This is a genomic window from Streptomyces sp. NPDC001513 (genome assembly GCF_042894695.1).
GTDB lineage: Bacteria > Actinomycetota > Actinomycetes > Streptomycetales > Streptomycetaceae > Streptomyces.
Genome location: NZ_JBIAVU010000007.1, coordinates 1 through 115,343 on the forward strand (window position 1 = coordinate 1; position 115,343 = coordinate 115,343).

Annotated in this window: 91 protein-coding genes, 1 tRNA gene and 1 rRNA gene (1 of these 93 running past the window's edge); 61 read left to right on the forward strand and 32 right to left on the reverse strand. The window is 72.5% G+C overall.

Translation table 11 applies throughout. From position 1 onward, the window contains the following. The 3 genes from rrf to ACFYZ4_RS16915 form a co-directional block, all read left to right on the forward strand. A 5S ribosomal RNA gene (gene rrf / locus ACFYZ4_RS16905) occupies positions 1-93 on the forward strand; the annotation flags it as partial. A gap of 5 nt (positions 94-98) precedes the next feature. Further along, a tRNA-Thr gene (locus tag ACFYZ4_RS16910) sits at positions 99-174 on the forward strand. 148 nt (positions 175-322) lie between these two features. Then, positions 323-703 (forward strand): hypothetical protein, encoded by a 381-nt coding sequence (locus ACFYZ4_RS16915; RefSeq protein ID WP_351293763.1) that lies wholly within the window; start codon positions 323-325, stop codon positions 701-703. Positions 704-707: 4 nt separating this feature from the next. Here ACFYZ4_RS16915 and ACFYZ4_RS16920 read toward each other — a convergent pair whose 3' ends face one another. Then, positions 708-3,293, reverse strand: a complete 2,586-nt coding sequence (locus ACFYZ4_RS16920) for a SpoIIE family protein phosphatase (RefSeq protein ID WP_384340643.1) — start codon at positions 3,291-3,293, stop codon at positions 708-710. A gap of 166 nt (positions 3,294-3,459) precedes the next feature. Between ACFYZ4_RS16920 and ACFYZ4_RS16925 the strand changes: the two genes are divergently transcribed. From ACFYZ4_RS16925 to ACFYZ4_RS16960, 8 genes are all read left to right on the forward strand, one after another. After that, positions 3,460-8,994: a HAMP domain-containing protein gene (locus tag ACFYZ4_RS16925; RefSeq protein WP_351293757.1), complete on the forward strand. Its 5,535-nt coding sequence runs from the start codon at positions 3,460-3,462 to the stop codon at positions 8,992-8,994. A gap of 273 nt (positions 8,995-9,267) precedes the next feature. Continuing rightward, positions 9,268-9,951 (forward strand): response regulator, encoded by a 684-nt coding sequence (locus ACFYZ4_RS16930; RefSeq protein ID WP_319729795.1) that lies wholly within the window; start codon positions 9,268-9,270, stop codon positions 9,949-9,951. 115 nt (positions 9,952-10,066) lie between these two features. Beyond that, the gene (locus ACFYZ4_RS16935; RefSeq protein ID WP_351293754.1) at positions 10,067-12,871 is read left to right on the forward strand and encodes a DNA translocase FtsK; all 2,805 of its coding nucleotides are present in this window, start codon (positions 10,067-10,069) and stop codon (positions 12,869-12,871) included. A 221-nt stretch (positions 12,872-13,092) separates the two neighbouring features. Beyond that, on the forward strand, positions 13,093-13,992 hold the full coding sequence (locus ACFYZ4_RS16940; RefSeq protein ID WP_351293751.1) for a RodZ domain-containing protein: 900 nt from the start codon (positions 13,093-13,095) through the stop codon (positions 13,990-13,992). Between the two features lie 126 nt (positions 13,993-14,118). Further along, positions 14,119-15,606, forward strand: coding sequence for a 30S ribosomal protein S12 methylthiotransferase RimO (rimO, locus tag ACFYZ4_RS16945; RefSeq protein WP_351293748.1), 1,488 nt, complete (start codon positions 14,119-14,121; stop codon positions 15,604-15,606). Then, complete coding sequence (gene pgsA / locus ACFYZ4_RS16950; protein WP_351293746.1) at positions 15,603-16,259, forward strand: CDP-diacylglycerol--glycerol-3-phosphate 3-phosphatidyltransferase; 657 nt, start codon at positions 15,603-15,605, stop codon at positions 16,257-16,259. Before rimO ends, pgsA begins: the two co-directional genes overlap by 4 nt. 85 nt (positions 16,260-16,344) lie before the next feature. Then, positions 16,345-16,854 (forward strand): CinA family protein, encoded by a 510-nt coding sequence (locus ACFYZ4_RS16955; RefSeq protein WP_351293772.1) that lies wholly within the window; start codon positions 16,345-16,347, stop codon positions 16,852-16,854. 109 nt (positions 16,855-16,963) lie between these two features. Continuing rightward, entirely contained in the window at positions 16,964-17,344 is a 381-nt protein-coding gene (locus ACFYZ4_RS16960; RefSeq protein ID WP_030012484.1) for a helix-turn-helix domain-containing protein, read from the forward strand. A gap of 439 nt (positions 17,345-17,783) precedes the next feature. Here ACFYZ4_RS16960 and ACFYZ4_RS16965 read toward each other — a convergent pair whose 3' ends face one another. The 4 genes from ACFYZ4_RS16965 to ACFYZ4_RS16980 form a co-directional block, all read right to left on the reverse strand. Further along, entirely contained in the window at positions 17,784-18,554 is a 771-nt protein-coding gene (locus ACFYZ4_RS16965; protein ID WP_351293743.1) for an SDR family NAD(P)-dependent oxidoreductase, read from the reverse strand. A gap of 64 nt (positions 18,555-18,618) precedes the next feature. Then, positions 18,619-19,413 carry a DNA-formamidopyrimidine glycosylase family protein gene (locus ACFYZ4_RS16970; RefSeq protein ID WP_351293740.1) on the reverse strand — a complete coding sequence of 265 codons (795 nt, stop codon included), beginning with the start codon at positions 19,411-19,413 and terminating at the stop codon, positions 18,619-18,621. A 133-nt stretch (positions 19,414-19,546) separates the two neighbouring features. Then, on the reverse strand, positions 19,547-20,242 hold the full coding sequence (locus tag ACFYZ4_RS16975; RefSeq protein ID WP_351293737.1) for a hypothetical protein: 696 nt from the start codon (positions 20,240-20,242) through the stop codon (positions 19,547-19,549). Positions 20,243-20,399: 157 nt separating this feature from the next. Then, on the reverse strand, positions 20,400-24,989 hold the full coding sequence (locus ACFYZ4_RS16980) for an ATP-dependent helicase (RefSeq protein ID WP_351293734.1): 4,590 nt from the start codon (positions 24,987-24,989) through the stop codon (positions 20,400-20,402). Positions 24,990-25,069: 80 nt separating this feature from the next. Between ACFYZ4_RS16980 and ACFYZ4_RS16985 the strand changes: the two genes are divergently transcribed. From ACFYZ4_RS16985 to ACFYZ4_RS16995, 3 genes are all read left to right on the forward strand, one after another. Then, on the forward strand, positions 25,070-25,903 hold the full coding sequence (locus ACFYZ4_RS16985) for an AraC family transcriptional regulator (RefSeq protein ID WP_351293732.1): 834 nt from the start codon (positions 25,070-25,072) through the stop codon (positions 25,901-25,903). Between the two features lie 89 nt (positions 25,904-25,992). After that, the gene (locus ACFYZ4_RS16990; protein WP_351587327.1) at positions 25,993-26,700 is read left to right on the forward strand and encodes an AzlC family ABC transporter permease; all 708 of its coding nucleotides are present in this window, start codon (positions 25,993-25,995) and stop codon (positions 26,698-26,700) included. Further along, complete coding sequence (locus ACFYZ4_RS16995) at positions 26,697-27,005, forward strand: AzlD domain-containing protein (RefSeq protein WP_351293726.1); 309 nt, start codon at positions 26,697-26,699, stop codon at positions 27,003-27,005. The genes ACFYZ4_RS16990 and ACFYZ4_RS16995 overlap by 4 nt, the downstream gene beginning before the upstream one ends. Here the strand turns inward: ACFYZ4_RS16995 and ACFYZ4_RS17000 are convergent. Further along, positions 26,974-28,029: a hypothetical protein gene (locus tag ACFYZ4_RS17000; protein WP_390784230.1), complete on the reverse strand. Its 1,056-nt coding sequence runs from the start codon at positions 28,027-28,029 to the stop codon at positions 26,974-26,976. The genes ACFYZ4_RS16995 and ACFYZ4_RS17000 overlap by 32 nt on opposite strands. An 81-nt stretch (positions 28,030-28,110) precedes the next feature. On the opposite strand from ACFYZ4_RS17000, the gene ACFYZ4_RS17005 reads away from it, so the two are divergent. Continuing rightward, complete coding sequence (locus ACFYZ4_RS17005) at positions 28,111-28,305, forward strand: DUF3046 domain-containing protein (protein ID WP_390784231.1); 195 nt, start codon at positions 28,111-28,113, stop codon at positions 28,303-28,305. Positions 28,306-28,359: 54 nt separating this feature from the next. Then, complete coding sequence (locus ACFYZ4_RS17010; RefSeq protein ID WP_351293717.1) at positions 28,360-29,652, forward strand: AI-2E family transporter; 1,293 nt, start codon at positions 28,360-28,362, stop codon at positions 29,650-29,652. Here the strand turns inward: ACFYZ4_RS17010 and ACFYZ4_RS17015 are convergent. Both ACFYZ4_RS17015 and ACFYZ4_RS17020 read right to left on the reverse strand, forming a co-directional pair. Then, complete coding sequence (locus ACFYZ4_RS17015; RefSeq protein WP_351293714.1) at positions 29,603-30,361, reverse strand: Clp protease N-terminal domain-containing protein; 759 nt, start codon at positions 30,359-30,361, stop codon at positions 29,603-29,605. The two genes, ACFYZ4_RS17010 and ACFYZ4_RS17015, sit on opposite strands and share 50 nt — an antisense overlap. A 128-nt stretch (positions 30,362-30,489) precedes the next feature. Then, positions 30,490-30,942 carry a MarR family winged helix-turn-helix transcriptional regulator gene (locus ACFYZ4_RS17020; protein WP_390784376.1) on the reverse strand — a complete coding sequence of 151 codons (453 nt, stop codon included), beginning with the start codon at positions 30,940-30,942 and terminating at the stop codon, positions 30,490-30,492. A 152-nt stretch (positions 30,943-31,094) separates the two neighbouring features. On the opposite strand from ACFYZ4_RS17020, the gene ACFYZ4_RS17025 reads away from it, so the two are divergent. From ACFYZ4_RS17025 to ACFYZ4_RS17040, 4 genes are all read left to right on the forward strand, one after another. Next, on the forward strand, positions 31,095-32,225 hold the full coding sequence (locus ACFYZ4_RS17025; RefSeq protein WP_351293711.1) for an NADH:flavin oxidoreductase: 1,131 nt from the start codon (positions 31,095-31,097) through the stop codon (positions 32,223-32,225). Between the two features lie 213 nt (positions 32,226-32,438). Continuing rightward, positions 32,439-33,557, forward strand: coding sequence for a recombinase RecA (gene recA / locus ACFYZ4_RS17030; protein ID WP_351293708.1), 1,119 nt, complete (start codon positions 32,439-32,441; stop codon positions 33,555-33,557). 3 nt (positions 33,558-33,560) lie between these two features. Next, positions 33,561-34,127, forward strand: a complete 567-nt coding sequence (gene recX, locus ACFYZ4_RS17035; RefSeq protein WP_351293705.1) for a recombination regulator RecX — start codon at positions 33,561-33,563, stop codon at positions 34,125-34,127. Between the two features lie 301 nt (positions 34,128-34,428). Then, positions 34,429-34,590 carry a hypothetical protein gene (locus tag ACFYZ4_RS17040; protein ID WP_390784232.1) on the forward strand — a complete coding sequence of 54 codons (162 nt, stop codon included), beginning with the start codon at positions 34,429-34,431 and terminating at the stop codon, positions 34,588-34,590. An 84-nt stretch (positions 34,591-34,674) separates the two neighbouring features. On the opposite strand, the gene ACFYZ4_RS17045 is transcribed toward ACFYZ4_RS17040, so the two are convergent. The 8 genes from ACFYZ4_RS17045 to ACFYZ4_RS17080 all read right to left on the reverse strand — a co-directional run bounded on the left by ACFYZ4_RS17045 (position 34,675) and on the right by ACFYZ4_RS17080 (position 40,976). Then, positions 34,675-35,070: a rhodanese-like domain-containing protein gene (locus tag ACFYZ4_RS17045; RefSeq protein WP_390784377.1), complete on the reverse strand. Its 396-nt coding sequence runs from the start codon at positions 35,068-35,070 to the stop codon at positions 34,675-34,677. Then, a complete protein-coding gene (locus tag ACFYZ4_RS17050) occupies positions 35,061-35,609 on the reverse strand; it encodes a cysteine dioxygenase (RefSeq protein WP_390784233.1) in 549 nt (182 codons plus the stop codon). Before ACFYZ4_RS17050 ends, ACFYZ4_RS17045 begins: the two co-directional genes overlap by 10 nt. 78 nt (positions 35,610-35,687) lie before the next feature. After that, positions 35,688-35,774, reverse strand: coding sequence for a putative leader peptide (locus ACFYZ4_RS17055; RefSeq protein ID WP_311318651.1), 87 nt, complete (start codon positions 35,772-35,774; stop codon positions 35,688-35,690). A 32-nt stretch (positions 35,775-35,806) separates the two neighbouring features. Beyond that, a complete protein-coding gene (locus ACFYZ4_RS17060) occupies positions 35,807-37,381 on the reverse strand; it encodes an FAD-dependent monooxygenase (RefSeq protein ID WP_351587275.1) in 1,575 nt (524 codons plus the stop codon). A gap of 188 nt (positions 37,382-37,569) precedes the next feature. After that, complete coding sequence (locus ACFYZ4_RS17065) at positions 37,570-38,463, reverse strand: amino acid ABC transporter permease (protein ID WP_351293690.1); 894 nt, start codon at positions 38,461-38,463, stop codon at positions 37,570-37,572. Then, the gene (locus tag ACFYZ4_RS17070; RefSeq protein ID WP_351293687.1) at positions 38,460-39,134 is read right to left on the reverse strand and encodes an amino acid ABC transporter permease; all 675 of its coding nucleotides are present in this window, start codon (positions 39,132-39,134) and stop codon (positions 38,460-38,462) included. The genes ACFYZ4_RS17065 and ACFYZ4_RS17070 overlap by 4 nt, the downstream gene beginning before the upstream one ends. A gap of 83 nt (positions 39,135-39,217) precedes the next feature. Then, entirely contained in the window at positions 39,218-40,072 is an 855-nt protein-coding gene (locus ACFYZ4_RS17075; RefSeq protein WP_351293684.1) for a glutamate ABC transporter substrate-binding protein, read from the reverse strand. 118 nt (positions 40,073-40,190) lie between these two features. Continuing rightward, on the reverse strand, positions 40,191-40,976 hold the full coding sequence (locus ACFYZ4_RS17080; RefSeq protein ID WP_351293681.1) for an amino acid ABC transporter ATP-binding protein: 786 nt from the start codon (positions 40,974-40,976) through the stop codon (positions 40,191-40,193). Positions 40,977-41,274: 298 nt separating this feature from the next. Here ACFYZ4_RS17080 and ACFYZ4_RS17085 point away from each other — a divergent pair, with 298 nt between their 5' ends. Further along, positions 41,275-42,009, forward strand: coding sequence for a response regulator transcription factor (locus tag ACFYZ4_RS17085; RefSeq protein WP_384340671.1), 735 nt, complete (start codon positions 41,275-41,277; stop codon positions 42,007-42,009). Positions 42,010-42,021: 12 nt separating this feature from the next. Next, positions 42,022-43,434, forward strand: a complete 1,413-nt coding sequence (locus ACFYZ4_RS17090; RefSeq protein WP_390784234.1) for an ATP-binding protein — start codon at positions 42,022-42,024, stop codon at positions 43,432-43,434. Between the two features lie 4 nt (positions 43,435-43,438). Here ACFYZ4_RS17090 and ACFYZ4_RS17095 read toward each other — a convergent pair whose 3' ends face one another. Continuing rightward, positions 43,439-45,556, reverse strand: coding sequence for an endo-beta-N-acetylglucosaminidase (locus tag ACFYZ4_RS17095; RefSeq protein WP_390784378.1), 2,118 nt, complete (start codon positions 45,554-45,556; stop codon positions 43,439-43,441). A 116-nt stretch (positions 45,557-45,672) separates the two neighbouring features. Then, positions 45,673-46,926 carry a glycosyl hydrolase gene (locus ACFYZ4_RS17100; protein ID WP_390784235.1) on the reverse strand — a complete coding sequence of 418 codons (1,254 nt, stop codon included), beginning with the start codon at positions 46,924-46,926 and terminating at the stop codon, positions 45,673-45,675. A 523-nt stretch (positions 46,927-47,449) separates the two neighbouring features. On the opposite strand from ACFYZ4_RS17100, the gene ACFYZ4_RS17105 reads away from it, so the two are divergent. Then, positions 47,450-48,532, forward strand: coding sequence for a LacI family DNA-binding transcriptional regulator (locus ACFYZ4_RS17105; protein WP_390784236.1), 1,083 nt, complete (start codon positions 47,450-47,452; stop codon positions 48,530-48,532). 21 nt (positions 48,533-48,553) lie between these two features. Next, a complete protein-coding gene (locus ACFYZ4_RS17110; RefSeq protein WP_390784237.1) occupies positions 48,554-49,591 on the forward strand; it encodes an ROK family protein in 1,038 nt (345 codons plus the stop codon). A gap of 28 nt (positions 49,592-49,619) precedes the next feature. Here the strand turns inward: ACFYZ4_RS17110 and ACFYZ4_RS17115 are convergent, their stop codons facing one another. Both ACFYZ4_RS17115 and ACFYZ4_RS17120 read right to left on the reverse strand, forming a co-directional pair. Further along, on the reverse strand, positions 49,620-50,615 hold the full coding sequence (locus ACFYZ4_RS17115; RefSeq protein WP_384340679.1) for a TAXI family TRAP transporter solute-binding subunit: 996 nt from the start codon (positions 50,613-50,615) through the stop codon (positions 49,620-49,622). Between the two features lie 31 nt (positions 50,616-50,646). Beyond that, entirely contained in the window at positions 50,647-51,579 is a 933-nt protein-coding gene (locus ACFYZ4_RS17120; RefSeq protein ID WP_390784238.1) for a LysR family transcriptional regulator, read from the reverse strand. Positions 51,580-51,725: 146 nt separating this feature from the next. On the opposite strand from ACFYZ4_RS17120, the gene ACFYZ4_RS17125 reads away from it, so the two are divergent. The 3 genes from ACFYZ4_RS17125 (at position 51,726) to ACFYZ4_RS17135 (ending at position 54,727) form a co-directional block, all read left to right on the forward strand. After that, entirely contained in the window at positions 51,726-52,376 is a 651-nt protein-coding gene (locus tag ACFYZ4_RS17125) for a maleylpyruvate isomerase family mycothiol-dependent enzyme (RefSeq protein ID WP_390784239.1), read from the forward strand. Continuing rightward, entirely contained in the window at positions 52,373-53,893 is a 1,521-nt protein-coding gene (miaB, locus tag ACFYZ4_RS17130; protein ID WP_351291479.1) for a tRNA (N6-isopentenyl adenosine(37)-C2)-methylthiotransferase MiaB, read from the forward strand. The genes ACFYZ4_RS17125 and miaB overlap by 4 nt, the downstream gene beginning before the upstream one ends. A 111-nt stretch (positions 53,894-54,004) precedes the next feature. Further along, positions 54,005-54,727: a hypothetical protein gene (locus ACFYZ4_RS17135; protein ID WP_390784240.1), complete on the forward strand. Its 723-nt coding sequence runs from the start codon at positions 54,005-54,007 to the stop codon at positions 54,725-54,727. Between the two features lie 142 nt (positions 54,728-54,869). Here the strand turns inward: ACFYZ4_RS17135 and ACFYZ4_RS17140 are convergent, their stop codons facing one another. Further along, positions 54,870-55,115, reverse strand: coding sequence for an antitoxin (locus ACFYZ4_RS17140; protein ID WP_351291475.1), 246 nt, complete (start codon positions 55,113-55,115; stop codon positions 54,870-54,872). A gap of 23 nt (positions 55,116-55,138) precedes the next feature. Next, entirely contained in the window at positions 55,139-55,354 is a 216-nt protein-coding gene (locus tag ACFYZ4_RS17145; RefSeq protein ID WP_351291473.1) for a gliding motility protein, read from the reverse strand. Positions 55,355-55,561: 207 nt separating this feature from the next. Here ACFYZ4_RS17145 and miaA point away from each other — a divergent pair, with 207 nt between their 5' ends. The 6 genes from miaA to hflX all read left to right on the forward strand — a co-directional run bounded on the left by miaA (position 55,562) and on the right by hflX (position 63,565). Further along, entirely contained in the window at positions 55,562-56,500 is a 939-nt protein-coding gene (gene miaA / locus ACFYZ4_RS17150) for a tRNA (adenosine(37)-N6)-dimethylallyltransferase MiaA (protein WP_351291471.1), read from the forward strand. Positions 56,501-56,632: 132 nt separating this feature from the next. After that, on the forward strand, positions 56,633-57,145 hold the full coding sequence (locus ACFYZ4_RS17155; RefSeq protein ID WP_351291493.1) for a hypothetical protein: 513 nt from the start codon (positions 56,633-56,635) through the stop codon (positions 57,143-57,145). Between the two features lie 96 nt (positions 57,146-57,241). Further along, positions 57,242-58,117, forward strand: coding sequence for a diaminopimelate epimerase (gene dapF, locus ACFYZ4_RS17160; protein ID WP_390784241.1), 876 nt, complete (start codon positions 57,242-57,244; stop codon positions 58,115-58,117). Positions 58,118-58,257: 140 nt separating this feature from the next. Further along, positions 58,258-60,339 carry an HD domain-containing protein gene (locus ACFYZ4_RS17165; RefSeq protein ID WP_351291467.1) on the forward strand — a complete coding sequence of 694 codons (2,082 nt, stop codon included), beginning with the start codon at positions 58,258-58,260 and terminating at the stop codon, positions 60,337-60,339. A gap of 87 nt (positions 60,340-60,426) precedes the next feature. After that, entirely contained in the window at positions 60,427-61,920 is a 1,494-nt protein-coding gene (locus ACFYZ4_RS17170; RefSeq protein ID WP_390784242.1) for a M1 family metallopeptidase, read from the forward strand. Between the two features lie 139 nt (positions 61,921-62,059). Next, entirely contained in the window at positions 62,060-63,565 is a 1,506-nt protein-coding gene (hflX, locus tag ACFYZ4_RS17175; protein WP_390784243.1) for a GTPase HflX, read from the forward strand. Between the two features lie 93 nt (positions 63,566-63,658). Here hflX and ACFYZ4_RS17180 read toward each other — a convergent pair whose 3' ends face one another. After that, positions 63,659-64,828 carry a trypsin-like serine peptidase gene (locus ACFYZ4_RS17180; RefSeq protein WP_384340690.1) on the reverse strand — a complete coding sequence of 390 codons (1,170 nt, stop codon included), beginning with the start codon at positions 64,826-64,828 and terminating at the stop codon, positions 63,659-63,661. Between the two features lie 241 nt (positions 64,829-65,069). Here ACFYZ4_RS17180 and ACFYZ4_RS17185 point away from each other — a divergent pair, with 241 nt between their 5' ends. The 5 genes from ACFYZ4_RS17185 (at position 65,070) to ACFYZ4_RS17205 (ending at position 74,209) form a co-directional block, all read left to right on the forward strand. Further along, positions 65,070-66,476, forward strand: coding sequence for a diaminobutyrate--2-oxoglutarate transaminase family protein (locus tag ACFYZ4_RS17185; protein ID WP_390784244.1), 1,407 nt, complete (start codon positions 65,070-65,072; stop codon positions 66,474-66,476). Between the two features lie 1,014 nt (positions 66,477-67,490). After that, positions 67,491-69,464 carry an IucA/IucC family protein gene (locus ACFYZ4_RS17190; protein ID WP_390784379.1) on the forward strand — a complete coding sequence of 658 codons (1,974 nt, stop codon included), beginning with the start codon at positions 67,491-67,493 and terminating at the stop codon, positions 69,462-69,464. Between the two features lie 32 nt (positions 69,465-69,496). Beyond that, complete coding sequence (locus ACFYZ4_RS17195; RefSeq protein ID WP_390784245.1) at positions 69,497-70,195, forward strand: GNAT family N-acetyltransferase; 699 nt, start codon at positions 69,497-69,499, stop codon at positions 70,193-70,195. A 98-nt stretch (positions 70,196-70,293) separates the two neighbouring features. Further along, the gene (locus ACFYZ4_RS17200; RefSeq protein WP_390784246.1) at positions 70,294-72,186 is read left to right on the forward strand and encodes an IucA/IucC family protein; all 1,893 of its coding nucleotides are present in this window, start codon (positions 70,294-70,296) and stop codon (positions 72,184-72,186) included. Positions 72,187-72,238: 52 nt separating this feature from the next. After that, positions 72,239-74,209 (forward strand): ATP-dependent DNA helicase, encoded by a 1,971-nt coding sequence (locus tag ACFYZ4_RS17205; RefSeq protein WP_390784247.1) that lies wholly within the window; start codon positions 72,239-72,241, stop codon positions 74,207-74,209. Between the two features lie 61 nt (positions 74,210-74,270). Here the strand turns inward: ACFYZ4_RS17205 and lexA are convergent, their stop codons facing one another. Beyond that, positions 74,271-75,065, reverse strand: a complete 795-nt coding sequence (gene lexA / locus ACFYZ4_RS17210) for a transcriptional repressor LexA (protein WP_030709636.1) — start codon at positions 75,063-75,065, stop codon at positions 74,271-74,273. A 468-nt stretch (positions 75,066-75,533) separates the two neighbouring features. Between lexA and nrdR the strand changes: the two genes are divergently transcribed. The 3 genes from nrdR to ACFYZ4_RS17225 all read left to right on the forward strand — a co-directional run bounded on the left by nrdR (position 75,534) and on the right by ACFYZ4_RS17225 (position 80,117). Further along, positions 75,534-76,046 carry a transcriptional regulator NrdR gene (nrdR, locus tag ACFYZ4_RS17215; protein ID WP_390784248.1) on the forward strand — a complete coding sequence of 171 codons (513 nt, stop codon included), beginning with the start codon at positions 75,534-75,536 and terminating at the stop codon, positions 76,044-76,046. Between the two features lie 172 nt (positions 76,047-76,218). Further along, the gene (locus tag ACFYZ4_RS17220; protein ID WP_384340698.1) at positions 76,219-79,107 is read left to right on the forward strand and encodes a vitamin B12-dependent ribonucleotide reductase; all 2,889 of its coding nucleotides are present in this window, start codon (positions 76,219-76,221) and stop codon (positions 79,105-79,107) included. Positions 79,108-79,376: 269 nt separating this feature from the next. Then, complete coding sequence (locus ACFYZ4_RS17225) at positions 79,377-80,117, forward strand: class I SAM-dependent methyltransferase (RefSeq protein ID WP_390784249.1); 741 nt, start codon at positions 79,377-79,379, stop codon at positions 80,115-80,117. Between the two features lie 82 nt (positions 80,118-80,199). Here ACFYZ4_RS17225 and ACFYZ4_RS17230 read toward each other — a convergent pair whose 3' ends face one another. Continuing rightward, complete coding sequence (locus ACFYZ4_RS17230) at positions 80,200-81,159, reverse strand: DUF1152 domain-containing protein (RefSeq protein ID WP_351291445.1); 960 nt, start codon at positions 81,157-81,159, stop codon at positions 80,200-80,202. A gap of 96 nt (positions 81,160-81,255) precedes the next feature. Between ACFYZ4_RS17230 and ACFYZ4_RS17235 the strand changes: the two genes are divergently transcribed. The 5 genes from ACFYZ4_RS17235 (at position 81,256) to ACFYZ4_RS17255 (ending at position 86,412) form a co-directional block, all read left to right on the forward strand. Continuing rightward, a complete protein-coding gene (locus ACFYZ4_RS17235) occupies positions 81,256-82,095 on the forward strand; it encodes an arylamine N-acetyltransferase (protein ID WP_390784250.1) in 840 nt (279 codons plus the stop codon). A gap of 32 nt (positions 82,096-82,127) precedes the next feature. Further along, on the forward strand, positions 82,128-82,733 hold the full coding sequence (locus ACFYZ4_RS17240) for a YdbC family protein (protein WP_319728923.1): 606 nt from the start codon (positions 82,128-82,130) through the stop codon (positions 82,731-82,733). Positions 82,734-82,806: 73 nt separating this feature from the next. After that, positions 82,807-83,466, forward strand: coding sequence for a histidine phosphatase family protein (locus ACFYZ4_RS17245; RefSeq protein ID WP_351291441.1), 660 nt, complete (start codon positions 82,807-82,809; stop codon positions 83,464-83,466). 11 nt (positions 83,467-83,477) lie between these two features. After that, the gene (locus ACFYZ4_RS17250; RefSeq protein ID WP_351291439.1) at positions 83,478-84,395 is read left to right on the forward strand and encodes an ADP-ribosylglycohydrolase family protein; all 918 of its coding nucleotides are present in this window, start codon (positions 83,478-83,480) and stop codon (positions 84,393-84,395) included. 166 nt (positions 84,396-84,561) lie between these two features. Then, the gene (locus ACFYZ4_RS17255; protein ID WP_390784251.1) at positions 84,562-86,412 is read left to right on the forward strand and encodes a DUF4153 domain-containing protein; all 1,851 of its coding nucleotides are present in this window, start codon (positions 84,562-84,564) and stop codon (positions 86,410-86,412) included. Between the two features lie 80 nt (positions 86,413-86,492). Here the strand turns inward: ACFYZ4_RS17255 and ACFYZ4_RS17260 are convergent, their stop codons facing one another. After that, entirely contained in the window at positions 86,493-88,046 is a 1,554-nt protein-coding gene (locus ACFYZ4_RS17260) for an MFS transporter (protein WP_384340706.1), read from the reverse strand. 140 nt (positions 88,047-88,186) lie between these two features. Here ACFYZ4_RS17260 and ACFYZ4_RS17265 point away from each other — a divergent pair, with 140 nt between their 5' ends. The 3 genes from ACFYZ4_RS17265 (at position 88,187) to ACFYZ4_RS17275 (ending at position 90,319) form a co-directional block, all read left to right on the forward strand. After that, a complete protein-coding gene (locus ACFYZ4_RS17265; RefSeq protein ID WP_390784252.1) occupies positions 88,187-88,789 on the forward strand; it encodes a TetR/AcrR family transcriptional regulator in 603 nt (200 codons plus the stop codon). 115 nt (positions 88,790-88,904) lie between these two features. After that, positions 88,905-89,615, forward strand: a complete 711-nt coding sequence (locus ACFYZ4_RS17270; protein ID WP_351291432.1) for a ribonuclease HII — start codon at positions 88,905-88,907, stop codon at positions 89,613-89,615. Between the two features lie 59 nt (positions 89,616-89,674). Further along, positions 89,675-90,319: a hypothetical protein gene (locus ACFYZ4_RS17275; RefSeq protein ID WP_390784253.1), complete on the forward strand. Its 645-nt coding sequence runs from the start codon at positions 89,675-89,677 to the stop codon at positions 90,317-90,319. Positions 90,320-90,591: 272 nt separating this feature from the next. On the opposite strand, the gene ACFYZ4_RS17280 is transcribed toward ACFYZ4_RS17275, so the two are convergent. Then, positions 90,592-91,221: a hypothetical protein gene (locus ACFYZ4_RS17280; protein WP_351291428.1), complete on the reverse strand. Its 630-nt coding sequence runs from the start codon at positions 91,219-91,221 to the stop codon at positions 90,592-90,594. Between the two features lie 215 nt (positions 91,222-91,436). After that, a complete protein-coding gene (locus tag ACFYZ4_RS17285) occupies positions 91,437-93,596 on the reverse strand; it encodes a RecQ family ATP-dependent DNA helicase (protein ID WP_390784254.1) in 2,160 nt (719 codons plus the stop codon). Between the two features lie 122 nt (positions 93,597-93,718). Here ACFYZ4_RS17285 and ACFYZ4_RS17290 point away from each other — a divergent pair, with 122 nt between their 5' ends. From ACFYZ4_RS17290 to ACFYZ4_RS17320, 7 genes are all read left to right on the forward strand, one after another. Further along, positions 93,719-94,984 carry a DUF4192 domain-containing protein gene (locus tag ACFYZ4_RS17290; protein WP_390784255.1) on the forward strand — a complete coding sequence of 422 codons (1,266 nt, stop codon included), beginning with the start codon at positions 93,719-93,721 and terminating at the stop codon, positions 94,982-94,984. Positions 94,985-95,235: 251 nt separating this feature from the next. Next, complete coding sequence (locus ACFYZ4_RS17295; RefSeq protein ID WP_390784256.1) at positions 95,236-97,224, forward strand: glycogen debranching N-terminal domain-containing protein; 1,989 nt, start codon at positions 95,236-95,238, stop codon at positions 97,222-97,224. Between the two features lie 117 nt (positions 97,225-97,341). Next, positions 97,342-98,088 carry an NUDIX domain-containing protein gene (locus ACFYZ4_RS17300; protein WP_351597784.1) on the forward strand — a complete coding sequence of 249 codons (747 nt, stop codon included), beginning with the start codon at positions 97,342-97,344 and terminating at the stop codon, positions 98,086-98,088. A gap of 188 nt (positions 98,089-98,276) precedes the next feature. Further along, positions 98,277-100,061, forward strand: a complete 1,785-nt coding sequence (locus ACFYZ4_RS17305) for an ATP-binding cassette domain-containing protein (protein WP_390784257.1) — start codon at positions 98,277-98,279, stop codon at positions 100,059-100,061. A gap of 137 nt (positions 100,062-100,198) precedes the next feature. Next, entirely contained in the window at positions 100,199-101,140 is a 942-nt protein-coding gene (locus tag ACFYZ4_RS17310) for a FadR/GntR family transcriptional regulator (protein ID WP_351291416.1), read from the forward strand. A 375-nt stretch (positions 101,141-101,515) separates the two neighbouring features. After that, on the forward strand, positions 101,516-103,108 hold the full coding sequence (locus tag ACFYZ4_RS17315; protein ID WP_351291414.1) for an RNA polymerase sigma factor: 1,593 nt from the start codon (positions 101,516-101,518) through the stop codon (positions 103,106-103,108). A 98-nt stretch (positions 103,109-103,206) separates the two neighbouring features. Further along, positions 103,207-104,133 (forward strand): serine protease, encoded by a 927-nt coding sequence (locus ACFYZ4_RS17320; protein ID WP_390784258.1) that lies wholly within the window; start codon positions 103,207-103,209, stop codon positions 104,131-104,133. 137 nt (positions 104,134-104,270) lie between these two features. Here ACFYZ4_RS17320 and ACFYZ4_RS17325 read toward each other — a convergent pair whose 3' ends face one another. Beyond that, entirely contained in the window at positions 104,271-104,504 is a 234-nt protein-coding gene (locus ACFYZ4_RS17325) for a hypothetical protein (RefSeq protein ID WP_030016583.1), read from the reverse strand. Positions 104,505-104,952: 448 nt separating this feature from the next. Between ACFYZ4_RS17325 and ACFYZ4_RS17330 the strand changes: the two genes are divergently transcribed. The 3 genes from ACFYZ4_RS17330 (at position 104,953) to ACFYZ4_RS17340 (ending at position 109,333) form a co-directional block, all read left to right on the forward strand. Beyond that, on the forward strand, positions 104,953-107,073 hold the full coding sequence (locus ACFYZ4_RS17330) for a DNA topoisomerase IV subunit B (RefSeq protein ID WP_351292675.1): 2,121 nt from the start codon (positions 104,953-104,955) through the stop codon (positions 107,071-107,073). A gap of 185 nt (positions 107,074-107,258) precedes the next feature. Then, on the forward strand, positions 107,259-107,744 hold the full coding sequence (locus ACFYZ4_RS17335; protein WP_351292677.1) for a DUF485 domain-containing protein: 486 nt from the start codon (positions 107,259-107,261) through the stop codon (positions 107,742-107,744). Then, positions 107,741-109,333, forward strand: coding sequence for a cation acetate symporter (locus ACFYZ4_RS17340; RefSeq protein ID WP_351292679.1), 1,593 nt, complete (start codon positions 107,741-107,743; stop codon positions 109,331-109,333). The genes ACFYZ4_RS17335 and ACFYZ4_RS17340 overlap by 4 nt, the downstream gene beginning before the upstream one ends. 6 nt (positions 109,334-109,339) lie before the next feature. On the opposite strand, the gene ACFYZ4_RS17345 is transcribed toward ACFYZ4_RS17340, so the two are convergent. The 3 genes from ACFYZ4_RS17345 to ACFYZ4_RS17355 all read right to left on the reverse strand — a co-directional run bounded on the left by ACFYZ4_RS17345 (position 109,340) and on the right by ACFYZ4_RS17355 (position 113,031). Beyond that, on the reverse strand, positions 109,340-110,065 hold the full coding sequence (locus ACFYZ4_RS17345; RefSeq protein ID WP_351292681.1) for a response regulator: 726 nt from the start codon (positions 110,063-110,065) through the stop codon (positions 109,340-109,342). Beyond that, positions 110,062-111,663 (reverse strand): ATP-binding protein, encoded by a 1,602-nt coding sequence (locus tag ACFYZ4_RS17350; protein WP_390784259.1) that lies wholly within the window; start codon positions 111,661-111,663, stop codon positions 110,062-110,064. Before ACFYZ4_RS17350 ends, ACFYZ4_RS17345 begins: the two co-directional genes overlap by 4 nt. Positions 111,664-111,795: 132 nt before the next feature. Then, complete coding sequence (locus ACFYZ4_RS17355; RefSeq protein ID WP_351292685.1) at positions 111,796-113,031, reverse strand: citrate synthase; 1,236 nt, start codon at positions 113,029-113,031, stop codon at positions 111,796-111,798. A gap of 80 nt (positions 113,032-113,111) precedes the next feature. Here ACFYZ4_RS17355 and ACFYZ4_RS17360 point away from each other — a divergent pair, with 80 nt between their 5' ends. Together ACFYZ4_RS17360 and ACFYZ4_RS17365 are read left to right on the forward strand one after the other, a co-directional pair. Beyond that, positions 113,112-114,272 carry a citrate synthase gene (locus tag ACFYZ4_RS17360; RefSeq protein WP_384340723.1) on the forward strand — a complete coding sequence of 387 codons (1,161 nt, stop codon included), beginning with the start codon at positions 113,112-113,114 and terminating at the stop codon, positions 114,270-114,272. Between the two features lie 32 nt (positions 114,273-114,304). Next, on the forward strand, positions 114,305-115,343 hold the 5' portion of the coding sequence (locus ACFYZ4_RS17365; protein WP_351292689.1) for a GTP-binding protein. It continues 68 nt past the right edge of the window; only the first 1,039 of its 1,107 coding nucleotides appear in the window; the start codon lies at positions 114,305-114,307; its stop codon lies off the right edge, out of view.

A 115,343-nucleotide genomic window follows, 5' to 3' on the forward strand; every position in this document is an offset into this window, starting at 1 on the left:
ACGCCCGGTTACATTCCGAACCCGGAAGCTAAGCCTTTCAGCGCCGATGGTACTGCAGGGGGGACCCTGTGGGAGAGTAGGACGCCGCCGAACAACCCGCCCTTTTAGCTCAGTCGGTAGAGCGTCTCCATGGTAAGGAGAAGGTCAACGGTTCGATTCCGTTAAAGGGCTCCAACAAAGAAGGCCCCCGCCAATTGGCGGGGGCCTTTTTGCGTTTCCGGCCCTTGTCAAGCCCCGACTTTCCGTGCCGTGACCCGTGAGGCCGTGCCGGGCGCAATGGAGGGGACAGTCCGATCTCCTGAGTCGCGGAAGGACCCCCCTCATGACCCTCGCAAGGATCCGACGCTTCGTCCTCGTCATCGTGATCGCCCTGGGCGCCGGCGGCGTCTCCCTGTGCTCCTCGGCGTCCGCCGCCCCGAGCGCCGCACCCGTGCGTGCCACCGCCGACGCCGACGACCCACAGGCCCGCTACAGGATGCTCAGGGAGCTTGCCCGAGGCGGGTTCGGCGGCGACATCGATTTCGGGCTCGGCCGGGGCGGGCAGGGCGCAAACGGTGGCGACACCGATCCCGGGTCCGCCGGAACGGGCGACGCGGCACGTGGCGGCGACACCGACTTCGGTGGCGGCAGCGGCGTGCCCGCGAACGACATCGACTTCGGCGTCTGGGTGGGCCCGTCCACTCCCGGCCCCGTCGTGAACTAGCGGATTAGTCGCCCTTGCGCTGTTCCGGGACGCGGAAGGCCAGGATGGCCATGTCGTCCGAGGCCGGCTCGGCCGCGAAGCGTTCCACGGCGCGCAGGACGCGCGAGGCGACCGCGCCCGCGGTGAGGCCCGTACAGGTGGTGAGGACCTCGGCGAGGCCGTCGTCGCCGAGCATGCGGGTGCCCTCGCGGCGCTCGGTCACGCCGTCGGTGACGCAGAGCAGGACGTCGCCGGGGTCGAGGGTGAGGGTCTGCTCGTACAGGTCCAGGTCCTCGATCACGCCCAGCAGGGGCTGCGGGTCCGCGGCCGCGTCGACCTGGCCGTTCGGGCGCAGGCGCAGCGGCAGCGGGTGGCCCGCGCAGACGACCTTCATGAGGGCGCCGCCGTCGGGCTGGGGGTGGAGCTCTCCGTAGAGGAGGGTGAGGAAGCGGCTGCGGGCGCCCTCGTCGAGGATGGCCGCGTTGAGGCGTTCGAGGACGGCCGGTCCGCCGAGGCCCTCGCGGGCCAGCAGGCGCAGTGCGTGCCGGGCGAGGCCGGTGACGGCGGCCGCCTCCGGGCCCGTACCGCAGACGTCGCCGATGGCGAAGCCGTACGCGCCGTCGCGGATCGGGAAGACGTCGTAGAAGTCGCCGCCCACCTCGTTGCCCTCGCCGGCGGCGCGGTAGATGACCTCGACCTCCATGCCGGGGATGGCGGGGGAGCCGGGCGGCAGCAGGCTGCGCTGGAGAGAGCGGCTGATCGCGGTGCGCTCGGAGTAGAGGCGGGCGTTGTCGAGGGCGAGCGCGGCCCGGCGGGAGAGGTCCTCGGCGAGTTCGAGGATCTCCTGGCGGAAGTGCTCCTCGCGCGGCTTGCCGAGGGTGAGCATGCCGATCACGCGGTTGCGGGCGAGGAGGGGCAGGACCACCGTCTCCCCGCCGACCGCGAGGGTCGCCTCCGTCCAGGGGCGGGCGCCGGCCTCGCGGACCGGGTCGGGCGGGCTGACCCGGGAGAGCAGGGCCTTGAGGCCGTCGATGCGCTCCTCGTCCTCGTGGAGGACGTAGGAGAGGTACGGGTCGGAGGACTGGTCGGCGATCGTGTAGACGGCGCACCAGGTGGCGAGGGTCGGGACGGTCATCTGGGCCATGAGCGCCAGCGTCTGGTCCCGGTCGAGGGTGCCGGCCAGCAGGTCGGAGGCCTCGACGAGGAAGGAGAGGGAGCCGCGGCGCAGCCGTTCCAGCTCGCCGAGGCGGGCGGATTCGACGGCGAGGGCGATGCGGTCGGCGGCGAACTGGAGGTGGAGCGCCTCTTCGTTGGAGTACCGGCCGGGGGTTTCGGCGGCGACGCCGAGGGAGCCGGTGAGCCGGCCCTCCACCTTGAGGGGGACGGTGACCGCCGAGCGCATGCCGGTGGCCTCCAGGAGCGGGACGGCTCCGGGGACCGCGGTGAGGTCGTCGTGGACGGCGGGCATGCGGGCGGAGCCGTAGCGGTTGGTGCCGGCCTCGACGGGGACGCGGGCGAAGCGCTGGCGGGTGGAGGGCAGGCCCGTGGTGGCGCGGACCTCCAGCTCGGTCTCGTCGTCGGTGGCGAGCAGCAGGAAGGCGGCGTCGGCGTCGAGGAGGTCGCGGGCGCGTTCGACGGTGCGCTGGAGGAGTCCGTCGAGGTCGTCGGGGGCGGGGGAGCCGATGAATACCTCGAAGGGGTCCGCGGGGCGCGGCTCGGTGAAGTGGCCGCTGTCGGTGGCGGGCACCCGTACCGGGGTCTGGAGCAGGGCGCGCTCGTCGTCGTGGACGAGGAGGCAGACGGTGGACGGTTCGCCGTGGGCGTCGCGGACGCGCAGGTGGGAGGCGTAGACGGGGATGACGCGGCCGTCCGAGCCGCGGACCCCGTAGCTGCCCTCCCAGCGGGACAGGCGCAGGGCCTCGGCGATGCCCGTTCCGGTGCCGGGGGTCTGCGGCCAGGCGGCGAGTTCGGCGAGGGGGCGGCCGAGGGCCTTCTCCGCGGGGTAGCCGAAGATGTGCTCGGCGTCGTCGTTCCAGGCGGAGATGGTGTCGGCCGCGTCGATCTGGAGGACGGCGACGCGGACCCGGCTGTCGGTGAGGGGGAGCATGCGGTCCGGGACGACGGGTCCGGCGGAACGGGTACCGACCGGCCGGTCTGGGAGGTCCAGGCGGAACCACACGTGCTTGTGGGTGGCCGTGTACTCGACGCCCCAGCGGGTGGCGAGGGCGGCGCAGAGCATCAGGCCGCGGCCGTTCTCGCTGTCGGCATCGGCGTACGGGCGCTGGTCGGGGTGCCGGAGCGGGAGGTCGCGCTCCGGGTAGCGGTCGGCGACCTCGACGCGTACGCCGCCCTCGGTGCGCAGGCAAAGGACCTCGGCCCGGGTTCCGGCGTGGACCACGGCATTGGTGACGAGCTCGCTGGTGAGCACCACCGCGTCGTCGACGATGTCCGCGAAACCCCAGCCCTGCAGGGTGTCGCGGACGAACGCGCGCGCGGCGGCGACCGAGCGCCCGAGGGGGTCGAAGCTGGCAGCCGCCCGTGCCGTGATCACGAATCTCCTTCGACGCGGTTGGACATCGGTTGCCAGGTTACTTACCTTCACGGTCGGCATGGTGCCGTCGTCCGGGAATCCACCCGCAGGGTACGGCGGGTGTGCGATGGTGCCGAAGTGTTATGGCCGGGTTCGGCCAGGGTGAAACACTGGGCAGGCTTGAAGAGCCGGGCAGTGGCACTCGAAGCCCGGCGGAACAGCGGTCGACCCTTTCGGGAGGGACACGGTGGAGTCTGGCGCAGCGGTGCGGCGTACGGGAACGCGGCCGAAGGGCGGACGTCCCCGGCGCGGTGGCACGACGGAGGTCGATACCGCCGCTCTGAACCGGCTGCTCACGGCGCTGGTGTCGATGCGGGACGGGAACTTCCGCAAGCGGCTGACGGTGTCCGGCGAGGGCGTGATGGCGGAGATCGCCGCCGTCTACAACGAGGTCGCCGACCGCAATCTCCACCTGACCGGGGAGCTGTCCCGGGTGCGGCGGATGGTGGGCCGCGAGGGCAAGCTCAGCGAACGGCTGGAAACGGGTGCCTGTGAGGGCTCCTGGGCGGCCGCGATCGACGCCTCGAACCAGTTGGTGGACGACCTGGCCCGGCCGGTGTCCGAGGTGGGCCGGGTGCTGTCGGCGGTGGCCGAGGGTGATCTGGACCAGCGGATGGACCTGCGGACGCAGGCCGCCGACGGGGTGGGGCATCCGCTGCGCGGCGAGTTCCTGAAGGTCGGGCGCACGGTCAACAACCTGGTCGACCAGCTGTCCGCGTTCACCGACGAGGTGACGCGGGTGGCGCTGGAGGTGGGCACCGAGGGCAAGCTCGGCGGTCAGGCCCAGGTGCGCGGTATGTCGGGTTCATGGAAGGACCTGACCGACTCCGTCAACACCATGGCGTACCGGCTCACCGCTCAGGTGCGTGATATCGCTCTCGTCACGACGGCGGTCGCCAAGGGCGATCTGTCGCGCAAGGTCACGGTGCACGTGGCCGGCGAGATGCTCCAGCTGAAGAACACCGTGAACACGATGGTGGACCAGCTGTCGTCCTTCTCCTCCGAGGTGACCCGTGTCGCCCGCGAGGTGGGTACGGAGGGCGAGCTGGGCGGCCAGGCGAAGGTGCCCGGGGTCGCGGGCGTGTGGAAGGACCTGACGGACTCCGTCAACACCATGGCCGGCAACCTGACGGCCCAGGTGCGTGGGATCGCGCAGGTGACGACGGCGGTCGCGAACGGCGACCTGTCGCAGAAGGTGCGGGTCAGCGCGCGCGGCGAGGTGGCGCAGCTGGCCGAAACGATCAACCAGATGACCGAGACGCTGCGGACCTTCGCGGACGAGGTCACGCGCGTGGCGAGCGAGGTGGGCGCCAAGGGCCTGCTGGGCGGCCAGGCGCAGGTGCCGGGGGCCGCGGGGACGTGGAAGGACCTCACCGATTCGGTGAACACGGTCTTCCGCAACCTCACGACGCAGGTGCGGGACATCGCGCAGGTGACGACGGCGGTGGCCAACGGTGACCTGTCGCAGAAGGTCACGGTGAACGTGGCCGGCGAGATGCTGGAGCTGAAGAACACCGTCAACACGATGGTGGACCAGCTCCAGTCCTTCGGTGCCGAAGTGACGCGGGTGGCCCGTGAGGTCGGTGTCGAGGGTGAGCTGGGCGGTCAGGCGCAGGTGCCGGGGGCCGCGGGGACGTGGAAGGACCTCACCGATTCGGTGAACACCGCCTTCCGCAACCTCACCGGGCAGGTCCGCAACATCGCGCAGGTGACGACGGCGGTGGCCAACGGCGATCTGTCGCAGAAGGTCACCGTGGACGTCTCGGGCGAGATGCTCCAGCTGAAGAACACCGTGAACACGATGGTGGACCAGCTGTCCTCGTTCGCCGACCAGGTGACGCGGATGGCGCGGGACGTGGGTACGGAGGGTCGGCTCGGCGGTCAGGCCCGGGTGGAGGGGGTGTCCGGCACCTGGAAGGAGCTCACCGACTCCGTCAACTTCATGGCCGGGAACCTGACCTCGCAGGTGCGCCAGATCGCCCAGGTGACGACGGCGGTGGCGCGGGGCGACCTGTCGCAGAAGATCGACGTGGACGCCCGGGGCGAGATCCTGGAGCTGAAGAACACCATCAACACGATGGTGGACCAGCTCTCCGCGTTCGCGGAGCAGGTGACCCGGGTGGCCCGGGACGTGGGTACGGAGGGCCGCCTCGGCGGTCAGGCCCAGGTGCCCGGGGTGGCCGGCGTATGGCGTGACCTGACGGACTCGGTGAACGGCATGGCCGGGAACCTGACCTCTCAGGTGCGCAACATCGCGCAGGTGGCCACGGCGGTGGCGCGCGGTGACCTGTCGCAGAAGATCGACGTGGACGCCCGGGGCGAGATCCTGGAGCTGAAGAACACCCTCAACACGATGGTCGACCAGCTCTCGAACTTCGCCGAGCAGGTGACGCGGGTGGCCCGCGAGGTGGGTACGGAGGGCATCCTCGGCGGTCAGGCGGAGGTGAAGGGGGTCTCCGGTACCTGGAAGGACCTCACGCAGTCCGTCAACTTCATGGCGAACAACCTGACGTCGCAGGTGCGCAACATCGCCGAGGTGACCACGGCCGTGGCCATGGGCGACCTCTCCAAGAAGATCACCGTCGACGCGAAGGGCGAGATCCTCGAACTCGTCACCACGGTGAACACGATGGTGGACCAGCTGTCCTCCTTCGCGGAGCAGGTGACGCGGGTGGCCCGCGAGGTGGGTTCCGAGGGCATCCTGGGCGGTCAGGCCCGGGTGCGCGGGGTCACGGGCATCTGGAAGGACCTGACCGACAACGTCAACCTGATGGCGAACAACCTGACCTCGCAGGTGCGCAACATCTCCCAGGTCTCGGCGGCGGTCGCCAATGGTGACCTGACGAAGAAGGTCACGGTCGAGGCGCGCGGCGAGGTCGCGCAGCTCGCCGACACGGTCAACACGATGGTGAAGACCCTGTCCTCGTTCGCCGACGAGGTGACGCGCGTGGCCCGCGAGGTGGGCACGGAGGGCCGCCTGGGCGGTCAGGCGCACGTGCCCGGGGTCTCGGGGACGTGGAAGGACCTCACCGACTCGGTGAACTTCATGGCCTCCAACCTCACCGGTCAGGTGCGGCAGATCGCCATGGTCACGACCGCCATCGCCAAGGGCGACATGACCAAGAAGATCGACATCGACGCCCGCGGCGAGATCCTGGAGCTCAAGACCACCATCAACACGATGGTCGACCAGCTGTCCTCGTTCGCGGACCAGGTGACGCGGGTGGCCCGCGAGGTGGGCACCGAGGGCATCCTGGGCGGCCAGGCACGCGTCCGGGACGTGGACGGCACCTGGCGGGACCTGACGGAGTCCGTGAACGAGATGGCCGGGAACCTCACCCGGCAGGTGCGCGCGATCGCGGCCGTGGCCACCGCGGTGACCCGCGGTGACCTGAGCCTGAAGGTCGACGTGGACGCGGCGGGCGAGATCCAGGTCCTCCAGGACAACATCAACACGATGATCGTCAACCTGCGCGACACCACCTTGGCCAACAAGGAGCAGGACTGGCTCAAGGGCAATCTCGCCCGGATCTCCGCCCTGATGCAGGGCCGCCGGGAGCTCGACGATGTGGCCTCGCTGATCATGAGCGAGCTGACCCCGGTGGTCTCGGCGCAGCACGGCGCGTTCTTCCTGGCGCTGCCGGCCGGCGGCACCACCGAGTTCGGGACGGAGGGGGGCGCGGACGGCTCGTACGAGCTGCGGATGCGCGGGAGTTACGCGTACGCGGGCGGCCAGATGCCCATCTCCTTCCGGCCGGGGGAGGGGCTGATCGGGACCGTCGCCGAGGAGAAGCGGACGATCCTCGTCGAGAACACCCCGCCCGGCTACCTGAAGATCTCCTCGGGGCTGGGCGAGGCGCCGCCGGCGCACGTGATCGTGCTGCCGGTGCTCTTCGAGGGGAAGGTGCTCGGCGTCATCGAGCTGGCCTCCTTCACGCCGTTCACGCAGATCCAGAAGGACTTCCTCAGCCAGATCGCCGAGATGATCGGTACGAGCGTCAACACCATCAGCGTCAACTCCAAGACGGAGATGCTGCTGAAGCAGTCGCAGGAGATGACCGAGCAGCTGCGCGAGCGCTCGGACGAGCTGGAGAACCGGCAGAAGGCCCTGCAGGCCGCCAACGCGGAGCTGGAGGAGAAGGCCGAGCTGCTGGCCCAGCAGAACCGGGACATCGAGGTGAAGAACACCGAGATCGAGGAGGCCCGGCAGGTCCTGGAGGAGCGCGCCGAGCAGCTCGCGGTCTCGATGCGCTACAAGTCCGAGTTCCTGGCGAACATGTCGCACGAGCTGCGGACCCCGCTGAACTCGCTGCTGATCCTGGCCAAGCTGCTCGCCGACAACGCGGAGGAGAACCTGTCGCCGAAGCAGGTGGAGTTCGCGGAGACCATCCACGGCGCGGGTTCGGACCTGCTCCAGCTGATCAACGACATCCTCGACCTGTCGAAGGTCGAGGCCGGGAAGATGGACGTCTCGCCGACCCGGATCGCGCTGGTCCAGCTGGTGGACTACGTGGAGGCGACGTTCCGGCCGCTGACGGCGGAGAAGGGCCTGGACTTCTCGGTCCGGGTCTCGCCGGAGCTGCCCGCCACCCTGCACACCGACGAGCAGCGGCTCCTCCAGGTGCTGCGCAACCTGCTGTCGAACGCGGTGAAGTTCACCGACGGCGGGGCGGTGGAGCTGGTGATCCGGCCGGCCGGGGCCGATGTGCCGACGGCGATCCGGGAGCAGCTGCTGGAGGCCGGTTCGCTGCGGGAGGCGGACGCGGATCTGATCGCCTTCTCGGTCACCGACACCGGGATCGGGATCGCGGCGAGCAAGATGCTGGTGATCTTCGAGGCGTTCAAGCAGGCCGACGGGACGACGAGCCGCAAGTACGGCGGCACCGGGCTGGGCCTGTCCATCAGCCGGGAGATCGCCCGGCTGCTCGGCGGGGAGATCCACGCGGCGAGCGAGCCCGGCCGCGGGTCCACCTTCACGCTGTACCTGCCGCTGCACCCGAGCGAGCTGCCCCCGCAGGGGTACGCGCCGCCCACGCCCGGCGGTGGCCGCGGCGAGCTGTACCGCAGGTCCCTGGACGGGGCGCGGCCGGTGCTGCCTTCGGCCCCGGCCGGGCCCGCGGCCGTACCGTCGGGGCCGACCCAGCCGGCGCGGCCCGCGCTGTCGGCCGCCGAACCGGGCGGACCGGGGCAGAACGGCGGGGCCGCGCTGTTCCGGCGGCGGCGCAAGGCGCTGAGCGACCTGGAGCCGCGTACGGCGGTGCCGGGGCAGCCGAACGCGGTGGCGGCCGAGGACGGCTGGGGCAGCGCGGAGGACGAACTCCCGGTGGTGCCCCGGACGTACGACTTCCACGGCGAGAAGGTGCTCATCGTGGACGACGACGTACGCAACGTCTTCGCGCTCACCAGCGTGCTGGAGCAGCACGGGCTGGCCGTGCTGTACGCGGAGAACGGGCGGGAGGGCATCGAAGTCCTGGAACAGCACGACGATGTGACGGTCGTACTGATGGACATCATGATGCCCGAGATGGACGGATACGCCACGACCTCGGCGATCCGGCGGATGCCGCAGTTCGCGGGTCTGCCGATCATCGCGCTGACGGCGAAGGCGATGAAGGGCGACCGGGAGAAGGCGATCGACTCCGGCGCTTCCGACTATGTCACCAAGCCGGTCGACCCCGACTACCTTCTGTCGGTGATGGAACAGTGGATGCGGGGCAAGTGATCGCCTGGAGAGCGATGCATACCAATTGCTGACTCACTGTGGCCGGAGCGGTGTGGGACCCCGGTAAACGGGGAACCTTCTGCTCTCCCACCACGTTTCTGCTTCGTGCACAGTGACATCCTGGTGACAGGGTGTGGCGATCTCGGGACTGGGGCTACGATGACCGGCACAAGGACGGACGGCGCAAGGATGCCGTCCTCTGGGGCGGGGCCCGGCGCACAGGCCGGAGCCAGGAGCCGGGGAGGCCCCATGCCGGGGCGAGGAGGACAGGGCATGGTGCAGAAGGCCAAGATCCTCCTGGTCGACGACCGGCCGGAGAATCTGCTGGCGCTGGAGGCCATCCTCTCCGCGCTCGATCAGACACTGGTCCGGGCGTCGTCGGGGGAGGAAGCGCTCAAGGCGCTGCTGACGGACGATTTCGCGGTCATCCTGCTGGATGTCCAGATGCCGGGGATGGACGGATTCGAGACGGCCGCGCACATCAAGCGGCGCGAGCGGACCCGGGACATCCCGATCATCTTCCTCACCGCGATCAACCACGGTCCGCACCACACGTTCCGCGGTTACGCGGCGGGTGCGGTCGACTACATCTCGAAGCCGTTCGACCCGTGGGTGCTGCGGGCCAAGGTCTCGGTCTTCGTGGAGCTGTACACGAAGAACTGCCAACTGCGCGAGCAGGCGGCCCTGCTGCGCCTCCAGCTGGAGGGCGGCAGCTCGAACGGCGTGGACGCCAGCAAGGAGACGGCCGGTCTGCTGGCCGAGCTCTCCGCGCGGCTCGCGGCGGTCGAGGAGCAGGCCGAGGCGCTGACCAAGCAGCTCGGCGAGGACTCGGCCGACGCGGGCGTGGTGGCGACCGCGGCCCACCTGGAGCGCAAGCTCACGGGGCTGCGGCGGGCGCTCGACGCCCTGGAGCCCGGGACCGCCGGAGGAGCTCCGGCCCTGCCTTCGCAGAACTGACCGCGCGGGCATCGGCTCTGGCGGTGCGTCAAAGCACCCACGGAGCCGACGACACGAACGGGTGAAGGGGTGGGCACGCGTGTCCACCGGCGCGCGCACCGGTAACCTCGGGCCCATGGCCTCAAGTACGTCCGGCAAGGGTTCCCAGAGCACCGCGGGCACCGCGAAGGGCCGCACCGGCCGTACGACGGCGCCGGCGAAGAAGGCGGCCCCCGCGCGCAAGCCCCCGGCGAAGAAGGCCGCGGCCGCCAAGCGCGCCCCGGCCAAGAAGGCGGCGGCCAAACCCGCGCCGTCCCCGACGGGAGGCGTGGTGCGGCTGGTGCGCGCGGTGTGGCTTGGCTGCGCCCACGCGGTCGGCGCCGTCTTCCGCGGGATCGGCCAGGGGGCCAAGAACCTCGACCCCGCCCACCGCAAGGACGGCGTCGCGCTGCTGCTGCTCGCCCTCGCGCTGATCGTGGCCGCCGGTACCTGGTCGAACCTGAGCGGTCCGGTCGGGGATCTGGTGACCATGCTGGTCACCGGTGCCTTCGGGCGACTGGATCTGCTCGTGCCGATCCTGCTCGGCGTCATGGCGGTACGTTTCATCCGCCATCCCGAGCAGACCGACGCCAACGGCCGCATCGGCATCGGGCTCTCCGCCCTCGTCATCGGGGTCCTGGGCCTGGTCCACATCGCCTGCGGGGCGCCCGGCCGCGACGAGGGCACCACCGCGATGCAGAACGCGGGCGGGCTCGTCGGCTGGGCCGCGTCCAAGCCGCTGATCTTCACCATGGGCGCGCCGCTGGCCGTGCCCATGCTGGTGCTGCTCACGATCTTCGGGCTGCTCGTGGTCACCGCGACCCCGGTCAACGCGATCCCGCAGCGGCTGCGCAGGCTCGGCATCCGGCTCGGGATCATCGCCCCCAACGCCTACGACGAGGGGTACGGGGAGGCCGAGGGCGCCGCCGACCGGCGGGACCGTCACGATGCGGAGCAGTGGCGGGCCCGTACGGGCGCCTCCGACGACCCGGCGGACGCGGCCGAGGAGGAGGCGCTCGCCCGGCGGCGCCGGCCGCGCCGGGGCTCCGCCCGGCCGGCCATGGACCGGGAGATGGACGCCGTCGACGTGGCCGCGGCGGCCGCCGCCGCGCTGGACGGGGCGGTCTACGGCGGGCTGCCGCCCTCCCCGCTCGTCGCCGACCTCACGCACGGCATCACCGTCGAGCGGGAGGGCGCGGAGATCACCGCGCCCGTGCCGACCGCCCGCGGTGAGCGCCCCGCGGCACCCGCCGCCCCCGAGCCCCCGGGCGCCTCCGAGGCCCCGGCCGCCTCGGCGCCCCCCGCCGAGCAGCCGCACGCCACCACCGCCGCGGCCTCCGGGACGCTGTCGGTGCCCGACCTGACCAAGGCCGCGCCGCAGACCCAGGCGCTGCCGCCGCGCGCCGAGCAGCTCCAGCTGCGCGGGGACATCACGTACGCCCTGCCCTCGCTGGACCTGCTGGAGAAGGGCGGGCCCGGCAAGACCCGCAGCGCCGCCAACGACGCGGTGGTGGCCTCGCTGCGCAACGTGTTCACCGAGTTCAAGGTCGACGCGGACGTCACCGGCTTCACCCGGGGGCCGACCGTCACCCGGTACGAGGTCACGCTGGGCGCCGCGGTCAAGGTCGAACGGATCACCGCCCTGACCAAGAACATCGCCTACGCCGTGGCCTCGCCGGACGTGCGGATCATCAGCCCGATCCCGGGCAAGTCGGCCGTCGGCATCGAGATCCCGAACACCGACCGCGAGATGGTCAACCTGGGCGACGTACTGCGCCTCGCGGACGCGGCCGAGGACGACCACCCGATGCTGGTCGCGCTCGGCAAGGACGTCGAGGGCGGCTACGTCATGGCCAACCTCGCCAAGATGCCGCACGTGCTGGTCGCCGGCGCCACCGGTTCCGGAAAGTCCTCCTGCATCAACTGCCTGATCACCTCCGTGATGGTCCGGGCGACCCCGGAGGACGTGCGGATGGTGCTCGTCGACCCCAAGCGGGTCGAGCTGACGGCGTACGAGGGCATCCCGCACCTGATCACGCCGATCATCACCAACCCCAAGCGGGCCGCCGAGGCCCTGCAGTGGGTCGTGCGCGAGATGGACCTGCGCTACGACGACCTGGCGGCCTTCGGCTACCGGCACATCGACGACTTCAACCAGGCCATCCGGGACGGCAAGATCAAACTGCCGCCGGGCAGCGAGCGGGAGCTCAGCCCGTACCCGTACCTGCTGGTGATCGTCGACGAGCTCGCCGACCTGATGATGGTGGCCCCGCGCGACGTCGAGGACTCGATCGTCCGGATCACCCAGCTGGCCCGTGCGGCCGGCATCCACCTGGTGCTCGCCACCCAGCGGCCCTCGGTGGACGTGGTCACCGGCCTGATCAAGGCGAACGTGCCCTCGCGCCTGGCCTTCGCCACCTCCTCGCTCGCCGACAGCCGGGTCATCCTCGACCAGCCGGGCGCCGAGAAGCTGATCGGCAAGGGCGACGGGCTGTTCCTGCCGATGGGGGCCAACAAGCCGGTCCGCCTCCAGGGGGCCTTCGTCACCGAGGACGAGATCGCCGGGATCGTCCAGCACTGCAAGGACCAGATGGCGCCCGTCTTCCGGGAGGACGTCACCGTCGGGCAGAAGCAGAAGAAGGAGATCGACGAGGACATCGGCGACGACCTGGACCTGCTGTGCCAGGCGGCGGAGCTGGTGGTCACCACGCAGTTCGGCTCCACCTCGATGCTCCAGCGCAAGCTGCGGGTGGGCTTCGCCAAGGCCGGGCGGCTGATGGACCTCATGGAATCGCGGGGGATCGTCGGCCCGAGCGAGGGTTCGAAGGCGCGCGACGTCCTGCTGAAGGCCGACGACCTGGACGACGTGCTCGCGGTCATCCGCGGCGAGGCCCATCCGTAACCAATTCGCGAGCAACCGTTTCCCTTGGGCCCACGTCCAGTTGAAGGGAGGTAGTGGTACCCGCGCACGACCTCGCGTACGGCGTCGGTCCGCCACGCCGGAGCAGACCTCCCTTCGCCATTCATATGGCGTATGAAGTGCACCCTCCGGTTGCTTCACCCTTTCGTCACCCCCCTAGACTGGACATCCAGCAGGTGGCTACACGCTCGAAAGGCGCCCACGTGTCCATCGGCAACGCCAACTCCCCCGAAGAAGAGCGGCCTTCGACCGACGACCGGTCCGAGGACCGCATCGTCGAACGACCCGTCGAGACCCCGTCCATCGGGACCGCCCTCAAGAAGGCCCGCATCGCCGCCGGGCTCACCGTCGACGAGGTCAGTTCCGTCACCCGCGTGCGCATCCCGATCGTGCACGCGATCGAAGAGGACGACTTCACGCGGTGCGGCGGCGACGTGTACGCCCGCGGTCACATCCGTACGCTCGCCCGCGCCGTCCACCTCGACCCGGTACCCCTGGTCGACAGCTACGACGCGGCCCACGGCGGCCGGCCGGCACCCACACCCGCCGCGCCGATGTTCGATGCCGAGCGCATCCGGCCCGAACGGCAGCGGCCCAACTGGACCGCGGCCATGGTCGCCGCCATCGTCGCCGTGATCGGCTTCGTGGGCTTCACCGCCTTCAGCGGCGGCGACGCGAAGGACAAGCGGCCGGTGGCGGAAGGTTCCGCCACCCCGAAGCCCACAGCCACCAAGCAGACCGGGGGCAAGCCGGCCGCGCAGCCTCAGCAGACCCCGGCCGCGCCCAAGCCGGAGCCCTCGGACAGCGCGATCGCCGCCGCGCCCAAGGACCTCGTCACGGTCGTCCTGACGGCCGACACCGGCGAGAGCTGGATCTCCGCGAAGGACTCCACCGGCCGGCTGCTCTTCGACGGCACCCTCACGCAGGGTGAGTCCAAGACCTTCACGGACAAGGAGTCCGTCGACCTCGTGCTCGGCGACGCCGGGGTCGTGAAGCTCTTCGTGAACGGCAAGGAGATCAAGGACGACTTCCAGCCGGGTCAGGTGGAACGGCTCACATACACCAAGGCGGACCCTCTTCAGGATCAGCCCCAGGCGGGCTGAGCAGAGGCCGCCCCCGGGCGGAACAGGGAAATCCGGATCCCCGGGGTGCTGCGCCGCACCCCGGGGATCTTGCTGTACGGGGACTTGCGGCTGGGGCCGACGCCGGGACGAAGTAGTCTTGAGTCCATGCCCGAACGCCGTACCGTCGCCCTTGTCACTCTTGGCTGCGCCCGTAACGAGGTGGACTCGGAGGAGCTCGCAGGCCGCTTGGCGGCGGATGGCTGGGAGCTCGTCGAGGACGCCGCCGATGCGGACGTAGCCGTCGTCAACACCTGCGGCTTCGTCGAAGCCGCCAAAAAGGACTCCGTAGACGCCCTCCTGGAAGCCAACGATCTCAAGGATCACGGCAAGACCCAGGCGGTCGTCGCCGTCGGCTGCATGGCCGAGCGCTACGGCAAGGAGCTCGCAGAAGCCCTTCCGGAAGCCGACGGAGTCCTCGGTTTCGACGACTACGCCGACATCTCCAACCGCCTCCAGACCATCCTGAACGGTGGCAGCGTGGAGGCCCACACCCCGCGCGACCGGCGCAAGCTGCTGCCGATCAGCCCCGCGGAGCGGCAGAGCGCCGAGGTCGCCCTTCCCGGCCACGCCCAGGAGCCGGCCGAGGCCCCCGCCGACCTGCCCACCGGGCTCGCGCCCGCCTCCGGGCCGCGCGCACCCCTGCGCCGCCGCCTGGACAAGAGCCCCGTGGCCTCGGTCAAGCTGGCCTCCGGCTGCGACCGCCGCTGCACCTTCTGCGCCATCCCGTCCTTCCGCGGCTCCTTCATCTCCCGCCGCCCCAGCGACGTGCTGGGCGAGACCCGCTGGCTCGCCGAGCAGGGCGTCAAGGAGGTCATGCTGGTCTCCGAGAACAACACCTCGTACGGCAAGGACCTCGGCGACATCCGGCTGCTGGAGAGCCTGCTGCCCGAGCTGGCCGCGGTGGACGGCATCGAGCGCGTGCGCGTGAGCTACCTGCAGCCCGCCGAGATGCGGCCGGGCCTGATCGACGTACTCACCTCGACCCCCAAGGTCGTGCCGTACTTCGACCTGTCCTTCCAGCACTCGGCCCCCGACGTGCTGCGCGCCATGCGCCGCTTCGGTGACACCGACCGGTTCCTGGAGCTGCTGGACACCATCCGGAGCAAGGCCCCGCAGGCCGGCGTGCGGTCCAACTTCATCGTCGGCTTCCCCGGCGAGAAGGAGTCGGACTTCGCCGAGCTGGAGCGTTTCCTCACCCACGCGCGCCTCGACGCCATCGGCATCTTCGGCTACTCCGACGAGGACGGCACCGAGGCCGTCGGCTACGACCACAAGCTGGACGAGGACACCATCGCCGAGCGGCTCGCGCACATGCAGCGGCTCGCCGAGGAGCTCACCTCGCAGCGCGCCGAGGAGCGCATCGGAGAGACCCTGGAGGTACTCGTCGAGTCCGTGGAGACGGTGGACGAGGACGGCGACGGTGCCTACGGGCGCGCCGCCCACCAGGCCCCCGAAACCGACGGCCAGGTCGTCTTCACGGACAGCACGGGCCTGGTCCCCGGGCGTATCGTCACGGCCAAGGTGGTCGGCACCCTCGGTGTGGACCTGGTGGCGGAGCCCCTGGGCATGGATCTTGAGGAGGCGGCCGGATGACCGGAGTCCCGGCATCTGCGGCGGGCGGGACCGATCGCCGGCCCGTACCCGGCGCGAAGCTGGGGGCCGCTGCGGTCAATCAGGCCAGCCTGTGGAACATCGCCAACATCCTGACGATGATCAGGCTCGCCCTGGTGCCGGGATTCGTCTTCCTGCTGCTCGCCGAGGGCGGCTACGACCCGGCCTGGCGCGCCTGGGCCTGGGCGGCGTTCGCCGTCGCCATGATCACGGACATCTTCGACGGGCACCTGGCCCGCACGTACAACCTGGTCACGGACTTCGGCAAGATCGCCGACCCCATCGCCGACAAGGCGATCATGGGGTCGGCGCTGATCTGCCTCTCCTGGCTCGGGGACCTTCCCTGGTGGGTGACCGGGGTGATCCTCGGGCGGGAGCTGGGGATCACGCTGCTGCGCTTCTGGGTCATCCGCTACGGGGTGATTCCGGCCAGCCGCGGCGGCAAGCTCAAGACGCTGGCCCAGGGCACGGCGGTGGGCATGTACGTGCTCGCGCTGACCGGCCCGCTGGCGACCTTGCGCTTCTGGGTGATGGCGGTCGCCGTCGTGCTGACCGTCGTCACCGGTTTGGACTACATCCGGCAGGCGGTCGTCCTGCGCCGCCAGGGCCTTTCGGCGGAGCGGGCCGCGCGGTGACCTACGGGGCGGGGAATTCCTTCCGGTGACCGGAGGCGGAGCGCAGACGTCCGGCGGGGCCGGCGCGGTCGAAGCGGTAGATCATGTGTTCGATCTGGCCGCGGAGGCGCTGCGACTGCTCACGGAAAGTGACCAGACTCTCGCCGTGGCGGAATCCCTGACCGGCGGCATGGTGGCCGCCGAGCTCACGGCGGTCCCCGGCGCCTCGCGGTCCTTCCGCGGATCGGTCACGGCGTACGCCACGGAGATCAAGCACCGGGTCCTCGGGGTGGACGCGGAGCTACTCGCGGCCGAAGGTGCGGTGAACGCGCAGGTCGCGGCGGAGATGGCAGCCGGTGTCCGGCGGGTGATGGGCGCTTCGTGGGGAATTGCGACCACCGGGGTGGCCGGTCCGGAGCCGCAGGACGGGCAGCCGGTGGGCACCGTCTTCGTCGCGGTGGACGGTCCGGGGGGCAGGAAAACGGTCCGGCTGAGGTTGAACGGCTCCCGTGCGGAAATTCGTAGGGAGAGTGCACGCACAGTGCTCGAGCTTCTCTCAGGCCAACTCCGTGAGAATGCGCGGAGGCAGGATACGGAACAGAACGGGGGGATTTGATGTTTGCAGCCCTGAGTGAACACGACATCGCTCCCCGCACGGCCGCGGCGCGAGGCGGTACGGTGGGGCGTGAAGGATGCGGCTACACGGTCAGAGGAGGGAGCCACCGATGATTCTGCTCCGTCGCCTGCTGGGTGACGTGCTGCGTCGGCAGCGCCAGCGCCAGGGCCGTACTCTGCGCGAAGTCTCCTCGTCGGCCCGAGTTTCGCTCGGCTATCTCTCCGAGGTGGAGCGGGGGCAGAAGGAGGCATCCTCCGAGCTGCTCTCCGCGATCTGCGACGCGTTGGACGTACGGATGTCCGAGCTGATGCGCGAAGTCAGTGACGAACTGTCGCTGGCCGAGCTGGCACAGTCGGCCGCGGCAAGCGAACCGGTGAGCGTACCGGTCCGCCCGATGCTCAATTCGGTCTCCATGGCTTCGGTCACGGGTGGACCGGAGCGGGTGACCATCAAGGCGCCTGCGGAAGCGGTGAATGTCGTAGCCGCGTGAGCGAGCACGTGAGCGTTTGAGCGTGGCCGGAGCCCCGGTCGGTGCGTGAAGCACCGGCCGGGGCTCCCGGCCGTTCTGGGTGCGGTACCGGGGGTGGTGCGGGAGGATGGGGCGGTCCGGGTCCCGGCCCTCCCCCAGGCTCTGTCTGGGGGGACCCCCAGGGAGGTAGCCGTGCGGCGGTTACTGCGCATACCTGCGGCATGGGCCCTCGCGCTGACGGTGGGGGTGCTGTGGTGGTGGGCCGTACTGCGGCTGGTCCTGGCGCCCGAGGAGTCCGGGGCGGTGGAGGGTGCGGTGGCGGTGGGCGGCTGGGGGCTGGGGCTGCTGCCGGTGCACTGCGTACCGGGCCCGGTGCGGAAGGCCCGGCGGTCGGCGGGTGCCGACGTCCGCGGCGGGGCCGTTTTCACCGGGGGAGCGGACGGTCCGGGCGATGCCGGGTCTACCAGGGCATCGACACTCCGCCGTTCGGGCGAAGGATCTGACCCGTCATGAAGGACGAGGCGTCCGAGGCCAGGTAGAGCACCGCCTGGGCGATGTCCTCGGGCTCGCCGACCCGGCGCAGGGGGGACATGCGGACCATCGCCGCCTCGGTCTGCTCCTGGACCTCGGGGCTGTGGCGGCCGGTCATCGGGGTGCGGATCCAGCCGGGAGCGACGGCGTTGACGCGTATGCCGTGCGGGCCGGCCTCGGTGGCGAGGGTCTTGGTCAGCTGGACCACGGCGGCCTTGGCGGCGCTGTAGCAGAGCAGGCCGGGCTGGGCGGCGTCCACGGCCCCGGAGGCCATGGTGACGATGGAACCGCGGCGGCCCGCCGCGATCATGCTGCGGGCGGCCTCCTGGCAGGTGCGCAGCACCCCCTTGAAATTGATGTCCAGGACCCGGTCGAGATCCTCGTCGGTCGTCTCCAGGACGCTGCTGGTGTGCATGACGCCGGCGATGGCGGCCGTGATGTCGAGCGGGCCCGCCGCGGTCACGGCCGCCCGGAGCGCGGCCCGGTCGGTGACGTCGAGGGGATGGACGGTGGCGCCGCCGCCGGCCTTGGTGACGAGGGCGGCCGTCTCGGCGAGGCCCTGCTCGTCGCGGTCCGCGCAGTGGACGTGGGCGCCCGCCTCGGCGAGGAGGACGGCGGTGGCGCGGCCGATGCCGCTGGCGGCGCCGGTGACCAGGGCGGTGCGGCCGGTGAGGTCGTACGAGGCTGTGGGTGTGGGCATGCCGGGACGGTACGACTGGATCTGACGGACCGTCAACCAGGGCGTCCTGTTGCCTGGACACCGCCTACGGCGTGGGCCCCGGCTGGCAGCGGGGGCACCAGTAGGTGGGGCGGCCGTCCTGGGGGGCCTCGCGGACGGGTGTGCCGCAGCGCAGGCACGGGCGGTGGGTGCGGCCGTAGACGAAGAGGTCCTGGCCGGGGCGGCGGCTGCCGGTCGTATTGCGGGGGCCGGGCCGCTCGCCGGTGTTCGCGGACAGCAGGCGGTGGGCGGCGGAGGCCAGTCGGGGCAGGGCCGACTCGGGGAGCGCGCCGACCGGGGTCCACGGGGTGACCTGGGCCAGGAAGCACAGCTCGGCCTTGTAGATGTTGCCGATCCCGGCGAGGTTGCGCTGGTCGAGCAGGGCCTCGCCGAGGGGGCGCTCGGGGGCGGCGAGCAGGTTGGCGGCGGCGCGCGCGGGATCCCAGTCCGGGCCGAGGAGATCGGGGCCGAGGTGGCCCACGGCCCGGTCCTCGTCGGCGGTGCGGATCAGCTCCAGGACGGGAAGGCGGTAGCCGACGGCGGTGTGCCCGGCGGTGCCGAGGACGGCCCGGATCTCGTGGACGGGGCCGCCGCGCCACTTCTCGCCGGTGGCGAAGACGTGCCAGGCGCCGTCCATGCGGAGGTGGGTGTGCAGGGTGAGGCCGCCCTCGAAGCGGGCGAGGAGGTGTTTGCCGCGGGGGGTGACGTCGAGGGTGACGCGGCCGGTGAGGTCGGCGGTGGCGAAGCGGGGGACGCGGAGGTCGCTGCGGGTGAGTTCGCGGCCTGCCAGGGCGGCGTGGAGCCGGGTCGCCGCGCGCCGGATGCTGTCGCCTTCGGGCATGGGGCCATTCTCACCCGTCTGCGGCCTGCGTGAGCCTCAGTGGGGCCTGCGGCGCCTTGCGGGGCGTGTGGGGCCCCTGCGGTGCGAGGTGCGGCCGCAGGGGCCCCTTGGGATCAGGAGGAGGGGCCGCTCGTCACTTCCAGACGAGACCCTTGTTCGGGTAGCCGTAGGGGTTGCCCCAGTACTCGGCGGCGGAGACCTTCGTCTGCGCCGACGGGGCGAGGGCCACCGCGCAGCTGGTCTGCGTCTGGCCGGTGACGAAGCCCTTCGGCAGCGACTCGTTCGGGCACTTCTCGAACTTGCCTATGATCGACACGCGCTGGGCCTCGGTGCCGTCCCCGAGCAGGCCCTTGACCTGGGTCACGGACGAGAACGACAGGTCCGTGGTGCCGGTGTTCTTGACCGAGTAGCGGATGTAGTACGGGATCATCCCCTTCACCTTGTCGCCGAGCTTGAGCGCGTCCAGGTCGGCCGGGTTGCCCTGCTCGATCGCGGTGACCGTGAGGGCGATCTGGCCGCCCTTGTTGCTTCCGTAGCTGAACGGGATCTCCGCGGCCTCGCCGATCTTGAAGGTCTGACCGGACTTCGCCGTGCCGTTCGCCCCGGCGGGGACCTCGCTGCCGCCCGTGGAGGGGGCGGCGGCGCTGGGGCTGGCCGAGGCGGACGGGGCGTCGGGCGAGGAGGACGGGGCTCCGGCGGAGGCGGAACCGCTGGGCTGCGCGGGGGCCAGTTCCTCGTTGCCGTTCTTGCAGCCGGTCAGGGCCAGGGTGCCGGCGACCGCCAGGACGACCGCGCCGAGGGTGGTGGTACGCATGCTGTTGGTGCTCACTCTTCTGCTCCCCCATGACTGTGCATCGCCAATGCAATGCCTGTGATCATCTTGATAAGGGATGAGTAAGCACCTGTGCCAGCCCAGGGGGCGGCCCACAACGGTTCTGTGACATGTCCAGGACGTGTGTGGAACAGTCGGTGCCGATTTGCAGTCGTCAGGAACGCAAGCGCAAACCCCTCGGAGTGGCGTGGAAGCCGGCCGCCTCCAGGTCCCGGCCCAGCGGGGAGGTCAGGGCGGCGGCGGCATTGATGCGTTCCACCGTCAGGGCCGGGAGGGTGCCCGCGCGGGAGGCAGCGGCCAGCGCGGCCGTGGCGGCCGTGAGGCGGGGATCCTCCGGCGGGGGCCAGGCCAGCAGGGTCTTGCCGCCGCGCTCCAGGTACAGGGTGAGCTCGCCGTCCACCAGGACGACCAGGGAGCCCGCCTTGCGGCCCGGCTTGTGGGTGGCCCCGGCCGGGGGCTCGGGCCAGGGCAGGGCCGCGCCGTACGCGTTCGCCGGGTCGGCGGCCGCCAGGACCACCGCCGCCAGCGGGGGCGGGGTCCGCTCGGCGGCCCGGAGGCGGTCCACCGCGCCGTCCATCGCGAACTGCGCCGCGCCCAGCCCCTCGACCACATAGCCCCGACGGGCCTGCCCGCTGTCCTCGAAGGCCGAGAGGACGCGGTAGACCGCGCTGAAGCCCCCCTCGACGCCCTCCGCGGCCACCGCGCCCCGGGTGACCACGCCGTGCCGGTCCAGCAGAGTGCGGGCCAGTGCGTGCGCCCGGTGGGTCGGGTCGGGGGCCTGGGACGGCAGCAGCGACCAGCGCCCGGAGACGGTGGGCGGGCCGGTACGGGACACGGTCGCGCTGAGCGTGCCGTACCGGCCGCGGGGGACCGTGCGCCGGGCCCGGTGGGCCGTGGAGCCCGCCGTGCGGCCCGAGCCCAGCAGCGAGCGCAGCGGGGCCAGGGTGTCGTTGGTGAGCCGGCCCGACCAGGCCAGGTCCCACACCGCCTCGGCGAGGGCGAGGTCGGAGACCTCGGGGAAGTCGGCGCGGATCGCCTGCGCGATCTGGCGGAAGAACAGGCCGTACCCGCCGGACAGGGAGGCCAGGACCGCCTGGTGGAGCGGGCTCGGATCCAGCGGGTGCGGCGGCGGCAGGAGCATCGGGGCCGCGTCCGCCAGGTAGAGGGAGATCCAGCCGTCCTTGCCCGGGAGGGCCCCGGCGCCCGCCCAGACCACCTCTCCCGCGGTGGTCAGCTCGTCGAGGAGGCCGGGGGAGTAGCCCGCCACCCGGGACGGGAGGATCAGCCGCTCCAGCGCCGAGGCCGGGACCGGGGCCCCCTGGAGCTGCTCGACCGCCCGGGCCAGCCCGTCGAGGCCGCGCAGGGCTCCGCCGACGTGCTGCCACTGGGGCAGGAACGTGGCCAGCGAGGTCGGCGGTACGGGCTCCAGCTCCTGGCGGAGCGCGGCGAGGGAGCGGCGGCGCAGCCTGCGCAGCACCGTCGCGTCGCACCATTCCTGGCCGATGCCCGCCGGATGGAACTCGCCCTGGACCACCCGGCCGGCCGCGGCGAGCCGGTGCAGGGCGCCCTCGGTCACCGCCGTGCCCAGGCCGAAGCGGGCGGCGACGGCGGCCGTGGTGAACGGCCCGTGGGTACGGGCGTACCGGGCGAGCAGGTCCCCCAGCGGGTCCTTGACCGGCTCGGTGAACGCCTCCGGAACGCCGACCGGCAGTGCCGTGCCCAGCGCGTCCCGCAGCCGGCCCGCGTCCTCGATCGCCGCCCAGTGGTCCGCGCCGCCGATCCGGACCCGGATGGCACGGCGGGCCGCGGCGAGCTCCTGCGCCCAGGCCGGCTCCGCCCCGCGCTCGGTCAGCTGGTCCTGCGTCAGCGGGCCCAGCAGCCGCAGCAGATCGGCCACCGACTCGGGATCCTTGGCCCGCCGGTCCTCGGTGAGCCACTGGAGTTCCCGCTCCAGCTCCTCCAGCACCTGCGCGTCGAGGAGCTCGCGCAGCTCCGCCTGGCCGAGCAGCTCGGCCAGCAGCCGGGAGTCCAGCGACAGCGCGGCCGCCCTGCGCTCGGCGAGCGGCGAGTCACCCTCGTAGAGGAACTGGGCGACGTACCCGAAGAGGAGGGAACGGGCGAAGGGGGAGGGCTCCGGGGTGGTGACCTCCACCAGGCGCACGCGACGCGCCTCGATGTCCCCCATCAGCTCGGTCAGGCCCGGCACGTCGAAGACGTCCTGGAGGCATTCGCGTACGGCCTCCAGCACGATCGGGAAGGAACCGAACTCCGAGGCCACCTGGAGCAGTTGCGAGGCGCGCTGGCGCTGCTGCCACAGCGGGGTGCGCTTGCCCGGGCTGCGCCGCGGCAGCAGCAGGGCGCGGGCCGCGCACTCGCGGAAGCGGGAGGCGAAGAGCGCGGAGCCGCCGACCTGGTCGGTGACGATCTGCTGGACGTCGCCGTGGTCGAAGGCGACGTCGGCCGCGCCCAACGGGGCCTGCTCGTCGTCGAACTCGAAGGGCTGCGGAGCCGCGGGATCGTGGTCCAGCAGATCCATGGACAGCAGGTCGGCGTCCGGGAGGCGCAGCACGATGCCGTCGTCGGCGTGCATCACCTGCGCGTCCATGCCGTACTTCTCGGCGAGGCGGGCGCCCAGCGCCAGCGCCCACGGGGCGTGCACCTGGGCGCCGAAGGGGGAGTGGACCACGACCCGCCAGTCGCCCAGCTCGTCGCGGAAGCGCTCCACCACGATGGTCCGGTCGTCCGGGACGTGACCGCAGGCCTCGCGCTGTTCGGCGAGGTAGGCCAGCACGTTCTCCGCGGCCCAGGCGTCCAGGCCGGCCGCCAGCAGCCGCAGCCGGGCGTCCTCGTCGGTGAGGCCGCCGAGCTCGCGCAGGAACGCGCCGACCGCACGGCCCAGTTCGAGCGGGCGGCCGAGCTGGTCGCCCTTCCAGAACGGCAGCCGGCCCGGCACCCCGGGGGCCGGGGTGACCAGGACGCGGTCGCGGGTGATGTCCTCGATCCGCCACGAGGTGGTGCCCAGGGTGAAGACGTCCCCGACGCGGGACTCGTAGACCATCTCCTCGTCGAGCTCGCCGACCCGGCCGCCGCCCTTCTTCGGGTCCGAGCCGGCCAGGAAGACACCGAAGAGACCGCGGTCCGGGATGGTGCCGCCGGAGGTCACCGCGAGGCGCTGGGCCCCCGGCCGCCCGGTGATCGTCCCCGCCACCCGGTCCCAGACCACGCGCGGCCTCAGCTCGGCGAACGCGTCCGACGGATAGCGGCCCGCCAGCATGTCCAGCACCGCCGTGAACGCCGACTCCGGCAGCGCGGCGAACGGCGCCGCCCGCCGGACCAGGGCGAGCAGGTCGTCCAGCTGCCAGGTGTCCATCGCGACCATCGCGACCAGCTGCTGCGCGAGGACGTCGAGGGGGTTGGAGGGGACGCGCAGGGACTCGATCGCGCCCGTCCGCATCCGCTCGGTGACCACGGCCGCCTGCACCAGGTCGCCGCGGTACTTGGGGAAGACCACCCCGGTGGAGACCGCGCCCACCTGGTGGCCGGCCCGGCCCACCCGCTGGAGCCCCGACGCCACCGACGGCGGTGACTCCACCTGCACGACCAGGTCCACCGCACCCATGTCGATGCCCAGCTCCAGGCTGGAGGTGGCGACCACCGCCGGCAGCCGGCCCGCCTTCAGGTCCTCCTCGACGATCGCCCGCTGCTCCTTGGAGACCGAGCCGTGGTGTGCGCGGGCCAGCAGGGGCGGGGCGCCGAGGGCGGCGCCCGACTGGGCCATGAGCTCGGCCGGCGGCGAACCCTCCGGCAGCCGCTCGCCCATGGCGCGCTCGTACGCGATCTCGTTGAGCCGGTTGCACAGCCGCTCGGCGAGGCGGCGGGAGTTGGCGAACACGATCGTCGAGCGGTGGGCCTGCACCAGATCCGCGATCCGCTCCTCCACATGCGGCCAGATCGACGGCTTGTCCCCGCCCTCCTTGCCCTCGGTCGCGGGCGAGCCGCCCAGCTCTCCCATGTCCTGCACCGGGACGACCACCGACAGGTCGAACTCCTTGGCGGAGGGCGGCTGGACGATCTCCACCCTGCCGCGCGGCGCGAGGTACCGGGCCACCTCGTCCACCGGCCGGACCGTCGCCGACAGCCCGATCCGGCGCGCCGGGCGTGGCAGCAGCTCGTCGAGCCGCTCCAGGGAGAGGGCGAGGTGGGCGCCGCGCTTGGTCCCGGCGACGGCGTGCACCTCGTCCAGGATCACCGTCTCGATCCCGGTGAGGGCGTCCCGGGCCGCCGAGGTCAGCATCAGGAACAGCGACTCGGGGGTGGTGATGAGGATGTCCGGCGGGCGGGTGGCCAGCGCCCGCCGCTCGGCGGGCGGGGTGTCACCGGAGCGGATCCCGACCCGGATGTCCGGCTCGGGCAGGCCGAGCCGGACGGACTCCTGCCGGATCCCGGTCAGCGGGCTGCGCAGATTGCGCTCCACGTCGACGGCCAGGGCCTTCAGGGGCGACACGTACAGCACGCGGCAGCGCTTCTTCGACTCCGCGGGCGGCGGGGTCGAGGCGAGCCGGTCGAGGGCGGCGAGGAACGCGGCCAGCGTCTTGCCGGAGCCGGTCGGAGCCACGACCAGCACGTCCGAGCCCTCCCCGATCGCCCGCCAGGCACCCTCCTGGGCGGTGGTGGGCGTACGGAAGGCCCCCGTGAACCACGAGCGGGTCGCGGGGGAGAACGAGTCGAGCGCAGCGCCTGCCATGCCCCCATCGTGCACCCGGCCACTGACAACGGCCCGGACCTGGGGAAACGTGGTTGGCCGCCGGGGCGCAGAATGGGGGGATGGGGACGGAACAGGGCGGCCGGGAGTGGGCGCGGCACTGGCAGTACGCGGAGCTGCCCGGGCTCGACCTGCTGCGCGCCCACTACGTACGCCACACCTTCCCGCGCCACGCGCACGACGGGTACGTCATCGCGGCCGTCACCGGCGGCATCGAGGAGGTGGGCCTGCCCGGCCACATCGTGCGCGCCGGACCGGGCAGCGTGGTCCTGATCAACCCCGAGGTGCCGCACACCGCGCGCGCCGGGGTGCCCGAGGGCTGGGCCTATTCCACCCTCTACCCCTCCCGCGAGCTGATCACCGAGGTCGCCGACGAGATCGGCACCCTGCGCGGCACCCCCGGCTTCACGGCCGACGTGGTCACCGACCCGCACGGCTCGCGGACGATCACCGAGGTGCACCGGGCCGCCGAGGCCGGGAACGCGCTGGCCGCCGACACGCTGCTGCGGGGAGTCGTGGCGCGGATGCTGACCCGGCACGCGGGCCCGCTGCCGGCCCGTACGGCACGGCGCGCGGGCGCCGCCGACGCCGAACGGGCCCGGGCGGTGCTGGCGGAGCGGATGGCCGACCCACCGTCGCTGGAGCAGCTCGCGGCGGACCTCGGGACCAGCCCGTTCGCGCTGCTGAGGGCCTTCCGCGAGCAGTACGGGATGCCGCCGCACACCTGGCTGACCGACGCCCGGGTCCGCCGGGCCCGCCGGCTGCTCGACGGGGGCACCCCGCCGGCGGAGGCGGCCGTCACCGTCGGCTTCACCGACCAGCCGCACCTGAACCGGCACTTCACCCGCATCGTGGGCGTCCCGCCGGGCGCGTACCGGCGGGGGCGGGCCGGCTAGGGCCTGTCCGGGCGGCCCGAGCCCGCGCAAGAACGTACAAGACCCGCGTGGCGGGCTCCGCGTAGTTTCGGGGTGTGCAAGAGAAGCAGCTGGTCACAGAGCCAGAGATACGAGAGACGCCCGTGCCCGACGAGCGGCCCCGGGCCGCCGTCATCCGGGACGCGCTCGGGGTCGGGGTGGCCGTCGGGCTGTCCGGGTTCGCCTTCGGGGTGACCGCCGCCGGAGCCGGCATCAGCACCCTCCAGGCCTGTGTGCTGAGCCTGCTCGTCTTCACCGGCGCCTCGCAGTTCGCCCTGGTCGGAGCGCTCGCCGCGGGCGGGAACCCGTTCACCGCCGCAGCCGGGGCCTTCTTCCTCGGCACCCGCAACGCCTTCTACGGGCTGCGGCTGTCCCAGCTGCTCAAGCTGCCCCGCGCCGTACGGCCCTTCGCCGCGCACTGGGTGATCGACGAGACCACCGCCGTGGCGCTGGCCCAGCCCGACCGGAAGTCGGCCCGGCTCGGCTTCACCGTCACCGGGCTCAGCCTGTACGCGCTCTGGAACCTGACCACCCTGCTCGGCGCGCTCGGCGCCGAGGCCATCGGGGACACCCAGGCGTGGGGGCTGGACGCCGCCGGGCCCGCCGTGTTCCTGGCCCTGCTCGCGCCGATGCTGAAGACCGCCACCGAGCGGGCGGTCGCCGCCCTCGCGCTCGTGCTCGGGCTCGGCTTCCTGCCCGTGCTGCCCGCCGGGGTGCCCGTGCTGATCGCGGCCCTGGCCGCCCCCGTCGTGCTGTGGATGAAGGGACGCCGGCCGTGAACGTCTGGATCGCCATCGGAATCACCGTCGTCGGCTGCTACGCCGTCAAGCTCGCCGGGCTGCTCGTCCCCGCCGGGGCCCTGGAGCGGCCGACGGTGCGCCGGCTGGCCGCCCTGCTGCCCGTCGCGCTGCTCGCCGCGCTCACCGCCCAGCAGACCTTCAGCACCGGATCCGCCCTCGTCGTCGACGCCCGTGCCGCCGGGCTCGCCGCCGCCGGGCTGGCGCTGCTGCTGCGGGCCCCGTTCCTGGTCGTGGTCGCGGCCGCCGTCCTCGTCACCGCGGGGGTACGGGCCCTGGGCGGCTGATCCCGTCCGGCAGGCGCCCGTACGCCCGCAGGGTCAGCAGGGCCTCCAGCGTGGCGATCGGCCGCCGTTCCAGCGAACTCCCCGGCGCCCAGGCCTCGCGGCGGACCGGCCAGCCGCCGTCCACCTGCTGGGCGGCGGTCAGGAAGTCCAGCGAGCGGCGCATCTCCTCGTCCGTGAACCAGCCGCGGGCCAGCGACTCGGGCCGCCGCGCGACGTCGTGCGGGAACAGCTGCTCGCCCGGCGCGTAGCCCGGAGCCGGCGGGTACTCCGGCCGCCGCCGCGGATCCAGCACCACGAGCCGCTGCTCGCGCACCAGCCGGCCCAGCCGGTCCGCGGCCGCCGCGGCGCGCGCCCGGTCCGGGACGCCGTCGAGGAAGGCCACCGCGCTCTGGACCTCGTACGGATGCGAGTGGCGCAGGTTCTCGACCCGGTCCCAGCAGAAGTCGGTGGCCCGGAAGAGCCAGGCGTGCCAGACCCGGTTGCGGTGCAGCAGGCCGACGATCGGGCCCGTGGTCAGCAGCTCGCCCGGCGGGGCGTCGTACGTCGGGTGGTACGGGGCCGCCGGGTAGGCCCGCGGGGCCGGGGAGACCACCGGAAGCGCGCCGTCCGGGGTGGAGACCCCGGTCAGGTGGCGGCAGAGCCGCTCGATGCGCTGCCCGGCGCAGCGGCCCAGGCTGTCCAGCACGCGCAGCGCGTGCGCGGTGTGCAGGGGCTGGCTGAGCGGACCGCGTAGATCCGGATCGAGGGCGTGACCGTAGCCGCCGTCGCCGTTGAGGTACGAACCGAGGGCGGTGTCCACCGGGTCGGCGTCCCCGCCGAGGAAGTGGAACGCGAACCGCCGCTGCTCCAGCACGCGGGCCGTGAGCCAGATGAACTGCTCGGCGCGGGCCAGCGGGCCCTGCGGACTCTCGGGGTTCTGCGGGCTCTGCGTGGGCTGTGGGGACTGTGGGTTCTGCGGGGACTGGGGGGCCCGTGTGGGCCGTGGGGTCTGCGACGTCTGCGAGGAAGCTTCGTCTCCGGGCATGCGTGCAACGTAGGACGCGGCGGTGCGGCCGGGAGGGGCGAACGCGGCCGGTGCACTCTCCCGGGGCGGGATACTGGACGCATGCGGTTGACGATTTTCTGGGAGCGTATGGCCGAGCACTTCGGCGCGGGCTACGCCGACTCCTTCGCACGGGACCACGTCATGACCCAGCTGGGCGGGCGGACCGTCCACCAGGCGCTGGACGCGGGCTGGGAGGCCAAGGAAGTGTGGCGTGCCGTGTGTTCGGCGATGGACGTGCCGGCGTCGCTGCGCTGACGCCGCCGCGCACCGCTTCGTGATTCGGGCGGTCGGTGGGCCAGACTTGGCGGCGTGGCAGCCAGTGATGAGACGACGACCGACGACCAGCCCGCCGACGTCCCCGATCCGGGCGACGCACGTGCCGGAAGCGCCGGTGAGGGCCCCGGCGGCTCCCGACGTCCCGTAGCCCCCGGCGGCCCCGTCCCGCAGGCCGGCTCCGGCGGCGCGGGGAGCCCTCCGCCCGGTGCGGCCCCCGGATGGGCGGAGGCGCGGATGCCGCGCTGGCTGCCGCGCGCCGTGATCCTCGTGCTGGCGCTCGTCGCCTGCTTCCAGCTCGGCAGCTGGGCCTTCCACCAGCTCATCGGGCTGCTCGTCAACATCCTGATCGCGTTCTTCCTCGCGCTCGCGATCGAACCGGCGGTGTCCGGGATGGCGGCCCGCGGCATGCGCCGCGGGCTCGCCACCTTCGTGACGTTCCTGGCGGTGCTCATCGTGACCGCCGGCTTTCTCGCGCTGCTCGGCTCGCTGCTCGCCGGGCAGATCGTCGCCATGGTCGAGGGCTTCCCGGGCTACCTCGACTCCGTGATCAAGGCGATCAACTCCACCTTCCACACCGATCTGTCCCGGCTGGAGATCCAGGAGAGCGTGCTGCGCTCCGACTGGCTGCGCAAGTACGTGCAGAACAGCGCGTCCGGCGTGCTCGACGTCTCCGCCACGGTGCTCGGCGGACTCTTCAAGCTGCTGACGATCGGGCTGTTCTCCTTCTACTTCGCCGCCGACGGACCGCGGCTGCGGCGCGCCCTGTGCTCCGTACTGCCGCCCGCCAAGCAGGCCGAGGTGCTGCGCGCCTGGGAGATCGCCGTCAGCAAGACGGGCGGCTACCTGTACTCGCGCGGGCTGATGGCGCTGATCTCCGGCATCGCCACCTACATCGTGCTGGCGATCCTCGGCGTGCCGTACGCGCCCGCCCTCGCGATGTGGGTGGGGCTGGTCTCCCAGTTCGTTCCCACCATCGGCACCTATCTCGCGGGTGCGCTGCCGGTTCTGATCGCCTTCACCGTCGACCCCTGGTACGCGCTCTACGTCCTCGGTTTCGTGGTGGTCTACCAGCAGTTCGAGAACTACGTCCTGCAGCCCAAGCTGACCTCGAAGACCGTGGACATCCATCCGGCGGTCGCCTTCGGATCGGTCATCGCGGGCACCGCCCTGCTGGGCGCGGTCGGGGCGCTCATCGCGATCCCGGCCGTCGCCACGCTGCAGGCCTTCCTCGGCGCGTACGTGAAGCGCTACGCGCTGACGGAGGAGGCGGACTCCTCTACTGCGCGTCCCCGGCGGCGCCGAGTGCGCTTTCCACGGCTGCGGTGACGGTCGCCTCGGCGGCGGCCTTGCTCACGCCGAGGCCGCTCAGCGGGCCCTCGCCGTTCTCCAGCTCCAGCAGCGCGAGCAGGATGTGCTCGGTGCCGACGTAGTCGTGACCCAGGCGCAGGGCCTCGCGGAAGGTGAGCTCCAGGGCCTTCTTCGCGGACGCGTCGAAGGGGATGAGGTCGGGGACCTCAGCCTGGGGCGGGGGGAGTACGGCGGCCACGGCGGCGCGCACGTCGTCCGCCGTGACCCCCTGGGCGCCCAGGGCGAGACCCGCGAAGCTCTCGGGCTCGGCCAGCAGGCCCAGGACCAGGTGGTCGGTGCGGATCTCGACGCCGCCGGCGGCGCGGGCCTCGTTCTGCGCGGTCATGACGACGTTGCGGGCACGGGGGGTGAAGCGGCCGAAGCCCGCGTTCGGGTCGAGCGCGGCGGCGCCCTCCTTGTCCGCCTTGGGGACGAAGCGCTTCTGGGCCGCCTGGCGGGTGACGCCCATGCTGCGGCCGATGTCGGTCCAGGAGGCGCCGGAGCGGCGTGCCTGGTCGACGAAGTGGCCGATGAGGTGGTCCGCGACGTCCCCGAGGGCCTCGGCGGCGACGACGGCGCCGCTGAGCTGCTCCAGGGGGTCGGTGTGGACCTTGTTGATGGCCTCGATCAGGTCGTCGAGGCGCACCGGATTGGTCATGCGAACGGGTTCCACGGAAGGGTTCGTCATGGGTGCAACCGTAGGTTGACAGTCGAGAGAGTGTCAACCCTGGGTTGTCAGTTGGTGACGCCGCAACAGGGGCCGTGTCGGTGGGCGGGCCCGCCCGGACAGGGCCGACGCCCGCTCACAGTGCCCCGTCACGGTGTGGCGGGGCACTGTGACGGGCCCCCGTCTTCCTCCGTGCGCGGCCAGTACCGCCCCTCGAGGGCCTCGGCGCTGCGGTTGAGCCGGACCAGGACGTCCGCCAGCTCCCGTACTTCCTCGGGGGACCAGTCCGCGACCACCCGGGCCAGGCAGGACCGGTTGACCTCGCGGTCCTCGGCGAGCCGGCTCCCGCCCTCGGCGGTGATGCGCAGCTTGCGGGCCATGCCGCCGTCGGGGTCCGCGACCCGCTCGGCCAGACCGCAGCGCAGCAGCGCGGCCGTCTGGCGGTTCACGGTCGAGGTGTCGAGCCCGAAGGCCTCCGCCAGCTGCCCGATGGACATGGGGCCCTGCGTGTCGATCCGGCTGAGCAGCAGGTACGCCGACCGCTCCAGGCGTTCGGGGTCGCGCTCGCGCCGGGCGAGCACCTGGTGCCGTGAGAGCAGCATCAGCTCCCGCTCCAGTTTCTCCAGCACTGCGCCTCCCGCTCCTTCCGGCGCTCCATTATCGCGGACGCGGCAATATGCATGATACATAACATGTGTACTATGCACTTCTCGTTGCCACTCCGACGAGCCACAGCCTCAACCCGGAGGACCGCATGACCGTCTCCACGTCCACCGCCTCCCGCGCGGCCGAGATCCTCTCCCGGCCCGTCCGGCTGAACGGCCTGACCGTCCCCAACCGCATCGCGATGGCGCCGATGACGCGGATGTTCTCCCCCGGCGGCGTGCCCGGCGAGGACGTGCAGGCGTACTACGCCAGCCGGGCTGCCGCCGGTGTGGGCCTGATCGTCACCGAGGGCACCTACGTCGGTCACGACTCCGCCGGGCAGAGCGACCGGGTGCCGCGGTTCCACGGCGAGGACCAGCTGGCGGGGTGGGCGAAGGTCGCCGCGGCCGTGCACGAGGCGGGCGGCACGATCGTGCCCCAGCTGTGGCACATAGGCATGGTGCGCAACCAGGGCGAGGAGCCGTACGCCGACGCGCCCGCCGTCGGACCCTCCGGCATCCGCGTCGACGGCACCGAGGGGACCGGCAAGGCGATGACCCGCGCCGACCTCGACGACGTCATCGGCGCGTTCGCCGACGCCGCCGCGGAAGCCGAGCGGATCGGCTTCGACGGCGTCGAGCTGCACGGCGCCCACGGCTACCTGCTCGACCAGTTCCTGTGGGAGCGGACCAACCGCCGCACCGACGGCTACGGCGGCGACGCGGTGGCCCGTACGAAGTTCGCCGCGGAGATCGTGGCCGCGGTGCGCGAGCGCGTCGCGGCGGACTTCCCGGTGATCTTCCGCTACTCGCAGTGGAAGCAGGAGGCCTACGACGCGCGGCTCGCGCAGACCCCGGAGGAGCTGGAGGCGATCCTGGCCCCGCTGGCGGCGGCGGGCGTCGACGCGTTCCACGCCTCCACCCGGCGCTACTGGATCCCGGAGTTCGAGGGCTCGGACCTGAACCTGGCAGGCTGGACCAGGAAGCTCACCGGCCGGCCGGCCATCACCGTCGGCTCGGTCGGCCTCGACGGCGACTTCATCCGCTCCTTCGCCGGCGAGGGTGCGGCGCTCGGCGACATCGACAACCTCCTGGACCGCATGGAACGCGACGAGTTCGACATGGTCGCCGTGGGGCGGGCGCTGCTCCAGGACCCGCAGTGGGCGGCGAAGGTCCTCGGCAACCGCTTCGACGAGCTGAAGCCGTACGACGCGGCGGCGCTCAGGTCGCTCAGCCGGTAGCCGCCGGCGGAAGCCCGCAGCTGCCGGCAGCCGTCGGCGGAAGCCCGTCCGGAGGGTCGGTGGGCCGGTGGGCGTGGTGCGCTTGACAGGAAAATCGAACATCCATTCTGATGAGTTATCCACAGCCGAACCGGTCGTGGAGGCGCATTGTCAGTGGCAGGCATTAGCGTCAATGGCGTGAAGCGATCGACTCAAGCAAACCGGGTGGAACCCATGGCAGGCACCGACCGCGAGAAGGCTCTCGACGCCGCGCTCGCACAGATTGAACGGCAATTCGGCAAGGGTGCGGTCATGCGCCTCGGCGACAAGCCGAACGACCCCATCGAGGTCATCCCCACCGGGTCGACCGCGCTGGACATCGCGCTCGGCGTCGGCGGGCTGCCCCGCGGCCGCGTGATCGAGGTGTACGGGCCGGAGTCCTCCGGTAAGACGACCCTGACCCTGCACGCCGTGGCCAATGCGCAGAAGGCCGGCGGCACCGTCGCCTTCGTGGACGCCGAGCACGCGCTCGACCCCGAGTACGCGAAGGCCCTCGGCGTCGACACCGACAACCTCATCCTGTCGCAGCCGGACACCGGCGAGCAGGCACTGGAGATCGTGGACATGCTCGTCCGCTCCGGTGCCCTCGACCTGATCGTCATCGACTCCGTCGCGGCCCTGGTGCCGCGCGCGGAGATCGAGGGCGAGATGGGCGACTCGCACGTGGGTCTCCAGGCCCGACTGATGAGCCAGGCGCTCCGGAAGATCACCGGTGCGCTCAACCAGTCCAAGACCACCGCGATCTTCATCAACCAGCTCCGCGAGAAGATCGGTGTGATGTTCGGCTCGCCGGAGACCACCACCGGTGGCCGCGCGCTGAAGTTCTACGCCTCCGTGCGCCTCGACATCCGCCGTATCGAGACCCTGAAGGACGGCACGGACGCGGTCGGCAACCGCACCCGCGTCAAGGTGGTCAAGAACAAGGTCGCGCCCCCGTTCAAGCAGGCCGAGTTCGACATCCTCTACGGCCACGGCATCAGCCGCGAGGGCGGTCTGATCGACATGGGCGTCGAGCACGGCTTCGTGCGCAAGGCCGGCGCCTGGTACACGTACGAGGGCGACCAGCTCGGCCAGGGCAAGGAGAACGCGCGGAAGTTCCTCTGCGACAACCCCGCCCTCTCCGACGAGATCGAGCGGAAGATCAAGGAGAAGCTGGGCGTGGGGGTCCGCAAGGACGCCGACACCGCCGCCCCCGAGGCCGGTGCCGCAGCCGCCGACGCGACCGCCGCCGCCGTGCCCGCCCCGGCGTCGAAGGCCAAGACGACGGCCAAGGCCGCCGTGGCCAAGAGCTGACCCGTGCGGGAGCAGGAAGGGGGCGGCAGGAGCAGGCGCGGTCGTGAGGACCGTCAGGAACTGCCGCCCCAGAGCCCCGAGGAGCAGGCGCGGGCGATCTGCCTGCGCCTGCTCACGGGGAGCCCGCGCACCCGGCGCCAGCTCGCGGACGCCCTGCACAAGCGGGGCATCCCCGAGGAGGTGTCGCAGCAGGTCCTCTCCCGGTACGAGGAGGTGGGCCTGATCGACGACGCCGCCTTCGCCGGAGCCTGGGTCGAGTCCCGCCACCGCGGCCGGGGCCTGGCCCGCCGGGCGCTCGCCCAGGAGCTCCGGACCAAGGGGGTGCACGCCACCCTCGTGGAGGAGGCCCTGGAACTGCTCGACTCCGAGCAGGAGGAGGAGACCGCCCGGGAGCTCGTGGAGCGCAAGCTCCGCGCCACCCGGGGCCTGGAGCGCGACAAGCGGATCCGCCGCCTCGCCGGGATGCTCGCCCGCAAGGGATACCCGGAGGGCATGGCCCTGCGGGTGGTGCGCCGCGCGCTGGAGGCGGAGGGCGAGGACGCCGACGAGCTCGGCTACCCGGGTGAGTGAACCGCCGGGCCCGGCTTTGTTCATGTGAGCCAGAACCCGACGCGGATGAGGGCCTGTCTGCGGTTGTGTGCCGCCGCGGTGTTGTCGACACTGCGGACCAGCGGCTCCCTGGTGTCCGCGAAGGCCCAGCCGGTCGCGTACACCCTGCCCTTGTGAAGCCACTGTTCGCGGCTGACCGGCCGACTGAGCACGGTCTCGAACCAGGCCGCGCACCGCTCCGCAAGCTCTTCCCGATGTGCGCGGCGGTCGGGGCCGACTTGCCGGCGATGGGGCTCGTCCCCTGGCCTTCACCGTGATCGCCGTGGTGAACACGCTCGCGACGTACACCGCCGAACGGTTCCGGGAGTTCGCGATGTGGGGACTGGCCAGGGCGAAGCGGCGGCCGGTGCTGCGGATGGCCAAGGGCTGGCCCAGCCTCCGAAGCCATGCCCGCGCGGCGCCGTTGCGGGGGCGCCGCCCCTGAGACCCCACGCCTCAGATGTCGGCGGGGCTGGATCTTTCAGCCGGTCCGGCGTCTGAGGAGCGGGTCCGGGCGGAGCCCAGGGCGTCAGGAAGGGGTGACGGGCAGGCCCGCTGATTTCCAGGCCTGGAAGCCGCCGGTCAGGTCGGTGGCGCGGTGGAGGCCCAGGGTGTGGAGGGAGGCCGTGGCGAGGCTGGAGGCGTAGCCCTCGTTGCAGATCACCACCACCTGGAGGTCGTGGCCGGTGGCTTCGGGGGCGCGGTGGCTGCCGCGGGGGTCCAGGCGCCATTCCAGTTCGTTGCGTTCGACCACCAGCGCCCCCGGGATCAGGCCGTCGCGCTCGCGCAGGGCCTGGTAGCGGATGTCCACCAGCAGCGCGCCCGCGCGGGAGGCGGCGTACGCCTCCTCCGGGCCGATACGGGTGTAGCCCGCGCGGACCCGCTCCAGCAGCTCGTCGATGCCGACGGGGGCGCTCACTGCCAGTCCGCCGGGCGCTCGACGTGCTCCAGGTGGAGCACCGGGCCGCTGCGGCTGTAGCGGCGGATCAGCGGGAGCGGCGGGTAGTACGCGTGCACCGAGACCGCGTGCTCGGTCGGGGACTCGTTGAGGACCTCGTGCACGTGGTGCTCCAGGAAGGCCCGCCCGGTGCCCGCGTCCAGCGTGCGGCTGCGGTCGACGTCGGGGGCCAGTTCCAGCGAGCGCCAGCCCTCGGAGGGCAGCCGTACGGCCAGCGAGTGTTCGGTGAGCCGCCCCCGGGCGGTGGCGAACGCGCCCCGCGATTCGGCGTGGTCGTGCCAGCCGGTGCCGGTACCCGGCGGCCAGCCGATCAGCCAGGCCTCGCTGCCGCCCGGCCCGTCCAGCCGGATCCAGGTGCGGCCCTCGGGATCGAGCGGGAGCGAGGCCACGGCGGCGGGGTCGGCCGCCGTGCGGAGGGCGAAGTCGAGGAGTTCGGCGGCCGTGGGGCCGCCGGCCGGCGGCCGCTCAGGGGTGTACGGGCGTGTGGTGGACGCGGGTGCAGACATGAAAGGGGACCGTTCCTGGGTTCGCGGAGGTGCGCGCAGGCCGGTGGACGGCACGGGGCGCGCGAAGGGAAGGGCGAATCAACAGGAAGGGCGACACACGCAGCCCGCGTAGCGGAGCAGGTCCATATGGACCCTCCGCCACAGGCGTACGTCGTTGCCGGTCATTCGGCGAGTGAACCACGAGTCCGGGAGGGCGGTCAATCGATCACCACGGTCGGTGTCGTCGACGGGGCGGGCAGCCGGGAGGCGGGCGCACCCGCCCGGACCGTGTCCGCCGCCTCGTACAGCTCCGCCGGGCGGACCCCCGCGAAGGTCGCCGCCAGGTGCCCGTCCGGCCGTACGAGCAGCACGGTGTGGGCCGGCGCACCCGGGTAGGAGTCCGCGACCAGCAGATCGGTACGGACCGGAAGGGCGCTCACCGCCGCGGCGAGGCGGGGCATCAGCCCGGCGCCGAGCCAGTGGCGCCGGTCCCAGACCCCGGTGCCCGGCGCGACCAGGACCACCAGCAGCCGCCCCTGCCCCAGCAGGTCCCGCAGCGGCACCGTCGACCCGTCGGGCGCGGTCACCGGGACGTTCGCCACCGGACCGCCCGGTTCCGTGGCCGTCGGCACCTCGCGTACGGCGACCGGCGGGGCGTACGCCGGCTCCGCGCCCAGCGGTCCGCGCCCGAGGTGGCCGTCGGTGAGGAGGGATTCGGCGGAGCGCGCTGCTCCGGGCAGATAGGTGCGCAGGCCGCCGCCGGCCCGCAGCGTCGGCATCGCCTGGTCGGCCGCGCGCAGCCGGGAGGCGACCGCGGTGCGCCGCTCGCCCTCGTAGCTGTCGAGCAGGGCCTCGGAGGCCCCCTGGTGCCAGGCCAGGGACAGCTTCCACGCGAGGTTCTCGGCATCCCGGAGCCCCTCCTCGACCCCCTGGGTGCCGAGCGCGCCCAGCAGGTGCGCCGCGTCGCCGGCGAGGAAGGCGCGGCCGTCGCGCCAGCGCCGGGCGAGGCGGTGGTGCAGGGTGTGGACCCCGGTGTCGATGAGGTCGTACGGGGGAGTGCTGCCACCGCACCACACCGCGAGGGTGTCCCGGATCAGGGTCACCAGCGTGTCGGGAGTGACCAGCTCCCCGCGGGCGGGCAGCAGCCAGTCCAGCCGCCACACCCCGTCGGGCAGCGGCCGGGAGGTGACCTCCCGCGGCGCGCTGCGGTGCAGCAAGGCCTCGCCCGGCCAGGGGAGTTCGGTGCGCAGCGCGGCCACGGCGTGCCGCTCCACGGCGGTGCGGCCGGGGAAACGGATGCCGAGCAGCTTGCGCACGGTGGAACGGGCCCCGTCGCAGCCGACCAGGTAACTCCCGCGCCACCACGTGGTCTCGGCGCCCCGGGTGTGGGCGGTGATGCCGTGGCCGTCCTGTTCCACGGCGTCCAGACGGCTCTCGGTGACCAGCTGGACCAGCGGGTGCGCCGCGGCGGCGTCGCGCAGCCCGCGCGTCAGCGCGTGCTGCGGCACGTGCAGGGGGGCCGGGTGGTCCTCGAAGGTGATCCGCTGGGCGTCCCGGCCGCGCCGCATGGTGCGCCAGGCGGCGAAGTGCGCCCCTTCGTCGCGCAGCGTCGTACAGCCCAGCCGGTGGGCCATGGTCGCCGTGTCGGCGTGCAGGACGACCGTACGGGCCGGGCGCGGTTCCTCCTTGCCGGGCCCTTCGTCGAGCACGACGGAGGGCACGCCCTGGCCGGCCAGGGCGAGGGCCAGGGACAGCCCGACGGGTCCCGCGCCGACGACGATCACCGGGTCCATGATGTGGCTCCCGATGTCCGGTATGTGATCACAGAACGTATGCAACCCATTGGAGGTGCCTGCGTCAAGTGCCCCCCGTCGGGACAACGCAGTGTGGTGCGGCGGATGAGCTCCGCCGCACCACACAGGCTACGCACTATGACTGACCGTATGTCAGACCGGGGGGTCGCCCGAAGGGGACTCCGGCGTCAGGCTCCGGCCGCCGTGTTCGCGCCGGGGACCGCGTCGTCGATCTCCTCCGCGCCGAGCACGGCGCCGGTGCCCTTCTTCGACTTCCGCAGCCGGCCTTCCAGCTGGGAGGCGAAGGTGGTGAGGACGAAGTTCACCACGATGTAGATCAGGGCGATCACGACGAGGGTCGCGATGGCGTTGCTGTAGTTGGCCGAGATCTGCCGGTACGTGGAGAGCAGTTCCGCGAAGCCGAGCAGGGCACCGCCGAGCGCGGTGTCCTTGAGGATCACCACGAGCTGGCTGACCAGGGCCGGCAGCATCGCCGTGACGGCCTGCGGGATCAGCACGTAGGTCATGGTCTGACCCTTGCGCATGCCGATCGCCTTGGCCGCGTCTGTCTGGCCGCGGGGCAGGGAGAGCACGCCGGCCCGGACGATCTCGGCGATGACGGCCGAGTTGTAGAGGACCAGGCCCGTGACCACGGCCCAGAACGGCCGGGTGTCGGAGGGGACGTCCATGAACTGCGGCGCGAACAGCGCGTTGCTGAACAGCATCAGCATCAGCACGGGGATGGCACGGAAGAACTCCACCCACGCGCTGACCGCCGCCCGCACCCAGGCGTGGTCGGACAGCCGGCCGATGCCCAGCACCGCGCCGAGCGGGAGGGCGATCACCATGGCGAGCGCGCCGGCCTTGAGGGTCTCCACCAGGCCGGGGATCAGGTACGTGGTCCAGACCCGGCTGTCGGTGACGAAGGGCGACCACTTGTCGGCGTCGAGCTGGCCCTTCTCGCCCATGAGGGACAGCGCCCACCACAGGACGAGCCCGAACAGGACGACGAAGATCCCGCTGTAGATCCAGTTGCGCGCCTTGGCCTTGGGGCCCGGGGCGTCGTACAGCACGGAGGTCATCGCTTCACCGCCACTCGCTTGGCGACCCAGCCCAGCAGAAGACCGGTGGGCAGGGTCAGCAGGACGAAACCGAGGGCGAAGACCGCGAAGACCGCGAAGACCGCCTGCGCCTCGTTCTCGAGCATTTCCTTCATCAGCAGGGCCGCCTCGGCCACGCCGATGGTCGCCGCCACCGTGGTGTTCTTGGTGAGCGCGATCAGTACGTTGGCGAGCGGTGCGATGACCGCCCGGAAGGCCTGGGGGAGCACGATCAGGGTGAGCACCTGGAAGAAGCTCAGTCCCAGCGCGCGGGCCGCCTCGGCCTGACCCACGGGCACGGTGTTGATACCGGAGCGCAGGGCCTCGCAGACGAAGGTGCCGGTGTAGGCGATCAGTCCGAGGACCGCGAGCCGGAAGCCGGTCTCCTTGAACGTTTCGCCGCCCAGGGCGATGCCGAGGGTCTGGTTGAGTCCCAGCGAGCAGCCGACGATCAGCAGCGTCAGCGGGGTGTTGCGCACCAGGTTGACGTACGCGGTGCCGAAGCCCCGCAGCAGCGGGACCGGGCTGACCCGCATCCCGGCCAGGGCGGTGCCCCAGATCAGGGATCCGGCCGCCGAGTAGAGGGTGAGCTGAACCGTCACCCAGAAGGCTCCGAGCACGTCGTACTGCCCGGAATCAAGAAAATCGAACACGATGCCCTGCGCTCTCCCCAGGATGGCCGGTGAGGTGCGCCGCCGCCCGCGGCAGGCGGGCGGCGACGCTCCTCACCGATGAATCAGCTGCCTTCGGTGATCTGCGGGGCAGGCTCGTTCTTGTAGTTGGCCGGGCCGAGGTTCTTGTCCACGGCCTTCTGCCAGCTGCCGTCCTCGACCATCTTCTTGAGCGCGGCGTTGATCTTGGTCTGGAGCTCCTTGTCGCCCTTCTTCAGACCGATGCCGTAGTTCTCGTTGCTCATGCTCAGGCCGACGAGCTTGAACTTGCCCTTGTTCTTCTCCTGCGCGGCGTAACCGGCGAGGATCGAGTTGTCCGTGGTCAGGGCGTCGACGGCCTTGTTCTCCAGGCCGGTCAGGCACTCGGAGTAGCCACCCTGCTCCAGCAGGTCGGCCTCGGGGGCCAGGGTCTTCTTGATGTTCTGCGCCGAGGTCGAGCCGGTGACCGAGCAGAGCTTCTTCTTGTTCAGGTCCTCGACCTTGGTGATGCTCGTGTCGTCGGCGCGGACCAGCAGGTCCTGGTGCGCGAGGAAGTACGGGCCGGCGAAGTCGACCTTCTCCTTGCGCTTGTCGTTGATCGAGTAGGTCGCGACGACGAACTTCACGTCACCGTTCGAGATCAGGTTCTCGCGCTCAGCGCTGGGGGCCTGCTTGAACTCGATCTGGTTCGGCTCGTAGCCGAGCTCCTTGGCCACGTATGTGGCGACGTCGACGTCGAAGCCCGTGAACTTGCCGTCCGGGGTCTTCAGGCCCAGACCGGGCTGGTCGTACTTGATGCCGACGACGACCTTGTCCGTCTTGGCGCCACCGGAGGCACCGCCGTCACTGGCGGCGTCCTTCTCGCTGCCGCCACACGCGGTCGCGGTCAGGGAAAGGGCGACGGCGACGGCCGCGGCCGCTGCGGCCTTGGAGATCTTCATGGTGAACTTCCCTCGGATGAGACGTTGTTGAACGACGAGCGACGCTTACGGCGTACGCGCGGCCGACAGGAACCGATCCGGCGGCGATCCGCATACGGATGACTACCAGACGAGAACCTCAGTGGTGGAGGATCTTCGACAGGAAGTCCTTCGCGCGGTCACTGCGCGGGTTGCTGAAGAACTGCTCGGGGGTGGCCTCTTCGACGATCTTTCCGTCGGCCATGAAGACGACCCGGTTGGCCGCGGAGCGGGCGAAGCCCATCTCGTGCGTGACGACCACCATGGTCATCCCCTCACGGGCGAGCTGCTGCATGACCTCCAGCACCTCGTTGATCATCTCCGGGTCGAGAGCCGAGGTCGGCTCGTCGAACAGCATGACCTTCGGCTCCATGGCCAGCGCCCGGGCGATCGCCACGCGCTGCTGCTGGCCGCCGGAGAGCTGCGCCGGGTACTTGTCGGCCTGCGAGCCGACGCCCACCCGGTCCAGCAGGGCCACCGCCTTCTCGCGCGCCGCGGCCCCGTCCGTCTTGCGGACCTTGACCTGGCCCAGCACGACGTTCTCCAGCACCGTCTTGTGCGCGAAGAGATTGAACGACTGGAAGACCATGCCGACGTCGGCGCGCAGCCGGGCCAGCTCCTTGCCCTCGGAGGGCAGTTCCTTGCCGTCGAGCGTGATGGTGCCCGAGTCGATGGTCTCCAGACGGTTGATCGTCCGGCACAGCGTGGACTTGCCCGATCCCGAGGGACCGATCACGACGACTACCTCACCGCGGGCAATGCTCAGATCGATGTCCTGAAGCACGTGCAGCGCGCCGAAGTGCTTGTTGACGTTGCTCAGTACGACCAGGTCGTCCGCGGCACCGGCCGCGTCCTGCACGTCCTTGGTCACTGATACTCCGCTCATCGGCTTCTTGCTCCGTCCTCCTCGGTTGGGAGGACAGTAGTGACGTGACGTCCACAACGTCATCACATCTGAGGGAGAATTGAGCATAACGATCCGGCTTCCCCCGGATACGCTCCGTGCGCGGCGCCTGTGTGGCCGAATGAGGCGCGTACCGGGTGCGTAACGGAAGGCGCGCCGCGGCGGAACCCCCTTGACGTGGGACTCCGCATCGGCGTGTATGCATGATGGCCACCTTGCGGCCATCCGTGTGACCATGCCCGGGGAAGTCCGTGGAGCGAGAAGAGGAGAGGGGGACGACATGAGACTGCTGCTCGTCGAGGACGACGATCACGTCGCCGCCGCCCTGTCCGCGATCCTCGCCCGGCACGGCTTCCGGGTCACCCACGCCCGCAACGGCGAGGAGGCCCTGCAGGCACTGCTGCCCGCCGGCGCCCTGCCCGGAGCCTCTCCCTACGGGGTGATCCTGCTCGACCTCGGCCTGCCCGACCAGGACGGGTACGAGGTGTGCGGCAAGATCCGCAAGCGCACCGCCACCCCCGTCATCATGGTGACCGCGCGCGCCGACGTACGCTCCCGCATCCACGGCCTGAACATGGGCGCCGACGACTACGTCGTCAAGCCCTACGACACCGGCGAACTCCTCGCCCGCATCCACGCCGTCGCCCGCCGCACCGGCGCCTCCGAGGAGGCCGCGGCCACCGGGACCGGTACGCCCGCCACGGTCCGGCTCGGTCCCGTCAGCATCGAGCTGCCCAACCGCCGGGTCAGCGTGGACGGCGCCGACGTACCGCTCACCCGCAAGGAGTTCGACCTGTTGGCCCTGCTCGCGCAGCGGCCCGGTGTCGTCTTCCGCCGCGAACAGATCATCAGCGAGGTGTGGCGCACCAGCTGGGAGGGGACCGGGCGCACCCTGGAGGTCCACGTCGCCTCGCTGCGCTCCAAGCTGCGCATGCCCGCCCTCATCGAAACCGTCCGCGGGGTGGGCTACCGGCTCGTCACGCCGACGGCCCCGTCCGCCCCGTCCGCCCCCTAGGGGTCTTCTGCCGTGCGCGCCCGATTGCTTCCGCTGCTCGTCATCCTGATGGCGGGCACGCTGCTCGCGCTGGGCTTCCCGCTCGCCGTGAGCCTGGCCGCCGGACAGCAGCAGCGGGTGGTCGTCGACCGCATCGACGACAGCGCCCGGTTCGCCGCCCTCGCCCAGCTCGTCATCGACGCCCAGGGCTCCGGATCCACCGGCGCCGACGCGCGCGGGGAGACCCTCCAGGTCGAACTCGCCCGGTACCAGGAGCTGTACGGGATCAACGTCGGCATCTTCTACCGCGACGACAACGCCATGGCCCGCTCGCCCGGGTGGTGGCAGGTCCCGGAGTCCGGCGAGGGCCGCAAGGCCTTCAAGGAGGCCCTCGCCGGCCGGCGCAGCCACGATCCGCCGCAGGTGTGGCCCTGGCAGACCCGGGGCCGGCTCCTCGTCGTCTCCCCGGTCGTCCTCGACGGCGACGTGGTCGCGGTCGTCGCCACCGACTCGCCGACCGACCTGATGCGCGGCCGGATCCTGCAGGGCTGGCTGCTCATCGCGGGCGGTCTCGCCGCCGCCATGCTGGTCGCCTTCGGCGCCGCCCTGAGGCTCACCAGCTGGGTGCTCAAGCCCGTGCAGACCCTGGACGCGGCCGCCCACGGCATCGCCACCGGACGCATGAACTCGCGCGTCGCGGCCGCGGGCGGGCCCCCGGAACTCCAGCGCCTGGCCCATTCGTTCAACGAGATGGCCGACAACGTCGAAGAGGTACTGGAGCAGCAGCGGGCGTTCGTCGCCGACGCCTCCCACCAGCTGCGCAACCCGCTCGCGGCACTGCTCCTGCGGATCGAGCTGCTCGCCCTCGAACTGCCCGAGGGGAACGAGGAGATCGCCTCCGTACGCACCGAGGGCAAACGTCTGACCCAGGTGCTGGACGACCTCCTGGACCTGGCGCTGGCCGAGCACGCCTCCGCCGAGATCAGCCTCACCGACATCGGGGCGCTGGCGGCGGAGCGGGTCGCCGCGTGGCGCCCGTACGCCGAGGAGAAGGGCGTACGGCTCACCGAGACGGGCCGGTCCGCCGTCACCGGCTGGGCCGACCCCATCGCCCTGTCCAGCGCGCTCGACGCCGTCATCGACAACGCCCTCAAGTTCACCCCCGAGGGCGAGGAGGTCGAGGTGTCGGTGACCGCCGAGGGGGGCGTCGCCCGCGTGGTCGTCGCCGACTGCGGACCCGGCCTCACCGAGGAGGAGCTGCTCCGCGTCGGCGACCGCTTCTGGCGCAGCGGCCGCCACCAGAACATCAAGGGCTCCGGGCTCGGCCTGTCGATCTCCCGCGCGCTGCTCACCGCGGGCGGCGGGTCCCTCTCGTACGAGACGAACCCGCCGCACGGGCTGCGGGTGACCGTGTCCGTGCCGCGCACCGGCCCCCACGGCTCCTGAGCCGCTACCAGGCGAGGGTGGCGCGGGCCGGGGCCGAGACCGCGTACAGCTCGTCCACGGCCCGGACCTCGAAGGCGGCCGCCCGCTCCCGCCCGGCCCGCGGGACGGCCGGCAGGTAGAGGGCGGTGCCGCAGGTGCCGCCGAGGAAGCGGCGGGTCCCGTCGGGCAGGACGCGCGACACCTCGTAGTGCCGCGGCCGGCGGGCCCCGCCGGCCGCGGCGCGCCAGGACAGGCGGAGCCAGGCCTTGCCGTCCTGCCGGGCCGCGGCGTCGACGGCCGGCGCGATGGGCGGGGCCGGGCGCCGGGTGCGGGCGGAGTCGTGGACCGACAGGGCGCCGAGCCGCCACACCACCGGCGCCGTGTCGAGCGCGGTGATCCGTACGGCCAGGCCGTACGCGGTCTGCCCCGCCAGCGGTCCGAGCCCGGCCCGCGCCGTGCGCCAGCCCTGCCCGCGGCCCGTGGTCCCGGCGGGCAGCCACGCGTACGGGACCGGCTCGCCGGGGGCGGCGGGCTCGCGGGTGGCCACGCCGACCTCCACCGCCACCGGCCCCGACCCGCCGGAGTACACCAGATCCAGGACGCTCGCCGGGGTCAGCGGCAGCCGCGTGGAGTGCAGCCCGACGATCACCGGAGCGGTCAGCGCGCCCGTGACCAGCAGGCTGGAGCCGCCGCGCCAGGCGTCCGCGAAGTCCAGGGTGACGGAGGGGCGTGCGCCGGCGGTGTCCACCGCCCAGCGGCGGCCCGGGAGCCGGTCCTGGAGCCCGAGGTGGTTCCAGGGCGTGTCGGAGACGGCCGTGCCGTTCTCGTACCAGCGCAGCCCGTGCCCGGTGTTGAACGAGCAGGCGAAGGGGAGCCCGGTGACCGTGGACCGGTCGGCGACGGCCGTGGCCGGGGCCCGCCAGCCGGAACCGGACCCGGGTGCGGGCCGGGCGGGGTCCAGGGACTCGCCCGTCCAGAACCGGTCGTCGGCGAGGTGGAACGCGCCGGGGGAGCGGTCGGTGAGGTGGTTGCGGGTCCACTCGGGCCGGTAGAAGCCGTAGCTGACGACGTGCTCGCGGTCGCGCGGGACGATCGCGTCCCACGGCACGGCGGAGTCCCAGCCGCGGGACTCCGTGTCCACGGCCGCCCACAGCTCGTGGCGGGAGCGGCCCAGCCGCTCGGCGAGCGCGCCCGACGCGGCCAGGGTCTGCGCGGTCCAGCGGAAGTCCACGAACATCGTGTCCGCGACCTTCCCGGCCCGGTCCTCGAAGAACTCCTGGTTGAGCTGGTTGAGGGCGCCCTGCCAGCCCACCCGGCCGGTGGTGTTCATGGCGTCGTACCAGGTGATGCGCAGCCCGTGCGGCTCGCCCGCGGCCCGCAGGGCGCGCAGGAACTCCCGCATCCGGGCGGCCAGCGCGCTGTCGCCCCCGTCCGTCTCGGCGTTCACGAACCAGCCGTCGAAGCCGTACGTCCGCGCCACCCGGACGAGCTGGTCCGCGAGCGGGAACCGGCCGAGGGCGTCCCGCTGCACCAGGTCGCGGGTCCACTGGAGGTCGCCGCCGTAGGCGACGGGCGGGAGGAACACGTTGCCCAGCACCCGGACCCCGTTGCGGTGGGCGGCGTCGATCACGGGCGCGTTCGGGGCGAGCACGATGCCCTCGCCGGCCGAGCCGCCCCAGAAGACCAGCTCGTCGATGTACGCCCAGTGCGTGAGCGCGTAGTAGTCCGCGGTCGCGGAGCCCTGGGAGGGGTTGCCGGCGGTGGGCCCGAAGGAGACGAGGGAGGAGATCCGGGCCTGGCCGGCCCGGGCGTCCCGGTGCGCCGGCACCGGGGTGAACCGCGGTGCCAGGGGCACGGTCGCGGTGTTGTGGGCCAGGTCGGGGTCCCGCTCCGGGCTCCACCGGAGGAGCGAGCGCCACACGATCCCGGGGCCGGGGGTCCCCGCCGGGAGGGAGTCCGGGAACCAGTACGAGGCGTACGGGGCCAGGTCGGCCGGGGTCGGTGCGGTGGCGGTGGCGGGAGCCGGAGCGGCGGCCGCGTACGGGGCCTGGCCCGCGCCGCCCAGCAGGGCGGCGGCCCCGGCCCCGGCGGCCAGCACCACGCGCCGGGACGGCCGTAAGGGGGCGGGCGGCGTACGAGGCACGACGCCTCTGTCGGTCACACGGGTCGTTCGGTTCTCGTCGGGGGTGCCGGTCTCGTCGGTCTCGTCGGTCGCGTCGGTCTGGGCCATGCGGGGCTCCTCACGAGGGATCGGATCGGTCAGGTCACGTCGTGCACGCGCAGCACCTCGGTGATGCCGCGCGCCGACAGGTGGGCCGGGTCCTCGGCGCGCTCCGCCAGGACCACCGCGGGGCGCATCCCCCGGGCCGTCAGCGCGGCCCACGCTTCGAAGAACGCGCCGCCCGGGGCGCACACGGACCGCCCGGGGGCCTCGTGCTCCCCGCCGACGTCCACGGCGAGCGCCGTGGAGCGCACGGGCGGGCGGTGCGCGCGGCCCCGCCACTCCCCGGCGATCCGGGACACGGCGGCGCCGGCCGGTTTGGTCCGGCGGTCGTTGGTGAGCAGGCCGAGCCCGTACTCCAGCTCCGGGAAGTCCGCGAGCCCGCGGGACACGTCGTGCGAGCACCACCAGGTCACGCCCCACAGGTCCGGGCAGTCCAGCGCGTTCGTGACGGTGGCCTCGGTGAACCGCGCCGCGTGCTCGGGCGGGATCAGCGGCGCCGGGGCGCCCACCTCCTGGAGCCACACCGGGCGGTGCGGGTCGAGGGCCCAGGCCTTGGAGAGCTCGACGAGGTACGCGGCGTGGTGCTCGGTCGCCGTCCCGTGCCCGCCGTGGCGCTGCGCGGTGCCGTTGAACACCCAGGAGTGCACGGCGGTGGCGGCGCCCAGCCGGGCCGCCTGGGCCGGGGTGAAGGGGTGCCCGTCCTGGTACCAGGCGGCGTCGTACTCGGCGTGCAGGTGCGGCCGCCCGGGCGCGCCCTGCTCACAGGCGGCGAGCATCAGCTCCAGCCAGCGGGCCGCCTGGTCGGGGGTGATCCGGTCCGGGTCGGGGTGCGGGGCATCGGAGAACTGGTTGATCTCGTTGCCCACGGTCATGCCCAGGAAGTTCGGCCGGTCGGCGAGCGCGGCGGCCAGCGTGCGCAGGTACTCCTGCTGCCCGGCCACCACGTCCGGGTCGGTGAAGAGGTTGCGCCGGTGCCAGGTCCGGGTCCAGGCGGGCAGGAAGTCGAAGCTCGACAAGTGCCCCTGCAGTCCGTCCACGTTGACGTCGAGCCCGCGTTCGGCGGCCGCGTTGGCGAGCGCGACGAGCTGCTCGACGGCGCGCGGCCGGATCAGTGTCCGGTTCGGCTGGAAGACCGGCCACAGCGGGAAGACGCGGACGTGGTCCAGCCCGAGCGCGGCGATCGAGTCGAGATCGGCCCTGACCTCGTCGAGGTCGAAGTCCAGCCAGTGGTGGAACCAGCCGCGGGCCGGCGTGTAGTTGGCACCGAAGCGGAGCGCGTGATCCTGCACAAGGCGTCCTGGAGTTCTGGGGGAATTCACCGGGTGGGCCACAACCTGCCGGTGCGGATGGGGAAAGTCAACAGGGCCTCCAGCCGGTCTACTTATGCGCTTCAGCCCAGTTGACACAAGGGTTCTGTTCGCTGGAACCTGGCAGAACTAATGCGGTTTAGTTCTGACGGGTCACAGGGCGGCATGCGGAAATGGACAGCGGTATTTCGGTCACGGCGGTCACCACCACCCTGCTGCTGCGCACGCCCTCGGGCATGCCGGTGCGGGAGGGCGAACGGGAGCCGCACCAGCCGGTGTTCGGCCGGTACCGGCTGCACAACACGGGTACGGCCCCGCTGGGGGACGCGCCGTACACGGTGACATGTGACGGCCCCGCCTCCGCGGCGACGGTGACGCTCGCCTCCCGGGGACTACCGGATCGCGGTCAAGGCCGCCTGCCAGGGCAGGATCGCGTACGGTCCGGCCATTGCCCCCTCCGTATTCCGCCCCGCGTGACGCACCCGAAGGACGAATGAGGCAGGCCATGGCCCGCAGACCCACGATCAAGGACATCGCCCGGCAGGCCGGGGTGTCGGAGAGCGCCGTGTCGTTCGCGCTCAACGACAGGCCCGGCGTCTCGCAGGACACCCGGGCCCGGATCCGCCGCGTCGCCGAGGAACTCGGCTGGCAGCCCAACAGCGCCGCCCGCGCCCTCTCCGGCGAACGGTCCGGCGCCGTCGGGCTGGTCCTCGCCCGGCCCGCGCACACGCTCGGCGTCGAGTCCTTCTTCCTCCAGCTCGTCTCCGGCATCCAGGAGGTCCTCTCCGCCGCCCGGACCGCCCTGCTGTTCCAGGTCGTCGAGGACATCGACGCCGAATGCGCGGTCTACCGGCGCTGGTGGGCCGAGCGCAGGGTCGACGGGGTCCTCGTCGTCGACCCGCGCATACGGGACCCGCGCCCGGCGCTCCTCGGGCGGCTGGGCCTGCCCGCGGTCACCATCGGCGAGCCGGAGACCGGTACACAGCCGGAGCCGGGGCCGGAGCCTGCGACTGAGCCGGGGCCCGCGGTGGTCTCCTCGGTCCGGGCCGACGACGCCGGGGCCATGGCCCAGGTCCTGGACCACCTCCACGGGCTGGGCCACCGCCGGATCGTCCACATCGCGGGGCTCCCCGGCCTCGCCCACACGGTCCGCCGGATGGACTCCCTGCGGACGGAGGCCGCGCGCCGCGGGCTCGGCCCGGACCAGGTGCGCTCGGTGGTCACCGACTACTCCGACGCCGAGGGCGCCGCCGCCACCCGCCGGGTCCTGGCCGAGCCCGGGCCGCCCACCGCGCTCGTCTACGACAACGACGTGATGGCCGTCGCCGGGAGCGCGGTCGCCGCCGAGCTGGGCATCCCCGTCCCGGGCCGACTCTCGATCGTGGCCTGGGACGACTCCGCGCTCTGCCGGGTCACCCACCCCCGGCTCACCGCCCTCGTGCGCGACACCGCCGGCTTCGGCCGGCTCGCCGCCGAGGAACTCCTCGCCGTCCTCGCGGGCGGCCCGCCCGGGGTCCGGATCAGCGAGCAGCCGCGACTGGAGCCTCGCGAGAGCACGGCGCCGCCCCCGGCGCATACTGAATCCTGACCCCTTCCTGGAGCCGCCACCGTGATCACCCCCACCGCCCCCTTCCCCGCACCGCGCGCCGCCGCGGCGGCCGCCGGCCTGACGGTGGCGATCGACATCGGCGGTACGAAGATCGCCGGGGCGCTGGTGCACCCCGACGGCACGATGACCGCCACCACCCGCCGGGCGACCCCGCGCGGAGCGGACGCGGAGGGGGTCATGGCGGCGGTGGCCGAGGTCGTCGCCGACCTGTCCGGCTCCCCGCTGTGGGCCTCGGCCGTCCGTTGCGGGATCGGCAGCGCCGGCCCGGTGGACACCTCCCGGGGCACGGTCAGCCCGGTCAACATCGGGGCGTGGCGGGAGTTCCCCGTCCAGGCCCGGGTCGCGGCGGAGCTCGCGGCGCACGGGGCCGAGCTGCCGACCGTACTGGCCGGGGACGGCGTGGCGATGACCGCCGCCGAGCACTGGCTGGGCGCGGCCCGGGGCCACGCGAACGCGCTCTGCATGGTGGTCTCCACGGGCGTGGGCGGCGGCCTGATCCTGAACAACCAGCTGCACCCCGGCCCCACGGGCAACGCGGGGCACATCGGCCACATCAGCGTGGCCTTCGACGGCGAGCCGTGCGTCTGCGGCAGCCGCGGCTGCGTCGAGTCGATCGCCTCCGGCACGGCCATCGCCCGCTGGGCCCGGGAACAGGGCTGGACCCCGGCCGGCGCGGAGAACGGCGCGGAGAACGGCGCGGGGAGCGCGCGGGACGCCTCGGCCGCCGGTGTGGCCGCGGCCGCCGCCGCGGGCGACCCGATCGCCCTGGCCGCCTTCGACCGCGCGGGCCGTGCGCTGGCCGCCGCCATCGCCGCCACCGCGACCCTCGTCGAAACGGACATCGCCGTCATCGGCGGCGGGGTCGCCGCCTCCGGCGACGTCCTCTTCGCCCCGATCCGCACCCACCTCGCGGCCTACGCCACGCTCTCCTTCGTCAAGGAGCTCCAGGTGGTCCCGGCGACCCTGGGCACCCACGCGGGCCTGATCGGCGCGGCCGCGGCGGCGCTGATGCTGCTGCCGTCGCCGCCGTCCTCGTAGGACGTCGGCCACGACCTCATGGGGGACGTCAGGGTTTGACCGACCGGTAGTACCGGCCCGCCCCCTCGTGCAGCTGCAGGGGATCGGTGTAGATCGCCGTCCGCAGGTCCACCAGCTGCGCCGCGTGCACCTCGTTCCCGACGCGGTCGCGGCTGTCGATCACCGTCCGCGTCAGCTGCTCCGTCAGGACCGGGTCCGTCTCCGCCGTGGTCACCAGCAGGTTCGGCACGGCCAGGGTGGTCACCGCGCTGGTGTTGCGCGCCCGCGCGTACGCGTCCTGCGGCATGACCGCCGTCCGGTAGTAGCGCGCCGGACTGCCGCTGCCCTGCAGCTGCTCCACCAGGTCGCCGAGCTGCACGAGCCGGATCTGGTACCGCTCCGACAGCTCGCGCACCGCGTTCGTCGGCAGGCCGCCGGACCAGAAGAAGGCGTCGATCCGGCCGGCCTCCAGCTCGGCCGGCATGGTGTCGATGCCTATGGACACCGGCGTGATGTCCAGCACCGGGTCCAGCCCGGCCGCCTTGAGCAGCCGCTCCGAGACGAGCCGCACCCCGGACCCGGGCTGGCCGATCGCGACCCGCTTGCCCTTCAGGTCCCGGGCCGACTGCACGGCGGAGTCGGCCGGCACCACCAGCTGCACGTAGTCGTCGTAGAGCCGGGCGACCCCGCGCAGCAGGTCCGCGCGCGGCTTCCCGTCGAGCTGGTACTTGGCGACCGCGTCCGCGGTCGCCACCGTGAAGTCCGCCTCACCGGAGGCCACCCGCTTCAGGTTCTCCTGCGAGCCCTCGCTGGTCTTCAGATGGACGTCCACCCCGGGGGCGTCCCGCGCGAGCGCCTGCTGCAGCAGCTGCCCGTACCGGTGGTAGACGCCGGTCCGGGCGCCCGTGCTGAAGGTCAGCTCGGTGCGCAGCTCCGGTTCCCCGAAGGGCTTCAGCCACCAGGTGAGGATCCCGAGCACGGCCAGTACGGCCACCAGGACCCGCAGGGCGTGGCGCCTGCTGATCCGGGGCGGTACGAGAGGCATGGCGCGATCCTGCCACCCGACCGCCCTCCTGTCACGGCGCGGGCCGTCCGGGGGCCTCCGCGCGCAGCCGTCCCAACAGCCCGCGGGCGGCGGGTCCGGCCGGCCCGCCCGTGCGCCAGGCCACCGCCACCCGCCCGTTCAGCGCCGGTTCGGTGATCCGCAGCGCGCACAGTCCGCCGGCGTCCCGCGAGCCCGCGCCGGACTCGGCCCCGGACGGCACCACGGCCACCCCGAGCCCCCGCGCGGCCAGCCGGACCAGCACCGCGGGCGCCGCCGCCTCGAACTCCACCCGTGGCGCGAACCCCGCCTCCGCGCACGCCCGCTCCAGCACCCCGCGCAAGCCCGTCCCGCGCGGCAGGCTGATCAGCGCCCGTTCGCGCAGGGCAGCCAGCGGGATCCCGCCGTTCACGGACTCCGCGACGAGGGGGTCGCCCGCCCGGACCACCGCCACCAGGGGCTCGTCGAGCACCACCTGGCAGGAGATCCCCGGAGGCGGCTCCCCGCCGAGGCCGATCACGGCCAGATCCAGCTCCCCGCGCAGCAGGGCGGCCAGCATCCGCTCCGAGGTGTCCTCGGACAGGGCGATCTCCACCCGGGGGTGCTCGTCGTGGAAGTCCCCGAGCGTCCCCACCACGTCGAACCCGTCCACCACCGCCCCGGCCGCGCCCGGGATCAGCCCGAGGGCCACCCGCCCGCGCAGCAGCCCGGAGAACTCCTCGGCAGTCCGCCGCACCCCCTCCACCGCCGCCAGCGCGGCCCGCGCGTACGAGAGGACGGCCTCGCCCGTCTCGGTCGGCGTGACCCGCCGCCCGGACCGGTCGAGCAGCCGCTGCCCCAGCTCCCGTTCCAGCCGGCGTACCTGTGCGCTCACCCCGGGCTGGGACACGTGCAGCCGCGCCCCGGCCCGGGTGAAGCTGCCCTCCTCCACCACCGCCACGAAATAGCGCAGCTGAGCCAGTTCCATAACCATTGATTCTAGATCGCATAAGAACCCGCTCTTGGACTTATGCGGGGCGGGCAGCCGAGCCTGAAGCCATGAGCCGATCAGCGCCGCAACCCACGCCCGGACCCGCCTCCCGACCCGTGCCCCGACCCGCCTCCTCCCGCCCCGTGGGCCGATCCGCGAGCCGCCGTACGATCGCCGCGGCCGTCGCCGCCGAACGCCGCGAGCTGGCCGACGTACTCGACGCCCTCAGCCCGGCCCAGTGGGACGCCCCGTCCCTCTGCGGCGGCTGGCGCGTCCGCGAGGTCGCCGCCCACATGTCGCTCGGGTTCCGCACCTCCCTCCCCGGCTTCGCCGCCGAGCTGCTGCGGGCCGGCGGGAACCCGCACCGGATGACCGACCGGACGGCCCGCCGCGACGCCGCCGCCTTCAGCCCGCGCGAGCTCGCCGCGCTGCTCCGCGAGAACGCCGGCCATCCCTGGAAGCCCCCCGCCGCCGGCCCCGCCGGGGCCCTCGCCCACGACGTGGTCCACGGCCTCGACATCACCACCGCCCTCGGCCACCCCCGCCGCGTCCCCGAGGACCGGCTGCGGCTCCTCCTCGGCGCCGTCACCCCGCGCACCCTGCGCTTCTTCGGCGCGGACCTGACCGGCCTCCGGCTGCGGGCCGACGACCTCGACTGGTCCCACGGAAACGGAACGCCCCTCTACGGAAACGCCCAGGACCTGCTGCTCCTCCTCTTCGGCCGCCGGCTCCCCGCGGGCCGGCTGCACGGGGGACCGGAGGGCTCCCGGGTACCGCCTACCCTTGTTGCATGACCAGCAGCGACCGGAGCCAGGCAGTGGACGAGAAGCGAAGCTACGAGGTGCGCACCTACGGGTGCCAGATGAACGTGCACGACTCGGAGCGGCTCTCCGGTCTGCTGGAGGACGCCGGCTACGTCCGGGCGCCCGAGGGCGCCGACGGCGACGCCGACGTCGTGGTCTTCAACACCTGCGCGGTCCGCGAGAACGCCGACAACAAGCTGTACGGCAACCTGGGCCGGCTGGCCCCGATGAAGACCAAGCGCCCCGGCATGCAGATCGCCGTCGGCGGCTGCCTCGCGCAGAAGGACCGCGACACGATCGTCAAGCGGGCCCCCTGGGTCGACGTCGTCTTCGGTACGCACAACATCGGCAAGCTCCCCGTGCTGCTGGAGCGCGCCCGCATCCAGGAAGAGGCGCAGGTCGAGATCGCCGAGTCGCTGGAGGCGTTCCCCTCCACGCTCCCGACCCGCCGCGAGTCCGCGTACGCCGCCTGGGTCTCGATCTCCGTCGGCTGCAACAACACCTGCACCTTCTGCATCGTCCCGGCGCTGCGCGGCAAGGAGGAGGACCGCCGGCCCGGCGACATCCTCGCCGAGGTGGAGGCCCTGGTCGCCGAGGGCGTCTCGGAGATCACCCTGCTCGGCCAGAACGTGAACGCGTACGGCTCGGACCTGGGCGACCGCGAGGCCTTCAGCAAGCTGCTGCGGGCCTGCGGGCAGATCGAGGGCCTGGAGCGGGTCCGCTTCACCTCCCCGCACCCGCGCGACTTCACGGACGACGTGATCGCGGCCATGGCCGAGACCCCGAACGTGATGCCCCAGCTGCACATGCCGATGCAGTCCGGCTCGGACCCGATCCTCAAGGCGATGCGCCGCTCGTACCGCCAGGAGCGCTTCCTCGGCATCATCGAGAAGGTCCGCGCCGCGATCCCGCACGCCGCGATCTCCACCGACATCATCGTGGGCTTCCCCGGTGAGACGGAGGAGGACTTCCAGCAGACGATGCACGCGGTGCGCGAGGCCCGCTTCGCGAACGCCTTCACCTTCCAGTACTCCAAGCGGCCCGGCACGCCGGCGGCGGACATGGACGGGCAGATCCCCAAGGAGGTCGTGCAGGACCGCTACATGCGCCTGGTCGCCCTCCAGGAGGAGATCTCCTGGGAGGAGAACAAGACGCAGGTCGGCCGCACGCTGGAGGTCATGGTCGCGGAGGGCGAGGGTCGCAAGGACGGTGCCACGCACCGTCTGTCAGGCCGCGCCCCCGACAACCGCCTGGTCCACTTCACGAAGCCGGAGGCGGAGGTCCGCCCGGGCGACGTGGTCACCGTGGACATCACCTACGCGGCTCCGCACCACCTGCTGGCCGAGGGCCCGACGCAGACCGTGCGCCGCACCCGCGCCGGCGACGCCTGGGAGAAGCGCAACGCCGCCCCGGCCCAGCCCGCGGGCGTCATGCTCGGCATCCCCACCCTGGGCGTCCCGGCCCCCCTCCCGGTCGCCACGTCGGGCTGCGCGGTGGCGCAGGCCTGAGCCGAATCCAGCCCCGCCGGCGTTTGAGGTGCGGGGTCCGGGGCGGAGCCCCAGACCTTGAAGCCGAGCGGGCGGCGGAGTCCGCTCGGCACTGGCGTTAGGCTGCGGATCATGCTCGTAGCCGCCGCCGTCTGTCCCGCCCCGCCGCTGCTCGTGCCGGAGGTCGCCGCGGGGGCCGCCGCCGAACTCGGCGACGCCCGCACCGCCTGCTCCGACGCGCTGGCGGTGCTCGCCGCCTCCCGGCCCGACCTGCTGGTCGTCGTCGGCGCCGCCGCCGAGGGCGGCGCGTACGACCAGGGCACCCCCGGCGGCTTCGCCGGGTTCGGCGTGGACCTGACCGTCACCCTGGGCCCCGACCTGGGCGAACCGCCGAGCGGCCACGCCACCGGGGACACCCTGCCGACTTCCCTCGCGGTGGCCGGCTGGCTGCTCGGCCAGGCCCGCTGGGCGGCCGCCCCGGTCGCCGGTGTGGCCGTCGCCGCGGGCCTCGCCCCGAGCGGCTGCGGCCTGCTCGGCGCGGACCTGGGCGGTTCCGCCGAACGCGTGGCCATGCTGGTCCTCGGGGACGGCAGCGCCTGCCGGACCCTCAAGGCCCCCGGCTACCTCGACGAGCGGGCCGCCGCCTTCGACGCGGCCGCCGCCCGCGCCCTGGGCGCTGCCGACGCGGCCGCCCTCGCCGCCCTCGACGCCGAACTCGCGGCCGAGCTCCAGGCCGTCGGCCGGGCCCCCTGGCAGGTGCTGGCCGGCGCCGCCGAGGGCGCCGGCCTCGAAGGCCGGCTGCTGTATGAGGACGCGCCGTACGGGGTCGGGTACTTCGTCGCCGCCTGGTCGTAGGCACGGACCGGCCGGAGGCACGTACCGCCCGGAAGCGCGTACGACCGAAGGCGCGTACCGGCCGGAGCAGCAGACCCGGGAAACGGCGAAGGGGCGCGGGACCGGCAGCAGCTGCTGGTCCCGCGCCCCTTCCGGGACCGCGTCAGGAAGTGGCCGGCGGCGTCGTACCGCCGGGGGTGTCCTTGTGCGCGATCTTGCCCAGGGCGTCCTTCGCCTTGCCCGTACCGCTCGTGATCCGGTCGCTGTACTTGCCGTGGGTCTTGGAGTCCACGGCCTTGGCCACCTTGTCCAGGCCCTCGGCGATCTTGCCCTCGTTCTTCTGGGCGAGGTCGCCGACCTTGTCCTTCGCCGGACCGAGCTTGGCCTTCAGATTGTCCAGCAGGCCCATGGGTCACCTTCCGTTGGCGGTCGCTACGTGCGGGCGCCCTCGCCGGCTTCGCTGTCCGCGGCCACCTCGGCCGACTGCTGCTTCGGGATCTCCACGGCTTCCGCCGCCGGAGCCTCCGCAACGGCCGGCTCGGCCTCGGCCTCTTCGGCCGCACCGGACTCCGCCGTCAGGGCCTCGGCCGCTACCTCTTCGGTCGCGGGCTCGTCCTTACGACGAAAAAACCAGTCAAAAACGCCCATGTCTCCTCCTATAACGTTACTCGTGTGAGTGAAGTTCCGCCGTGACCGAACCGGCCTCCGCAAGGCGTACGCCGGGCATACGCAAGGGGTACGCACGGCGCACACCGGGCCGGAACCTCGCCAGGGCAACGACTCCGCCCCCACCCCGTCACGTAACTCGATCGGGTACATGGCGGTGTCTTGACCAGGGGCTGCGAGACTGGGGCGGTGAGGAATGCAGCCCCCGCCCCGCGGGTCATCGCCGTCGTCGGTCCCACCGCGGCAGGAAAGTCCGACCTGGGTGTCGCCCTGGCCCGCCATTTCGACGGCGAGGTCGTCAACGCCGACTCGATGCAGCTGTACCGGGGGATGGACATCGGCACCGCCAAGCTGACGACCGAGGAGCGCGGCGGTGTCCCGCACCACCTCCTCGACATCTGGGACGTCACCGACACCGCCAACGTGGCCGAATACCAGCGCCTGGCCCGCGTGGAGATCGACAAACTGCTCGCCGAGGGCCGTACACCCGTCCTCGTCGGCGGCTCCGGCCTGTACGTCCGCGGCGCCCTGGACGTCATGGAGTTCCCCGGCACCGACCCCGAGGTCCGCACCCGGCTGGAGGACGAGCTCACGCTGCGCGGCTCCGGCGCCCTGCACGCCCGCCTCGCCGCCGCCGACCCGGCCGCCGCCCAGGCCATCCTGCCCAGCAACGGCCGCCGCATCGTGCGCGCGCTGGAGGTCATCGAGATCACCGGACGCCCCTTCACGGCCAACCTGCCCGGCCACGAGTCCGTCTACGACACCGTGCAGATCGGCGTCGACGTCGCCCGGCCGGAACTCGACGAGCGGATCGCACTGCGCGTGGACCGGATGTGGGAGGACGGCCTGGTCGACGAGGTCCGCGCGCTGGAGGCCCGCGGGCTGCGCGACGGAATCACCGCCTCCAGGGCGCTCGGCTACCAGCAGGTGCTCGCCGCGCTCGCCGGGGAGTGCACCGAGGACGAGGCCAGGGCGGAGACCGTCCGGGCGACCAAGCGGTTCGCCCGCCGCCAGGACTCCTGGTTCCGCCGCGACCCGCGCGTGCACTGGCTCAGCGGAGCCGCGTCCGACAGGGGAGAACTCCCCGGACTCGCGCAGTCGTTGGTCGAACGAGCGGTCACAGCCTGATCACGTGATGGCATCGGGACGCCCCGGGCGCCGGTTACGGGGCCGGGGGCGTGCCATCATCAAACTCCTGCGGGTGCGGTCACCTGCGGTGAATGGCGGCGCACTGAGTCCGAGTGGGGAGGGCGCGTGGCGATGGAGGCCGGCCCTCGCGACACCGGGCGGGACGACACCCGACGGGAAGCGGATCCGACGCTTCTCGACGGTACGGACGGGCCCGCGGGCCTCGGGCTGCCCGCGGATCCCGCGCGGCTGACCCCCGACGGCCCGGACGCCCCGGACACCGCCGAGGCCGAGGCGGCCGCCGTCCCCGAGTTCGAGGTCGAGCTGCGCCCGCAGCGCCGCCTGCGCCTGTGGCAGATCGCCCCCATCGCGATGCTCGCCGCCGCCGGCTCCCTGATGTTCGCCTTCCCGCTCGCGTTCGAATTCGGCGACGGCGGCGCCGTCGTCGCCATGCTCGGCTTCCTGATCAGCTGCTGCGCCGGAGGCTGGGGCATGATGGCAGCCCGACGGGTCGGCTACACGTGGCCCGGGCTCCCGGCCCGGGGGAGCGGCCGCCGCCCCGACTGGCGCATGGCCGCGCTCTACGCCGTGATCGCACTGGCCGTCGTGTCCCTCGCCGTGTACCGGGTCGCCCGGCTCCGCTGACGGCCCTCCCGCCCGGCTCCGCCGACCGGCCCTCCCGACAGGTCCGCGTACTGGACCGCGCGGCACCGCTGAGCTGTGCCTCGGTACCATGGGCGGGTGACGCAGCGCACCCTCTCCTTCCTCAAGGGCCACGGCACCGAGAACGACTTCGTGATCGTCCCGGACCCGGACAACGCCATCGAACTGCCCGCGTCCGCGGTCGCGAAGCTGTGCGACCGACGGGCCGGGATCGGCGCGGACGGCGTCCTGCACGCCGTCCGGTCCGCCGCGCACCCGGAGGCGGCCCACCTCGCCGACGAGGCGGAGTGGTTCATGGACTACCGCAACAGCGACGGCTCCATCGCCGAGATGTGCGGCAACGGCGTGCGCGTCTTCGCCCGCTACCTCCAGTACGCCGGGCACGTCGAGCCCGGCGACCTGGCCATCGCCACCCGCGGCGGGATCAAGCGGGTCCACCTGGACAAGACCGGCGACGTCACCGTCTCCATGGGCCGCGCCGCACTCCCCGAGGGCGAGGTCACGGTCAGCGTCGGCTCCCGGAGCTGGCCCGCGCGCAACGTGAACATGGGGAACCCGCACGCCGTGGCCTTCGTTGAAAGCCTCGACGACGCAGGGACCCTCTACACCGCCCCGCCCTTCAGCCCGGCGTCCGCCTACCCCACGGGTGTCAACGTCGAGTTCGTCGTCGACCGCGGCCCCCGCCACGTCGCCATGCGCGTCCACGAGCGGGGTTCCGGCGAGACCCGCTCCTGCGGCACCGGCGCCTGCGCCGTCGCCGTGGCCACCATCCGCCGCGACGGCGTCGACCCGGCCGTCACCGGCGCACCGGTCACGTACACCGTCGACCTCCCGGGCGGAACCCTGCTCATCACCGAACACCCCGACGGGCAGATCGACATGACCGGACCGGCCGTGATCGTGGCCACGGGCGAGTTCGACGAGGCCTGGCTCACCGAAACGGCTTTCGCCTGAAGCTTCCCTCTAATGGGTGATCCGTTTCACGCTGAGCGAGAGGTGGACTGCGCCACGTGGTGGGGTCGGTAACATCAGGCACCGGCCCTGAGGGCTCACCCCATGCCCGCCACCGCCGGTCGAAGCCGTCGGAGGTGCCCATGAGTGCAGAGGCCACGAACCCCGAAGCACACCCCGAAGCGCGCCCTGAGCTCCGCAGACGGGGCCGGACCAGGCTCGATCTGCGCCGGCTCGGGCGCGCGGCCCTGCTCGGGCCGACGTCCAGGGACCGGCTCCCGGACGCCATCGGCCACGTCGCCGAGGCCCATCGCGCCCACCATCCGGACGCCGATCTGTCCCTTCTGCGCAGGGCGTACCTCCTCGCGGAGACCTCGCACCGGGGCCAGATGCGAAAAAGTGGTGAGCCGTACATCACACATCCGCTCGCCGTCACCCTGATCCTCGCCGAACTCGGCGCCGAGACCACCACCCTGACGGCCTCTCTGCTCCACGACACCGTCGAGGACACCGAGGTGACCCTCGATCAGGTCCGCGCCGAATTCGGCGACGAGGTCTGCTTCATCGTCGACGGCGTCACCAAGGTGGAGAAGATCGACTACGGCGCCGCCGCCGAACCCGAGACCTTCCGCAAGATGCTCGTCGCCACCGGCAACGACGTCCGCGTCATGTCCATCAAACTCGCCGACCGGCTGCACAACATGCGCACCCTCGGCGTGATGCGCCCCGAGAAACAGGCCCGCATCGCCAAGGTCACCCGCGACGTCCTCATCCCGCTCGCCGAACGGCTCGGCGTCCAGGCCCTGAAGACCGAGCTGGAAGACCTCGTCTTCGCGATCCTGCACCCCGAGGAGTACGAGAGCACCCGCGCGCTCATCGCGGCCCACGCCGGGGAACGCGACCCGTTGCCCGGCATCGCCGACTCCGTACGGGCCGTCCTGCGCGACGCCGGCATCTCCGCCGAAGTGCAGGTCAGGCCACGGCACTTCGTCTCCGTGCACCGGATCGCCCGGACGCGCGGCGAGCTGCGCGGCTCCGACTTCGGCCGCATCCTCGTCCTCGTCGGCGAGAACGCCGACTGCTACGCGGTCCTGGGCGAGCTGCACACCTGCTTCACCCCGGTCGTCTCGGAGTTCAAGGACTTCATCGCCACCCCGAAGTTCAACCTCTACCAGTCGCTGCACACCGCCGTCGCCACGCCCGAGGGCTACGTGGCCGAGGTCATCGTGCGGACCCGGCAGATGCACCGCGTCGCCGAGGCCGGCGTGGTGGCGCTCGGCAACCCGTACGCCACCGCGACGCCCGACGCCGCCGCAGACCCCGACGAGGAGCGCGTCGACCCCACGCGCCCCGGCTGGCTGTCCCGCCTGCTCGACTGGCAGCAGTCCGCACCCGACCCCGACACCTTCTGGAGCGTGCTGCGCGCCGAGCTGGCCCAGGACCGGGAGATCACCGTATTCAGGGCCGACGGGGGAACGCTGGGCCTGCCGGCCGGGGCCAGCTGTATCGACGCCGCCTACGCCCAGCACGGCGAGGCGGCCCACGGCTGTATCGGCGCCCGCGTCAACGGGCGCCTCGCTTCCCTGTCCTCCCCGCTGTCCGACGGGGACACCGTGCAGCTGCTGCTCGCGCAGGACGCCTCCTCGGGCCCGGCCGCCGAATGGCTGGACCACGCGCGGACCCCCGCCGCCCGGATCGCCATCAGCAGCTGGCTCGAATCCCATCCCGACCGGGCGATGTCCACCACCTCGGCCGCGCGGGCGCCGCTGTCGGTGATCGGCGCCCGGGGCGGCGGCGGCAACGCCGTCGCCGACCTGCCGGACGCCACCGTGCGGCTGGCCGGGTGCTGCACTCCGGTGCCGCCCGACGCCGTCGCCGGCTTCCTGGTCCGCGGCGGCGCCGTCACCGTGCACCGCATCCACTGCGCGGCCGTGGCGCAGATGCGCGCCGTGGGGCGCACCTCCGTCGCCGTGCACTGGCGGGCCACGGCCGACTGCCGGGTCACCCTGCTCGCTGAATCGTTCGGCCGCCCGCACCTGCTGGCCGACCTCACCGAGGCCATCGCCCGCGAGGGGGTCGAGGTGGTCTCCGCGACCGTGGAACCCCCGGTCGAACAGCGGGTCCGGCACAGCTACACCCTCCAGCTGCCGGACGCGACCGGGCTGCCCGCGCTGATGCGTGCGATGCGGGACGTGCCGGGCGTGTACGACGTCAGCCGGGCGTAGGCCGGGACGGCCCCGGACGTCCCCGTTCGGGTGGATCCGTCGCGCGCCGTACGCGGCCGTGTGGCGGTCACTGGTAAGCGGTGGTGGATGCAGCTCTCCTCCCCCCGCCTGCGCGCCGCCCTGCTCGCCGCGGCCTCCCTGACCCTCGTCGCCGCCGTACTGCCCCCGCCGAAGGCGCTGGGCATCGGCGACCCGCTGTTCCCGGAGCTCGGGAACCCCGGGTACGACGTGCTCTCGTACGACCTGTCCTTCGCGTACAAGGACAACCGGAGCCCGCTCGACGCGGTCACCGTCATCGAAGCCCGCGCGCTGGAGCCGCTGGAGCGGATCAACCTGGACTTCACCCACGGCAAGGTGGCGTCCGCCGAGGTCAACGGGGAGCCGGCCCGGTTCGAGACCGTGGGGGAGGACCTCGTGCTGACCCCCGCGCGGGCGGTGGTGGACAAGGCACCGCTGCACATCACCGTCCGGCACACCAGCGACCCGCGCGGACGCGGGGACGGCGGCTGGGTGCCCACCGAGGACGGCCTGGCCATGGCCAACCAGGCGGACGCCGCCCACCGGGTCTTCCCCTGCAACGACCACCCCGCCGACAAGGCGTTCTTCACCTTCCGGATCACCGCCCCCGCCGGGCTCACGGCCGTCGCCAACGGGGCGCAGGTGGTCCCCGCCCTGCGCTTCGGCCCCTCGACGACGTGGACGTACCGCACCAGGCACCCCATGGCCACCGAACTGGCGCAGGTGTCGGTCGGCAAGTCCGCCGTCGTGCACGGCACCGGCCCGCACGGGCTGCCGCTGCGCGATGTGGTGCCCGAGGCGGACCGGGAGCGGCTGGCCCCCTGGCTGAAGAAGACCGCGGGGCACATCGCGTGGATGGAGGAGCGCGTCGGCCGCTACCCCTTCGAGAACTACGGGATCCTGATCGCGCGGGCGACCACCGGATTCGAGCTGGAGACGCAGACCCTCTCGCTCTTCGAGAACAGCCTCTTCGCCGGCGAGGGCTACCCCGAGTGGTACGTCGAGTCCGTGATGGTCCACGAGCTCGCCCACCAGTGGTTCGGCGACAGCGTCACCCCGCTGACCTGGTCCGACCTGTGGCTCAACGAGGGACACGCCACCTGGTACGAGGCCCTGTACGCGGACGGGCTCGGTAAGTACTCCCTGGAGCGGCGCATGCGCGAGGCGTACCAGCGCTCCGACCAGTGGCGGGCGGCGGGCGGCCCGCCGGCCGCCCCGAAGCCCGCCCCGCCCGGCGAGAAGATCGGCCTCTTCCGGCCGGTGGTCTACGACGGCGCCGCGCTGATCCTCTACGCGCTGCGGCAGGAGATCGGCACCGAGGCCTTCGACCGGCTGGAGCGCCGCTGGGTGGCGCAGTACCGGGACGGGGTCGCGGGCACGGCGGACTTCGTCCGCATGGCCTCGCAGGAGGCCGGCCGGGACCTCGGGGCCTTCCTGGAGCCGTGGCTCTACGGCAAGACGACGCCGGCGATGCCCGGGCACCCGGAGTGGAGCACCCCGGCCGCGTCCGGCAGGTCCGGAGCGCCCGGCACGCCCGGCACGTCCGGGACGTCCCACAAATAAAGCGTGTGACCGCTGAGGAACGGGCATGTCACCATCGACGAGGCCGTTCGGGGAATCCCCCGGCGGTGTGACACGTTGGACGTGACAGTTAGCGTGCCCGTTAACGTGTCAGCGCTATTCGAATCGACGTAAGGATCCAATGACCTCCTCTTCTTCCCCTTCCCAGGACGCGCGGGACGCACAGGACGTGCGCGACCCGCAGAGCTTCACCGAGAGCCTTCGGGCCGATGCCCTGATGGAAGAGGACGTCGCCTGGAGCCACGAGATCGACGGAGACCGGGACGGCGAGCAGTTCGAACGCTCCGAGCGTGCGGCCCTGCGCCGCGTGGCCGGCCTCTCCACCGAGCTCGAAGACGTCACCGAGGTCGAGTACCGGCAGCTGCGCCTGGAGCGCGTGGTTCTCGTCGGTGTCTGGACCTCCGGCACGGTGAACGACGCGGACAACTCCCTCGCGGAGCTCGCCGCCCTCGCCGAGACCGCCGGTGCTCTCGTACTCGACGGCGTGATCCAGCGCCGCGACAAGCCGGACCCGGCCACCTTCATCGGTTCGGGCAAGGCGCGCGAGCTGCGTGACATCGTCATGGAGAGCGGCGCCGACACCGTCGTCTGCGACGGCGAGCTCAGCCCCGGCCAGCTCATCGCCCTCGAAGACGTCGTCAAGGTGAAGGTGGTCGACCGGACCGCCCTCATCCTCGACATCTTCGCCCAGCACGCCAAGTCCCGAGAGGGCAAGGCACAGGTCGCCCTCGCGCAGATGCAGTACATGCTGCCGCGACTGCGCGGCTGGGGTGCCTCGCTGTCCCGGCAGATGGGTGGCGGCGGCGGTGGCGGCATGGCCACCCGAGGCCCCGGTGAGACCAAGATCGAGACCGACCGGCGACGGATCCGCGAGAAGATGGCGAAGATGCGCCGGGAGATCGCGGAGATGAAGACCGGCCGCGACATCAAGCGGCAGGAACGGCGCCGCAACAAGGTGCCCTCGGTCGCCATCGCCGGCTACACCAACGCGGGCAAGTCCTCGCTGCTCAACCGCCTCACGGGCGCGGGCGTCCTGGTGGAGAACGCACTGTTCGCCACCCTCGACCCGACCGTGCGCCGGGCCGAGACGCCCAGCGGCCGGGTCTACACCCTGGCCGACACGGTCGGCTTCGTCCGGCACCTGCCGCACCACCTCGTCGAGGCGTTCCGCTCCACGATGGAGGAGGTCGGTGACTCCGACCTGATCCTGCACATCGTGGACGGCTCGCACCCGGCGCCGGAGGAGCAGCTCGCGGCGGTGCGCGAGGTGATCCGCGAGGTCGGCGCGGTCAACGTGCCCGAGATCGTGGTGATCAACAAGGCGGACGCCGCGGATCCGCTCGTCCTGCAGCGGCTGCTGCGGATCGAGCGGCACTCGATCGCCGTATCGGCGCGGACGGGGATGGGCATCGAGGAACTCCTCGCGCTCATCGACTCCGAGCTGCCGCGGCCCGAGGTCGAGGTGGAGGCCATGGTGCCGTACACGCGCGGCTCGCTGATCGCCAAGGCGCACGCCGAGGGCGAGGTGATCTCCGAGGAGCACACCCCGGACGGCACCCTGCTCAAGGCGCGGGTCCACCAGGAGCTCGCGGCGGACCTGGCGCCGTACGCGCTCGCGAAGCGGTAAGCAGACCGGACAGCCGGATGGCTGGACGACCGAGGGCCCCCTGCACGAAGTGCAGGGGGCCCTCGGTCGTTCACGGTCCAGTCCTGTCCTGACCTACTTGAACTTGCGGCTGACGGCCTCGAAGACGCCCTTCGCCTCCGTACCCAGCCGGGGTCCGGCCAGCCAGCCCGCCTTGGCCGGGCCGATCGAGGTGTTCGACACCAGCGCCGGCTTGCCGTCGGCGCCCGCCGCGACCCAGCCGCCACCGGAGGAACCGCCGGTCATGGTGCAGCCGATGCGGTACATCGCCGGGTCGGTCGCGTTCAGGGACAGCCGGCCCGGCTTGTCCGTGCACTGGAAGGCCTTCTGGCCGTCGAACGGAGCCGCCGCCGGGTAACCGGTCGCCGTGATGCCCGCGACCTTCGGCACGGCCGGCGCGGCGAACTCCACCGGGAGCGCCGAACCGACGATCTCCTCCAGGGACTTGCCGCTGCCCTTCTCGGGCGTCACGTGCAGCACCGCGAAGTCGAACGGGGCACCCGCGCCACCGGTCGGACCACCGGTCGCGATCCACTGGTCCGAGGTCTGCGCCCAGTCGCTCCACCAGACGCCGTACGGGGCCACCTGCTCGCGCGGCGCGCCCTTGAGCTGCGCCGCCGGCTTGCCCGCGTTGTTGTAGGACGGGACGAAGGCGATGTTGCGGTACCAGCCGCCGGACTTGCCCGCGTGCACGCAGTGGCCCGCGGTCCAGACCATGTTCGACTTGCCGGGGTGCGCCGGGTCCTTGACCACGGTCGCGGAGCAGACCATCGAGCCCTCGGGGCCGTCGAAGAAGACCTTGCCGGACTCCGGAACGCTCTGGTGGTAGGGCGCGTTCGCCGGCTTGGCCGCCACCGGGGCCGGAGTGGGGTCGGTGACGCCCTGGTCCTTGCCCGCGTCCGGGTCGACGGACGGGCGCTGCGGCTGCTCGGCGTCACGCATGCGGTCCGGGTCCCACAGGCCCTCGATGATCGGGTTGATGTAGTCGCCCGCCTCGCGGAGCCAGTCCTCCTTCTTCCAGTTCTTCCACTCACCCCCCTTCCACTTCTCCAGGTCGATACCGCGTTCCTTGAGCTTCTCCTTGAGCTGGTCCGGGATCTTGATCCCGTCCGGGCCCGGGAGGCTCGCTGCCACGGTCGGCTTGGCGTCGCCGCCGGCCTCCTCGTCGCCGGGGCCGCAGGCAGCTGCGGTCAGCGCGAGCGCGGCCGCGCACAGGATCGCGGTGACCGGTCGGATCGGTCGCATGTCGTTCGTCCCCCTGGTGGTTTCGAGGCGTGGAGTGCAGCCCCCCACTATGCCGCTGCCGCCCAGGACGACACAGCCCGGGGCCGTGGTTCCTGCCGCTCGCCCCTTGCACGCCAAGGATCTTGGGGTCACCCGTGATCCGTCGGCGTCACCGTCGTTGGTACGTACGGGGGATGGGGGAGCAGCGTTGGTGTTCGAGGGGCAATCCGGAAGAGCGTTCAGTGCGGGAGGACCGACACTCGTGGCTTTGACCGAGCCGGCCGCGGCGGCGGCCGCGACACAGATCCCGCCGCAGGAGCCTCAAGTGCCGTCCCAGGGCGGCCGGGTGCAGGAGCGCGGCGGCCGCGGCGGCTCCGTCGCCGCAGACGGGATCCTGCGCAGGCAGGCGCAGCGGGAGTCCGCCGCCCGGACGTACGCGCGCTCCCTGCCCATCGTCCCGGTGCGCGCCCGCGGACTGACCATCGAGGGCGCCGACGGCCGGCGCTACCTCGACTGCCTCTCCGGCGCCGGCACCCTCGCCCTCGGACACAACCACCCGGTGGTACTCGAAGCCGTCCGGGGGGTCCTCGACTCCGGGGCCCCGCTGCACGTCCTCGACCTCGCGACCCCGGTCAAGGACGCCTTCACCACCGAGCTGTTCACCAACCTCCCGCCGGCGCTGGCCGCCGACGCGCGGATCCAGTTCTGCGGGCCGGCCGGTACGGACGCCGTGGAAGCCGCCCTCAAACTGGTGCGCACCGCCACCGGGCGCTCGGGACTGCTCGCCTTCACCGGGGCCTACCACGGCATGACCGCAGGGGCGCTGGACGCCTCGGGCGGCGCCCCGGACGTACGGGTGACCCGGCTGCCGTACCCGCAGGACTTCCGCTGCCCGTTCGGTGTCGGCGGCGCCGAGGGCGCCGAACTCGCCGCGCGCTGGACGGAGAACCTGCTCGACGACCCCAAGGGCGGGGTGCCCGCCCCGGCCGGCCTGATCGTCGAACCCGTGCAGGGCGAAGGCGGGGTCATTCCCGCCCCGGACGCCTGGCTGCGTCGGATCCGCGAGATCACCGCCGCGAGGGGCATCCCGCTGATCGCCGACGAGGTGCAGACGGGCGTCGGCCGCACCGGCGCCTTCTGGGGAGTCGACCACGCCGGGGTGGTGCCCGACGTGATGGTCCTGTCCAAGGCGATCGGCGGCAGCCTGCCGCTCGCCGTGATCGTGTACCGGTCCGGCCTGGACGTCTGGGACCCCGGAGCCCATGCCGGAACCTTCCGCGGCAACCAGCTGGCCATGGCCGCCGGAACCGCCACGCTCGCCTTCGTACGCGAGAACCGCCTCGCCGAGCGCGCCGCCGTCCTCGGCGAGCGGATGCTGACGGCCCTGCGCGGGCTGGCCACCGACCAGCCCTGCATGGGGGACGTCCGGGGCCGGGGCCTGATGATCGGCGTCGAACTCGTCGATCCCGAGACCGGGGCCGCCGCACCGGCCCTCGCCGCGGCCGTCCGTCAGGAGTGCCTGGACCGCGGCCTGATCGTCGAACTCGGCGGCCGCCACGGCGCCGTGGTCCGCCTGCTCCCCCCGCTGACCCTGACCGACGAGCAGGCCGCGGCGGTCCTGGACCGCCTGGCCGACGCCATCCCGGCCGCCGCCCGCCGCACCCACTGACCCGCACCCCGAGGACCCGCGATGCCAGACCCGCACCAGTCCACCCATCAGCCGCTCCCGGCCCCGTCCCCCGACCGACAACCGCCATCAACCGACCCAAGCCCGGCAACGAGCCCCCTCGAGAACCGCCAGCCCCAGCCGCCCACCGCGACATCTCCCGACGCCGCCACCCCGCCCCCGGCAACGAGCCCGCCAGCCGCCCCTGTCGAGCCCCGCCAGGCCTGCCCGCCCTCAGAGGTCTCTCCTCACCCCGTCACCCCCGGCCGACTGACGAGCCCGTCGTCCGGCCTTGTCGAAGACCGCCAGGCCTGCCCGCCCCCTGCAGCGTCCCCCGACGCCGCCACCTCGGTCCCGGTAACGAGCCCGCCAGCCGCCCCTGTCGAGGCCCGCCAGGCGTGTCCTCCCTCTGCAACGTCTCCCGACGCCGCCACCCCGGTTCCGGGTATCAGCCCGCTGGTCGGCTCGACCGAGAGCCGCCCTCCGCAGCCGCCCTCCACGGCGTCTCCCGACGCCGCCACGCTGGGCCCTGCCGTGAGCCAGTCGGCCAACTCGACCGAGGACCGGCACCCGTGGGCGGCTTCAGCGCTGTCTCCCGACACCGCTATCCAGGGCCCCGCCGTGAGCGCGTCGGCCCGCGCTACCGACGGCCGGCACTCGTGGTCGCCCCCCGCAGCCTCCTCCGACGCCGATACCCCAGGCCCCGCCGTGAGCCAGTCGGTCAACTCGACCGAGGACCGGCACCCGTGGGCGGCCTCCACGGCGTCTCCCGACGCCGCCACGCTGGGCCCTGCCGTGAGCCAGTCGGTCAACTCGACCGAGGACCGGCACACGTGGTCGCCCTCCGCGGAGGCTCCTGACGCCGCTGCCGCGGGGCCGTTCGTGGGCTCGATCGACGGCGGGCAGCCACGGCTGGGTGCAGTGGCGTCTCCCGACGCCGCCGCGACCCCCGGCCCGGTCACGGCACCGGCAGCTCCCCCCGCCGCCCCGCCGGGTGCCGAAGGTGGGCAGGCGGACATGGCCGGCAGACCGGACGTGACCGCCGCCGACCCGGCCGCCGGGATCCGGCCCGGTGCGTCGGACCAGCCCGGCGGGCCCGAGTCGGAGCACCCGGACGAGGGTCCGGCGGGCACCCTCGCCGCCCCGCGGGAGGCCGCCGCCGGGGCGACGGCCACCGTGCCACGGCAGAAAGACGGCACGCCCAGAGCCCGTTCCGGCTGGTCGGGCCCCGTCTGGCCGGAGCCGGCCGCGCTGCCCGACCTCCTGAACCACCCGGACCCCGCCGTCGCCTCCGAGGCCGCAGGGGTGGAGAACCTGCTCCGGTGCTGGGTCCGCGAAGCCGGGATCGGCCGCCCCGACGGCCCCGCCGGAACCCCCCTCCGCATCCCCCTCCCCGCCTCGGGCACCGCCGCGCTCGTCGCCGTCCGCTACTGGTCCCAGACCGGCTGGCACCGATTCGGTCCGGCCCGACTCGAAGGCGCCCCCGCCGGCGCACCCTGCCTGGACGCCGTCACCTTCGCCTCCCTCATCGCCCGCGAGGGCACCGGCGGCGGCCGCGGCGGCGCCGACCTCGTCGGCCGGGTCGCCGACTCGGTGCGCCGTACCACCGAGTTCATCGCCGACCGACGCGAACGCCCCACCGCCCCGGCCCCCGTGGGCGGGGACCGCTTCCTCACCTCCGAACAGTCGCTCCTCCTCGGTCACCCCCTCCAGCCCGACCCGAAGAGCCGCGAAGGACTCTCCGAGGCCGAAGCACGTCACTACTCACCCGAACTCCACGGCTCCTTTCCCCTGCACTGGTTCGCCGTCGACCCCTCCGTCCTCGCCACCGAATCCGCCTGGACCGAGCGCGGCCGCCCCGTCTCCGCGCCCCAGCTCCTCGGCCGACTCGCCCCCGGGCTCCCGCTGCCCGACGGCGCCACCCCCCTTCCCCTGCACCCCTGGCAGGCCCGCGACCTGCTCCAGCGCCCCGCCGTCACCGCCCTCCGCGACGCAGGGCTTCTGCACGACCTGGGCCCGCACGGCGAGCCCTGGTACCCCACCTCCTCCGTCCGCACCGTCCACCGTCCCGGCGACCCCGCGATGCTCAAGCTCTCCCTGGGCCTGCGCATCACCAACTCCCGCCGTGAGAACCTCCGCAAGGAACTGCACCGAGGCGTCGAGGTCCACCGGCTGCTCCGCACCGGCCTCGCCGAGCAGTGGCAGGCGGGTCACCCCGGCTTCGACATCGTCCGCGACCCCGCCTGGGTCGCCGTGGACGCGCCCGACGGAACTCCCGTTCCCGGACTCGACGCCCTGCTGCGCCACAACCCCTTCCGCTCGGGCGACGACGCCCTCTGCATCGCCGCACTCACCGCTCCCCGCCCATGGCCCGGCCGGCCCACCATGAGCTCCCGCCTCGCCGAACTCGTATCCCACCTCGCCGCCGCCACCGGACGCAGCACGTCCGCCGTCGCCGCCGAGTGGTTCCTGCGCTACCTCGACCACGTGGTCCTGCCGGTCCTCGCCTTCGACGCGCTCGCCGGTATCGCCCTCGAAGCGCACCAGCAGAACACCTTGGTCCTCCTCGACGCGGCCGGCTGGCCGGCCGGTGGCCGCTACCGCGACAACCAGGGCTACTACTTCCGCGCATCCCGCCGCGCGGAACTGGAGCAGCGGCTGCCCGGCATCGGCGGCGCCAGCGACACCTTCGTCTCCGACGCCGTCACCGACGAACGCTTCGCCTACTACCTCGGCATCAACAACGTGCTCGGACTCATCGGCGCCTTCGGATCCCAGCGGCTCGCCGACGAGCGCGTGCTCCTCGCCGCCTTCCGCCGCTTCCTCGCCAAGGCCGCGGGCCTCGGCCCGCTCCCCACACGGCTGCTCGACTCGCCCACCCTGCGCTGCAAGGCGAATCTGCTCACCCGCCTGGGAGGTCTCGACGAGCTGGTCGGCCCCGTCGACACCCAGTCCGTCTACGTCACCATCACCAACCCCCTTCACGATTGACGCGTCGGCGCCGACGCGGAGAAGAGCCCCCGATGCGCTCCACCGACACACCCACCCACTCCGCCGGATCCGCCACCGACGCCCTCGGCGCCATCGAGGTGGTGGACCACAGCGTCGAACCACGGATCAAGGCCGGCCTGTTGCCCCTGCTCGCCGAAGCCGACCTGCTCGACTCACCGGCCATCTGGGGCAGCGCCGCCACACCCGTCGGAGCCTTCCGCCTCGAACCCGTACGGCCGGGCCGGGACCTGGAGCTCCTCACCGGCTGGATGAACGATCCCGAGGTGGCCGCCTACTGGGAACTCGCCGGCCCCGCCGCGGTCACCGCAGCCCACCTACGGGCCCAGCTCGACGGCGACGGCCGCAGCATCCCCTGCCTCGGCCTCCTCGACGGCACGCCGATGAGCTACTGGGAGATCTACCGGGCCGACCTCGACCCGCTCTCCCGCCACTACCCGGCGCGCCCCCACGACACCGGTATCCACCTGCTCATCGGAGACGGCACAAACCGCGGCCGCGGCCTGGGCGCGACCCTGCTGCGCGCCGTCGCCGACATGGTCCTCGGCAACCGCCCCCGCTGCACTCGTGTGATCGCGGAACCGGACATCCGCAACACCCCCTCCGTCTCTGCCTTCCTGAGCTCCGGTTTCCGCTGCTCCGCGGAAATCGACCTTCCCGAGAAGCGCGCCGCCCTGATGATCCGGGAGCGGGCGCTGCGCAATCTCCTCTGAGTGCCGCCCCACAAGCCCTGACCGTCGTCGCCGCTTCGCACCTCTCCCTTAGAAAACTCTGCGTCGCGCAGCAAAGTTCCCGATCTTCGAGGAGTCCCGTGCCGAATTTCCACGCAGCCCCCGACGCGGCGGAACCGACCGTGCCACCGTCGCCGCAGCACCCCTGCACGCCGCCCGAACTCAACCGTCCGACCTGGGACTTCGCCGCCCGCAGGCTGCTCGCCAAGATGCTCGCCGAGTTCGCCTACGAGGAGATCATCAGTCCCGTCCCCGCCCCGGCCGCAGCCGGCGACGCATGGACCCTGACCCTCGACGACGGCAGCAGCCTCGGCTTCCGGGCCCGCCGCCGCTCGTACGGCAGCTGGCACGTAGCCCCCGACACCATCACCCTCACCCCGCCGCCGGCCTCCCCCGAGGCACCGACCGGCTCCGGGAACGCGACCCCCTCCGGGAACCCGACCCCCTTCGGGGACCCGTACGCCTTCCTCATCCGCGCCCGCACCCTCCTCGGGATCGACGGCCCCACCCTCGGCCACCTCGTCCGCGAGCTCAGCGCCACCCTCGCCGCCGACGCCCGGCTCGACCACACCGCCCTCACCGCCGACGTCCTCGCCGACCTCGACTACGCGGCCCTCGAAGGGCACCAGACCGGACACCCCTGGCTCGTCCTCAACAAGGGCCGTATCGGACTCTCCGCCTCCGACACCACCGCCTGGGCCCCCGAGGCCCGCACCCGCCAGCGCCTGCCCTGGCTCGCCGCCCACACCTCCCTCGCCGCCTACCGAGGCACCGCCGGACTGGAGGACCCCGCCCGCCTCTACTCCGCCGAGCTCGACCCAGTCACCCGCGCCACCTTCGACCAGACCCTGCGCGACCGCGGCCTCGACCCGCTCCACTACCTCTACCTGCCGCTCCACCCCTGGCAGTGGGACGAGGTCGTCCTCCCCCTCTTCGCCCCCGCGCTCGCCTCCGGCACCCTCGTGCCGCTCCCGGCCGATCCCGACCTGCGCCTGCCCCAGCAGTCGATCCGCACCTTCCTCAACCTCAGCCGCCCCGACCGGCACAGCATCAAACTCCCGCTCTCCGTCTTCAACACCATGGTCTGGCGCGGTCTGCCCTCCGACCTCGCCCTCGCCGCACCCGCCGTCACCGCCTGGATCCACTCCCTCCGCGACACCGACCCCTTCCTGCGCGACGAGTGCCGGGTCGTCCTGCTGGGCGAAGTCGCCTCCGTCACCGTCCGCCACCCGGTCTACGAAGAGCTCCCCGAGGTCCCGTACCAGTACAAGGAGCTCCTCGGCGCGATCTGGCGCGAGCCCCTCACCGGCCTCCTCGCCCCCGGCGAGCGCGCCCGCACCCTCGCCTCCCTCCTCCACACCGACCCGCGCGGCCGGTCCTTCACCGCCGAGCTCGTGGCCCGGTCCGGGCTCACCCCCACCGTCTGGCTCCAGCGCCTCTTCGCCGCCCTCCTGCCCCCGCTGCTGCGCTTCCTCTACCGCTACGGCACCGTCTTCTCCCCGCACGGCGAGAACACCATCGTGATCTTCGACGAGCACGACGTCCCGGTCCGGCTCGGGGTCAAGGACTTCGTCGACGACATCAACATCAGCGACGAGCCGCTGCCCGAGCTGGCCTCCCTGCCCGACGAGGTCCGGGCGGCCCTGCTCACCGAGCCCGCCGACTACCTGCCCCAGTTCATCCACTCCGGGCTCTTCGTCGGTGTCTTCCGCTACCTCTCGGCCCTGTGCGAGGACCGCCTCGACGTCCCGGAGGACGAGTTCTGGTCCCTCGTACGGGCGGAGATCCTGCGCCACCAGGCCCGTTTCCCGGAACTCAAGGACCGCTACGAGCTCTTCGACCTGCTCGGCGAGCGCATCGGCCGGCTCTGCCTCAACCGGAACCGGCTCTACGAGGACGGCTACCGCGACCGCCCCGACCGCCCGCACGCCGTACAGCACGGCACCGTACCCAACCCCTTGTACCGGCCATGATTCCTCGTCCGTGCGCTCGCTGTCGGTGGGGCCCCGTAGGGTTGGCAGTGCTATGACGAAGCCCTCCCTCCCCGACCTGCTGCACGCCGCCGTCTCCGCCGTCGGCGGCACGGAGCGCCCCGGCCAGGTGGCCATGGCCGAAGCCGTCGCCGAAGCGATCGACGACAACTCCCACCGGCTCATCCAGGCCGGTACCGGCACCGGCAAGTCCCTCGGCTACCTGGTGCCGGCCCTCGCCCACGGCGAGCGCGTGGTCGTGGCCACCGCGACCCTCGCCCTCCAGCGGCAGCTCGTCGAGCGCGACCTGCCCCGGACGGTGGAGGCACTGCATCCGCAGCTGCGCCGCCGCCCGCAGTTCGCCATGCTCAAGGGCCGGTCCAACTATCTGTGTCTGCACCGCCTGCACGAGGGCGCTCCGCAGGACGAGGAGGAGGGCCTCTTCGACCAGTTCGAGGCGGCCACCCCCACCAGCAAGCTCGGCAAGGACCTGCTGCGCCTGCGCGACTGGGCGGACGAGACGGAGACCGGCGACCGCGACGACATGACCCCGGGCGTCTCGGACAAGGCCTGGTCGCAGATCTCGGTCTCCTCGCGCGAATGCCTGGGTGCGACGAAGTGCGCGTACGGAGCCGAGTGCTTCGCGGAGGCCGCCCGCGAGCGGGCCAAGCTCGCCGACGTGGTCGTCACCAACCACGCGCTGCTCGCCATCGACGCCATCGAAGGCGCCCCGGTGCTGCCGCAGCACGAGGTGCTGATCGTGGACGAGGCCCACGAGCTGGTCTCCCGGGTCACCGGTGTCGCCACCGGCGAGCTCACCCCCGGGCAGGTCAACCGGGCCGTGAAGCGTGCGGCCAAGCTGGTCGACGAGAAGACCGCCGACTCCCTGCAGACGGCGTCCGAGTCCTTCGAGCGGGTCATGGAGCTGGCGCTCCCGGGTCGCCTGGAGGAGGTCCCCGAAGACCTCGGCTACGCGTTGATGTCCCTGCGCGACGCCGCGCGCAACGTGATCTCCGCGATCGGCGCGACCCGCGACAAGTCCGTCCACGACGAGGACGCGGTCCGCAAGCAGGCCCTGGCCGCGGTGGAGAGCGTCCATGGGGTGGCGGAGCGGATCACCACCGGCTCCGAGTACGACGTCGTCTGGTACGAGCGCCACGACCGCTTCGGCGCCACCCTCCGGGTCGCCCCGCTGTCGGTGTCCGGCCTGCTGCGGGAGAAGCTGTTCGAGGACCGCTCGGTGGTCCTCACCTCGGCCACCCTCAAGCTGGGCGGCGACTTCAACGGTGTCGCGGCCTCCCTGGGCCTGTCGCCCGAAGGGGTCGAGGGGGACGACGTCCCCGCCTGGCGGGGCCTCGATGTCGGCTCGCCCTTCGACTACCCGAAGCAGGGCATCCTCTACGTCGCCAAGCACCTGGCCACGCCGGGCCGCGAGGGGACGCGCGGCGACATGATGGACGAGCTCGCCGAGCTGATCGAGGCGGCCGGCGGCCGGACCCTCGGCCTCTTCTCCTCCATGCGCGGCGCCAAGGCGGCCGCCGAGGAACTGCGAGGCCGGCTCGACAACCCGATCCTGCTCCAGGGTGAGGAGACGCTCGGCGAGCTGATCAAGGCCTTCGCCGCGGATGCGAAGACCTGCCTGTTCGGGACGCTCTCGCTCTGGCAGGGCGTGGACGTGCCGGGCCCCAGCTGCCAGCTCGTGGTCATGGACCGGATCCCCTTCCCGCGTCCTGACGACCCGCTGATGAGCGCCCGCCAGAAGTCGGTGGAGGAGCACGGCGGCAACGGCTTCATGGCCGTCGCCGCCACGCACGCCGCCCTGCTGATGGCGCAGGGCGCGGGTCGTCTCGTACGGGCCACGGGAGACCGGGGCGTCGTCGCGGTGCTCGACCCCCGGCTGGCCACGGCCCGGTACGGGAGCTTCCTGCGCGCCACGCTGCCGGACTTCTGGTACACCACCGACCGCAACCAGGCCCGCCGATCCCTGGCCGCGATCGACGCGACGGCCAAGGCAGACGGCAAGTAAAAGGGGGAAGCCCCCGGGACCGGCGCAGTGGATCCCGGGGGCCGGATGGAGGCGGCGGGGGTCAGACCCGACGCAGTACCGCGACGACCTTGCCGAGGATGGTCGCGTCGTCGCCGGGAATAGGCTGGTAGGCGGCGTTGTGCGGGAGGAGCCAGACATGGCCGTCCTCACGCTTGAAGCGCTTGACGGTGGCCTCGCCGTCGAGCATCGCGGCGACGATGTCGCCGTTCTCCGCGACGGGCTGGCGACGGACCGTGACCCAGTCACCGTCGCAGATGGCGGCCTCGATCATCGAGTCGCCGACGACCTTCAGGACGAAGAGCTCGCCGTCGCCGACGAGCTGGCGGGGAAGCGGGAACACGTCCTCGACCGACTCCTCGGCGAGGATCGGGCCGCCGGCCGCGATCCGGCCGACCAGGGGAACGTAGGAGGCGGCGGGCTTGCCGGTGGTGTCCGTGGGCTGCGAGCTGGGCTGGTCGGAGCCGCGCACCTCGTAGGCACGCGGGCGGTGCGGGTCGCGGCGCAGGAAGCCCTTCCGCTCCAGGGCCATCAGCTGGTGGGCGACCGACGACGTGCTGGACAGGCCGACCGCCTGACCGATCTCCCGCATGGACGGCGGGTAACCCCGACGCTGCACGGAGTCGCGAATGACCTCGATGACCCTCCGCTGCCGGTCCGTGAGCCCGGAGCTGTCGGCGCGGATGCCTGGAGGTCGACCTGGCAGCGAGCGTGCGGGGCGTACTACGGGCTCCGCATCCGGGTTCAGGTTTGCGTCGTTCATGGCATGCACCGGCTCGAGTCGGCTCTGGGAGCGGTTCTGGGCAGTGATGGTGGCACTGTCTGCGGTGGTGGTCACGTCGGCCCCTCTCGAAATGTTCTCCCTAGCTGGACAACGGTAGTAGCTTTCGAAAGGTTGCGCCAAACACACGTTCGAGTGAAAAATCAGGGATCGTCCGGCGTGGGCATATCAAGGGGTGTATGGACGATCGGTCCACCGAACGCGGGTTCGATCCGACGACCGCTGCTTACGGTACCCTTCCCGGTCGGATCGCCGCCGTCCGGGCCTGTGCCCAGTGTGGCATCGAGGAGCCTCGTGACCGCCTGCGGGACGCCGCGACACGCAGAGCCACGAAAATCCACTCCAACCCAAGATCTAGTGGTTGGATGAGCGCTGCCACCCAGAAGTAGTGGTCCTGGAGTCTGCTGAGGCTCCTGGGATCGCATATGCTGGGGGCTGCTCCACGAGCCCCCGGCAGAGTTGGTCTCCGCCGTTGAGGGGCATGTGGGGTGATTCTGTCGTGCCAAGAGGGAGGGTGAGGGAACCGTGCACTGCCCCTTCTGCAGGCACCCCGACAGCCGTGTCGTCGACAGCCGCACCACGGATGACGGCACGTCGATCCGCAGGCGCCGTCAGTGCCCCGACTGCTCCCGTCGCTTCACGACGGTGGAGACGGCCTCGCTGATGGTGATCAAGCGCAGCGGGGTGACGGAACCCTTCAGCCGTACCAAGGTCATCTCCGGCGTGCGCAAGGCGTGCCAGGGGCGACCGGTCACCGAGGACGCCCTCGCCAAGCTCGGCCAGCGGGTCGAGGAGGCGGTGCGCGCCACCGGGAGCGCCGAGCTGACCACCCATGACGTGGGTCTGGCCATTCTCGGCCCGTTGCAGGAGCTCGACCTGGTCGCCTACCTGCGCTTCGCGTCCGTCTACAAAGCGTTCGACACCCTTGAAGACTTCGAGACCGCCATCGTGGAACTGCGCGAGCCGCGGCCTCACCCCCGTGGGTGCGAGCACGGAGGGACCGCCTCGGTCCCCGTGCCCGCCTCCGCCTCCGACTGACCGGACGGCCCGCGCCGTGGTGCGCACGCACCGTGACGCGGCCGCTCGGCCCGGAGGCCCCTCCCGGCGGGAGCCGGGGGGAGAAAAAACGTAGAAACAGACACACAGCACCGTGCCGCGGAATAGCGCTGGCACTTTAGGGCGTTTTTGCCCGCATATGGGAGGAAGCGGCATGACAGAGACGGCGAGCGGCTCGGCACGTGGTTCCCGCGCCAAGGGGACCAAGGCTGCCAAGGGCGGCCTGCGTATCGAGCGCATCCACACCACCCCGGGCGTGCACCCCTACGACGAGGTGAGCTGGGAGCGCCGTGACGTCGTCATGACCAACTGGCGCGACGGCTCGGTCAACTTCGAGCAGCGTGGCGTCGAGTTCCCCGACTTCTGGTCGGTGAACGCGGTCAACATCGTCACCAGCAAGTACTTCCGCGGCGCGGTCGGCACCCCGCAGCGCGAGACCGGCCTGAAGCAGCTGATCGACCGGATCGTGAAGACCTACACGAAGGCCGGCGAGGACTTCGACTACTTCTCGTCGCCCGCCGACGCGGAGATCTTCGAGCACGAGCTGACCTACGCCCTCCTGCACCAGATCTTCAGCTTCAACTCCCCGGTGTGGTTCAACGTCGGTACGCCCCAGCCGCAGCAGGTCTCCGCCTGCTTCATCCTGGCCGTCGACGACTCCATGGAGTCGATCCTCGACTGGTACAAGGAAGAGGGCATGATCTTCAAGGGCGGCTCCGGCGCCGGCCTGAACCTCTCCCGCATCCGCTCCTCCAAGGAGCTCCTCTCCTCCGGCGGCAACGCCTCCGGTCCGGTCTCCTTCATGCGCGGCGCCGACGCGTCCGCAGGAACGATCAAGTCGGGCGGCGCCACCCGCCGCGCGGCCAAGATGGTCGTCCTGGACGTGGACCACCCGGACGTCGAGGCCTTCATCGAGACCAAGGTGAAGGAAGAGGAGAAGATCCGCGCCCTGCGCGACGCGGGCTTCGACATGGACCTGGGCGGCGACGACATCACGTCCGTCCAGTACCAGAACGCCAACAACTCCGTCCGCGTGAACGACGAGTTCATGACGGCCGTCGAGAACGGCACCGAGTTCGCCCTGCGTGCCCGCATGACCGGCGAGGTCATCGAGAAGGTCGACGCCAAGGCGCTGTTCCGCAAGCTCGCCGAGGCCGCGTGGGCCTGCGCCGACCCGGGCATCCAGTACGACGGTGTGATCAACAACTGGCACACCTGCCCCGAGTCCGGCCGCATCACCGCGTCCAACCCCTGCAGCGAGTACATGCACCTGGACAACACGTCCTGCAACCTCGCCTCGCTCAACCTGATGAAGTTCCTCAACGACGACGGCAAGGGCAACCAGTCCTTCGACGCCGAGCGCTTCGCCAAGGTCGTCGAGCTCGTCATCACCGCGATGGACATCTCCATCTGCTTCGCGGACTTCCCGACGCAGAAGATCGGCGAGAACACCCGCGCCTTCCGCCAGCTGGGCATCGGCTACGCCAACCTCGGCGCCCTGCTGATGGCCACCGGCCACGCGTACGACTCGGACGGCGGCCGCACCCTCGCCGCCTCGATCACCTCGCTGATGACCGGTACGGCGTACAGGCGCTCCGCCGAGCTGGCCGCGATCGTCGGCCCGTACGACGGCTACGCCCGCAACGCCGACGCCCACAAGCGCGTCATGAAGCAGCACGCCGACGCCAACGCCGTCGCGCCGCGCACCGAGGACCTCGACAACGTCATCTGGGCCGCGGCCACCGAGGCCTGGCAGGACGTCCTGCGCCTCGGCGAGAAGAACGGCTTCCGCAACTCCCAGGCCTCCGTCCTCGCGCCCACCGGCACCATCGGTCTCGCGATGTCTTGCGACACCACCGGTGTCGAGCCGGACCTGGCCCTGGTCAAGTTCAAGAAGCTCGTCGGCGGCGGCTCGATGCAGATCGTCAACGGCACCGTCCCGCAGGCCCTGCGCCGCCTGGGTTACCAGGAGGAGCAGATCGAGGCGATCGTCTCCCACATCGCCGAGCACGGCGTGGTCGTCGACGCCCCGGGCCTGAAGACCGAGCACTACTCGGTGTTCGACTGCGCCATGGGCGAGCGCTCCATCTCCGCGATGGGCCACGTCCGCATGATGGCCGCGATCCAGCCCTGGATCTCCGGTGCGATCTCGAAGACGGTCAACATGCCGGAGACGGCGACCGTCGAGGAGATCGAGGAGATCTACTTCGAGGCGTGGAAGATGGGCGTCAAGGCGCTCGCGATCTACCGCGACAACTGCAAGGTCGGCCAGCCCCTCTCCGCGAAGAAGAAGGAAGAGGAGAAGGAGGAGGTCACCGCCAAGGCGGAGGAGACCATCCGCGCGACCGTCGAGAAGGTCATCGAGTACCGCCCCGTCCGCAAGCGCCTCCCCAAGGGCCGCCCGGGCATCACCACCTCCTTCACGGTCGGTGGCGCCGAGGGCTACATGACGGCGAACTCCTACCCGGACGACGGTCTGGGCGAGGTCTTCCTGAAGATGTCCAAGCAGGGCTCGACCCTCGCGGGCATGATGGACGCCTTCTCGATCGCCGTCTCGGTCGGTCTGCAGTACGGCGTCCCGCTGGAGACCTACGTCTCGAAGTTCACGAACATGCGCTTCGAGCCGGCCGGTATGACGGACGACCCGGACGTGCGGATGGCGCAGTCGATCGTCGACTACATCTTCCGCCGCCTGGCGCTCGACTTCCTGCCCTTCGAGACCCGCTCGGCCCTCGGCATCCACACCGCCGACGAGCGCCAGCGCCACCTCGACACCGGCTCCTACGAGCCCCACGAGGACGAGCTGGACACCGAGTCGCTGACCCAGTCGGTCCCGCTGGCCGCGGTGCCGTCGGCGCCGAAGCCGTCCGTGACCGTCCCGGTCCCGGCCCCGAAGACGGCGCACAGCAACGCCGAACTGGTCGAGATGCAGCTCGGCGTCTCCGCCGATGCCCCGCTCTGCTTCTCCTGCGGTACGAAGATGCAGCGCGCCGGCTCCTGCTACATCTGCGAGGGCTGCGGCTCCACCAGCGGCTGCAGCTGACACCGGGCGTAGTCCGCGCGGGTAGCTGACCAGCGGCTCACCGCTCACGAAGGGGACCGGCCTCAGGCCGGTCCCCTTCGTCGTGCGCCCGCCCGTCCCGTGCGCCCGCCCGTACGGCGAGCCGGGACGAGGGCCGCTTTTTCGTCGGTTCCGCCAAGTACACCGGTCTGTCGGCTTGGGAGAGACTGCCCGCCAGTGGCCGCGGTGCACCCCGGGGAAAGGGCGTCCTGCGGCCGAGCCGCTGATGAGGCATGGGGGATGAGAGAACCGTGAGCACGCAGCAGTACGACGAGATCGGTGAAGCCTACGAGGGCTTCAAGTCCCTGCCGCTGGAGCAGTACGTGGTGGTGCCGGGCTTCCTGGCCCTGGTCGGGGACGTACGGGGCAAGTCGCTCCTCGACCTGGCCTCCGGCACCGGCTTCTACAGCAGGGAGTTCAGGCGGCGCGGCGCGACCGAGGTGGTCGGAATCGACATCTCCGGTGAGATGGTCGCCGTGGCACAGCAGCTGGAGGAGCGCGATCCGCTGGGGGTGCGCTACGAGGTGGGTGACGTGGCGGAACTGCGGCCCCTCGGGCAGGCCTTCGACATCGTCCTGGGGGTCCAGCTGCTCAACTACGCGCGGGACATCGCCACCACGGAGCGGATGTGCCGCAACGTGCACCGGAGCCTGCGGACCGGCGGTGAGTTCTTCCTGCTCAACCAGTCGCCCGACTTCCGCTTCGACGGGCCCACCCCGGAGAGGTACGGCTTCCGCAGCGTGCTCACCGGCGAAGAGGGCGAGACCGGGCCGCAGGTCCGGACCACGGCGCTGCTCGACCCGCCGGTCTCGTTCGTCGCCAACCTGCCGCGCCGCGAGGTCTACGAGAAGTGCCTGCACGCGGCCGGGTTCAGCGAGCTGACCTGGGTTCCGCTGGAGGTGTCCGACGCCGCGGTGCGCGCGTTCGGTGAGGACTTCTGGGCGGACTTCCGGGCCAACCCGCCGCTGGAGATGCTGCGCTGCCGCGCCTGACGGCCGACCGGGGACCCGGCTGACGTCGGAAACCGCCGAGGCGGGCAGGTCCTCCCCGGAGACCGGCCCGCCTCCGCCGGGCTCAGTGGGGGATGCTGCGGGGCGGGCGGGTGACGAGGTCCTCGCGGAATTCCGCGATCCGGGAATGGACCTGCCGCATCAGGTGGGTGTCCTCGATGCGGTCCAGGTAGAGGCAGTGCGCGGCCAGCCCCGGCAGGTCGAAGGCGAAGCACAGCGACATCAGCGGGTTCACGAAGAGCTCGCTGCCCCGGGTACGGGTGGTGAACTGCACGTCGCCGAAGGAGCCCCGGACGGCCGCGGCGATCGATCCGTTGACGATGCTGGGCTGCTCCGGGGTGTGCTCCTGGGCGTGGGCCACCGCGTCCAGGAAGAGCGCGCCCTCGCGGGTGGCGCGCGGCACGGAGAACGCGCCGAGGTACGCTCCCGCGCGCTCCAGCGCCGCGATGTTCTCCAGGACCAGGGCGTGGCTCACCCCGTGGTACGCGTCCACGCCGAAGCCGACCGACACGACGAGGCGCTCCGGTATCCCGTCCAGCCCGGCCAGAGCCGCCACGCTGGTCAGGTCCTCCTCCGGGGTGCCGAGGCCGGCTTCGTCGCCCCGCATCAGGATATCCGTACCGCCGTCGACCAGGACGATCGCGTCGATGCGGTGGAGGTCGACCAGCTCGCGGTAGGCGGCGCGCAGCGGCTGGACGCCGGTCTGCGGGAAGGCGTACACGCGCGCCGGATAGCCGTGCAGCCGCAGCCACTGGGCCAGCGTCCGCTCGGGGAAGTACGTCTGGTGCGGCGCGGAGTCGGGGGTGATGACGGCGAGGTCGGGGGCGGCCCACTCCTCGGCGGGCAGTCCGGCGAGGGAACTGAAGGACAGGTTCGCCAGGTGGACCTCCTTGCCCTGGTGCAGGAGGGAGAGGGCGATGGGGAGCCCGGCGTAGATGTCGAAGCCGCCGCCCGCGCCGGCGACCAGGATGCGTTCGGCGTCGGCGAGGCGGGCGAAAAGCGGGTTGGTGTGCAGGGCCGTCATGGCGATCATTGTGCGGGGTTCGGCGAACGGGTGCCCGAGGATTTCAGGGCGGTGCGATGCCGGCGCCGGTACGGGGGCACGGGGAAGCGGGGAGTCATGTGGAGCGGTGAAGAGCTGGACCTGGACGCGTATCTGACGAGGATCGGACTTCAGGAGAATGCGGGGGACGGTAGGGAACTCCGGCCGGACCTCGCCACGTTGTACGCAGTGCACCGGGCCCACACCGCGGCCATCCCCTTCGAGAGCCTGGACGTCCTGCTCGGCCGCCCCGTCGCGCTGGACGTCAAGTCGATCGAGGACAAGCTCGTGCACGCCGGCCGCGGCGGCTACTGCTACGAGCAGAACTCCCTGCTGGCCGCTGCCCTGGAGCGGCTCGGCTTCGAGGTCTCCGGGCGCGGTGCCCGCAACCGCACCCGCGGGGACTCCCTGATGCCCGTGACGCACGCCGTCCTCGTCGTCACGGTCGAGGGCGAACCCTGGCTGTGCGACGTGGGGTTCGGCCACCAGGGCCCCCTTGAGCCCGTCCCGCTGGGGCGCCCCGGCGTCGCGGTGGAGCAGGGGGAGTGGACGTACCGCGTCCGCGAGGAGGAGGACGGCATCCTCGTGCTGTGCCTCCTGCGCGGCGGGACCTGGCGGGACCTGTACGCCTTCTCCCCGCAGCGCTACCACCCCGTCGACTACGTCCTGCTCAACCACTACAGCTCCGGCCACCCCCGCTCTTCCTTCGTGGGGCGGCTCGTCGTCCACTACCCGGGGGACGCCGTCCGCAGGGCGCTCGTCGGGCGGGAGTTCACCCTGCTGTACCCCGACGGGCGGACCGAACGGCGGGACGTCGGCCCGGACGAGCTGCTTGCCGTACTCGACAAGGAGTTCGGGCTTCGCCTGCCCGAGCGGGATGCGGCGGAACTGGTGCGGATCCACCGCGCCGAGGACTGACCCGGGCCGCGCCTGGCCCGTACGATGGCGCAGTGCTGGTCAAGTGGATTCGCTGCACGGTGACGGACCGACGCGGGTTCGAGCGCGGGCAGCGAAAATGGGCGGGGCTGCCGGGCGAGCCGGGCTTCCGGGGGCAGGGTGGCGGCTGGAGCCGGGGTCGGCAGGGGGTCGCGCATGTCTTCGCGTTCTGGGAGAGCCGCTCCTTCTACGACTCCTTCATGGCCCGCTCGCACGACCGGCTGGCCGCCGCGCAGAACGGCACCTACACCGATCTGCGGGTCACCCTCTTCGATCACCGCTTCGACGTGAAGACCGGCTTCGAGCCGCGCTTCACCGACGCCGACGTGGTGCGAGTCGCGCACACCCGCGTCCGTGAGGGCCGGGTCGACCACTTCGCCCTCATGCAGGAGAAAGTGTGGAATCCGGCCATGGCGGGCTCGCCCGGCATGATCCGCGGCCTCTTCGGGGAGGCCCCGGGGCGGGAGTTCCTGGTGCTGTCGATGTGGCACGCAGCCGCCGAGCACGGCAAGTACCGGCAGGAGCGGGTCGAGCGGCTCTCCCTGCGCGCCCAGATCCAGGCCGATGTCGAGGCGCTCACCGGTGACGTCGTCGACCTCGAACCGTCCTGGACGGTATGACCGTACGACTACCCGCCGGGCCGATCGGCGTGCCCGGGGCGCCGGCCGGGCAATGGCCGAATAGGGTCGTGGGATGGCTCGACCACGGCGCATCGTCCTTGTCCGGCACGGGGAATCGGAGGGGAACGCCGACGACTCGGTGTACGAACGGGAGCCCGACCACGCCCTGCGGCTGACCCGGAAGGGGCGCGAGCAGGCGGCCGCGGCCGGGCTGCGGCTGCGCGAGCTCTTCGGCGAGGAGACGATCAGCGCGTACGTCTCCCCCTACCGCCGGACCCTGCAGACCTTCCGCGAACTGCGGCTGGACCCGACGCGGGTCCGGATGCGCGAGGAGCCGAGGCTGCGCGAGCAGGACTGGGGGAACTGGCAGGACCGGACCGACGTACGGCTCCAGAAGGCGTACCGGGACGCGTACGGGCACTTCTTCTACCGCTTCGCGCAGGGCGAGTCCGGGGCCGATGTGTACGACCGGGTCGGCTCCTTCCTGGAGAGCCTCTACCGCAGCTTCGAGGCCCCGGACCACCCCGAGAACGTTCTGCTGGTGACGCACGGGCTGACGATGCGGCTGTTCTGCATGCGCTGGTTCCACTGGTCGGTGTCCGAATTCGAGGCCCTGTCCAATCCCGGCAACGGCGAATTCCGGGTGCTCCTGCGGGGCCCCGACGGCCGGTACCGGATGGACCGCCCGTTTGAGCGGTGGACCACACCCGAGCCTTATGACCTGGACGGCTAGAGTGACCCGCGATGACGCCTGATTCCACTCCCGAACGGCGCTACGCACGCGCCATGTCCAGCCTCCGCGGGCTGGCCCTGGGTGACGCCCTGGGCTCCCAGTACTTCGTCCCCGTGAACTACCCGCTGCTCAAACGACGCGAGCTGCCCGCCGGCACCGGGACGTGGCAGTGGACCGACGACACCGAGATGGCCTGCTCGGTCGTCGCGGTGCTGGCCGAGCACGGACGGATCGACCAGGACGCGCTCGCGCGCTCCTTCGCCCACCACCACGACTTCGACCGGGGCTACGGGCCCGCGGTCAACCGGATGCTGCGGCTGGTGCGTGAGGGCGAGGACTGGCGCACGCTGGCCGCGGAACTGTTCAACGGGCAGGGCTCGTGGGGCAACGGCGCCGCCATGCGGATCGCGCCGCTGGGCGCCTGGTACGCCGACGACCCGGAGCAGGCCACCCACCAGGCGGAGATCTCCGCCTACACCACCCACCAGCACCGCGAGGCCGTGTGCGGGGCGATGGCCGTCGCCGCGGCGGCCGCGCTGGCCGCCGCTCCCGCCGGTCCGCCGAAGGCCTCCGACCTGCTGGACGGAGTGATCGCGCTGGTGCCGCGCAGCGCCGTGGGCGCCGGGCTGCGGCGGGCGCGGGACATGCTGGACTACGGCGACGCGACCACGGTCGCGGCGGTTCTGGGCTGCGGGCGGCGCACGAGCGCCCATGACACGGTGCCGTTCGCCCTGTGGTCCGCGGCGCGTGCGCTGGACGACTACGAGCGGGCCTTCTGGACCACCGCGCAGGTGGGCGGGGACGTCGACACGACCTGCGCGATCGTCGGCGGGGTGCTGGGGGCCCGCGGTGACGCGGTGCTGCCGGCCGCGTGGCTGGCGCGCACCGAGGCCCTGCCGGCCTGGCTGCCGGAGACGGCGGCGCGCTGACCGATCGCCGCTCCGGGCTTCCGGCGCAGGTGAAACGATCCCTTCCGATTGTCACGGTCCTGCCACAGGCTCTTTTGATCCTGTTCAAAACTGTCTGCCACCGGCCTACTCTGTCCGCTGCGCCGCCCCCCGGAACGACGGGGCGGCCGACAGGGGAGGGAACCCGATGTCAGAGAACACCGGCGGGGCGGACGCAGCCCGGTCCGAGGACCCGCAGGACCAAGGAGCCTCGAAGGACCCCAAGGGCACGGTCAACGCAGGGGCCGCGGCCGGGGATTCATCCGCGAGCCCGACTCCGGAAGCTCCCGCGGCCGCGGCAACGCCTGTGGCCGCAGCAGCACCGACTGCGGCAGCGCCGGCCGTGGCAGCAACGGCCGCCACGTCAGCACCGGCCGCTCCGGCTGGGGGCACGCCCACCGGCCCGGCCGGTCCACCGCCGGCGGGCCCCGCCGACGCCGCCGCGTGGCAGGCCTGGCAGGCGCACCAGCACCAGCAGCGCCAATGGGCCGCCGTCCACGCGAAGTCCGCGTCGCCCTCGTGGGTCACGCTGGTGCGCCCCGCCGAGGCGGCCCCCATCGCCACCGCGACCCTCCTCGCCGCCCTCGCCACCGGCCTCGCCGCCGCCCTGCTCCTCGGCGACGGCATGGGCCCCGGGCTGCTGCTCGCGGTGGTGCCCGCCGTCGCCGCCGCGTACGTCGCCGCCCGCACGGCACGGCGTACCGCCCGCCCCTGGACGGTGGTCTGGGCGCTCGGCTGCCTCGCCCTCCTCGCCGTACCCGCCCTGCGCGACTCCGCCTGGCCGTCCACGCTCGCGATCCTGTCCGCCGTCCTGCTGGGCGCACTGGCCCTGCACGGCAGCCGCAGCTGGCCAGGCGTCGTGCTCAGCCCCCTCGGCTTCTTCGACTCGGCCGTCTCCGGGCTCGCCTGGGCCCTGGTCGGACTGCGCTCACGAGGCGGGGTCAGCAAGGACCGCTGGCTGCCCGTCGTCAAGGCGACCGCCGTCGCCGTGGGCCTGCTGGTGGTGTTCGGCGCGCTGTTCGCCTCCGCCGACGCCGCGTTCGCCCGCCTCCTCGGCGGTCTGATCCCCGACGTGTCGACCGAGAACGGGCCCATCCGGTTCCTGCTCTTCCTCCTCGGCACGCTCCTCGCGCTCGCCGCCGCCCGCACCGCCGCGGCCCCGCTGCGCTGGGACCGGATCAAGGTGGCCCCGGGCAAGCCGCGCTCCCGGGTCGAATGGGCCCTTCCGCTCGTCGTGCTCAACCTGCTCTTCACGGGCTTCAACGCCGTCCAGCTGGCCGTCCTGTTCGGCGGCTACGACAAGGTCCTGGAGAGCACCGGTCTCAACCACGCCGAATACGCCCGCCAGGGCTTCTGGCAGCTGCTCTGGGCCACCCTGTTCACGCTCGTCGTGATCGCGCTCGCGCTGCGCTGGGCCCCGCGCTCCGGGGCGGGCGACCGCCGCTTCGTCCGCATCGTCCTCGGCGTGCTGTGCACGCTGACCCTGGTCGTGGTCGCCGCCGCGCTGCGCCGGATGGACCTCTACGTGGACGCGTACGGGCTGACCACGCTGCGCGTGTCGGTCGCCGCGATGGAGCTGTGGCTCGGGCTGGTCATCGTACTGATCATGGCGGCCGGGGTGTTCGGCGCGCGCTGGCTGCCGCGCGCGGTCGCGGGCAGTGCGGCGGCCGCCGTCCTGGCCTTCGGCCTGCTGTCGCCGGACGGGATGGTCGCCGAGAGCAACGTCGCCCGCTTCGAGACCACCAAGAAGATCGACCTGGCCTACTTCCAGTCCCTGTCGGCGGACGCCGCGCCCGCCCTGGACCGGCTGCCCGAGCCCCAGCGGTCCTGCGCCCTGCGCGGGATCAACGACGAGATGTCCAGGGCCGGGGACGTCCCGTGGTACGCGATGAGCCTGGGCGAGTACCGGGCCCGGCAGATCCTGCGCGAGCGCCCGGTGACGGCCTCGTACGAGGTCTGCTCGCGCCTGGGCACCTTCGGCAGCCGCGTGGAGTACTAGGGCGCGCCGCCGGGAGAGCGCGTACGAGGGCCCGGGTGCGGGGACCGCTTCCCGCGTCCGGGCCCTCGTACGGGAGGAGCTCAGGCGGCCGGGCCGCCTTGCGCGGCCGCGCCGGCCAGGGCCTCCAGGTCGCTCTTGCGCACCCGGATCACCAGCAGGGCGGTGGCCAGGGCGAGGCCCGCCATCGCCACAGCGGCGAAGAACGCGGTGGAGATGCCCTGGGCGAGGACGAGGTCCCCCCACGGGTCGGGCAGCCGGTGGGTCTCCTGGAAGGCGGCCAGCTGATCGGGATTCGCCTGCGCCATGAAGGCCGGTACCTGCTTCTCGGCCTCGCCGCGGCTGGCCGTGCCGAAGACGGTGACCAGGATGGACAGGCCCAGCGAGCCGCCCACCTGCTGGCTGGCGTTGAGCAGCCCGGAGGCCGCGCCCGCCTCCTTCGGCGCCACCCCGGAGACGGCGGTGAGGGTGAGGGTCACGAAGTTGAGGCCCATGCCGAAGCCGAAGAGCAGCATCGGGCCGAGCACGCCGGAGAGGTACGAGCTGTCGGTCCGCAGGAAGGTCAGCCAGGTCAGCCCGGTTCCGGTGAGCGCGGACCCGATGACCATGAAGGGCTTGGGGCCGAAGCGCGGCAGGAACCGCTGTGAGAGACCGGCGGCGGTGACGATGGCGACGGTCACCGGCAGGAAGCCGAGCCCGGACTGGATCGGGGTGAAGCCGAGCACGTTCTGTACGAACTGGACGATGAAGAAGAACATCCCGAACATGGCGGCCGCGAGGCCGAGCATGATCACGTAGGTGCCGGTGCGGTTGCGGTCGGCGAACATGCGCAGGGGGATGATCGGCTCGCGGGCCCGTGACTCGATGACGACGAAGAGCGCGAGCAGGACGAGGGCCGCGGCGAAGGAGCCGATGGTGAGCGAGTCGCGCCAGCCGTCCTCCGAGGCGCGGATGAACCCGTAGACGAGCGAGGCCATGCCGCCCGTGGAGGTGAGGGCTCCGGCGATGTCGAAGCGGCCGGGGTGGCGCTCGGACTCGGTGATGTAGAGCGGGGTGAGGACCGCGATCAGCACGCCGATCGGGACGTTGACGAAGAGCACCCAGCGCCAGTCGAGCCACTCGGTCAGCACGCCGCCGGCCAGCAGGCCGATGGCGCCGCCACCCGCGGAGACGGCCGCGAACACCCCGAACGCCCGGTTCCGTTCGGGGCCTTCGGGGAAGGTCGTGGTGATCAGGGCGAGCGAGGTCGGGGAGGCGATCGCGCCGCCCACCCCTTGCAGGGCACGGGCCGCGAGCAGCTGCCAGGGCTCCTGGGCGAATCCGCCGAGGAGGGAGGCCAGGGTGAAGAGCAGGATGCCGGTCAGGAACACGCGGCGCCGGCCCAGGATGTCTCCGGCCCGGCCGCCGAGCAGCAGCAGGCCGCCGAAGGTGAGGGTGTAGGCGCTGAGCACCCACGAGAGGTCGGTGGTGCTGAAGCTGAGGGCGTCCTGGATGTGCGGGAGGGCGATGTTCACGATCGTCGCGTCGAGGACGACCATGAGCTGGCATGCGGCGATGACGGCGAGGGCCACTCCGGGGCGCCCCTCGCGGCGCGCCGCCCCCGGTATCCGGGGTGTGGCGAGTTGAGAGCTTGTCACTGAGGATCCCCCCAAAGTGAAATAGTGAACGTATTCGTTCACTACGGGGCCACGGTAGGAGTGGATCCTTAGGGAACGCAAGCGTTCTCTAAGGCCGAAAAAACGTACGTCGGGCACGGCGCTGGTCGGGAGGTGGAGAGATGGTGGGTTCGCGCTGGTCGGCGGCGTCGCCGGGGCGCAGGCGGGGTCCCGAACTCGAACGGGCGATTCTCGACGCCGCTTTGGAGCAGCTGAGCACGGTCGGCTGGAACGCGCTCACCATGGAGGGCGTCGCGGCCGGCGCGCACACCGGCAAGGCCTCGCTCTACCGGCGCTGGCCGTCGAAGGCGGACCTGGTGGCCGACGCGCTGCGGACCGGTCTGCCGCAGATAGGAGAGATTCCCGACGGCGGGTCGATCCGCGAGGACCTCCGCCTGCTGTGCGTGCGCACGCGGGACGTCATGCACTCCCGTGCCGGGCAGGCCCTGCGGTCTGTGCTTCACGAATGCGATCACAAGCATGCAGACCGGTTCCACGGGGTCATCTGGTCGGGGTTGCACGAGCCGGCCCAGCGGCTGATCAGGGAGCTTGTGCGGCGGGGAATCGGGCGGGGTGACGTACGGCCGGACGCGACGGGTCCGTTTGTCGTGGATGTCATTCCGGCGATGCTGATGTACCGGACGAAGGTGTGCGGTAGCGAATGGGGAGATGCGGAGATCGCGGAGCTGATCGACGAGGTGATGGTTCCGCTGCTCAGGGCGTGAGGCCCGGCGGGCGCGGCGCGGGGTGCGCGGAGCGGTCTCCGTGCCGGATCCGAGGGGCGTCGGACCCGGGCGGGGGTGTGCAGTCGGCTCAGGGCGGCGTACCCTTGCTGGCGCCATGCCGTACGAAGCACCCACCCACACCGTCGAACGCTCCCTCCGTGCAACCACCGGCGCCAAGGTCATCGCCGGGGTCGACGAAGTCGGACGAGGGGCCTGGGCCGGTCCCGTCACCGTGTGCGCGGCGATCACCGGCCTGCGTCGGCCGCCCGCCGGGCTCACCGACTCCAAACTGCTCACCGCCAAGCGACGTGACGCCCTGCTCGACGTCCTGGAGCGCTGGGTCACCGCGTACGCCCTCGGGCACGCCTCGCCCGAGGAGATCGACGAGCTCGGGATGACGGCCGCCCTGAGACTCGCCGCGGAGCGCGCCCTGGAGGCGCTGCCGGTCCGGCCCGACGCGGTGATCCTCGACGGCAAGCACGACTACCTCGGCGAACCCTGGCGGGTCCGTACGGTGATCAAGGGTGACCAGTCCTGCGTCGCCGTCGCCGCGGCCTCGGTCATAGCGAAGGTCACGCGCGACCGCATGATGGCCGAACTGGGCGAACAGGGCGGCGGAATCGAGGACTTCGCCTTCGCCGCCAACGCCGGATATCCCTCGCCCGTACACCGGGCGGCGCTGGAGGAACGGGGGCCCACCCCCTATCACCGGCTCTCGTGGTCGTACCTCGACGGGCTGCCCCGGTGGCGCCACCTCAAGAAGGTGCGCCGCAGCGAGGAATCGTTGGAGCTGGAAAACGGAGGCCAACTCGGCTTCGATTTCTGATCGCACCCATGTGCCACCGGCCGGTACGTTTCGTACCGGTGTTTGATAGACATCAACTCATGCCTCTCACCCCCGCCATCGAGGAGCCTCAGATTCACGAGAGTGCCCAGGGTCCCCGCGTCACGCCGGCCGCGAGCCGCACCGCGCAGACCCCCCGCCCTGTACCTGGTCCGCGTCCCGCCGCCGTACCGCGGCCCGGACGCCCCGGTCCCGCCCGGCCCGCACCGCCCGCGCAGCGTGCGCCGCAGGCCACCCCCGGACCTGTTCCCGCAGCCCCTGCCGCTGCCCCCACCGCGCCGTCGGTCTCCGCGGCGGTGCCCCAGATCCAGCTGATCCCGGCTTCCGCCGAGGGTGCGCTGGACGCGGCCGAAGAGGCCGTCGACCTGCTGCTCGACACCGGGCGCGCGCCCGGCGACATCCTGGTGCTCACCACCGGCGACCCGCACCCGTGGGCCGCTCACGAGCTGTCCTTCGGCGAGGCCGCGTACTGGGCCCTGCACGACGCCGGGGACGACGTCTTCTACGCGGACGCGGCGCAGGTCCAGCGCGCCGCGGGCCGTCCCGTCGTGGTCTTCGCGGTCAACGGCGGAGCGGTCGAGAGCGTTGCCGGCGCCCTGCCGGTCGCGCTCACCCGGGCCGGTGCGCTGCTGATCGCGTGCGGTGACGCGCAACAGATCAACTCCGTGCTGGGTGCGGGCGTCTGACGCCCTGTACCCCGGCACGGGCGAAGGGCGGGGCGGGCCTTGGGCCGGCCCCGCTGAAGCCCGGGCCGAGGTCCGGGGCGAAGCCCGGGCCATGCCCGTTGTGAGGTCCGAGCCGAAGCTCGGGCTGTAGTCCGAGGCCTGATCCGCCGTACGCCCGGTTCCGGGTGTACGGCCGTGAGGCCTGCCCGCGGCTCCGGTCCGTCCGCGGAGGCCGGTACGCCGGTTGTCCGTCGCTTCTCGCCTGCCGCCTGCCGCTGTCGCCCGTACGAGGGTCAGCGCGCGGCGGTCCGGCGCAGGGCCTCGACCGCGCCGCCGCCGGTGTGGAGGGCGAGCGGAGCGAACTCGGCCACGGTGTCGCCGAGGCGCTGGGGCCGCGAGTCCGAGCTGGGCTGACGGCCGCCACGGCCCTCGCCCAGCACCTGCCAGCCGCCGCGGGTCAGCGTGATGTACGCGCCGCAGCGCAGGCCGTGCAGGGTGCAGGCGTCCCGCAGCCCCCACATCCACGCCCCGTCCTCTTCGGTCCACCGCTCGTCGCCCTCGCGGCAGTAGAGCAGGACCGCCGTCCGCACCGGGGTCCGTCGCCGCAGGTCGTGCGGGAGGACCCGGCGCAGCCGGGACAGTAGGGCGTTGCGGTACTCCCAGCCGTCCGCCGAGGCCGACCGCTGTACGAAGGAGGCGCTCGCCACGAGCCGCTCCTCCGGGCCGAGTACGGCGATCACCGCAGTCGACGGCACCGGACTGTGGCGGGAGTGCAGGCCGCTGACGACCTCTCGGGGATTGCGGAGGAGGGGAATGCCCGCCGCCGTCCACTCGGATGGTTCCAGCAGCCTGCCGTGCCGGCTGGCGGCGCCGGTGGCCGATGTCAGGGACGTGGTCGAAGGCGGCGCGAATCCGAAGGTCACGGTCCTCCCTTCGGGTACACGCCCGCGGACGGGCACGGCTGGAGTCAGGGCGCGCCGCGGCGCGGCCCAGGAGAGTGCCGAGGAGCCGAGCGGGAGCACTCCAATTCTCGCGTGGCTCCTGAGCATGCGGCAACGAGCAATTGGCGCCGCCGACCGGAATTCGCCGGTATGCCGTTCATATCCTTGCCCCGCCACGCCGAAGATGACGCATTCGGCTACCCCTGGAGCGCCAGCACCAGCGGGAACACCTCTTTCGCGCCTGCCCGTCGAAGCAGCCGGGCGGCCACCGCGAGGGTCCATCCGCTCTCGGAGCGGTCGTCCACGAGGAGCACCGGACCCGAGGCCTCCGCGAGCGCCGCGGCCAGTTCCGGGGGCACGGTCAGGGCCTGGTGGAGCCCCCGTACCCGCTGGGCGCTGTTCGAGACCGCCACTCCGAACTCCGGAGCCTGGTCCGTGTAGGCGACCGCACCGAGCAGGGGCATCCGACCGACCTCCGCGATCCGCGCGGCCAGCGAACCGACCAGCTGGGGGCGGCTGCGCGAGGGCAGGGCGACCACGCCCACCGGCCGGGCCGGGGCGTCCGGGGCACCGGAGGCCCAGCCACCCGGGCCCCGGGCCCAGTCGGCGAGCACCGCGACCACGGCCTGGGTCACGTCATCCGGGACCGGCTGGTCCGGAGCCTGCGGGGCGAGCATCGGGCGCAGCCGGTTGCCCCAGCCGATGTCGGACAGCCGGCCCAGCGCCCGGCCCGTCGAGGCCTGCTCCCCGGCGGGGATGCGCCCCTTGAGATCGACGCCGACCGCCGCGAGCCCGGTGGGCCACATCTTGCGCGGCTCCAGCTCCACGCCCGGGCGGCCGAGCTCGCCGCGGGCGGTGTCCAGCGCGGTGGTGGAGACCTCGGCGGTGAACCGGGCCCCGGCGCAGTTGTCGCAGCGGCCGCAGGGCGCGGCCTCCTCGTCGTCGAGCTGGCGGCGCAGGAACTCCATCCGGCACTCGGTGGCCGCCGCGTAGTCGCGCATGGCCTGCTGCTCGGCCGCCCGCTGCCGGGCCACCCAGGCGTAGCGCTCGGCGTCGTAGGCCCACGGCTCGCCGGTCGAGGTCCAGCCGCCCTTGACGCGGTGCACGGCGCCGTCGACATCGAGGACCTTGAGCATGGTCTCCAGCCGGGTGCGCCGCAGGTCCACCAGCGGTTCCAGGGCGGGCAGCGACAGCGGCCGGCCGGCTTGGGCCAGGACGTCGAGCGTGCGGCGCACCTGTTCCTCCGGCGGGAACGCCACCGAGGCGAAGTACTGCCAGATCGCCTCGTCCTCGCGGCCGGGGAGCAGCAGCACCTCGGCGTGCTCCACACCACGGCCGGCGCGGCCGACCTGCTGGTAGTAGGCGATGGGGGAGGAGGGCGAGCCGAGGTGCACGACGAAGCCCAGGTCCGGCTTGTCGAAGCCCATGCCGAGGGCGGAGGTGGCCACCAGTGCCTTGACCCGGTTCGCCTGGAGGTCGTCCTCGGCCTGCTGGCGGTCCGCGTTCTCCGTCTTGCCGGTGTACGAGGCCACCGTGTGCCCGCGGTGGCGCAGGTACGTGGTGACCTCCTCGGCCGCGGCCACGGTCAGTGTGTAGATGATCCCGGAGCCGGGCAGGTCGCCGAGGCGGTCGGCGAGCCAGGCCAGCCGGTGCGCGGCGTCGGGCAGGGTCAGCACCGCCAGGCTCAGGCTCTCGCGGTCCAGCGGGCCGCGCAGCACCAGCGCGTCCGTGCCGGCTCCGGTGCCCAGCTGTTCGGCGACGTCGGCGGTCACGCGGGCGTTGGCCGTGGCCGTGGTGGCGAGGACCGGGACGCCGGGCGGCAGGTCGGCCAGCATGGTGCGCAGCCGGCGGTAGTCGGGGCGGAAGTCGTGTCCCCAGTCGGAGATGCAGTGGGCCTCGTCCACCACGAGCAGACCCGTCGCGGCGGAGAGCTTGGGGAGGACCTGGTCGCGGAAATCGGGGTTGTTCAGCCGCTCCGGGCTCACCAGCAGGACGTCGACCTCGCCGGCGGCGACCTCGGCCTGGATGCCCTCCCACTCCTCGGGATTGGCGGAATTGATGGTGCGGGCGCGGATCCCGGCCCGGGCCGCGGCTTCGACCTGATTGCGCATCAGCGCGAGGAGCGGGGAGACGATCACCGTCGGGCCGGCGCCGCTCGCCCGCAGCAGCGAGGTGGCGACGAAGTACACCGCGGACTTGCCCCAGCCCGTGCGCTGGACCACGAGTGCCCGTCGCTTGTGCGCGACGAGGGCCTCGATCGCTCGCCACTGGTCCTCACGCAGCCGGGCGGTGCCCGTGGGGTCGCCCACGAGACGGGCTAGTACGGAGTCGGCCGAGGACCTCAGGTCTGCGTTCATGCCCCCATGCAACCCGATGCCTGTGACATCGCGCCAATGCCGCTCTGGACCTGTGGAAATTGAAGCGTCAACAGTTATCCACAGGGCTTTCCGGATCGGATCATGCGCGGGACCTTCGTGCCATGACGAACAACCACGAATCACGCAGCCCGTCCGACCGCCCCTCCTTCAGCCCGGCCGGAGCAGCCACCGGCCCCCAGATCACCCTGCGCAGCCCTGCCGAACTGGCCGACGCGCTGCCCTACATGCTCGGGTTCCACCCGAGCGACTCCCTCGTCCTCGTCGCCGTGCACGGGGAGGGCGGGCGCTTCGGCGGCCGGCTCCGGGTCGGCATCCCCACCGCCTCCGCGGAATGGGAGGACACCGCCCGGCAGGTCGCCGACTGCCTGATCCGGGGCAGCGAACGGCGCGGCGGCAAGCCCGACGGCATCGTCGTCTACCTCTGCCAGGAACCGCGCGGGGAGGAGAGCGGCCGGCGGGTGATGACCCGGCTGCGTCCGCTCGCCCAGCGGATCCGGCTGGCCTGCGGCGCGCTGGACGTGCCGGTGCTGGAGGCCCTGTGCCTCTCCGAGGGCCGATTCTGGTCCTACGTCTGCCCGGACGAGCGGTGCTGCCCGGCCGAGGGCACCCGGCTGGCCGCGGTCGGCACCTCGGTGATGGCAGCGGCGGCGACCTTCGCCGGGCTCCAGGTCCGGGGCTCCCTCAAGGAGATCGAGGGCCGGCTCGCACCGCTGCGCGGGGCCGTGGCCGCGGAGGCGGAGAGGGCCCTCGATCGGGCGGCCGCCGCCCTGATGCCGAGGATCCTCGACGGGGCCACCCGGGAGGAGGTCGGCGCCGAGACGATCTCCCTCGCGAGGGACCTGATGCGGCGCATGACCCTGGCCCCGCCGGTCGAGGGCGGCACCCACGCCGACGACTGGGACGACGCCCTCCTCGGCCACGACGAGGCCGCCTCGCTGATCCTGGGCCTTCAGGACCGCGAGATCCGGGACATCGCGGCCGAGTGGATGGAGGACGAGGAGGCTGCCCCCGCCCTGCGGCTGTGGCGGGCCCTCGCCCGGCGCTGCGTCGGGGCCTACGGCGAGCACGCCGCGGCCCCGCTCACCCTCGCCGGCTGGGTCTCCTGGTCCACCGGGGACGAGCCGACGGCCCGGATCGCCTTCGGCCTGGCCCTGCGGGCGGACGCCGAGTACCGCTTCGCCCAGCTGCTCCACCACGCGTGCAACGAGGGGATCGACCCCGAAGGGCTGCGGGAGTGCCTGCGCGAGGAGCGCCGCAGCCGCGAGCCCCGGCGAGCGCGCTCCTCGGCCGGTACGCGTCCTCCCGGCCGGCGGGGCCGGACCACGCCCCAGCGCGGGTCCCGCCGCACCGCGGGGAGCGAGCAGTGAAGACGCGCCGGCCCTGGCACGGCGGTCCGGTGCGGCTGCTCCGGAGCGCCCTGGGCCTGACCGGGCGGCGCAGGCTCCGCCCCGGACGTGCGCGGCCGCGACCATTGGCCCTGCCGCGGCCGGGGCCCGTGACCCGGGCGGGGCAGGAGGCCGTGACCCGGGCGGGGGTGGGGGCGTTCAGATGTGGGGTGGTGGGGGCCCGGCCACGCCGCCGCCCAGCTGAACCGACCGGAGCGCAGACAAGGCGACACATGTCTCACCCCGCACCTCCCCGCCCATCCGGCGTGCCCGCCGCCCGCAGGCCCGAACTGCCACCCGTGCACGGCGCCGTCATCTGCGTCGCGGCGCCCTGTCTGGTCATCTCGCCGGAGCACGGCCAGCTGACCGGGCGGGGGATCGACGGGATCTACCGGTCCGGGCGCAGGCTGCTCTCCCGTTGCGTACTGCGGGTCGGCGGCCGGGATCCGGTCGCCGTCCAAGGGCGCAGCCTCGGCGCCGACAGGGCCGCCTTCACCGCGACCGTCCGCACCGGTGCCGAGCCCGGCCCCGACCCGGACATCGGTGTGGAACGGGTCAGGCACGCGGACGGCACCGAGCGGATCACCCTGCGCAGTTTCACGGCCCGGCCGGTACGCCTGCCCGTGGAGGTCCTGCTCGGCACCGACCTGGCGGAACTGGCCGCCGTGGCCGCCGGCCGGGCCGGGCCGGAGCTGCCCGCCGGGGTGCATGCCGCCGGGCTGCGCTGGAGCACCGGCGAGGCGCAGGCGGTCACCGCGGCCGAGCCGCCGCCGGACGACGCGCTGGCCTCGGCGGGGCTGCTGCGCTGGCAGCTCGAACTGGGCCCCGGCGAATCCCGCACCATCGAGCTGCGGACCACTCAGGACCGGGTCGCGCGGGCCCCTGCCGGGCAGGTGGCCAATCCGCTGGCCGACGCCCGGGCGGAGGGGGACGACCCGAGGGTCGAGGCGTGGTTCCGCAGCAGCGTCGAGGACATGGGCGCGCTGCTCCTGAGAGATCCCGAGGCGCCGGGCGACGCCTTCGCGGCGGCCGGGGCGCCCTGGCGGCTGGGCCTGGCCCCGGCCGAATCACTGTGGGCCGCGCGGATGGCGCTGCCCCTCGGTACCGGGCTCGCCGCGGCCACCCTGCGCATCCTGGCCCGGACCCAGACCGAAGGGCACGGACCCGACGGCGGGAAGATCCCGGGGCCGCTGCGCGGCGCGGGCCCGCAGCTGCCGCCCGGGTGCACCGGCACGGAGGCGACCCTGGCCTTCCCCGCGGTGCTCGCCGAGGCCCGGCTCTGGGGCATGCCGGAAGAGGAGGTGGCCCGGCTGCTCCCGGCCGCCGAGCGGTGCCTCGACTGGCTGCGCGGGGCTCTGGGGGAGGACGGCCTCCTGGCCGATCCCGACCCCGGTCCACGGCGCTGCGAGACCCAGGCCCATGCCCACCGGGCAGCCGTGCTCGGCGCGGACCTCCTCGCCGGATGCGGGCGGCCCGGCGCCGAGGAGTGGCTGGAGCGGGCCGCCGCACTGCGGGAGCGGTTCCGGGCGGGCTTCTGGATCGACGGCCCGGACGGCGGCCGGCCCGCCTCGGCCCTGCATCCCGACGGACGGCCACTGCCTCGGCTCACGGGAGCCGCCGCCCACCTGCTCGACACCGGACTGCTCGGCGGCGGCCGACTGGCCCCGGGGCTCCTCGACAGGGTGCGCTCCGAGCAGCTGGCCCGGCTGCTCGGCGCCCCCGCCATGGATTCCGGATGGGGACTGCGGAGCATGGCCACCAGGGAGCCGGGGCACAACCCGTTCGGCCACCGCTCGGGGGCGGTGCGGGCGTACGAGAGCGCCGTGGCGGTGGCGGGCCTGGCCCAGGCGGGCTTCGAGAAGGAGGCCGCGGGCCTGCTGCGGGGCCTGCTGGACGCGGCCGAGGCGTTCGGGTACCGGCTGCCGGAGATGTTCGCGGCCGAGCAGCGCACCGCCGGCAGCGCCCCCGTCCCGCACCCGGCGGCCTGCCGCCCCGCCGCCGTGGCCGCGGCGGCCGGGATCCACGTGCTGACCGCCCTCGCCGGGATCCGCCCCGACGCCCCCGCGGGCACGGTCGCCCTCGCCCCGCTCCCCGGCGCCCCCCTCGGCGCGCTCCGGCTTTCGGGCCTGCGGGTGTCGGGGGAGCCCTTCGCCGTCCGGATCAGCCGGCTCGGCCTCGGCATGGTGGAGGAGGCCGCCGATGCGCTCCAGCTGGGGGGCTAGTGCCGTGGCCGATCACGTCGGGCAGCCGGGCAGTCCCTGGCCCTCCCGCCTCCGGAACAGTCTCTTCAAGGTCACCAAAGAGCTGTTTATCGTCAGGCAGACGACTATGATCGCGGCATGTCGCCCTACGACCCGTCGGCCTTCCCGCCCTTTGCCGTCACCGTCGACCTGGTCGTGCTCACCGTGCGGCGCCACGCGCTCTGCGCGCTGGTCGTCCGCCGGGGTGAGCAGCCGTTCCAGGGGCGCTGGGCGCTGCCCGGCGGATTCGTCCGCGGGGACGAGGACCTGGCCGGAGCCGCCGCGCGGGAGCTCTCCGAGGAGACCGGCCTGTGCGCCCACGATCCCGCCCTGCCCGGCGCGGGCAACGGAGCGCACCTCGAACAGCTGGCCACGTACGGCGATCCGAAGCGGGATCCGCGGATGCGTGTCGTCAGCGTGGCGCACCTGGTGCTGGCTCCGGACCTTCCGGCGCCGCGTGCCGGAGGCGACGCCAACAGCGCGCGCTGGGCCCCCGTGGACGAGCTGCTGGCCGCCCACGACGAGGCGGCCACGGCGCTCGCGTTCGACCACGCCCGGATCCTCGCCGACGGCGTGGAGCGGGCCCGCTCGAAGATCGAGTACTCCTCGCTGGCCACCGCCTTCTGCCCGCCCGAGTTCACCGTCGGCGAGCTGCGCCGGGTCTACGAGGCCGTCTGGGGCGTGGCCCTGGACCCGCGCAACTTCCACCGCAAGGTTACCGGGACCCCCGGATTCCTGGTGCCGGCCGGAGGGACGACGACCCGTCAGGGCGGGCGCCCGGCCCAGCTGTTCCGCGCCGGCGGGGCCACGCTGCTCAACCCGCCGATGCTGCGCCCGGAAGTCTGACGCCGCACCCCGTGCGCCGGCCGCGGCGGGGCGGGCGGCGTGGGGACCCGGCCCGGCAGCCGTACCGAGTCTGACGGCAATACCGGCATCCCATCGGACCGGTTGCGCTGAAAATCGGACATATCGCGTTATCTTGCTTGCGGTATTCACCCTGCCGCAGAGCGGTCTCACCCCCCGCGAGAGAAGCGATGCTCCAGGCCATCGGACTCACCAGCAAACACCGTCCCGACGCCCCGCCCCTCGTGGACGACCTCACCTTCGAGGCCCGCCCGGGGCACGTGACCGCCCTGCTCGGAGAGCCGGGATCGGGCAAGACCACCGCGCTGCGGCTCATGCTCGAACTCGAACCGGGCCGCGGCGTCACCTACTTCCGCGGCCGGCCGCTGCACCGGCTCCCGTATCCCGGCCGTGAGGTCGGGGTGCTGCTCGGCGACGTTCCCGGCAACCCCGCACGGACCGTCCGCAACCAGCTGCGGATGCTCTGCGCCGCCGCCGGGGTTCCGGCCTCGCGTGCCGACACCATGCTGGAGGTCGTCGGCATCGCCGGCCTCCGGGACCAGCGGCTCGGTTCGCTCTCGCTCGGCATGGAGCGCCGGGTCGCACTGGCCTCGGCGCTGCTCGCCGACCCGTGCACCCTGCTCCTGGACGAGCCCGGCGCCGGGCTCTCCCCCCGCGAGCGCGGCTGGCTGCACGGGCTGCTGCGCGGCCATGCCTCCCTCGGCGGGGCCGTGCTCTTCACCACCGACGACGCAAGGGAAGCCGCCCGCAGCGCCGACAGGGTCGTCAGCATCGAGGCGGGCCGGCTCGTCGCCGACCAGGATGCCGCCGAGTTCGCCCGGACCCGGCTGCGGCCGCGGGTCGCCGTGCGCACCCCGCACGCCGCCCGGCTGGCCGACGTGCTGGGCCGGGAGGCCCGGGCCGCCCAGCGCTCGGTGGAGATCGTCGAGGAGAGCGGCAGCCGCCTCTCGGTGTACGGCAGCAACTGCGCCGAGGTCGGCGAGGCCGCGTTCCGGCACGGCGTGCTGGTCCACCAGCTCGCCGACGAGACGGGTGACGCCGGCTCGCCGGCGGCGCCGGTCCCGCACGCCCGCTCCTCCGCCTCCGCGAGCCCGGCGGAGCCCGCTGGGGCCGGCAACGGGGACTCCGGCCGGCGCCCCCGGCATGACCGCCCCCCGCGGCCCGCCTCGACCGTGCGCCGCGTGGGCGGGCCGCTGCGGCCGCTGCGCTACGAGCTGCTCAGGGTCTTCGGCACCGCCACCCCCGTGCTCACCGCCGCCCTCGTCGTCGCCGTCTCCGTCCTCACCTCCCTGGTGCTGGCCCGGGCCGGGCAGACCCCGCAGAACCGGCTGCTCGCCGCCTGGCCCGAGCTGCTGCCGCTGCCGCCCGCCGCCCTCGGCGCGGGACTGCTCGGCGCGCTGGCCTTCGGCGAGGAGTACCGCTACCCCGCGCTCGCCGCCGACCGCGGCACCGTGCCCCGCCGGATGGGGCTGCTCACCACCAAGCTCGGCGTCTGCGCGGTCCTCGCCCTGCTGCTGGGCGCCCTGGCCGTGGCGGCCGACGCCGCCGCGCTCGCGCTCGTCTTCGACAGCGGCCCGCTGCGCACCCCGGTGGAGTGGCTGTCCCCGGCCGTGAGTTGGGCCGGGCTGCTCGTCGGCTGCGCCTGGGCCGGCGTACTGGCCTCCGGTGTCTTCCGGTCCGCCACCGCCGGGCTGGCCGCGGTGCTCGCCGTACCGGTGATGGTGGTACCGCTGGTGCGCAAGGCCCTGGAGGGTTCGTCCGCGTACCCGGTCACCGGGCTCGGGCCCCGGCTGCGGGGCCTGAGCTGGGTGCAGTGGCCGCCGGAGGCGGACCGCCTGCTCGTGGGGGCCCTGCGGGTGATGACCCAACCCGTCGGGACCGCACTGGTGTTGTCGCTGATGGTCCTGTTGTGCGCCTATGGGTTCACCGGACTGCGCAGCCGGGTCCGTTGGTGATCGTTCCGGTGCCGGAGAAGACACGGACGGGACCGTTGCCGTCCGTGTCGCGTCAAGCGGACCGCAACTCCCCGCAAAAGGCCCGGTTCTTTACGATAAGTCGTCAATTGCGTAGGTGGCACCGATCACCCTTTCGTGTGCTTTTCACCAAAGACCTCAAGGGTCATGGAGGCACGGCCGACAAAGGATTCGTGAGTACCCTTGCGCACACCATGATGACCGCCGCCCGCCACGCCGACTCCGGCCTCGCCGGCCCGGGCGAACTCGACCGCTACCCCTACGCGGAGGCCCCCGGGTCCGACCGCGTCGGAGCGCCCCACTGGGACGGCGCCGACGTCGAGTTGAGCCGGGTCGGCCGCCGCGCGGCCGGCAGCCGCGGCCGCGGACTGCACGGCCAACTCGTCCAGCAGCTCGGCCAGATGATCGTTTCCGGTGACCTCGGAGCGGACCGCCCCCTGGTCCCCGAGGAGATCGGCCAGCGCTTCGAGGTCTCCCGTACGGTCGTCCGCGAATCGCTGCGGGTCCTGGAGGCCAAGGGCCTCGTCAGCGCCCGCCCCAACGTCGGCACCCGGGTCCGTCCCGTCGCCGACTGGAACCTGCTCGACCCCGACATCATCGAGTGGCGCGCCTTCGGTCCCCAGCGCGACGACCAGCGCCGCGAGCTGGGCGAGCTCCGCTGGACCATCGAACCGCTCGCCGCCCGCCTCGCCGCCGGCCACGGCCGGCCGGACATCCAGCAGCGCCTCGCCGACATGGTCGAGATCATGGGCCACGCCCTCGGCCAGGGCGACTCGATCACCTTCGCGCGCGCCGACAACGAGTTCCACGCCCTCCTCATCCAGGTCGCCGGCAACCGCATGCTGGAGCACCTGTCCGGCATCGTCTCCGCCGCCCTCCAGGTCTCCGGCAGCCCGATCACCGCCTGCGACCGGCCGAGCGAGACCTGTGTGGCACACCACGCGCGGATGGTCGAGGCCCTCGCCGCGGGTGACGCGATCGGCGCCGAGAACGCCATGCGCCAGCTCCTGACGGTGCATCCGGAGGTAGAGCGCGTGGTCCCCGCCCCGCGCGAGCACTGACGGGCGGACACGCGGGGGCGTGGGGGTGTGCAGGACGTGTCGCCGGGCCCGGTCGGGTCCGGCGACACCCGCGTGGGGCCCTCCGTCGCGGGGGCCGGGAGCCGTCCGGACGGCTGTGACGACCCCCTGACCGGCGTCCGTCCGTACGGGGTGTGACTCGGGCCACGAAGATTGGGCGTAACACTCTGCGAGGTCACGCGATGACCTAAGAGGTGATGGCCGACGGAGGGAAGACAGCAGCCCTTGGGGGTGCTGTGCAGCTCCCCGGCCCCTGCCCGCGCCGCCGGCCCATCCCCGGTCAGTGGTCGTCGGCTCCGGTCCAGCACCACCAGGCCCGGCGTCGGAAGCCGTTCCCATCGTTCCGAGAGGTTGTTCGTGTCGGCCAGCACATCCCGTACGCTCCCGCCGGAGATCGCCGATTCCGAGTCTGTGATGGCGCTCATCGAGCGGGGCAAGGCCGAGGGGCAGATCGCCGGCGATGACGTGCGTCGGGCCTTCGAGGCTGACCAGATTCCTGCGACCCAGTGGAAGAATGTTCTGCGCAGCCTCAACCAGATCCTCGAGGAAGAGGGTGTGACGCTGATGGTCAGTGCCGCGGAGTCGCCCAAGCGCGCCACCCGCAAGAGCGTCGCAGCGAAGAGCCCGGCCAAGCGGACGGCCACCGAGCCCGTCAGGAAGACGGCGGCCAGGACGACGGCAGCGCAGCCCGCGGCCACCGCGCCCACCGCGGCCCCGGCAGTCGGGACGGCGGACCCGGAGACCGCGGACCTCCTCGCGGAGGAGCCCGGAACCGAGCCCGCGGCCAAGAAGACGGCGGCGAAGAAGACCGCCGCGAAGAAGGCCGCGCCCGCCAAGAAGACCGCCGCGAAGAAGACGGCGGCGAAGAAGACCGCCGGCAAGAAGGACGCCGACGAGGGCGGCGAGGACGAGACCCCCGACGAGGGTCCCGACGCCGCCAAGGCCGAGGCCGACGAAGAGGAGGAGGGCGGCGAGAACAAGGGCTTCGTCATCTCCGACGACGAGGACGACGCCCCCGCCCAGCAGGTCGTGGTCGCCGGCGCCACCGCCGACCCGGTCAAGGACTACCTCAAGCAGATCGGCAAGGTCCCCCTCCTCAACGCCGAGCAGGAGGTGGAGCTCGCCAAGCGCATCGAGGCCGGACTGTTCGCCGAGGACAAGCTGGCGAACTCCGACAAGCTGGCGCCCAAGCTCAAGCGCGAGCTGGAGATCATCGCCGAGGACGGCCGGCGCGCGAAGAACCACCTGCTGGAGGCCAACCTCCGCCTCGTGGTCTCCCTCGCCAAGCGCTACACGGGCCGCGGCATGCTCTTCCTGGACCTGATCCAGGAGGGCAACCTGGGCCTGATCCGCGCGGTCGAGAAGTTCGACTACACCAAGGGCTACAAGTTCTCCACGTACGCGACCTGGTGGATCCGGCAGGCGATCACCCGCGCCATGGCCGACCAGGCCCGCACCATCCGCATCCCGGTGCACATGGTCGAGGTGATCAACAAGCTCGCCCGTGTGCAGCGCCAGATGCTCCAGGACCTGGGCCGCGAGCCCACCCCGGAGGAGCTGGCCAAGGAACTCGACATGACCCCCGAGAAGGTCATCGAGGTCCAGAAGTACGGCCGCGAGCCGATCTCCCTGCACACGCCGCTCGGCGAGGACGGCGACAGCGAGTTCGGTGACCTCATCGAGGACTCCGAGGCGGTCGTCCCGGCCGACGCCGTGAGCTTCACGCTCCTGCAGGAGCAGCTGCACTCGGTGCTCGACACGCTGAGCGAGCGCGAGGCCGGCGTGGTCTCGATGCGCTTCGGCCTCACGGACGGCCAGCCCAAGACCCTCGACGAGATCGGCAAGGTCTACGGGGTCACGCGTGAGCGGATCCGCCAGATCGAGTCGAAGACGATGTCGAAGCTGCGGCACCCGTCCCGCTCCCAGGTGCTGCGCGACTACCTGGACTGACCGGTACGGGGACGACGGCGGGTGGCCGCGCGGGTGCGCTCGGCCACCGGGCATCCCACTCTGGGTGGAGTCATGCACACTCGGAGTCAGGAGGCCTCATGCGTCGTCCCTTTGCCCGTGCTCTGGCGGGAGCGCTGACCCTGGCGGCGGGAGCGGCCGCGGCGCCGCTCGCCCAGATGCCGCAGGCGGCCGCGGACAGCGTGGTGATCGGCGGGAAGCCGGTCAGGGTGGCAGACAGCCCCTGGGTCGTGGCGCTGGCCAGCCGTGACCGGTTCGGGGGTACGCGGGGCGGGCAGTTCTGCGGGGGAGTCGTGGTGGCTCCGACCCGGGTGGTGACAGCGGCCCACTGCCTGGGCCGCCAGGTGCTGGGCGGCCCGGTCGAATCCGTGCCCGACTTCCGGGTGATCGTCGGGCGTACGGAGCTGACGGCGGCCGACGGCCGGGAGATCCCGGTGAGCGGGGCCCGGGTGAACCCGGCCTACGACCCGCAGAGCAACGCCGGGGACCTCGCCGTCCTGGAACTGGCCGAGCCGGTGCCGGCCCTCCACGTGCTCCCGATGGCGGAGGCGGGCCATTCCGCCTACGAGGCGGGGACCGAGGCGGCCGTCTACGGCTGGGGCGACACGAGCGGCTTCGGTGACTACGCGTACGCGCTCCGGGCCGCGCGGGTGACGGTGCTCGCGGACGAGGTGTGTGGGCGGGCCTACCCCGGGGACGCCGACGGGCAGTACCGCGCCGAGTCCATGGTGTGCGCGGGGGACAGCGGGGGCGGCAAGGACGCCTGCCAGGGCGACAGCGGCGGACCGCTGGTCGCGCAGGGGCGGCTCATCGGGCTGGTCTCGTGGGGCCGCGGCTGCGGGCGCGCGGACAGCCCGGGGGTGTACACGCGCATTGCCCCCCTCGCGGGCTTCGTGACGGCCCCGGAGACGGGCGCACAGCCCGGTGGGGTCCAGGACACCGCGTGGGAGGCCCGCAGGCGCTCCGCACCGGGCGCAGGGCCCGCACAGGGGCACCGTACGGGTTAGCGACCGTACGGCCGCCCGCCCCGAGCGCGGGCGGCCGTGGATGTGAGGACGGGCGGCACCCCTGGGTCTCAGGGGTGCCGCCCGTCGACCGGCCATCGCCGGTCCTGGCTCGTCGGATGCGAGGTGTAGGCCTTGTGTCAGCGGTCCTCGGGTTCGGCATTGGCAGCCGGAGCGGACGTAAGCCGCTCGGTCTCATCCTGTATTTCCGCGGCGATCTTCTTGAGTTCCGGCTCGAACTTGCGACCGTGGTGGGCGCAGAAGAGCAGTTCACCGCCGCTCAGCAGGACGACGCGCAGATATGCCTGGGCGCCGCAACGGTCGCATCGGTCAGCGGCCGTCAGCGGGGTCGCGGGTGTCAGAACAGTAGTCACGTCGCCTCTTCTCTAGCTCGACGAGCTGTCGTACCAGGGTCAACATCCAACCAGGCCGAAAACGTTCCCGCTCGCGGCTTTTCCTCGAAACTTCCTTCCGAAGCTGGCCGGCTGTTGCCGGTTGGCGGCGAAGGAGCCGTATTGCGTTGCTTTACGGTTTCGCGTTGTCAGTCGTGCGCTTGTTGCAGTTCCATCCTCCCCCGGCGTGAGTGCCAGGTTGTTCATGAGGACGTGCCCGAACCCTAAATGGTTCATGCGCGGAAGGGAACGTGATGTTTCCTTCACCCGCCCGGGGGATCGAACGTTCGTGCGGATCTGGACTAGGGTGAGGACCACGCGAGGGTGGCGTTGCATCGGCTCTACCTGGCCTCGGTACCCTTCGAGCGGCAGCCGAGCCACCCCTGCGCCCGACAGGGCCAGAAAAGAAATTCAGCGAGGAGCGAACTGCGTGACCGCCGACACGTCCGTGCCTTCCAGCGCGCTGCTGTCCGGAGCAGACCGGGACGGTTCCAACTACACCGCGCGGCACCTTCTCGTCCTCGAGGGGCTGGAGGCCGTCCGCAAGCGCCCCGGCATGTACATCGGCTCGACCGACAGTCGTGGCCTGATGCACTGCCTGTGGGAGATCATCGACAATTCCGTCGACGAGGCCCTGGGCGGTTACTGCGACCACATCGAGGTCATCCTCCACGAGGACGCCTCCGTCGAGGTCAGGGACAACGGCCGCGGCATCCCCGTGGACGTCGAGCCCAAGACCGGCCTCTCCGGCATCGAGGTCGTCATGACCAAGCTGCACGCGGGCGGCAAGTTCGGCGGCGGTTCGTACGCGGCCTCCGGCGGCCTGCACGGCGTCGGCGCCTCCGTGGTCAACGCCCTCTCCGCCCGGCTGGACGTCGAGGTCGACCGCAACAGCGCCACCCACGCCATCAGCTTCCGCCGCGGCGTCCCCGGGATGTTCACCGAGCAGGGTCCCGAAAGTCCGTTCGATCCCGCCAACGGCCTGCGCAAGGTCAAGCGGGTCACCAAGGGCAAGACCGGCACCCGCGTCCGCTACTGGGCCGACCGCCAGATCTTCCTCAAGGACGCCCGGCTCAACCTGGAGACGCTCTACCAGCGCGCCCGTCAGACCGCCTTCCTCGTCCCCGGCCTGACCCTCGTCGTCCGCGACGAGCGCGGCATCGACGGCGCCGGCAAGACCGAGGAGACGTTCCGCTTCGACGGCGGCATCAGCGAGTTCTGCGAGTACCTCGCCCAGGACAAGGCCGTCTGCGACGTGCTGCGCCTGAACGGCACGGGCACCTTCAAGGAGACCGTCCCGGTCCTCGACGACCGCGGCCACATGACGCCCACCGAGGTCACCCGCGAGCTCGGCGTGGACATCGCCCTGCGCTGGGGCACGGGCTACGAGACCAACGTCAAGTCCTTCGTGAACATCATCGCCACCCCCAAGGGCGGCACCCACGTCTCCGGCTTCGAGCGCTCGGTCGCCAAGACCGTGAACGAGGTGCTGCGCTCGGCCAAGCTGCTGCGCGTCGCCGAGGACGACGTGGTCAAGGACGACGCGATGGAGGGCATGACCGCCGTCGTCACCGTCCGCCTCGCCGAGCCGCAGTTCGAGGGCCAGACCAAGGAGGTGCTCGGCACCTCCGCGGCCACCCGGATCGTCGCCGCCGTGGTCGCCAAGGAGCTCAAGGCCTTCCTGACCTCCAGCAAGCGCGACGACAAGCAGCAGGCCCGCGCCGTGATGGAGAAGATCGTCGCGGCCGCCCGGACCCGGATCGCAGCCCGGCAGCACAAGGAGGCGCAGCGCCGCAAGACCGCGCTGGAGACCTCCTCGCTCCCCGCCAAGCTCGCCGACTGCCGCAGCGACGACGTGGAGCGCAGCGAGCTCTTCATCGTCGAGGGCGACTCGGCCCTCGGTACGGCGAAGCTCGCCCGGAATTCGGAATTCCAGGCGCTCCTGCCGATCCGCGGCAAGATCCTCAACGTCCAGAAGTCCTCGATCTCGGACATGCTCAAGAACGCCGAGTGCGGGGCGATCATCCAGGTCATAGGAGCCGGCTCGGGCCGGACCTTCGACATCGACGCCGCCCGCTACGGCAAGATCGTGCTGCTCGTCGACGCCGACGTGGACGGCGCGCACATCCGCTGCCTGCTGCTCACGCTCTTCCAGCGGTACATGCGTCCGATGGTCGAGGCCGGCCGGGTCTTCGCGGCCGTGCCGCCGCTGCACCGGATCGAGCTGATCCAGCCGAAGAAGGGCCAGGACAAGTACGTCTACACGTACTCGGACGGCGAGCTGCGCCAGACCATGCTGGAGTACCAGCGCAAGAACATCCGGTTCAAGGACTCGATCCAGCGCTACAAGGGTCTGGGCGAGATGGACGCGGACCAGCTGGCGGAGACCACCATGGACCCCCGCTTCCGCACCCTGCGCCGGATCAACATCGGCGACCTGGACTCGGCCGAGCAGGTCTTCGACCTCCTCATGGGCAACGAGGTGGCGCCGCGCAAGGAGTTCATCACGAGCTCCGCGGCGACCCTGGACCGCTCGCGCATCGACGCCTGACCCGATCGGAGCCGATGGCCGGCGGAGGCCAGCACAAACGGCCCCGACACGCCTCACGGCACACCGACGCTCTTCACTCCATCACCTGTTGGAGTGAAGAGCGTCGGTACACCAGTCCGGAAAGCGACTATTGAGCACATCCTTGTGGGCACGCGGCCAATGCGGCGGCGGACAAGGAGAGTTCGGTGGACAAGCACGAAGGTCGTGATGCCGGAACGATCCGGCTGGACGACCCCTGGTACGACGCGCTGGCCGTCGGCTGGGGCGAAGGCGAGGAAACGTCCCCGCCGCGCCCGGTCCCCGGCGGAAGCCCCGCGCACGGCGCATCCGACATCTACCTCGAAGTGCAGCGCAGCGCCGCCTTCCAGGAGGTCCGCAGCCGCTACCGCGGGTTCGTCGTCCCCGCGACCGCCGGCTTCTTCCTCTGGTACGTCGCCTACGTGGTCGCCGCCACCGCCGCACCCGCACTGATGGCCCGGCCCGTGGTGGGCGCGGTCAACGTGGCCATGCTGGCGGGGCTCGGACAGTTCCTCACCACCTTCCTGCTGACCTGGGCCTACGCCCGGCACGCGCGACTGCGCCGGGACCGGGCCGCGCTCGATCTGCGCTGGACCGTCTTCGAGCAGGAGCGCGACCAGGAGCGGATCCGGGCGAGGAGGGCCGGCCGGTGACCACCGAACACCAGACCCTCGCGCTGATCCTGTTCAGCGTCTTCATCGCGGTGACCCTGGGCATCACCACCTGGGTCAGCCGGAACCGGCACGGATCGGCCGAGGAGTTCTACGCGGGCGGCCGGCTGTTCTCCCCGATGGAGAACGGTTTCGCCATCGCCGGCGACTACATGTCCGCCGCCTCCTTCCTCGGCATCTCCGGCCTGATCGCCCTCTTCGGCTACGACGGCATGCTCTACTCGGTGGGATTCCTCGTCGCCTGGCTGGTGGTGCTGTTCCTGGTCGCCGAACTGGTCCGCAACTGCGGACGCTTCACCCTCGCCGACGTGGTCGCCGCCCGGATGAGCGAGCGCCCGGTGCGGATCGCGGCCGGCACCTCCTCGGTCGTCGTCTCCGTGCTCTACCTGGTCGCGCAGATGGTCGGCGCGGGCAGCCTGGTCGGCCTGCTGCTCGGCAATTCGAGCGCGGCGGCCCGGACCCTGACCGTGATCGGGGTGGGCGCACTGATGGTGGTCTACGTGTCCTTCGGCGGGATGCGGGCCACCACCTGGATCCAGATCGTGAAGGCCGTCCTGCTGATGGGCGGGGCGATCACCCTGACCGTGCTCGTGCTGCTGCGCTTCCACGGGGACTTCGACCAGCTGCTCACCAGCGCCGCCGACCGCAGCGGGCACGGGTCCAGGTTCCTCGGCCCCGGCCTCAAGTACGGCGGGGACTGGACCGCCCGCGTCGACTTCATGAGCCTCGGCCTCGCGCTGGTCCTCGGGACCGCCGGTCTGCCGCACATCCTGTCGCGCTTCTACACGGTGCCCACCGCGCGGGCGGCGCGCCGCTCCGTGGTGTGGGCGATCGCGCTCATCGGCGGCTTCTACCTGATGACCATCGTGCTCGGCTTCGGGGCGGCGGCGCTGGTGGGCCCGGACGAGGTCCGTGCCTCCAACGCCTCCGGGAACACGGCCGTTCCGCTGCTCGCGGCCTTCCTCGGCGGGGGCGCCGAAACCACCGGCGGCGCGGTGCTGTTCGCCTTCGTGGCGGCCATCGCCTTCGCCACCATCCTGGCCGTGGTGGCCGGCATCACCCTGGCCTCCTCGGCCTCCGTCGCCCACGACCTGTACGCCTCCCTCAAGCGGCGCCGCGCCAGGCAGCGCAGCGAGGTCTCGGTGGCCCGGGCCGCGGCCGTCGGCATCGGGGCGGTGGCCATCGCCCTCGGACTGCTCGCCCAGGACCTCAACGTGGCGTTCCTGGTGGGTCTGGCCTTCGCGGTGGCGGCCTCGGCGAACCTGCCGGTGCTCCTGTACTCGCTGTTCTGGCGCGGCTTCACCACGCGGGGAGCCGTCTGGTCGGTGTACGGGGGCCTGGTTCCGTCGGTGCTGCTGGTCCTGGTCTCGCCAGTGGTGTCGGGCAGCCCGGAATCCCTCTTCCCGGGCGTGGACTTCCAGTACTTCCCGCTGCAGAACCCGGGGATCGTCTCGATCCCGCTCGGGTTCCTGGCGGGCTGGCTGGGCACGGTCACCTCGGACGAGGAGCCGGACGAGACGAAGCACGCGCAGACGGAGGTCCGCTCCCTGACCGGCGCCGGAGCGGTCTGAGCGCCGTCAGGCCGGCCCCTCCGACGGGAGCCAGGTGTAGCGGTGCTCCGGGCGGCCGGTCTCGCCGTAGCGCAGGGCCAGGGTCACGCGGGCGGTGCGTTCGAGCAGTTTCACGTAGCGCTGGGCGGTCTGGCGGCTGATGCCCGCACGGTCGGCGATCTGCTGGGTGGACAGCGGGCCCTCCGCGGAGCGCAGGACCTGGCGGACCAGTTCCGCGGTGGTCGGGGAATGGCCCTTGGGGAGCTCGTTCGCGGGCCCCGCGGCGGCGAGGGCGCCGAAGATCCGGTCCACCTCGGCCTGTTCGGCCTCGCCGCCCGTCTCCAGGGTGCGGCGCAGCGCCCCGTACGCCTCCAGCCGGGTGCGCAGCCCGGCGAAGGTGAAGGGTTTGACCAGGTACTGGAGGGCGCCGAGGCGCATCGCGGCCTGCACGGTGGCGAGATCGCGGGCGGCCGTGACCATGATCACGTCGGTGTGGTGGCCGAGCTGGCGCAGGCGTCGGACGAGGTCCAGGCCGTTCTCGTCGGGGAGGTAGTGGTCGAGGAGGACCAGGTCCACCGCCCGGGAGGTGAGGAACTCCAGGGCCTCGGCCGCCGAATGGGCCTGCGCCGTCACCCGGAAACCGGGAACCTTCGCCACGTACGCCGCGTTGATCCGGGCAACACGCATGTCGTCGTCGACGACCAATACGTGGATCGGGGTCCCGTTCACCGCCTTGTTCACCGCTTCGTTCATCGCAGGGCCTCCGGGAGTACGACGGAGAATTCCGCCCCTCCGTCCGCTGCTTCACCGGCCCGGGCGCTGCCGCCCTGCCGCTCCGCGAGGCGGCGTACGAGGGCGAGGCCCAGCCCCCGCTCGCGGTGGGCGCTGGGCTGCTTGGTCGACCAGCCCTCGGTGAAGATCTCCTCGCGGCGTGCGGTGGGGACCCCGGGGCCGCTGTCGCGCACCCGGAGCACGGCGGTGCGGCCCTCCGCGCGCAGCTCCACCTCGACCAGGGGCGCCGCCGAACCGGCGGCGGCGTCCAGGGCGTTGTCCACCAGGTTGCCCACGATCGTGACGAGGCCGCCCGGGTCCACCAGGCGGTCGGGGAGGAGGGTGGTTGCGGCCAGCCGCAAGGGGACGCCGCGTTCGGCCGCGACGGTCGCCTTGCCCACGAGAAGCGCGGCCAGCAGCGGGTCGCGGACCTTCTCGGTGACCTGTTCGGCGGTCGTGCGGTGCACGTCGGCGACCTCGGTGACGAACTCCACCGCCTCCTCGTGCAGGCCCAGTTCCAGCAGGCCGAGGAGGGTGTGGAGGCGGTTGGCGTGCTCGTGGTCCTGGGCGCGCAAGGCGTCGATGAGGCCCCGGGTGGAGTCGAGTTCGCGGCCGAGGCGTTCCAGCTCGGTGCGGTCGCGCAGGGTGGCGACGGCGCCGCCGTCCTCGGTGGGCATGCGGTTGGCGACCAGCACGCGGGAGCCCTGGACGGTGAGCAGGTCCCGGCCGGTGACGCGGCCCGCCAGCACGTCGGCGGTGCGGCCGGCGCCGAGTACGTCGTCCAGGGGGCGTCCCGCCAGGGTGCCGGCGGAATCCGGGGCGAGCCCCAGCAGCCGGGCGGCCTCGTCGTTCACGAGCCGGACCCGGCCCTCGCGGTCGAGGGCGATGACGCCCTCGCGGATGGAGTGCAGCATCGCCTCGCGCTGGGCGAGCAGGCCGGAGATGTCGGAGAAGGCCAGGTCCCGGGTCTGGCGCTGGATCCGGCGGGAGAGCAGATAGGCGGCCAGGGCGCCCGCGGCCAGGGCGCCGCCCGCGTAGGCGAGCAGGCCCGGGATGGCGCCCAGCAGCCGGTCGCGGACGCTGTCGTAGGCGATGCCCACCGAGACGGCGCCGACGATCTCGCCGTCGGCGGCGACCAGCGGGACCTTGCCGCGTGCGGAGCGCCCCAGGGTGCCGTCGTCGATCTCCATGACCTCGCGGCCCGCCAGCGCGGCGCTCGGGTCGGTGGAGACCGGCAGTCCGATTCGGTCGGCGCTCGGGTGCGAGCGGCGGATGCCGTCCAGGTCGAGGACGACCACGTACTCGGCCCCGGTGGCCCGGCGGATCCGCTCGGCCGAGGACTGTACGGGGCTGTCCGGCGAGGCTCCGGAGTCCAGGAGGTCGGCGGCCAGCGAGGGGTCGGCCGCGGCGCTCTGCGCGATCGCCAGGGCGCGCCGCATCGCCTGGTCGTCGAGCTGAGCGCTCAGCGGTGCCAGGAAGAGTCCGGTTGCCAGGACGGCGACCCCGGCGGCGATGGCCAGCTGGGTCAGCAGGATCTGGGAGACGGCCCGTCTGGGCAGCCCGAGGCGCCGAGCGCTCATGAGGGGGAACCGCATGGGCAGCAACGGTAGGCCGGACCCAGCGGGAGCGGAACGCCTGCGCCGAGCTTGTCGGGTTCGCCACTTCTGTCATGTTCAGGCCGTGGCGCGCGGTTCACCGCGGGTGCGGAGGCCCTACGGCATCGGCTGGGGCGGGCGGGGCCCGTGGTACTGCCCGCTCGGCCGCATCCGCAGCGGCCGCTCCTGGTACTCCTCCAGGGCGTGTGCCATCCAGCCCGCCGTCCGGGCCACCGCGAAGACCGTCTCCCCGGCCTCCGCGGCCATCCCGCACGACACGGTCAGCACTGCCAGCGCCAGATCCACATTGGCGTGCAGCCCGCCCTGCCGGGCCGTCACCGCGGCCACCTCGCGTGCCGCGCCGAGGGCGGGGGCGGCCTGTTCCAGTCCCTCCAGCCGGGCGAACAGTGCTCGCGCCCGCGGGTCCTCGCCCTGGTACAGGCGGTGCCCGAGCCCCGGGACCCGGCGCCCGGCCCGCAGGTACTCCGCCACCACCGGCGCCGCCCCGCCCTGTTCCATCACCTCCACCAGCATCCGGTGCGCGAGCCGCCCGGCCGCGCCGTGCAGCGGCCCTTCGAGCGCACCGAGCCCGGCGGACACCGCCGCGTACGGATGGGCCCGCGCCGAGGCGGCCACCCGTACGGCCAGGGTCGAGGCGGCCAGGTCGTGGTCGACCAGCAGCGCCAGCGCCAGGTCGAGCACGGCCAGGGCGTCCGGGTCAGGCTCCTCGGCCGTCAGCCGGGACCAGAGCTGCCGGGCGATCCGGCCGTCGCCGGCCCACGGGGCCGCGCCCACCGTGGGGAGCGCGCCGACCAGCGTGGGAATCAGGCAGCGCGCGGAGCCGAGTACCGCCTCCTCGGACAGGTCGAAGCGCAGCGGGTCCGCCACCGCGGCGGCGGCCACCGCCACCCGCAGCCGGTCGATGGGGCCGCCGTGGGCCGGCAGCGCGGCCACGGCCCGCCGGGCCGCCGCCAGTGCCTCCGGGGGAGCGGTGAACCGTGCCCCCCGCGCCACGGTCCCGGTCCACAGCCACTCGGCGACCTCCTCGTAGCGGTACTCCGAGGCCAGCGCCACGGCGTCCACGCCCCGGAAGTAGTACCGGTCCGGCTCGATGAGGGTGAGCGCCGTACGGACGGAGAGTTCCCCGGCGGGAGCCGCCGCCTCGCGCCGGCTCCGCCGCGCCAGCGCCTCCACCTCGGCCGCGTCGAAGCTGCTGCCCCGGCCGGCCGGATCGCGTCGGCTGCCGAGCTGGCCCCGGCTGACGTACGCGTACACCGTCGCCGGTTTCACGCCGAGTACCCGCGCCGCCTCCTGTGTGCTCAGCCTGCGCCCGCCGTCCCTCTCGTCGCTCATGACGGACACCCTACAGATGGATTGGTATGTTGATTCAATCAATATTGACAAGGATTCAATCCATCATGGATGGTCGATCCATGAACACCACCGACAGCACCATCGAAGGACCGCGCGGCCTCGCGGGGGTCGTGGTCACCGAAACCGAGCTGGGCGATGTCCGGGGCCGTGAGGGCTTTTACCACTACCGCCAGTACTCGGCCGTCGAGCTCGCCGCCCGCCGCAGCTTCGAGGACGTCTGGCACCTGATGTTCCGCGGCACACTGCCCGCCGACGCCGCCGGGCGGGCCGCCTTCACCGCCGAGACCGCCGCACTGCGCCGGCTGCCCGAGGAGGTGCGCGACGCGCTGCCCGGCCTGGCCCGGGCCACCCGGCTCTCCGGTCCGCTCGCCGGACTGCGCACCGCCCTCTCGCTGCTCGGCGCCTCCGCGGGCTTCCGCCCGGTGTACGACCTGGACCCCGCCCGCCGGGCCGCCGACGCGCTGGCCGCCTGCGCCGCCGTACCGACCCTGCTGACCGCGCTGCACCGGCTCGGGCAGGGGCTGGAGCCCGTCGAGCCGCGCGAGGACCTCCCGTACGCCGCCAACTACCTCTACATGCTGACCGGCCGTGAGCCCGGCCCGGTCGAGACCCGCGCGGTCGAGCGGTACCTGATATCCACCGTCGACCACGGCTTCAACGCCTCGACCTTCACCGCCCGCGTCATCGCCTCCACCGGCGCCGACGTCGCCGCCTGCCTCACCGGGGCGATCGGCGCGCTCTCCGGCCCGCTGCACGGCGGCGCACCCAGCCGCGCCCTGGACACCCTCGACGCCATCGGCACCGTGGACCGGATCGGGCCGTGGATCCGCGAACGGGTCCTGGCGGGCGACCGGATCATGGGCTTCGGCCACCCCGTCTACCGCACCGAGGACCCGCGCTCGCGCATGCTGCGCGAGATCGCCCTCCAGTTCGGCGGGCCCCTCGTGGACTTCGCCGTCGAGGTCGAGCGCCAGGTCGAGGAGATCCTCGCCGAGCTCAAGCCCGGCCGCGAGCTGCACACCAACGTGGAGTTCTACGCGGGCGTGGTCATGGAGCTGTGCGGGCTGCCGCGCGAGATGTTCACCCCGACCTTCTGCGCGGCCCGCGTGGTCGGCTGGAGCGCGAACATCCTCGAACAGGCCGCCGATTCGAAGATCATCCGCCCTGCCGCCCGGTACAGCGGCCCCACCCCGCCCCAGCCCGTGCCGTTGATCGACTGATCGACCTGCGGAGCCTGGCTACGATCGACAGGGTGAACAGCAGGCAGCCCATCCCCGTCATCGTCCTCGCCGGATTCCTCGGATCCGGCAAGACCACCGTGCTGAACCACCTCCTCGCCGGCCGCGGGGGCACCCGGATCGGGGTCGTCGTCAACGACTTCGGATCGATCGAGATCGACGCGATGTCGGTGGCCGGACAGGTCGGGGACTCGATGGTCTCCCTCGGCGGCGGCTGCCTGTGCTGCGCCGTCGACGGCAGCGAGCTGGACGCGTACCTGGAGAAGCTCTCCGCCCCCGTCCACCGCATCGACGTGATCGTCATCGAGGCGAGCGGGCTGGCCGAGCCCCAGGAGATGATCCGGATGCTCATGGCCAGCGAAAACCCCGCCATCCGCTACGGCGGCCTGGTACAGGTCGTGGACGCGGCCGAATTCGACGCGACGCGGGACACACACCCGGAGACCGACCGCCACCTCGCCGTCGCGGACCTGGTGGTGCTCAACAAGACCGACCGCGTCGACGTCGGCGAACGGGCCCGGATCGAGAGGGAACTCGACGCGCTCTGCGCCCCCGGCACCCCGGTCGTGGGCGCCGACCACGGGCGGATCGACCCGGACCTGCTCTTCGACCGGCGCCCCTGGACCGAGACCCGGGGGCAGCTCTCCTTCGAGGACCTCCTCGCGGAGGCCGACGGCCACGACCACTGCACCCACGCGCACGCCGTCTACGAGAGCACGGAGTTCGCCTCCGGCCAGGCACTCTCCCCGCGCCGGTTCATCGACTTCCTCGACCGGCGGCCGGCCGGGCTCTACCGGATCAAGGGCTTCGTGTGGTTCGGCGTCCCGGGCCACGAGGAGAAGTACGAGGTCCACGCGGTCGGCCGGTTCCTCCGCTTCGCCCCGCAGCCCTGGGGGCGGGGCGAAGCCAGGCTGACGCAGCTGGTCCTGATCGGCTCCGGCACCGACGGCCCGGGGCTGGTACGGGAGTTGGAGGCCTGCCGCGAGGAGGCCCCGCAGAACGCGTCACCCGAGAGCATGTGGGGCGTGCTGCGGTACGTCGCCGAGCACCGGC

Bases quoted from the DNA above. Each gene is read 5' to 3' on its own strand.
- ACFYZ4_RS17060 (WP_351587275.1), bottom strand. From the start codon at position 37,381: ATGGACCCGGTGATCGTCGTCGGCGCGGGACCCGTCGGGCTGTCCCTG.
- ACFYZ4_RS17065 (WP_351293690.1), bottom strand. From the start codon at position 38,463: ATGACCTCCGTGCTGTACGACGCCCCGGGCCCCAAGGCCAAGGCGCGC.
- ACFYZ4_RS16980 (WP_351293734.1), bottom strand. From the start codon at position 24,989: ATGGCAGGCGCTGCGCTCGACTCGTTCTCCCCCGCGACCCGCTCGTGG.
- ACFYZ4_RS16985 (WP_351293732.1), top strand. From the start codon at position 25,070: ATGGGGACGGAACAGGGCGGCCGGGAGTGGGCGCGGCACTGGCAGTAC.
- ACFYZ4_RS16960 (WP_030012484.1), top strand. From the start codon at position 16,964: ATGATTCTGCTCCGTCGCCTGCTGGGTGACGTGCTGCGTCGGCAGCGC.
- ACFYZ4_RS17145 (WP_351291473.1), bottom strand. From the start codon at position 55,354: ATGGGCGTTTTTGACTGGTTTTTTCGTCGTAAGGACGAGCCCGCGACC.
- hflX (WP_390784243.1), top strand. From the start codon at position 62,060: ATGACCTCCTCTTCTTCCCCTTCCCAGGACGCGCGGGACGCACAGGAC.
- ACFYZ4_RS17105 (WP_390784236.1), top strand. From the start codon at position 47,450: ATGGCCCGCAGACCCACGATCAAGGACATCGCCCGGCAGGCCGGGGTG.
- ACFYZ4_RS17120 (WP_390784238.1), bottom strand. From the start codon at position 51,579: ATGGAACTGGCTCAGCTGCGCTATTTCGTGGCGGTGGTGGAGGAGGGC.
- ACFYZ4_RS17205 (WP_390784247.1), top strand. From the start codon at position 72,239: ATGACGAAGCCCTCCCTCCCCGACCTGCTGCACGCCGCCGTCTCCGCC.
- ACFYZ4_RS17305 (WP_390784257.1), top strand. From the start codon at position 98,277: ATGCTCCAGGCCATCGGACTCACCAGCAAACACCGTCCCGACGCCCCG.
- ACFYZ4_RS17015 (WP_351293714.1), bottom strand. From the start codon at position 30,361: ATGACGAACCCTTCCGTGGAACCCGTTCGCATGACCAATCCGGTGCGC.
- ACFYZ4_RS16915 (WP_351293763.1), top strand. From the start codon at position 323: ATGACCCTCGCAAGGATCCGACGCTTCGTCCTCGTCATCGTGATCGCC.
- miaB (WP_351291479.1), top strand. From the start codon at position 52,373: ATGACCAGCAGCGACCGGAGCCAGGCAGTGGACGAGAAGCGAAGCTAC.
- ACFYZ4_RS17320 (WP_390784258.1), top strand. From the start codon at position 103,207: ATGCGTCGTCCCTTTGCCCGTGCTCTGGCGGGAGCGCTGACCCTGGCG.
- ACFYZ4_RS16935 (WP_351293754.1), top strand. From the start codon at position 10,067: ATGGCCTCAAGTACGTCCGGCAAGGGTTCCCAGAGCACCGCGGGCACC.
- ACFYZ4_RS17285 (WP_390784254.1), bottom strand. From the start codon at position 93,596: ATGAACGCAGACCTGAGGTCCTCGGCCGACTCCGTACTAGCCCGTCTC.
- ACFYZ4_RS17230 (WP_351291445.1), bottom strand. From the start codon at position 81,159: ATGACGGCCCTGCACACCAACCCGCTTTTCGCCCGCCTCGCCGACGCC.
- ACFYZ4_RS16970 (WP_351293740.1), bottom strand. From the start codon at position 19,413: ATGCCCGAAGGCGACAGCATCCGGCGCGCGGCGACCCGGCTCCACGCC.
- ACFYZ4_RS16965 (WP_351293743.1), bottom strand. From the start codon at position 18,554: ATGCCCACACCCACAGCCTCGTACGACCTCACCGGCCGCACCGCCCTG.
- ACFYZ4_RS17245 (WP_351291441.1), top strand. From the start codon at position 82,807: ATGGCTCGACCACGGCGCATCGTCCTTGTCCGGCACGGGGAATCGGAG.
- rimO (WP_351293748.1), top strand. From the start codon at position 14,119: ATGCCCGAACGCCGTACCGTCGCCCTTGTCACTCTTGGCTGCGCCCGT.
- ACFYZ4_RS17270 (WP_351291432.1), top strand. From the start codon at position 88,905: ATGCCGTACGAAGCACCCACCCACACCGTCGAACGCTCCCTCCGTGCA.
- pgsA (WP_351293746.1), top strand. From the start codon at position 15,603: ATGACCGGAGTCCCGGCATCTGCGGCGGGCGGGACCGATCGCCGGCCC.
- ACFYZ4_RS17255 (WP_390784251.1), top strand. From the start codon at position 84,562: ATGTCAGAGAACACCGGCGGGGCGGACGCAGCCCGGTCCGAGGACCCG.
- ACFYZ4_RS17055 (WP_311318651.1), bottom strand. From the start codon at position 35,774: ATGACCGGCAACGACGTACGCCTGTGGCGGAGGGTCCATATGGACCTG.
- ACFYZ4_RS17000 (WP_390784230.1), bottom strand. From the start codon at position 28,029: ATGCCCGGAGACGAAGCTTCCTCGCAGACGTCGCAGACCCCACGGCCC.
- ACFYZ4_RS17265 (WP_390784252.1), top strand. From the start codon at position 88,187: ATGGTGGGTTCGCGCTGGTCGGCGGCGTCGCCGGGGCGCAGGCGGGGT.
- ACFYZ4_RS17295 (WP_390784256.1), top strand. From the start codon at position 95,236: ATGTCTCACCCCGCACCTCCCCGCCCATCCGGCGTGCCCGCCGCCCGC.
- ACFYZ4_RS17020 (WP_390784376.1), bottom strand. From the start codon at position 30,942: ATGCTGCTCTCACGGCACCAGGTGCTCGCCCGGCGCGAGCGCGACCCC.
- ACFYZ4_RS16920 (WP_384340643.1), bottom strand. From the start codon at position 3,293: ATGCCGACCGTGAAGGTAAGTAACCTGGCAACCGATGTCCAACCGCGT.
- ACFYZ4_RS17075 (WP_351293684.1), bottom strand. From the start codon at position 40,072: ATGAAGATCTCCAAGGCCGCAGCGGCCGCGGCCGTCGCCGTCGCCCTT.
- ACFYZ4_RS17345 (WP_351292681.1), bottom strand. From the start codon at position 110,065: ATGAACGAAGCGGTGAACAAGGCGGTGAACGGGACCCCGATCCACGTA.
- ACFYZ4_RS17140 (WP_351291475.1), bottom strand. From the start codon at position 55,115: ATGGGCCTGCTGGACAATCTGAAGGCCAAGCTCGGTCCGGCGAAGGAC.
- ACFYZ4_RS17275 (WP_390784253.1), top strand. From the start codon at position 89,675: ATGCCTCTCACCCCCGCCATCGAGGAGCCTCAGATTCACGAGAGTGCC.
- ACFYZ4_RS17050 (WP_390784233.1), bottom strand. From the start codon at position 35,609: ATGTCTGCACCCGCGTCCACCACACGCCCGTACACCCCTGAGCGGCCG.
- ACFYZ4_RS17235 (WP_390784250.1), top strand. From the start codon at position 81,256: ATGTGGAGCGGTGAAGAGCTGGACCTGGACGCGTATCTGACGAGGATC.
- ACFYZ4_RS17085 (WP_384340671.1), top strand. From the start codon at position 41,275: ATGAGACTGCTGCTCGTCGAGGACGACGATCACGTCGCCGCCGCCCTG.
- ACFYZ4_RS17220 (WP_384340698.1), top strand. From the start codon at position 76,219: ATGACAGAGACGGCGAGCGGCTCGGCACGTGGTTCCCGCGCCAAGGGG.
- ACFYZ4_RS16930 (WP_319729795.1), top strand. From the start codon at position 9,268: ATGGTGCAGAAGGCCAAGATCCTCCTGGTCGACGACCGGCCGGAGAAT.
- ACFYZ4_RS17300 (WP_351597784.1), top strand. From the start codon at position 97,342: ATGTCGCCCTACGACCCGTCGGCCTTCCCGCCCTTTGCCGTCACCGTC.
- ACFYZ4_RS17250 (WP_351291439.1), top strand. From the start codon at position 83,478: ATGACGCCTGATTCCACTCCCGAACGGCGCTACGCACGCGCCATGTCC.
- ACFYZ4_RS17135 (WP_390784240.1), top strand. From the start codon at position 54,005: ATGCTCGTAGCCGCCGCCGTCTGTCCCGCCCCGCCGCTGCTCGTGCCG.
- ACFYZ4_RS17080 (WP_351293681.1), bottom strand. From the start codon at position 40,976: ATGAGCGGAGTATCAGTGACCAAGGACGTGCAGGACGCGGCCGGTGCC.
- ACFYZ4_RS17360 (WP_384340723.1), top strand. From the start codon at position 113,112: ATGAACACCACCGACAGCACCATCGAAGGACCGCGCGGCCTCGCGGGG.
- ACFYZ4_RS17195 (WP_390784245.1), top strand. From the start codon at position 69,497: ATGCGCTCCACCGACACACCCACCCACTCCGCCGGATCCGCCACCGAC.
- ACFYZ4_RS17180 (WP_384340690.1), bottom strand. From the start codon at position 64,828: ATGCGACCGATCCGACCGGTCACCGCGATCCTGTGCGCGGCCGCGCTC.
- recA (WP_351293708.1), top strand. From the start codon at position 32,439: ATGGCAGGCACCGACCGCGAGAAGGCTCTCGACGCCGCGCTCGCACAG.
- ACFYZ4_RS17025 (WP_351293711.1), top strand. From the start codon at position 31,095: ATGACCGTCTCCACGTCCACCGCCTCCCGCGCGGCCGAGATCCTCTCC.
- ACFYZ4_RS17170 (WP_390784242.1), top strand. From the start codon at position 60,427: ATGCAGCTCTCCTCCCCCCGCCTGCGCGCCGCCCTGCTCGCCGCGGCC.
- ACFYZ4_RS17355 (WP_351292685.1), bottom strand. From the start codon at position 113,031: ATGAGCGACGAGAGGGACGGCGGGCGCAGGCTGAGCACACAGGAGGCG.
- ACFYZ4_RS17165 (WP_351291467.1), top strand. From the start codon at position 58,258: ATGAGTGCAGAGGCCACGAACCCCGAAGCACACCCCGAAGCGCGCCCT.
- ACFYZ4_RS17290 (WP_390784255.1), top strand. From the start codon at position 93,719: ATGACGAACAACCACGAATCACGCAGCCCGTCCGACCGCCCCTCCTTC.
- ACFYZ4_RS17005 (WP_390784231.1), top strand. From the start codon at position 28,111: ATGCGGTTGACGATTTTCTGGGAGCGTATGGCCGAGCACTTCGGCGCG.
- ACFYZ4_RS17190 (WP_390784379.1), top strand. From the start codon at position 67,491: ATGGCCGGCAGACCGGACGTGACCGCCGCCGACCCGGCCGCCGGGATC.
- ACFYZ4_RS17115 (WP_384340679.1), bottom strand. From the start codon at position 50,615: ATGCCTCTCGTACCGCCCCGGATCAGCAGGCGCCACGCCCTGCGGGTC.
- ACFYZ4_RS17155 (WP_351291493.1), top strand. From the start codon at position 56,633: ATGGAGGCCGGCCCTCGCGACACCGGGCGGGACGACACCCGACGGGAA.
- ACFYZ4_RS17350 (WP_390784259.1), bottom strand. From the start codon at position 111,663: ATGAGCGCTCGGCGCCTCGGGCTGCCCAGACGGGCCGTCTCCCAGATC.